The organism is Paenibacillus artemisiicola, assembly GCF_017652985.1.
Lineage (GTDB): Bacteria > Bacillota > Bacilli > Paenibacillales > Paenibacillaceae > Paenibacillus_Z > Paenibacillus_Z artemisiicola.
The window spans coordinates 230,087-345,429 of the sequence record NZ_JAGGDJ010000002.1 but is presented as its reverse complement, the minus strand read 5'-3'; the positions used below and the strand labels follow the sequence as shown (position 1 = coordinate 345,429).

General features: G+C 58.6%; 104 protein-coding genes and 1 pseudogene (2 of these 105 running past the window's edge). 18 read left to right on the top strand and 87 right to left on the bottom strand.

Features of this window, described 5'->3' with window-relative positions; all coding sequences use genetic code 11:
* The 8 genes from I8J29_RS04815 to I8J29_RS04780 all read right to left on the bottom strand — a co-directional run.
* Positions 1-529 carry the start of an LLM class flavin-dependent oxidoreductase gene (locus I8J29_RS04815; protein WP_208846527.1) on the bottom strand. Its footprint begins 851 nt before the window's first position, so the window shows 529 of its 1,380 coding nt (coding positions 1-529); the start codon lies at positions 527-529; its stop codon lies off the left edge, out of view.
* Positions 530-545: 16 nt separating this feature from the next.
* Complete coding sequence (locus tag I8J29_RS04810) at positions 546-1,211, bottom strand: methionine ABC transporter permease (protein WP_208846526.1); 666 nt, start codon at positions 1,209-1,211, stop codon at positions 546-548.
* Positions 1,204-1,974 carry a methionine ABC transporter ATP-binding protein gene (locus I8J29_RS04805; protein ID WP_208846525.1) on the bottom strand — a complete coding sequence of 257 codons (771 nt, stop codon included), beginning with the start codon at positions 1,972-1,974 and terminating at the stop codon, positions 1,204-1,206. Before I8J29_RS04805 ends, I8J29_RS04810 begins: the two co-directional genes overlap by 8 nt.
* A gap of 18 nt (positions 1,975-1,992) precedes the next feature.
* The gene (locus I8J29_RS04800; RefSeq protein WP_208846524.1) at positions 1,993-2,886 is read right to left on the bottom strand and encodes a MetQ/NlpA family ABC transporter substrate-binding protein; all 894 of its coding nucleotides are present in this window, start codon (positions 2,884-2,886) and stop codon (positions 1,993-1,995) included.
* Positions 2,887-2,912: 26 nt separating this feature from the next.
* Entirely contained in the window at positions 2,913-4,214 is a 1,302-nt protein-coding gene (locus tag I8J29_RS04795) for an acyl-CoA dehydrogenase family protein (RefSeq protein WP_208846523.1), read from the bottom strand.
* A gap of 113 nt (positions 4,215-4,327) precedes the next feature.
* Complete coding sequence (locus I8J29_RS04790; protein WP_338113041.1) at positions 4,328-5,785, bottom strand: 4-hydroxyphenylacetate 3-hydroxylase family protein; 1,458 nt, start codon at positions 5,783-5,785, stop codon at positions 4,328-4,330.
* Between the two features lie 172 nt (positions 5,786-5,957).
* Positions 5,958-6,569 carry a TetR/AcrR family transcriptional regulator gene (locus I8J29_RS04785; RefSeq protein WP_208846521.1) on the bottom strand — a complete coding sequence of 204 codons (612 nt, stop codon included), beginning with the start codon at positions 6,567-6,569 and terminating at the stop codon, positions 5,958-5,960.
* 240 nt (positions 6,570-6,809) lie between these two features.
* Positions 6,810-7,805, bottom strand: a complete 996-nt coding sequence (locus tag I8J29_RS04780) for an aldo/keto reductase (protein WP_338113040.1) — start codon at positions 7,803-7,805, stop codon at positions 6,810-6,812.
* A 254-nt stretch (positions 7,806-8,059) separates the two neighbouring features.
* Here I8J29_RS04780 and I8J29_RS04775 point away from each other — a divergent pair, with 254 nt between their 5' ends.
* A complete protein-coding gene (locus I8J29_RS04775; RefSeq protein ID WP_208846520.1) occupies positions 8,060-9,001 on the top strand; it encodes an AraC family transcriptional regulator in 942 nt (313 codons plus the stop codon).
* Positions 9,002-9,168: 167 nt separating this feature from the next.
* On the top strand, positions 9,169-9,909 hold the full coding sequence (locus I8J29_RS04770) for an SDR family oxidoreductase (protein WP_208846519.1): 741 nt from the start codon (positions 9,169-9,171) through the stop codon (positions 9,907-9,909).
* Between the two features lie 46 nt (positions 9,910-9,955).
* Here the strand turns inward: I8J29_RS04770 and I8J29_RS04765 are convergent, their stop codons facing one another.
* The 4 genes from I8J29_RS04765 to I8J29_RS04750 form a co-directional block, all read right to left on the bottom strand.
* Positions 9,956-11,122 (bottom strand): iron-containing alcohol dehydrogenase, encoded by a 1,167-nt coding sequence (locus tag I8J29_RS04765; RefSeq protein ID WP_208846518.1) that lies wholly within the window; start codon positions 11,120-11,122, stop codon positions 9,956-9,958.
* 268 nt (positions 11,123-11,390) lie between these two features.
* Positions 11,391-11,690: an ArsR/SmtB family transcription factor gene (locus tag I8J29_RS04760; protein ID WP_161741541.1), complete on the bottom strand. Its 300-nt coding sequence runs from the start codon at positions 11,688-11,690 to the stop codon at positions 11,391-11,393.
* A gap of 117 nt (positions 11,691-11,807) precedes the next feature.
* A complete protein-coding gene (locus tag I8J29_RS04755; protein ID WP_208846517.1) occupies positions 11,808-13,025 on the bottom strand; it encodes an MFS transporter in 1,218 nt (405 codons plus the stop codon).
* A 49-nt stretch (positions 13,026-13,074) separates the two neighbouring features.
* A complete protein-coding gene (locus I8J29_RS04750) occupies positions 13,075-14,094 on the bottom strand; it encodes an ROK family transcriptional regulator (RefSeq protein WP_208846516.1) in 1,020 nt (339 codons plus the stop codon).
* Positions 14,095-14,358: 264 nt separating this feature from the next.
* Between I8J29_RS04750 and I8J29_RS04745 the strand changes: the two genes are divergently transcribed.
* From I8J29_RS04745 to I8J29_RS04735, 3 genes are read left to right on the top strand one after another with little or no spacing between them, the layout of a single operon-like run.
* Positions 14,359-15,441: a GerAB/ArcD/ProY family transporter gene (locus I8J29_RS04745; protein ID WP_208846515.1), complete on the top strand. Its 1,083-nt coding sequence runs from the start codon at positions 14,359-14,361 to the stop codon at positions 15,439-15,441.
* Complete coding sequence (locus I8J29_RS04740; protein ID WP_208846514.1) at positions 15,434-16,819, top strand: spore germination protein; 1,386 nt, start codon at positions 15,434-15,436, stop codon at positions 16,817-16,819. The genes I8J29_RS04745 and I8J29_RS04740 overlap by 8 nt, the downstream gene beginning before the upstream one ends.
* Positions 16,816-17,952: a Ger(x)C family spore germination protein gene (locus I8J29_RS04735; protein WP_208846513.1), complete on the top strand. Its 1,137-nt coding sequence runs from the start codon at positions 16,816-16,818 to the stop codon at positions 17,950-17,952. The genes I8J29_RS04740 and I8J29_RS04735 overlap by 4 nt, the downstream gene beginning before the upstream one ends.
* Before the next feature lie 151 nt (positions 17,953-18,103).
* On the opposite strand, the gene I8J29_RS04730 is transcribed toward I8J29_RS04735, so the two are convergent.
* From I8J29_RS04730 to I8J29_RS04670, 13 genes are all read right to left on the bottom strand, one after another.
* A complete protein-coding gene (locus I8J29_RS04730) occupies positions 18,104-19,246 on the bottom strand; it encodes a zinc-dependent alcohol dehydrogenase (RefSeq protein ID WP_208846512.1) in 1,143 nt (380 codons plus the stop codon).
* A gap of 154 nt (positions 19,247-19,400) precedes the next feature.
* Entirely contained in the window at positions 19,401-19,748 is a 348-nt protein-coding gene (locus I8J29_RS04725; protein WP_208846511.1) for a DUF4260 domain-containing protein, read from the bottom strand.
* Complete coding sequence (locus tag I8J29_RS04720; RefSeq protein WP_208846510.1) at positions 19,741-20,370, bottom strand: TetR/AcrR family transcriptional regulator; 630 nt, start codon at positions 20,368-20,370, stop codon at positions 19,741-19,743. Before I8J29_RS04720 ends, I8J29_RS04725 begins: the two co-directional genes overlap by 8 nt.
* Before the next feature lie 231 nt (positions 20,371-20,601).
* Positions 20,602-21,600 (bottom strand): Gfo/Idh/MocA family protein, encoded by a 999-nt coding sequence (locus I8J29_RS04715; RefSeq protein ID WP_208846509.1) that lies wholly within the window; start codon positions 21,598-21,600, stop codon positions 20,602-20,604.
* A 349-nt stretch (positions 21,601-21,949) separates the two neighbouring features.
* Positions 21,950-23,518, bottom strand: a complete 1,569-nt coding sequence (locus tag I8J29_RS04710; RefSeq protein WP_208846508.1) for a hypothetical protein — start codon at positions 23,516-23,518, stop codon at positions 21,950-21,952.
* Positions 23,519-23,723: 205 nt separating this feature from the next.
* Positions 23,724-24,647, bottom strand: coding sequence for an ABC transporter permease (locus I8J29_RS04705; protein ID WP_208846507.1), 924 nt, complete (start codon positions 24,645-24,647; stop codon positions 23,724-23,726).
* A complete protein-coding gene (locus I8J29_RS04700) occupies positions 24,640-25,533 on the bottom strand; it encodes an ABC transporter permease subunit (RefSeq protein ID WP_208846506.1) in 894 nt (297 codons plus the stop codon). The genes I8J29_RS04705 and I8J29_RS04700 overlap by 8 nt, the downstream gene beginning before the upstream one ends.
* A gap of 191 nt (positions 25,534-25,724) precedes the next feature.
* A complete protein-coding gene (locus I8J29_RS04695) occupies positions 25,725-26,903 on the bottom strand; it encodes an NAD(P)/FAD-dependent oxidoreductase (protein ID WP_208846505.1) in 1,179 nt (392 codons plus the stop codon).
* Between the two features lie 21 nt (positions 26,904-26,924).
* Entirely contained in the window at positions 26,925-27,380 is a 456-nt protein-coding gene (locus tag I8J29_RS04690; protein WP_208846504.1) for a DUF1641 domain-containing protein, read from the bottom strand.
* Positions 27,328-28,140, bottom strand: a complete 813-nt coding sequence (locus I8J29_RS04685; RefSeq protein WP_208846503.1) for a GTP cyclohydrolase II — start codon at positions 28,138-28,140, stop codon at positions 27,328-27,330. The genes I8J29_RS04690 and I8J29_RS04685 overlap by 53 nt, the downstream gene beginning before the upstream one ends.
* A gap of 29 nt (positions 28,141-28,169) precedes the next feature.
* Complete coding sequence (locus I8J29_RS04680; protein ID WP_208846737.1) at positions 28,170-29,117, bottom strand: VOC family protein; 948 nt, start codon at positions 29,115-29,117, stop codon at positions 28,170-28,172.
* 415 nt (positions 29,118-29,532) lie between these two features.
* The gene (locus I8J29_RS04675; RefSeq protein WP_208846502.1) at positions 29,533-29,727 is read right to left on the bottom strand and encodes a hypothetical protein; all 195 of its coding nucleotides are present in this window, start codon (positions 29,725-29,727) and stop codon (positions 29,533-29,535) included.
* A 127-nt stretch (positions 29,728-29,854) separates the two neighbouring features.
* Positions 29,855-30,613 (bottom strand): IclR family transcriptional regulator, encoded by a 759-nt coding sequence (locus I8J29_RS04670; protein WP_208846501.1) that lies wholly within the window; start codon positions 30,611-30,613, stop codon positions 29,855-29,857.
* Positions 30,614-30,858: 245 nt separating this feature from the next.
* On the opposite strand from I8J29_RS04670, the gene I8J29_RS04665 reads away from it, so the two are divergent.
* The gene (locus I8J29_RS04665; RefSeq protein WP_208846500.1) at positions 30,859-32,250 is read left to right on the top strand and encodes a response regulator; all 1,392 of its coding nucleotides are present in this window, start codon (positions 30,859-30,861) and stop codon (positions 32,248-32,250) included.
* A 52-nt stretch (positions 32,251-32,302) separates the two neighbouring features.
* On the opposite strand, the gene I8J29_RS04660 is transcribed toward I8J29_RS04665, so the two are convergent.
* From I8J29_RS04660 to I8J29_RS04615, 10 genes are all read right to left on the bottom strand, one after another.
* Positions 32,303-32,872, bottom strand: coding sequence for an SF0329 family protein (locus tag I8J29_RS04660; protein WP_208846499.1), 570 nt, complete (start codon positions 32,870-32,872; stop codon positions 32,303-32,305).
* A gap of 209 nt (positions 32,873-33,081) precedes the next feature.
* Positions 33,082-34,221 carry an SGNH/GDSL hydrolase family protein gene (locus I8J29_RS04655; protein ID WP_208846498.1) on the bottom strand — a complete coding sequence of 380 codons (1,140 nt, stop codon included), beginning with the start codon at positions 34,219-34,221 and terminating at the stop codon, positions 33,082-33,084.
* An 88-nt stretch (positions 34,222-34,309) separates the two neighbouring features.
* On the bottom strand, positions 34,310-34,774 hold the full coding sequence (locus tag I8J29_RS04650) for an early set domain-containing protein (protein WP_208846497.1): 465 nt from the start codon (positions 34,772-34,774) through the stop codon (positions 34,310-34,312).
* Between the two features lie 18 nt (positions 34,775-34,792).
* Positions 34,793-37,507 carry a carbohydrate binding domain-containing protein gene (locus I8J29_RS04645; protein ID WP_208846496.1) on the bottom strand — a complete coding sequence of 905 codons (2,715 nt, stop codon included), beginning with the start codon at positions 37,505-37,507 and terminating at the stop codon, positions 34,793-34,795.
* A 19-nt stretch (positions 37,508-37,526) separates the two neighbouring features.
* The gene (locus tag I8J29_RS04640; protein WP_208846495.1) at positions 37,527-38,549 is read right to left on the bottom strand and encodes a hypothetical protein; all 1,023 of its coding nucleotides are present in this window, start codon (positions 38,547-38,549) and stop codon (positions 37,527-37,529) included.
* Positions 38,550-38,772: 223 nt separating this feature from the next.
* Positions 38,773-40,359 (bottom strand): ABC transporter substrate-binding protein, encoded by a 1,587-nt coding sequence (locus I8J29_RS04635; protein ID WP_208846494.1) that lies wholly within the window; start codon positions 40,357-40,359, stop codon positions 38,773-38,775.
* Between the two features lie 163 nt (positions 40,360-40,522).
* A complete protein-coding gene (locus I8J29_RS04630; RefSeq protein WP_240545893.1) occupies positions 40,523-41,404 on the bottom strand; it encodes a carbohydrate ABC transporter permease in 882 nt (293 codons plus the stop codon).
* A gap of 11 nt (positions 41,405-41,415) precedes the next feature.
* Positions 41,416-42,378, bottom strand: a complete 963-nt coding sequence (locus I8J29_RS04625; RefSeq protein WP_208846493.1) for an ABC transporter permease — start codon at positions 42,376-42,378, stop codon at positions 41,416-41,418.
* Between the two features lie 239 nt (positions 42,379-42,617).
* Positions 42,618-44,960 (bottom strand): AraC family transcriptional regulator, encoded by a 2,343-nt coding sequence (locus I8J29_RS04620; protein ID WP_208846492.1) that lies wholly within the window; start codon positions 44,958-44,960, stop codon positions 42,618-42,620.
* 254 nt (positions 44,961-45,214) lie between these two features.
* Complete coding sequence (locus I8J29_RS04615) at positions 45,215-46,159, bottom strand: YheC/YheD family endospore coat-associated protein (RefSeq protein ID WP_240545892.1); 945 nt, start codon at positions 46,157-46,159, stop codon at positions 45,215-45,217.
* 457 nt (positions 46,160-46,616) lie between these two features.
* On the opposite strand from I8J29_RS04615, the gene I8J29_RS04610 reads away from it, so the two are divergent.
* Positions 46,617-47,063, top strand: a complete 447-nt coding sequence (locus I8J29_RS04610; RefSeq protein ID WP_240545891.1) for a collagen-like protein — start codon at positions 46,617-46,619, stop codon at positions 47,061-47,063.
* Positions 47,064-47,233: 170 nt separating this feature from the next.
* On the opposite strand, the gene I8J29_RS04605 is transcribed toward I8J29_RS04610, so the two are convergent.
* From I8J29_RS04605 to cyoA, 10 genes are all read right to left on the bottom strand, one after another.
* Positions 47,234-47,866, bottom strand: coding sequence for a hypothetical protein (locus I8J29_RS04605; RefSeq protein ID WP_208846489.1), 633 nt, complete (start codon positions 47,864-47,866; stop codon positions 47,234-47,236).
* Positions 47,856-48,680: a COG4705 family protein gene (locus I8J29_RS04600; RefSeq protein ID WP_208846488.1), complete on the bottom strand. Its 825-nt coding sequence runs from the start codon at positions 48,678-48,680 to the stop codon at positions 47,856-47,858. The genes I8J29_RS04605 and I8J29_RS04600 overlap by 11 nt, the downstream gene beginning before the upstream one ends.
* A 45-nt stretch (positions 48,681-48,725) precedes the next feature.
* Positions 48,726-48,902 (bottom strand): hypothetical protein, encoded by a 177-nt coding sequence (locus I8J29_RS04595; RefSeq protein WP_208846487.1) that lies wholly within the window; start codon positions 48,900-48,902, stop codon positions 48,726-48,728.
* Positions 48,903-48,971: 69 nt separating this feature from the next.
* Positions 48,972-49,832 carry an undecaprenyl-diphosphate phosphatase gene (locus I8J29_RS04590; protein ID WP_208846486.1) on the bottom strand — a complete coding sequence of 287 codons (861 nt, stop codon included), beginning with the start codon at positions 49,830-49,832 and terminating at the stop codon, positions 48,972-48,974.
* Between the two features lie 233 nt (positions 49,833-50,065).
* A complete protein-coding gene (locus I8J29_RS04585) occupies positions 50,066-50,758 on the bottom strand; it encodes a response regulator transcription factor (protein ID WP_338113037.1) in 693 nt (230 codons plus the stop codon).
* Positions 50,759-52,228, bottom strand: coding sequence for a sensor histidine kinase (locus I8J29_RS04580; RefSeq protein WP_208846485.1), 1,470 nt, complete (start codon positions 52,226-52,228; stop codon positions 50,759-50,761). It lies immediately after the preceding gene.
* Between the two features lie 270 nt (positions 52,229-52,498).
* The gene (locus tag I8J29_RS04575) at positions 52,499-52,816 is read right to left on the bottom strand and encodes a cytochrome o ubiquinol oxidase subunit IV (RefSeq protein WP_420831093.1); all 318 of its coding nucleotides are present in this window, start codon (positions 52,814-52,816) and stop codon (positions 52,499-52,501) included.
* Positions 52,817-52,826: 10 nt separating this feature from the next.
* The gene (cyoC, locus tag I8J29_RS04570) at positions 52,827-53,435 is read right to left on the bottom strand and encodes a cytochrome o ubiquinol oxidase subunit III (protein ID WP_208846735.1); all 609 of its coding nucleotides are present in this window, start codon (positions 53,433-53,435) and stop codon (positions 52,827-52,829) included.
* Positions 53,435-55,417, bottom strand: coding sequence for a cbb3-type cytochrome c oxidase subunit I (locus I8J29_RS04565; protein ID WP_208846483.1), 1,983 nt, complete (start codon positions 55,415-55,417; stop codon positions 53,435-53,437). The genes cyoC and I8J29_RS04565 overlap by 1 nt, the downstream gene beginning before the upstream one ends.
* A 28-nt stretch (positions 55,418-55,445) precedes the next feature.
* Complete coding sequence (cyoA, locus tag I8J29_RS04560) at positions 55,446-56,411, bottom strand: ubiquinol oxidase subunit II (protein WP_208846482.1); 966 nt, start codon at positions 56,409-56,411, stop codon at positions 55,446-55,448.
* A gap of 374 nt (positions 56,412-56,785) precedes the next feature.
* Between cyoA and I8J29_RS04555 the strand changes: the two genes are divergently transcribed.
* A complete protein-coding gene (locus I8J29_RS04555; RefSeq protein ID WP_208846481.1) occupies positions 56,786-57,640 on the top strand; it encodes a dihydrodipicolinate synthase family protein in 855 nt (284 codons plus the stop codon).
* 115 nt (positions 57,641-57,755) lie between these two features.
* On the opposite strand, the gene I8J29_RS04550 is transcribed toward I8J29_RS04555, so the two are convergent.
* The 4 genes from I8J29_RS04550 to I8J29_RS04535 all read right to left on the bottom strand — a co-directional run bounded on the left by I8J29_RS04550 (position 57,756) and on the right by I8J29_RS04535 (position 60,893).
* A complete protein-coding gene (locus tag I8J29_RS04550; protein ID WP_208846480.1) occupies positions 57,756-58,856 on the bottom strand; it encodes a hypothetical protein in 1,101 nt (366 codons plus the stop codon).
* Positions 58,857-59,094: 238 nt separating this feature from the next.
* A complete protein-coding gene (locus I8J29_RS04545; protein ID WP_208846479.1) occupies positions 59,095-59,553 on the bottom strand; it encodes a DUF2269 family protein in 459 nt (152 codons plus the stop codon).
* Positions 59,550-60,296 (bottom strand): NAD(P)-dependent oxidoreductase, encoded by a 747-nt coding sequence (locus I8J29_RS04540; protein ID WP_208846478.1) that lies wholly within the window; start codon positions 60,294-60,296, stop codon positions 59,550-59,552. Before I8J29_RS04540 ends, I8J29_RS04545 begins: the two co-directional genes overlap by 4 nt.
* 264 nt (positions 60,297-60,560) lie before the next feature.
* Positions 60,561-60,893, bottom strand: coding sequence for a winged helix-turn-helix transcriptional regulator (locus tag I8J29_RS04535; protein ID WP_090643380.1), 333 nt, complete (start codon positions 60,891-60,893; stop codon positions 60,561-60,563).
* Between the two features lie 229 nt (positions 60,894-61,122).
* Between I8J29_RS04535 and I8J29_RS04530 the strand changes: the two genes are divergently transcribed.
* Positions 61,123-61,626, top strand: coding sequence for a hypothetical protein (locus I8J29_RS04530; RefSeq protein ID WP_208846477.1), 504 nt, complete (start codon positions 61,123-61,125; stop codon positions 61,624-61,626).
* Here I8J29_RS04530 and I8J29_RS04525 read toward each other — a convergent pair.
* The 3 genes from I8J29_RS04525 to I8J29_RS04515 are packed head-to-tail and all read right to left on the bottom strand — an operon-like array spanning position 61,623 to position 64,204.
* On the bottom strand, positions 61,623-63,209 hold the full coding sequence (locus tag I8J29_RS04525) for a GMC family oxidoreductase (RefSeq protein WP_208846476.1): 1,587 nt from the start codon (positions 63,207-63,209) through the stop codon (positions 61,623-61,625). The genes I8J29_RS04530 and I8J29_RS04525 overlap by 4 nt on opposite strands.
* Positions 63,206-63,802 (bottom strand): gluconate 2-dehydrogenase subunit 3 family protein, encoded by a 597-nt coding sequence (locus I8J29_RS04520; protein WP_208846475.1) that lies wholly within the window; start codon positions 63,800-63,802, stop codon positions 63,206-63,208. Before I8J29_RS04520 ends, I8J29_RS04525 begins: the two co-directional genes overlap by 4 nt.
* A gap of 3 nt (positions 63,803-63,805) precedes the next feature.
* A complete protein-coding gene (locus I8J29_RS04515) occupies positions 63,806-64,204 on the bottom strand; it encodes a hypothetical protein (RefSeq protein WP_208846474.1) in 399 nt (132 codons plus the stop codon).
* A 134-nt stretch (positions 64,205-64,338) separates the two neighbouring features.
* Here I8J29_RS04515 and I8J29_RS04510 point away from each other — a divergent pair, with 134 nt between their 5' ends.
* From I8J29_RS04510 to I8J29_RS04490, 5 genes are all read left to right on the top strand, one after another.
* Positions 64,339-65,457, top strand: a complete 1,119-nt coding sequence (locus tag I8J29_RS04510; RefSeq protein WP_208846473.1) for a mandelate racemase/muconate lactonizing enzyme family protein — start codon at positions 64,339-64,341, stop codon at positions 65,455-65,457.
* On the top strand, positions 65,454-67,139 hold the full coding sequence (locus I8J29_RS04505) for a thiamine pyrophosphate-binding protein (protein ID WP_240545890.1): 1,686 nt from the start codon (positions 65,454-65,456) through the stop codon (positions 67,137-67,139). Before I8J29_RS04510 ends, I8J29_RS04505 begins: the two co-directional genes overlap by 4 nt.
* Before the next feature lie 13 nt (positions 67,140-67,152).
* Positions 67,153-68,052: an SDR family oxidoreductase gene (locus tag I8J29_RS04500; protein ID WP_208846472.1), complete on the top strand. Its 900-nt coding sequence runs from the start codon at positions 67,153-67,155 to the stop codon at positions 68,050-68,052.
* 195 nt (positions 68,053-68,247) lie between these two features.
* Positions 68,248-69,036: a hypothetical protein gene (locus tag I8J29_RS04495; protein ID WP_208846471.1), complete on the top strand. Its 789-nt coding sequence runs from the start codon at positions 68,248-68,250 to the stop codon at positions 69,034-69,036.
* On the top strand, positions 69,033-69,506 hold the full coding sequence (locus I8J29_RS04490) for a hypothetical protein (RefSeq protein WP_240545889.1): 474 nt from the start codon (positions 69,033-69,035) through the stop codon (positions 69,504-69,506). Before I8J29_RS04495 ends, I8J29_RS04490 begins: the two co-directional genes overlap by 4 nt.
* Before the next feature lie 88 nt (positions 69,507-69,594).
* On the opposite strand, the gene I8J29_RS04485 is transcribed toward I8J29_RS04490, so the two are convergent.
* The 13 genes from I8J29_RS04485 to I8J29_RS04425 form a co-directional block, all read right to left on the bottom strand.
* The gene (locus I8J29_RS04485) at positions 69,595-71,685 is read right to left on the bottom strand and encodes a hypothetical protein (protein ID WP_208846470.1); all 2,091 of its coding nucleotides are present in this window, start codon (positions 71,683-71,685) and stop codon (positions 69,595-69,597) included.
* Between the two features lie 65 nt (positions 71,686-71,750).
* A complete protein-coding gene (locus I8J29_RS04480; RefSeq protein ID WP_208846469.1) occupies positions 71,751-72,644 on the bottom strand; it encodes a carbohydrate ABC transporter permease in 894 nt (297 codons plus the stop codon).
* Positions 72,645-72,666: 22 nt separating this feature from the next.
* Positions 72,667-73,584 (bottom strand): ABC transporter permease, encoded by a 918-nt coding sequence (locus I8J29_RS04475; protein WP_208846468.1) that lies wholly within the window; start codon positions 73,582-73,584, stop codon positions 72,667-72,669.
* 266 nt (positions 73,585-73,850) lie between these two features.
* On the bottom strand, positions 73,851-75,410 hold the full coding sequence (locus tag I8J29_RS04470; RefSeq protein WP_208846467.1) for a DUF3502 domain-containing protein: 1,560 nt from the start codon (positions 75,408-75,410) through the stop codon (positions 73,851-73,853).
* A 215-nt stretch (positions 75,411-75,625) separates the two neighbouring features.
* Positions 75,626-77,908, bottom strand: coding sequence for a helix-turn-helix domain-containing protein (locus tag I8J29_RS04465; RefSeq protein WP_208846466.1), 2,283 nt, complete (start codon positions 77,906-77,908; stop codon positions 75,626-75,628).
* A gap of 578 nt (positions 77,909-78,486) precedes the next feature.
* Entirely contained in the window at positions 78,487-79,392 is a 906-nt protein-coding gene (locus I8J29_RS04460) for an alpha/beta fold hydrolase (RefSeq protein ID WP_208846465.1), read from the bottom strand.
* A gap of 64 nt (positions 79,393-79,456) precedes the next feature.
* Complete coding sequence (locus I8J29_RS04455; RefSeq protein WP_276316244.1) at positions 79,457-80,077, bottom strand: PadR family transcriptional regulator; 621 nt, start codon at positions 80,075-80,077, stop codon at positions 79,457-79,459.
* Between the two features lie 288 nt (positions 80,078-80,365).
* Complete coding sequence (locus I8J29_RS04450) at positions 80,366-80,809, bottom strand: cell wall hydrolase (RefSeq protein WP_090643430.1); 444 nt, start codon at positions 80,807-80,809, stop codon at positions 80,366-80,368.
* A 108-nt stretch (positions 80,810-80,917) separates the two neighbouring features.
* Positions 80,918-81,859, bottom strand: a complete 942-nt coding sequence (locus tag I8J29_RS04445; RefSeq protein ID WP_208846463.1) for a VanW family protein — start codon at positions 81,857-81,859, stop codon at positions 80,918-80,920.
* Positions 81,860-82,093: 234 nt separating this feature from the next.
* On the bottom strand, positions 82,094-82,840 hold the full coding sequence (map, locus tag I8J29_RS04440; RefSeq protein WP_208846462.1) for a type I methionyl aminopeptidase: 747 nt from the start codon (positions 82,838-82,840) through the stop codon (positions 82,094-82,096).
* Between the two features lie 149 nt (positions 82,841-82,989).
* Positions 82,990-84,480 (bottom strand): ABC transporter substrate-binding protein, encoded by a 1,491-nt coding sequence (locus I8J29_RS04435; protein ID WP_208846461.1) that lies wholly within the window; start codon positions 84,478-84,480, stop codon positions 82,990-82,992.
* A 195-nt stretch (positions 84,481-84,675) separates the two neighbouring features.
* On the bottom strand, positions 84,676-85,656 hold the full coding sequence (locus I8J29_RS04430) for an NAD(P)H-quinone oxidoreductase (RefSeq protein ID WP_208846460.1): 981 nt from the start codon (positions 85,654-85,656) through the stop codon (positions 84,676-84,678).
* 99 nt (positions 85,657-85,755) lie between these two features.
* Complete coding sequence (locus I8J29_RS04425; protein ID WP_208846459.1) at positions 85,756-87,195, bottom strand: PAS domain S-box protein; 1,440 nt, start codon at positions 87,193-87,195, stop codon at positions 85,756-85,758.
* A gap of 380 nt (positions 87,196-87,575) precedes the next feature.
* Here I8J29_RS04425 and I8J29_RS04420 point away from each other — a divergent pair, with 380 nt between their 5' ends.
* Entirely contained in the window at positions 87,576-88,892 is a 1,317-nt protein-coding gene (locus tag I8J29_RS04420; RefSeq protein ID WP_208846458.1) for a glycoside hydrolase family 16 protein, read from the top strand.
* Between the two features lie 113 nt (positions 88,893-89,005).
* Here the strand turns inward: I8J29_RS04420 and I8J29_RS04415 are convergent.
* Positions 89,006-89,708: pseudogene (locus I8J29_RS04415) on the bottom strand (aldo/keto reductase).
* A 129-nt stretch (positions 89,709-89,837) separates the two neighbouring features.
* Complete coding sequence (locus tag I8J29_RS04410) at positions 89,838-90,815, bottom strand: oxidoreductase (RefSeq protein ID WP_208846457.1); 978 nt, start codon at positions 90,813-90,815, stop codon at positions 89,838-89,840.
* Between the two features lie 186 nt (positions 90,816-91,001).
* Between I8J29_RS04410 and I8J29_RS04405 the strand changes: the two genes are divergently transcribed.
* Entirely contained in the window at positions 91,002-91,907 is a 906-nt protein-coding gene (locus tag I8J29_RS04405; protein WP_208846456.1) for an AraC family transcriptional regulator, read from the top strand.
* Between the two features lie 151 nt (positions 91,908-92,058).
* On the opposite strand, the gene I8J29_RS04400 is transcribed toward I8J29_RS04405, so the two are convergent.
* A complete protein-coding gene (locus tag I8J29_RS04400) occupies positions 92,059-93,045 on the bottom strand; it encodes an oxidoreductase (protein WP_208846455.1) in 987 nt (328 codons plus the stop codon).
* 15 nt (positions 93,046-93,060) lie between these two features.
* Complete coding sequence (locus I8J29_RS04395; protein ID WP_208846454.1) at positions 93,061-93,699, bottom strand: HD domain-containing protein; 639 nt, start codon at positions 93,697-93,699, stop codon at positions 93,061-93,063.
* Between the two features lie 352 nt (positions 93,700-94,051).
* Between I8J29_RS04395 and I8J29_RS04390 the strand changes: the two genes are divergently transcribed.
* On the top strand, positions 94,052-94,750 hold the full coding sequence (locus I8J29_RS04390; RefSeq protein WP_208846453.1) for a response regulator transcription factor: 699 nt from the start codon (positions 94,052-94,054) through the stop codon (positions 94,748-94,750).
* A complete protein-coding gene (locus tag I8J29_RS34390) occupies positions 94,740-96,206 on the top strand; it encodes a sensor histidine kinase (protein ID WP_208846452.1) in 1,467 nt (488 codons plus the stop codon). The genes I8J29_RS04390 and I8J29_RS34390 overlap by 11 nt, the downstream gene beginning before the upstream one ends.
* A gap of 71 nt (positions 96,207-96,277) precedes the next feature.
* Here the strand turns inward: I8J29_RS34390 and I8J29_RS04380 are convergent, their stop codons facing one another.
* From I8J29_RS04380 to I8J29_RS04295, 18 genes are all read right to left on the bottom strand, one after another.
* Positions 96,278-97,369 (bottom strand): TolB family protein, encoded by a 1,092-nt coding sequence (locus I8J29_RS04380; RefSeq protein ID WP_208846451.1) that lies wholly within the window; start codon positions 97,367-97,369, stop codon positions 96,278-96,280.
* 377 nt (positions 97,370-97,746) lie between these two features.
* Positions 97,747-98,259, bottom strand: a complete 513-nt coding sequence (locus I8J29_RS04375; protein ID WP_208846732.1) for a P-loop nucleotide/nucleoside kinase family protein — start codon at positions 98,257-98,259, stop codon at positions 97,747-97,749.
* Positions 98,260-98,317: 58 nt separating this feature from the next.
* Positions 98,318-98,725 carry a GNAT family N-acetyltransferase gene (locus tag I8J29_RS04370; RefSeq protein ID WP_208846731.1) on the bottom strand — a complete coding sequence of 136 codons (408 nt, stop codon included), beginning with the start codon at positions 98,723-98,725 and terminating at the stop codon, positions 98,318-98,320.
* A 104-nt stretch (positions 98,726-98,829) separates the two neighbouring features.
* Positions 98,830-100,659, bottom strand: a complete 1,830-nt coding sequence (locus I8J29_RS04365) for an ABC transporter ATP-binding protein (protein WP_208846450.1) — start codon at positions 100,657-100,659, stop codon at positions 98,830-98,832.
* Positions 100,634-102,481, bottom strand: a complete 1,848-nt coding sequence (locus I8J29_RS04360; protein ID WP_208846449.1) for an ABC transporter ATP-binding protein — start codon at positions 102,479-102,481, stop codon at positions 100,634-100,636. Before I8J29_RS04360 ends, I8J29_RS04365 begins: the two co-directional genes overlap by 26 nt.
* 327 nt (positions 102,482-102,808) lie before the next feature.
* Complete coding sequence (locus I8J29_RS04355) at positions 102,809-103,513, bottom strand: hypothetical protein (RefSeq protein ID WP_208846448.1); 705 nt, start codon at positions 103,511-103,513, stop codon at positions 102,809-102,811.
* A 283-nt stretch (positions 103,514-103,796) separates the two neighbouring features.
* Positions 103,797-104,483, bottom strand: coding sequence for a PspA/IM30 family protein (locus I8J29_RS04350; RefSeq protein WP_208846447.1), 687 nt, complete (start codon positions 104,481-104,483; stop codon positions 103,797-103,799).
* A 1-nt stretch (position 104,484) separates the two neighbouring features.
* Positions 104,485-104,967 (bottom strand): hypothetical protein, encoded by a 483-nt coding sequence (locus I8J29_RS04345; RefSeq protein WP_208846446.1) that lies wholly within the window; start codon positions 104,965-104,967, stop codon positions 104,485-104,487.
* A gap of 142 nt (positions 104,968-105,109) precedes the next feature.
* Positions 105,110-106,420, bottom strand: coding sequence for a sensor histidine kinase (locus I8J29_RS04340; protein ID WP_208846445.1), 1,311 nt, complete (start codon positions 106,418-106,420; stop codon positions 105,110-105,112).
* Positions 106,404-107,084, bottom strand: coding sequence for a response regulator transcription factor (locus I8J29_RS04335; RefSeq protein ID WP_208846444.1), 681 nt, complete (start codon positions 107,082-107,084; stop codon positions 106,404-106,406). The genes I8J29_RS04340 and I8J29_RS04335 overlap by 17 nt, the downstream gene beginning before the upstream one ends.
* A gap of 215 nt (positions 107,085-107,299) precedes the next feature.
* Positions 107,300-107,812 (bottom strand): DinB family protein, encoded by a 513-nt coding sequence (locus I8J29_RS04330; protein ID WP_208846443.1) that lies wholly within the window; start codon positions 107,810-107,812, stop codon positions 107,300-107,302.
* Positions 107,813-107,882: 70 nt separating this feature from the next.
* Positions 107,883-108,248, bottom strand: coding sequence for a GntR family transcriptional regulator (locus I8J29_RS04325; RefSeq protein ID WP_208846442.1), 366 nt, complete (start codon positions 108,246-108,248; stop codon positions 107,883-107,885).
* Positions 108,245-108,907, bottom strand: coding sequence for an ABC-2 transporter permease (locus tag I8J29_RS04320; protein WP_208846441.1), 663 nt, complete (start codon positions 108,905-108,907; stop codon positions 108,245-108,247). The genes I8J29_RS04325 and I8J29_RS04320 overlap by 4 nt, the downstream gene beginning before the upstream one ends.
* On the bottom strand, positions 108,900-109,754 hold the full coding sequence (locus I8J29_RS04315; protein ID WP_208846440.1) for an ABC transporter ATP-binding protein: 855 nt from the start codon (positions 109,752-109,754) through the stop codon (positions 108,900-108,902). The genes I8J29_RS04320 and I8J29_RS04315 overlap by 8 nt, the downstream gene beginning before the upstream one ends.
* Positions 109,755-110,018: 264 nt before the next feature.
* Positions 110,019-111,080 carry a DUF4037 domain-containing protein gene (locus I8J29_RS04310; RefSeq protein ID WP_208846439.1) on the bottom strand — a complete coding sequence of 354 codons (1,062 nt, stop codon included), beginning with the start codon at positions 111,078-111,080 and terminating at the stop codon, positions 110,019-110,021.
* Positions 111,068-111,247, bottom strand: coding sequence for a hypothetical protein (locus tag I8J29_RS04305; protein WP_208846438.1), 180 nt, complete (start codon positions 111,245-111,247; stop codon positions 111,068-111,070). Before I8J29_RS04305 ends, I8J29_RS04310 begins: the two co-directional genes overlap by 13 nt.
* Positions 111,248-111,549: 302 nt before the next feature.
* Entirely contained in the window at positions 111,550-114,621 is a 3,072-nt protein-coding gene (locus I8J29_RS04300; RefSeq protein ID WP_208846437.1) for an alpha-mannosidase, read from the bottom strand.
* Positions 114,622-114,637: 16 nt separating this feature from the next.
* A protein-coding gene (locus I8J29_RS04295) for a glycoside hydrolase family 38 N-terminal domain-containing protein (protein ID WP_208846436.1) crosses the window boundary here: on the bottom strand, positions 114,638-115,343 show its end. It continues 1,838 nt past the right edge of the window; 706 of the gene's 2,544 nt are visible here — the last part of the coding sequence; its start codon lies beyond the right edge, outside the window — the gene reads right to left on this strand; it ends in the stop codon at positions 114,638-114,640.

The window sequence follows — 115,343 nt, the reverse complement described above, 5'->3', positions numbered from 1 at the left end:
CCCAACTGCCTTCCCACAGCTTATAGGAGACATCCAGGAATTCGTCCGCGATCTCGTAGCGCTCGTCGTGCGCGATCATCCGGTTCAGACCGAAGTTACGGGCCGCGCTCGGCAAGTAAGACGTGACGACGTTCCACGCCACTCGTCCTTGGGTCAGATGGTCGAGCGTCGACATGCGTCTTGCGTGCGCGAAGGGCTTCTCGTACGTCGTGGAGAACGTGACGGCGAAGGCCAGATGCCGCGTCGCGAGCGCCATCGGCGGGACGACGAGCAGCGGATCGTTGCAAGGAATCTGCACCGCCTCGCGAATGGCCGTCTCCGGCCCTTGCTTGTAAACATCGTATACCCCCACGACATCGGCCAAGAAGAGCGCGTCGAACTTTCCGCGTTCGAGCAGCTCCGCGAGCTCCGTCCAATAGCGGACATCGGTGTACCGATGGCGGGTGTTGGCCGGATGACGCCACAGCCCGTGCGCGATATGGCCGACGCAGTTCATCTCGAAGGCGTTGAGATGGATCTTTTTCGGCATGTTCGCCCCTCCCTTCTTACAACCGTTTATCCAATTTGCGCACGATGTAGTTGCCGGCAAACTGGAAGACTTGAACGAACAGCACCATGATGATGATCGTCACGAACATCACGTCGGTCTCATACCGGTAGTAGCCGTACCGGATGGCGAAATCGCCGATCCCTCCTCCGCCGACGAGCCCCGCGACCGTCGAATAGGACAAGAAGCTGACCGTGACGATGGTAATCGAATTGGCGATCCCGGAGCGGGCTTCCGTGTACAGCACCTTCCAGACAATTTGGAATTTGCTCGCGCCCATCGATTCGGCGGCTTCCACGACGCCGCGGTTGACTTCCAGAAGAATCTGCTCGATGAATCGGGCGAAATACGGGACCGCGTTAATGATCATGGGCACGGTCGCGGCCGTCGTCCCGAGCGCCGTGCCGACCACGAGGCGGGTAAACGGAATGATCGCGATCATGAGGATCAGGAACGGAAAGGACCGCATGATATTGACGAACCCGTTGAGAACCAAGTAAAATTTCGGCCACTTGAGAAATGAATTCGGCCGGGTCAGGAATAAGATGGTGCCAAGCGGCGTCCCGATCGCGACCGCGATGGGGATCGTCAACACCAGCATATACAACGTCTCCAGCAGCGCCTGAATCAGCTCAGGCCACGCGGTGCTGACATGGCTAAGCATAGCTCGCCTCCATTTCCCGCTCCAAGGCGATTTCGTTCTTGAACAGATATTGCGCGATGGGGGATTGCGGCACGATATGCTTCTCGCGCAAATCGAATTTCTCGACGATCCTGCCGTGCTCCATGACGGCGACCTTGTTGCAAATCGCCTTCACCACGTTCATCTCGTGCGTCACGATGACGATGGTGATGCCCAAATTCCGGTTGATTTCCTGAAGCGCGGCCAGGATGCTGCCCGTCGTTTGCGGGTCCACCGAAGAAGTCGGCTCGTCGCACAGCAGAATCTTCGGGTTGCCGGCCAGCGCGCGGGCAATGGCGACCCGCTGCTTCTGCCCGCCGCTTAATTTGGCCGGATACGCCTTGGCCTTGTCGGACAAGCCGACCATCTCCAGGCAGCTCTCGATGCGCGGCCTGCGTTCGGCCCGGGGGACCTTGGCGATTTCCAGCGGGAAGCTGACGTTATCGTAGACGTTGCGGTTATTCAGCAGGTTGAAATGCTGAAAGATCATGCCGATCGCCAGCCTTCTCTTCCGGAGCTCGCGCAGCGGAAGCGCGGTGAGCTCTTCGCCGTCGACGTGCACGGTCCCCTCGTCCGGCCGTTCCAGCAGATTGATCGTGCGCAGCAGCGTCGATTTGCCGGCTCCGCTGAAGCCGATCAGCCCGTAAATATCGCCTTGCTCCACGGTCAGCGAAGCGGAGGATACCGCGTGAAGCGGTCCTCCGGCCGTCGCGAACGTCTTGCCGATCTTGTTCAGGGTAATCATGATAAGCCCTCCCCTTCGTCACTTATTCAGATCATCCAGGCTCTCGATGGCATCGCCGTATTTTTCCTTGTAAAAATCTTTGATCGCTTGGCTCTCGTACGCTTTTTGGAGCGCCTTGATCTTCGGCGTGCCGAGCAGCTTGTTGTTCACGGCCACGATGCCTTTGTAGGGCAGGTCTTTGCCGTCTTCCAGCGCCAGCGCGTCCTGCTTGGGCTTGTAGCCCATTTGAACGGCCGTGCCGGCGAACAAGAAGCCCACGTCGACGTCGTCCAGCGTCCGCTGCAGCATCAATTGATCGACTTCCTTGAATTTGTAGCGATGCGGATTGTCGGTAATGTCCTTCAACGTGGCATGAATGACCTCCACGCCGTCCTTCAGCTTCAGCAGCCCGAGATCCCGCAGCATGAACAAGGCGCGTCCGTTGTTCGCCGGATCGACGGGAATGCCGATCAAGGCGCCGTCGGGCACGTCCTTGAACGACTTGTATTTTTTGGAATACAGCCCGGAAGGCGTGAACGTGGTATAGAAGGCTCTCGAGATGTTTTTCAGGCCCTGGTCCTTGACGAACTGGTCGAAATACGCCTCGTGCTGGAAGGAGTTCGTATCCGCTTCGCCGTCGTTGACGATCTTGTTTGGTTGAATAATGTCATTCACGACGACGTAATCCAGCGTGTAGCCGTCTTTGGCTAGCTCCGCTTTCAAGATTTTCACGATCTCGCTGTTGAACCCCGCGTCGCTCATGATATGATGAATGATCTTATCCTCCGGATTCGCGGCCGCCGCCGTTCCTTCCCCCGTGCCTCCTGCCGTCGTTCCTGCCGCATCGTCCGTATTTCCCTTCCCGCACGCCGCGACCAGGAAGGTCAAGGCGAGGACGATCATGAGCGCGGTCAATCGAATGGGTTTCTTCATGCTTCTACGACTCCTTTGAATTGGAATTAGGCGAATCCTTGAGACGAGGACGGCGGGCCCGGCCGCGCGTCGCCGTCCCCGGTTGTCTGGTCGCTATGTACGGGCGCGCCGATGCCCGTCTGCCAGGCGAAGGCCGGACGCGTGCCGTTCACGGCATAATCGCCCACGATCCGTTCTTTATAAATCAGCGGATTATGAGAGGCGATCGTTCGGGCATTGCGCCAATAGCGGTCCAGCGCCTTGGAGCGGATCGTCGCCGACGCGCCCAGCGCATCGAACAGCGCGGATGCGGCTTCAAGCACCAGCCTGGCTACGACCGTCTGCGCTTGCGCCGCTTCGATCTCCGCCTCGACGCTCGACCGGTCCGCGAATGCGGCATCCTCCGCGTCCTGCGCGTCGCATGCGCGCTGCACGGCCTCGGCCGCCTTCTGCACGACCGCCCCCGCCGCGTAGGCTTGGCTGTGCACGCGTCCCGCTATTTGCAGCACTTGCGGATCCTCGCTCGACCGGCCGGCGGCCGCATGGGAATACGTGCGCCGCCGTTCGGCGATCGCCGTCGCGGCGTCGCCGGCCGCCGCGCGGCCGATTCCGGCCAGCGTCGACAGATGCACCAGTTGGGCAAACGCCGCCGCGTACGCGGGATACGTGTCTCGCGCGTACACTTCGTCCGGATCGACGGGCGTCTCCCGGAAGATCGTCGTGCCGCTTCCCGTAAGCGTCTGCCCGAAGCCTTCCCAATCATCCGCGATTTCCACGCCGCTCGCCGTCGAGGGGACCAGCGCGGTTACGATGTCGCCGTCTTCGCGCTCGGCGCCGACGATGATCCAATCGGCGTACAAGGTGCCCGTGGAATAGAACTTCGTGCCGCTTACCCGCAGGCGCTCCCCCTGCGAAGCCAGCTTCGTCTCATAACGGCCGACCTGCGCGCCGCCGGTTTCCGTCAACGCGTTGCCGACGATCGCGCCGTCCGCGATTCGCCGCAGCCATCGGCGCTTACGATCGCCATCCGGCAGACGGAGCACGCGCTCGACGAATCCGAAATGGATCCTGAGCGCCTGCGTCACGTTGGAATCGGCTTCCGACAGCTCGATCAGCAGCTGGAACAGCTCGGGAATCGATGCGCCGAAGCCCCCCTCTTCCACGGGAATGCGCATGGCGCCGAATCGCTGCTCCTTCAGCAAACGGATCTCTTCATGCAGCAGCTTCCGGTTTAACTCGCGCTCGAGCGCGCCCGCTTGAATGAGCCGAAAGGCAGGTCTGAACCGCTCGGCCAGCTGCTCGTAATCGGCAGAGGGACCGCGTCCCCAAACACCGCTGCTTTGTCCCATGTCGTTCCTCCTCGCTTTTGCATCTTTCGAACGAACGCCGGCTTCCTGAAAACAAAAGAGACCCGCTAGCCCTTCAGGCTGGAGGTCTCCGGTGGTCCGGTCGAACGGTTTCGTTATGAAGGGGTCGCTGCCCCGCGCTTGGCGGAGTCTTTGATTAATTTCCAAATCGGAGCCGTCAAGCTCTCCTTATCGGAAGCCAAGTACTGGTTCGCGAAGCCCCGCACCGGATCCCCGGCGTAAAAGCGCTCGTACAGTTCATGCCTTGCGCCCAAGGGGCTTCCGATCAGATCCCACGCAAGCTTGAACAGCTGAACCTTCTTCTCCGCGCTGACCGTGGCTCCCTCGAAATAGTGGCTCATCAGCTCCGAGATCGTGCCGTAAAAATCTTCGATGCTGGAAGGGACCTGAACGAACCCGCCGCCGCCGACCTGCTGTAAAATCTCGACCGCCCGCGGATAAAACTTCGTCCCGATGTTTCTGGCCGTATGGATGTAGGACAGCTCCGGGACGAGCACGCCGTTCCCGTCGACCTTGGCTTGCGTCTCGGAAGCGATGACGAGGGCTTTCATGCAATCGATTTGCGTCAAGAGCTCGCCGAGCTTCTCTTGGATGTGCAGAAATCCGGCTGCTCCGATCGCCTCCGCTATCGCGAACGTCACCCCGGCAATGAATTCGAGCTTGGCGACATAGCGCACGATATTTTGGTGGAACGCAAGGGCATTCGCGGTCGTGTTCGCCCTCAGCGCCATAACTTTCTCGGCATCGCCGTACATCAGGACGCGTTCCCAAGGAATGAACACGTCATCGAAGAAGAGAACGGCGTCCATCTCATCGTACCTCGCGCTGATCGGCGCGTCGTGCTCTTTGTCGCTCGCGAACGACTGCCGGCAGACGATGTGCAGCCCCGGCGAATGGGCGGGAACGATCAGGACATGGGCATGCGCCCGATGCGCCTGTTCCAGCTTGAGAAACGAGAAGATGACGAAATCATGCGTATACGGCGCGCCGGTGGCAATCATTTTCGCCCCCCGTACTACGAGGCCTTCGCTCGTTTCCTTGACGACGTGCAGGAATCGCGACGCAATGCGATCGTCGTCAAGACCGCTGGAGCGATCGATTTGAGGATCGATAATGGCGGTCGTCAAAAAGAGATCGTTGTCCCGGGCCGTCTCGTAATACGCCGAGATTTTCCGGGCAAAGCCGGGCTCCAGACGTTCCAAGTCATGGCGCGCCGCATACCAGCCGGTAACGAACGAACGCGCGTAGTCCGACAGCCTGCTCATCATGCCGTTGCACTGTTTGGACCAGAAAGCAAAGGATTGACTTCGCCGGGCGAGCTCTTCCGGAGTATGCGGAACCAGGAATGAGCTGTGCGCGTAGGCTTCCCGGCCCTCGACCCGGTATCCGGCCTGATCGCGAAGCTGCGGATCGTCCAACGTGTCGAAGAGACCGCGGATCGTTCCCAGCGTCCCTCGGAACGCGGGGTGCGTCTCGAGCCCGTTAACCTTGCTCCCGTTCAACCACACCGTCCGCCCGTCGTGCAAGCTTTTGACAAACGCATCGCCTCTCACCTGTTCACCTCCCCGCATAAAACTTATAATTCCGATTAGTTAACTCAGGTATTGGGTATATCTTAACGTCGCGCCGTCCAAGGGTCAACAAACAGAACCCTCGTAATTGGCGTTTATCGGACAATAGTCAGGATGATGTGCGACGCGCGAACGCAATTCTAACAGGAAGCCTTCATTTGTTCGCCTTGTAATTCATCGCTTGATAAAATCCCATGGCGGCCAGCCTGCTCAATTGAATCGCCATATAGTTGGGGGAATAGATCATGCCTTGCTTCAACCAGGCAACCGCGGTGCCGGTAATCCAGAAGGACATGCTATCCAGCAAGATATCCAGCGGAATCGGCTGCTTCTGATCCATTCGATTGTCGTCGATCCGTTGGGCGAGGGTGCCGTGGACGGCTTCCGTCAGCCGCGCTTCGAACCCGGATTCCGGCAAGCGCGATAAGAGAACGAGGTAGGACGGAGCGTTCTCGGCCAAATGCTCGAACATGACGGCGAAATACGGATCCGGACCGTCTTGACGCGGCTCGTAGCTTAGAATGACGGTTTTCTTGCTTTCATACAGATGACGAAGTTCATCGAGCTTGGCTTTGATGATCTGTTCTAGCAAATCGTATTTGTCCTGGAAATGCGCATAAAACGTAGAACGGCTCACATCGGCCGCTTCCGTGATGTCTTTAATCACGATGGCATCGAACGGCCTTTGCTCGCATAGGGACAAAAAAGCGTTCACGATATGCTGTTTCGTTTTCGGAATTCGGCGATCCGGTCGGGGGATGCCCATTTGAATCACATCCTTTTCGATAATCGGACAAATGTCAAGCGTTTGTTCAAAAATGGACGTTAGAAATAAAAACGTACACTTACAGCATTTGTTAATTGCTATTTATCATAGCGGACAATTCATAGTTAATCAATTGGAATTATCAATTATATAAAAATAGCGCCCCGGGAGCGGAGCGCCTTCGTTTCGATCTTTACTTGCGCGTCATCTAACAAGGTTCGTACCATCAGGCTTGCGTCCTTAACGGTCAATGGTCGCCATGATCCAGTCGGGATAACGGTTTCCGGCAATTTTTCCCGTACCCAGCGCGTCGTCAAGCGCCTTCATCTGCGCCGCATCCAGATCCACGGCTTCGGATGCGATATTCTCCTCCAGATAGACGCGGCGTTTCGTCCCGGGAATGGGCACGATGTCGTTTCCCTTCTGCAGCAGCCAGGCAAGCGCGATTTGCGCGGGCTTGGCCTGGACGGCCGCGGCGATCTCGAAGACGATCCGCGCCGCCTGCACGTTCGCGTCGAAATGCGCGCCTTGGTAGCGCGGATCGTTATGCCGCGTATCTTCCGGCGGATACGACTCGGCCCGCTTCGCGTTCCCCGTCAAAAATCCCCTTCCCAGCGGACAAAAGGGAACCAGCCCGATATTCAATTCGCGCAGCGCCGGGATGATCTCCGGTTCCAGATTACGCTCCCATAAGGAATATTCGCTCTGCAGCGCCGATACCGGGTGGACGGCATGGGCCCGGCGAATCGTGGCGATGCCCGCCTCCGAAAGGCCGAAGAACCGCACCTTCCCTTCCTTGACCAGCTCTCCGACCGTTCCCGCAACCTCTTCGATGGGAACGGCCGGATCGACGCGGTGCTGATAGAGGAGGTCGATATAATCCGTTCCGAGCCGCCGCAGCGAACCTTCTACCGCTTCCCGTATATGCTCCGGCCTGCTGGCCCTCTCGGCCCCGACCTGCTTGCCGTCCTTAAAACGAAAGCCGAATTTGGTGCCGATGATCACCTGATCGCGCCGGTCCTTGAAGGCTTTGCCGAGAAGAGACTCGTTCGTAAGAGGCCCGTACCCTTGAGCCGTATCGAAGAAGTTGCAGCCGAGATCCGTCGCGCGATGCAGCGTGGCGATGGATTCCCCTTCGTCTGCCGGGCCGTACGATTGGCTCATGGGCATGCAGCCGAGTCCGACCGCCGACACCTCGAGTCCTTGATTGCCTAGTTTGCGTGTGTTCATCGTCATTGTCCGATGCCTCCCGTCAAGGTTGCGATTCATTGCGGTGCGAAGGAAATCATGAAGAATTCCTTCGGTCCCATTATCCGCTGCGAGGAAGAACGCGGCGCGCCTGATTCTGCATGAAAGTTGCCTAAACCTGCAGCAATCCCGGATTCCTTGCTTCGGTATCTTGCGTTCCTTCATGCAGCTCGTATAATGAATTACGCTGCTCGCATGCTAATAGCGAGCTTAGAACGTCGGAAAAGAGAGGCGAAACTCGCATGCTTACGGAAGAAAATGGCGCTAATTTGAACGGATTGCTGGACAAGCTCATTGCCTTGTCCGAGAAGATCACGACGGCGGACGGAAGCACGGCAACCCTCATCCCGTACCTGACCATCGATCGCCACAGCCATGACAGACCGCCGATTCCCTGCGTATTGACGCCCTCCTTTTGTCTCTTTCTTCAAGGCACGAAAAAAATCCACGTCGGCAAACACATCTTCCATGCGCACCCGGGAAACTTCTTGGCGTCGATGATCGACTTGCCCGGCACGACGCAGGTCGTGCGCGCTACGACGGAATCGCCTTTCTTGGGTCTGCGCGCGGACTTCACGACGCAGGAAATCGCTTCGGTCATGATGTCTGCCGATATCCAGGTTCCGCCTAGGGATCGCGAACCGAACGCGGGGGCCTTCATCGGGAAATCCGATGCCGATCTATTGGAGATGTTCGTCAGGCTGTTGAAATTGACCGGCAAACCGGCAGAAGTCAACTTCCTGTCCGCCCTGATCAAACAAGAAATGATTTTCAAGTTATTATCCAGCGAATACGGGCATTTGTTTGTTCAGCAAGTGCTGTTCGACCGGCAGGCCGACGGCATCGGGAAGGCGATTGCGTGGATCAAAGAAAATTACGCGCGTTCGTTTACCGCCGGCGAGCTTGCCCGTTATACGAACATGAGCGTTTCGGGCCTGCAGCATAAGTTTAAGCTCGTCACGTCGATGGGGCCCTTGCAATACCAAAAACAGCTTCGTCTTCAAGCGGCGAGACGCCTGATGCTGGGCGGTTCGATGGATGTCACGACCGCCGCTTTGGCGGTCGGGTATGAAAGCACTTCGCAATTCAACCGCGAATACCGGCGTCTATTCGGCCTCCCCCCGCTACAAGATATGAAAGCGATCCAAACGGCCGAAAAAGAATCATGGCGCGCTCGGCGTTAGAACCGTCCGCAACGCTTCCGTTCTGCCGCCGAACGGGACATCCAAATCCTAACGGTCATAAATTCGCGTTGTCTCTGCAACCCTAATAGGGATGTCGGGGAAATGCGGCATCCGGCTTCCAATCGGACCGGCGTTTGCCCCAAAAACATTCGCAGAGGAGATATAGCATGAGCGAAGGAATCACCGACAAGGTCGTCCTGATCACGGGCGGCGGCACCGGCCTCGGAGCGGAGGCCGCGCGACTTCTCGCTTCCAAAGGCGCGATCGTGGCGGTAGCCGCGCGCCGGAAGGACAAGCTCGACGAGGTGGTCGCGCAGATCGCGAAGGCTGGCGGCAAGGCAGGCGCCTATCCGCTCGACGTGACCGACAAGGCGCAGTTCAAGGCGGTCGTCGAGGCGGTCATCGCCGATTTCGGCAAGCTGGACGTGCTCGTCAACAACGCCGGCTATATGCCGATTCGTCCGATGTCCGAGGTCAATACCGACGAGTGGGACGCGATGATCGACATCAATATCAAGGGCGTGCTGTACGGCATAGCCTCCGCCCTGCCGATCTTCCTCGCCAATCAGAGCGGGCACTTCATCAATGTCAGCTCGGTTGCCGGGATTAAGGTCTTCTCGCCGGGCGGCACCGTTTATTCGGGTACGAAATTCGCGGTTCGCGCGATTTCCGAAGGCTTGCGCCACGAAGTCGGCGCCAAGATCCGGGTGACCTCCATCGAACCCGGCGCGGTGGAGAGCGACCTGAAGTTCAACACCACGGGCACGTCGCAGTCCGCCGTATTGGACTTCTACAACGCCGCCATTCCCGCGAGCGCGGTGGCACGGGCCGTCGTCTTCGCCGTCGAACAGCCGGCGGATGTCGATATCAACGAAATCGTGCTGCGTCCGACCGCGCAGGAGTTCTGAGTTGGCAAAAAAGGGCTGTCTCATCGTGAGACAGCCCTTCTGCATGTTATAGCGAGTTTCTCAAGATCGTTCTGACATCTTCGCGCGTAAGCGGGACGTAATTGCCGATACGATCGGCGAGCATCGCCCTGTCCGTCATCAGCTCGATTGCCTTGTCATCGACTCCATAGTCCGACAGCTTCGTCGGCGCTCCGATGGAAGCCCAAAATTCCCGGAGCGACCGGATCGCCTCCGCCGCCAATTGCGCATCCGTCTTGCCCGTCGGGTCCAAATCGAATACGCGAACGCCGAGCTGCGCGACTTTCTCCGGACGTACCGCCGCGACGCGCTCCATCCAATGCGGAGCAATGATCGCGATTCCCCCGCCATGCGGGATGTCATGGACGGCCGATACCGCGTGCTCGATCAGATGCGTCGCCCAATCCGGATTGACGCCCATTCCGGTCAGTCCGTTCAAGGCCAATGTCCCGTTCAATAACATGACTTCGCGATAGTCGTAATTGCGCAAATCGTTCACGAGCTTAGGCGCCGTCTCGATAACGGTGCGAAGAATCGCTTCGCCGATTCGTTCTTGAAGAGGCGCGTTGCCCGACGCATGAAAATACTGTTCGAAGACATGGGACATAATATCCACGCTGCCATATACCGTTTGGTCCCGTGGTACGGTGGCGGTAAGCGCCGGATCTAGAATACTGAATCTCGGAAGCACGTGATTGGAGTTGAAAAAAGCTTTCGTATTCGTATCCCAATTCGTAATGACGGAATTTCCGTTCATCTCGGATCCCGTTCCCGCGATCGTGATCACCGTGCCGATCGGTACGGCGTTGGACGGTGCTTTCGCCTTGCCCGTCACGATATCCCATACGTCGCCGTCATAGGGCACGCCCGCGGCAATCGCCTTCGCGGCATCGATGACGCTGCCGCCGCCGACCGCAAGAATAAAATCGAGCCGATTGTCCCGGATGAGGGTAATCCCTTTATTGACGGTCGTGAGCCGCGGATTCGGTTCAACGCCCCCCAGCTCGACGACGTTGGCGTCGATTTCTTTCAGTTCGCCGATCACTTTATCATACAAGCCGCTTTTTTTAATGCTGCCGCCGCCGTATAAGAGCAGGACGCGTTTGCCGTACGCGGGAATTTCTTTTTTCAAGCTGCTTACTTGACCTTTACCGAACAAAAGCTTAGTGGGATTATGAAATGAAAAGTCTTGCATTTCGTTATGCACCTCTCGATTGTAGTTTTGCGATTGAAATGAATTTAATATTGACCAACCATTACAAGTCTTGATCGCGCATAATCCGTTATGCGGATCGCGTTCTTTCCAGCTGTGCATCACCTCCTCAAACATTATCTATCTATATATTGCAAAATGTCGATATGAATTTTCAAAAAAATATTTAAACTTTGCGAATTGTCGATATGTTAACCCGTAGAAAAACTGAATGCCGCATTCAATTCAGTTTTCCATATCCAGCATTCGGTTATTTCTGAAGGAACCGGCCGATTTCTTTGATCGCCTCTTCATTCCTTCTGTAATAGGTCCATTTCCCTGAACGCGTAGCATGGACCAGTCCTGCTCTTTGAAGCATGGAAAGATATTGCGAAGCGGTAGATTGATTCAAATTCAACTTCTCGGTAATCTGACTTACGCATACCCCGACCGTAACAAGATCAGCCCCTTCCTGGGGAGAAAAATGGGTGGTAGGATCCTTCAGCCATTCTAAAATCTGAATGCGCGCTTCATTGGATAGTGCCTTGAAAATCTCGATTGGGTTGGTCATGTGGCTTATTATATATTGCGAAGTTGCAATATGTCAAATTGTAAAATCGAACCGAAACATGCAGCTTCAAATGAGAACTTGGTATACGCGCCGTTATGGCAGGCAAAGTCGCCCGTCTCAACGAGACGAGAGCCCAGTCCGGCTTAACGAGCGATTGACTTTTTCCGCGCTTAGCAGCTGGATGACTAGAAAAGCAAGCACGATGACTGGGAATACGGCAATGCTCGCGTGCGTGGATAGGACGCCGAAAAGCGGCGGAAGAAGCGTCGAGCCCGTATAAGCTACGGCCATTTGAACCCCCATGAGTTTGGCGGCGTTCCCCTGCCCGAAGCGAACCGGCGTTTCATGAAGCAGCCCCGGATAGATGGGCGCAAGCCCCAAACCGATAAGAACGAGTCCGACCAAGAACAACGGCTGTACCGGAAGCGCGAGAAGCAGCCCGCCCGCAATGGCCGTGATCTGACCGCATCGGATCAACGCGCGATTGCCGACCTTCATCGTAACGAAACCCGTAATGAACCTGCCGATCGTGATTCCGCCATAATACGAAGAGATCCACCCGGCGGCTGCCTCCGCGGTCATATTTCGCGCGCCGGCCAAATAGCTGGCCCCCCATAATCCGACCGTGGATTCAACCCCGCAATAGAACAAAAAAGCGACCAGCGTCGGTATCACCCCTCTGATCAGGAGCACGTTAGACGGGGTAACGCCCGCAGGAAGGCTCCCTTCCGTACCGGCATGATCCGCCGGATGATTCATGCTCTCGCGCGAGCTGCTCCTCCGCTCCGCAACGCGTTTCCATAACGGGAGCGTAACGAGCAAGATGATCGCGAGCGTGAACTGGATCATCGACACGGCCGCATAACCGTTTCTCCAGGAATGCCGTTCCGCGATAAAATAAGACATGATGATGGGTCCCATCGTAGCCCCTACGCCCCAAAAGCAGTGCAGCCAATTCATGTGGCGAGCCTTGTAGTTCTCGGCTACATAATGGTTGAGCGCCGCGTCAATGGCTCCCCCGCCTAGCCCAAGCGGAACGGCCAAGAAGACAAGCCAGACGATTGAAGGCGCGACGGAGAAGCCGAGCAGCGCTCCGGCCGTCAGACAGCAGCTAAGCAACGTTAACTTTCCGGTCCCGAATCGCTGAACCAAATTCCCGCTGACCAGACTGGACACGATGGTTCCCCCGGCCACGATCATGGACAAAATCCCCGCGAAGCCGAACGAAGCGCCCAGATCGGGCCGTATAACCGGCCATGCGGATCCAAGCAGCGAATCCGGAATGCCCAGGCTAATGAACGCCAGATAAATAATAACCAAAAAAAGGGTTGCCAATGCGGAGCACCTCCTTCATAGGAAAGATAAGGTTCGGACCTCTCGTCCCTCAACCATCTGTAATCATCAGATGAAGCGCCAATTGCTGCAAGCCGGTCAAATAATCCTGTCTCCAATCGCTTGACACGAGCAGGGGCAAATGTTCGCGCGGGATATAGGTCGCGCTTAGATCCGCGATGCCGGTTAATCGAGCATCGTCCACTTCATCGTCGCAAAAGACGACCGCGCGAGGGTTGATGATGGCCGTGAAGGCGGCAATCAACCGGGCAACGGCGTCGAGCTGCTTATCGCCGGCCAGAACGATCCGGCTTTCCCGCTTCTCCGTATACAGCGCATCCGAGAAGGACTGCGTATCGTACTGGGGAACGAAGGAAATCTCGCCCGAGAAGAACGTATGCCCCCGCACGACTTGCCCGTTGATCATAATGCCGGAACCCGGGCCGTTCTGACCGAAGTACAAATAAACCAGCGATTCATTCTCAATCTCGAAGTTCGACGCATACCCCAGCACCGAGGCGTTCATATCGTTTTCGACCACGACCGGGATTTGGAACCGGGATTCGAATTCCCCTTTCAAGTCGTAATGAAGAAAGTTTTGATACGGCGGGATAAAGATGATTTTCCCGTTGTTTACGGCGCCGGGCACTCCGATCGCAATGGAACGCAGCCTCGGGTATTGTTCGATGAGCCCTTCGATCAGATCCGCCAGCAGCTGCGCATCCTCGCGGATAACGCTTGGCTCCGTTCCCTGCGCTTTGATCTCTCCGATACAGTTGAAGATCGAATAATGGGTCTCGTCCTTCTCGATAAAGACGGCAAGCCCCAGCATGTATTCCGGATCGTAGGCATATCGCTTCGCCCGCCTGCCTCCGCTGGAATCGTCATCCCCGGTATAGCGGATCTCCCCGTCCTTCTCCATCTGCGCGATACACTTGCTGATGGTCGGGAAGCTGATCCCCAAGCGCTGGCTGAGCTCCGCTTTCGTGGCGCTGCCCATCATGATGAGTCCCGCCCGGATGCGATAAATCAACGGCTCCTTGATCTCGTTCGGCATAAACAAGTTCGTCATTTGATCCGTCCCTTTCCTGAATGGGGTCCGACTTATTAAATCACTTTAATAACTTGTGACCATCGTAGCAAAAGCCGTCTGTCGGAACAAGAGCGTATTTCTGACGTGTTGTTATGTTTTTTGGCCTGCGGTCGGATTCTGCGGCATCTGCAGGCCGCAGCCGCATGCCCCCGCCAAGCAAGTCTTGCGCAGTTAGCCAAGTGCATGAATTTCACGCATTTGGAAAAACTAACCGCACTTCGACTGCAAGGAGGCGCGAACGGAATGAACGACAAAATCACCCCTTTCCAGTTGTCCATGCTGCTGATCACGTTTATCGGAATCTCGAACCACGTCATCCTTATTCCGATCCTGCTCGATGCCGCGAAACGGGATGCCTGGATTTCCGTCCTGTTCGCCATCGTCCCTTCCTTGCTTGTCGGCCTGTTGTATACCTATATTTTCAAGCAGCTCCCTGCTTCGCTCTCCACCTGGGTGAATGAGAAAACGAACGCGTTCGTCTGGCTGATCTTCACGCTTGTATACACGTTATATTTCGCGGCTCAGGCGAGTATCAGCGTTCGGGATACGATCATCTGGTCCAATTCAACCTACTTGACCTATACCCCGAAATGGGTCGTCGGCCTATGTATCCTCAGCATTTGTTATTACACGGCAAGGAAGGGAATCGCCGCGATCGCCATCACCAACGGCATCCTGCTGCCCTGGATCGTTGCACTCGGCTTCTACGTGATGACCGTAAACTTTCAATTCAAGGATTACGGCTATTTGTTTCCCGTGTTCAAAAATCCGCCGCAAGCGATCGCTCACGGCGCCTGGTATACGACGGCGGGCATTATGGAGATCTTCCTCGTGTTCTTCCTGAAAGACGATGTCCAAGGGAAGCTGACCCGCAAAAATATGGCGCTGGTCGTCCTCATACTGGTCGAGCTGACGTTCGGACCGCTGGCCGGCATCATGGCCATGTTCGGCCCGTTCGAAGCCGAGAAGCTGCGGTACCCGGCCTACGAGCAGTGGCGCATGGCGTCCATCGGAAGCATGCTGAGCCAAACCGATTTCCTGTCCATCTACCAATGGTTGGCCGGCTCGTTCATCCGCACTTCGCTCGCCATCTACATCATTCACAGCTTGTGGGTGAAGAAATGGCGCCATCCCGAGCTCTTGTACCTCCTGATCGCCGTGTTTCTCTTCGTGATCAACCAGTTCAAGCTATCGGACGTCCGGTTCCATGATCACGTGACCTCGTACTATACGATCTCCGGCCTGTTTTGCGGTTGCATGAGCCTCGTGCTCTTGCTGTGCGTTTGGGTGGGAAAGAATAGGAAGGCGGTGAAGCGGAATGGATAACCTAAGCGAAAGCGGCATCCGGAAGCTGTTCGAGAATTGCGGAGACGTGATGTTCGAATCAAACGGCAGCTTCCTCTTCGTCTACTGCCTGGGCATGTCCAATCAGGGGCAAATCAACGAGCTGAGCACATGCGGCGCGCACGTATGGCGGCAGCACTCCGTCGCCTTGACGGCCAAATGGGAGGAGGAGCTGGCCGCTTGCGTGTTTAACGGCAATCTGCTTCTCTTCGAGACGGAAACGGCCTGCTGCTACGTGCAGCATGTCGCGGACCCGCCTCAGCGAAACCCCGAAGAATCCGTTACGGAAACGTCTACGAAGGGGGCGCGCGACGGATTCACAGAGAGCCTCCAGATCAATGTCGCGCTCATCCGCAAGCGGCTGGGCACGACGACGCTCAAGGTCGAGTCCTTCACGATCGGCGTCCGGAGCCAGACCGCGATCAGCCTGCTGTATATTCAGGATATCGCGAATAAGGCTGCGGTCGACGAGGCCCGGGCCAGGCTGCGGAACATCGACATCGACGCGCTGATTACCAGCTCCCAGCTGGAGGAAGCGATCTCGGACCGGTCGTTCGCGGTGGTCCCGCTGATCGACAATACCGGACGGCCTGATTTTGCCGCGGAGTATCTGGTCGGCGGCCGTTTCGCGATCCTGGTGAACGGCTCGCCGCTTGCCATCATCGCGCCCGTTACGCTGACGTCGCTCATGAAATCGCCGGAAGACGGCTACTTCCGTGCGATCATCGGCTCTTTTCAACGGATCATGCGCTTGTTCGGCTGGCACTTGGCGCTGTTTCTGCCCGGGTTCTACATCGCGCTGCTTGGCTTCAATTTCGAGCAGGTTCCGCTTCCCTTGCTGGCCACCATCGCCACGAACCGCATCGGACTTCCGACTTCGCTGCCGCTCGAGACGATCAGCGTCATCGTCCTGTTCGAGCTCTTCAAGGAAGCGGGAATGCGACTTCCGAAGTCGGTCGGCCCGACGGTAACGGTCGTCGGCGGCATCATCGTCGGCGATGCCGCCATCCGGGCCGGCATTACGTCTCCGACGGTCACGGTCATCGCCGCGACCACGGTCATCGCCGGCTACACGCTCGTGAACCCGACGCTGAGCGGCGTCGTGTCGGTCATCCGCATCGCCATCATGATCGTCTGCTCGATCCTCGGCATGTTCGGATTCTTCTTGTCCGCTTTCTTCGTCGTCGCCTATTTATCGGACTTGAAATCCTTCGGCATTCCGTACCTCTCTCCGCTGTCGCCGCCGAATTGGGCGGATCTCGCGGGGGCACTGTTGAAGAAACCGGCAAACCGGATGAAGAAGCGTGCCCAGAACCTCCACTTGCAGGACGATACGAAAATGGAGGATGGCGCCGAATGAAGCAGATCTGGAAAGCGGCATTGGCCGGCTGCATGCTGTTGTTCATCTGCGGCTGCTGGGACGTCAAAAACATTCAATATTTCAACTTCATTAATATGATCGGCGTCGACTACGTCGACGGGAAATATCGAATCTACGCGCAAATCAACGAGCTCTCCTCCATGGCGAAGCAAGAAGGAGGCCCGGCGGCTCCCAATCCGGTCGTGGTCGGCAAAGGCGAAGGCGTCAGCATCGAGCTGGCGATGTATGATCTGCGGAAGGAAAGTCAAATGCGTACCGACTGGACGCAGAACAAAGTGTTTTTCTTCACCGACCGCCTACTGGAGAAGGGCATCTTCGACATTCACGACGAGCTGATGCGGACGCGCGACCAGCGCTATACGCCATGGGTGTTCGCCACGAACGAAGACCTCGCTAAGGTGTTCAGCACCAAGCCGATTACGGGGACGTCCCCCGTAAACACCATGTACTTTCAGCCGAACCTCTTGTATAAACAGATGCAGTCTTCCTTCAAGCCGGTGAGTTACCAGAGTTTCGTGCGCTCTTCGAGCGAGCTGTACGAGACCTCGCTGCTGGATCATGTCGGGCTCTCCGAGAACTGGGACAAAGACGGCAAGCCGATCACGCTGCCGATCGTGAACGGACTGATCGCGCTGCGGAACGGCAAGAGCCAAGCCAGGTTCGGCCGCGAAGAGGTAAGCGGCGTGAAATGGCTGAACGAGAAAACGTCCCGCGGCATTCTCCCGCTCCGAGGAGACAAGGGCACCTATTACGGAACCGTTACGGTCAAGGACAACAAGCTGAAGAAGAAGCCCGTCTACAAGAACGGGAAACGGACGGTCGAGCTGTACCTCAGCCTGGACGCCGTCCTTCGGGAACAGAAGCTTCCGCTCGAGCTGAAGCAAGCGAACGCGCTGATCAAGAAGAACATCGAGGACGAAATCACCCAAACGTACGAGAACGGAAAGAAACGCGCCGTCGACATTTACTCCTTGAACGAAGTCTGGTACCGCAAAGGCCTTGCCGTCGATAACGACATTCCGGGGCTGCAGCTGCACGTTAACGTCAAGCTCATGGGAACGAACATGTTCGAGCTGCGGGAGCGGCGAAGCGAAGATGGTCATCGTAATTAGATAAGCGGCAGCCACGAAGGAAACAGGTTTCATGCTCGGGCAGCAGATCTTAATAGGCGTGTCCATCCGATGGCAACCAAAACAGCCGGTCCGAATGACCGGCTGTAACTTCTCTTCGTGTTGAATTGCGGGATCTATCCCGTTATCCAATCTAGGGCTTTAAAATAATCTTCATCGCGTCGTCTTCTTTATTGTTGAACATGCGGTATCCATGTTCGGCTTCGCTCAAGCGGATCCGGTGGCTGATTATATCCGTCGGGTCGAACGCGCCGTCTTTTATTTTGCGGTACAGCTCCGGCATGTAATGGATGACGGGCGCTTGTCCCAATTTCACGGTAATGTTTCGGGCGAACAAATCCCCGAACGGAAAGGCGTTATAATTCATTCCGTACACGCCGGTCACTTGGATGGTTCCGCCTTTGCGAACGAGCTTCGTCGCCATGCGAAACGCGCCGAGCCCTCCTCCCTGCAGCTTCAGCAGCGTCTCCACCTTCTCCAGGAGCGTCTTCTCCGAATCAAGCCCGACCGCGTCGATGACGACGTCCGCTCCGCCTCCCGTGATTTCCTGCAAATGACCGAGGAGCCCGTCGATGGCCTTGAAGTTGAACGCTTCGACGCGGTTGGTCTTCTCCGCATGCTTCAGCCGGTAGTCCACGTGATCGACGGCGATCACTCGTTTCGCGCCCTTGAGCCAGGCGAATTTTTGAGTCAGAAGACCGACCGGTCCGCATCCGAGGATGATGACGGTATCGCCCTGCTTGACGCCGGCGTTCTCCACGCTCCAATAGGCCGTCGGGATAATGTCGGACAGGAAGAGGAGCTTCTCGTCTTCCAGCTCCGCGTCCTCGGGCACCTTGAACGGCAGGAAGTTCCCGTAAGGCACCCGCATGAGTTCCACTTGTCCGCCCGCGTATCCGCCGTACGTCTCCGAATACCCGAAATAACCGCCGGTGTCGCCGTGAAGGAATTCGTTTGCGTTGTCGCATTGGCTCTCGAGTTGGTGGGTGCAGTACCAGCATTGGCCGCACGCGACATTGAACGGGATGATCACGCGATCTCCTTTCTTGACCCGGGTGACCTCCTTTCCTGCCTCTTCCACGATCCCCATCGGCTCGTGACCGATTATGAAATCGTCCGGCATATTGGGTATTTCGCCGTTATAGATATGCAGGTCCGATCCGCAAATCGCCGTTGTCGTTATCCGCACCAGAACATCGTCTGCCCGGCTAAGTTTGGCATCCGCCACATCTTTAACGCGTACGCTCTTCATTCCTTGATAAGTTAAGGCTTTCATGGGATACCCCTTCCGTTGAAGTTCACGTCAGAAGCATTCCCCTAACCGTATTCGCCAATCCTTCTTGAAGGCAATAACCATGACGGCCAAATGCCGAAGGAGAAACTCCGCTCCCGGGACCTGTTGAACCGGCAAGCCTCGGCACCGTTTCGAGTTAGAGGCGTTGGATATGCGTGTCCTTGAAGTCCGTTTCGTATTTCAATCCGTAGCCCATCATTCGGTCCATGCCGATATGAGCCAGCCAGATGAAGCCGATCATCGTGAGGAAGCCGGACGCAAAGGCCATGCCCGCGAATAACAGCAGCAGCGGCGTGACGAAGGTATGGGCGGCATTGTAGAGATACGCTCCCGCCTTCTTGTTGAACGCATAGCCGAGCATGGACGCGTCGGGGAGCAGCAGCAGGAGCAGAAACACGATCCAGTTGTAGCCATTGGAGAAGTACATGTACGTGCCTAACGCCAGAACGGCCAGTCCTTCGATGCGAATCAGATGCTTATTCATGGTTGGGTTCTCCTTTTCGTTGAGCCGTGGTTCGTGCCCCTTCAAGCAGCCATCCGATTCCCAGCGACACCTGTTCGCGGGAGATCGGCTCCGTGGACAGCGGGACGGGGGCTTGAAGCGTCAATCCGTCGAAGACGGCCTGGATCAGCGACGCCAGCGTTTCCTGGTCGCGCCGTTCCATCCGCAGCTCCATGCGATCGAGAATGACCATGATGCCCGATTTCATTTCCTTGTAAAGTTCGCGCAGCTCCGCTGCGAGCTTGTCGTTATTTACGCTCTCCGTCCAAAGGTTGATCAGCAGCGTAAACCACTCGGGGTTTTCTTTACGAAACTTCACGACGTGGAGCAAAGCCTGCTCTAGAATCTCCGCGGGAGATCCGTGCGGATCCAGCTCCGCGAAGGCGGCCTTCATGCCCTTGTTGAGCATCCATTCCCTCACCGCTTCGACAAGCAGCGTTTCTTTCGTGCCGAAATGGTATCCGATCAGTCCTTGAGCGACCCCGGCTTTGGCCGCGATATCTTTCATCGTCGCTTTGGCGTAGCCCGTCTGCCCGAATAGCTTGAAGGCCGCCAGCAGAATGGCGCTTCTTCGTTCGTCCTGGTTGGATGGTGATGTCGTCATGGCTTCCTCGCTCCTATACTGTTCGGTAGAACAGTTTTTGTGATGCACTCATCATAATACTGTTTGTTCGAACAGTCAATAGCAATCGCGCATGTAATCATGAATTAAAAAAGAGCCATCCTGCGAGGGATGGCTCTTTCCAAGCGGCGTATGAATTCGCGCACGCATCACGAACGTTCGGCATTCCGCCGGGCGCTGTTGTCGTGATTAGGATGCCCGATGATTGCGCTATTAGTCAGCTAACGTGATAACCTTGCTGCCGTTGGCAGCGCTCTCCCATGCCGCTTCCGTCAAACGGGCGATTCTTAAGCCGCAGCTCGAAGGCGCGGCCGCTTCGCTCACCCGGCCCAATACGAGGTTCACGAAATCGACGTCCGGATCGCTCGATCCCGGCAATTCCTGTTCCGAGATTTCGGTCAGGGACCTTTCGCCTTCCTTCGCGACCAAAATTTGGTTGTTGCGGTACAAGACCGATCCTTTATCGCCGTGGATGGAAACGTCCTCGTGCCAGCTGATGCTCGCGCTGCCGACCACGTTAAAGGTCGCGATGGCGCCGCCCTTGAAGCGAACGGTCACGGCGGAATCGATATCCACTTCTCTGCCGTGGTTCTCGATCATGGCGGATACGCTCTCCGGCTCGAGGCCCGTGACCCACAGCACGACGTCCAGCAGATGGCTGCCCGAATCGTTCAGTTGCCCGCCGCAGGACAACGCAAGGTTTTGCCTCCACGTGCCCGTTGCGCCGATCAGCCATCTTTGGGCCTGGTAAGCGGTGATGAAGTTGATTTTCCCCAGTTCTCCGCGTGCGATCAAGTCGCGGATAAACATATAGGGACCCATCAGGTGGCGCTGGTACGCGACGACCAGATGCTTGTTCACCTTTTCGGCATGCGCGATGATCTTCTCCGCATTGTCGGCTCCGCTTACGAACGGCTTCTCCATCAGCACGTGAAGGCCGCCGTCGAGACACGCCATTCCTTGCTCGAAGTGCATGCTATGCGGGGAAACGATAACGGCCGCATCCGCGCCGGATTGCGCAATCGCTTCCCGGTAGTCCGCATAGACGGCAATGTCGGCGAGCTGAGGGTATGTTTCCTTCACCACGTTAATAGCCTTGTCGGACGGATCCGACAACGCGACGATTTCTGCTTCAGGCACGTTCAACAATCTGCGGATGTGCTCTCTTCCCATGCCACCTACACCGATCATAAGAAACCGAACTTTATCCATTTCAACGCCTCCCATACCATCCTCGTTTGTTAACGCTTACACTGTGCGGTCAAAAAAAGATTGTTGCAGCGATGGAGATAACGCGCACGTATACGTGCGGTGCATGATCGACACGTTGCCCAGCAATCCTCGAGGTAAATTATAACATCGCAACATTTTATTGTATACGCTGATTATTTGGACGATTCTACGATTAGTTTAGCGATTCTGCGCCTTGGCCGCATCGCTCAGATCACGGACTTTCCCATCGCCGATGAAAAAGCAGCCGATCGTTGCGACCGGCTGCGTCGTTTCCATGCCATCGTTCACCGTCTAATTAACGTTGGATCACGACCGAACGCCCGTGCGCTTATCGCCCTTCGACGACATGAGCGGTAAGCTGCCGATTGGCGAAGTCGAAGACGAATTCCACGGCTTCGTTATCCCGTTCCAAGACCAACGTCGACTTCGTCGAAGACCCGCTTCGGGGGTAGGTGTCGATCGAATACGTCTGGGACAAGGTTCCGTAAGGAGCGACCGCGTAGTCGAACGAGCCCCGGAACGGAAATACGAACGTGCGCCGGTAAAGGCCGTTCCCCGTATAGTACATGCGGGTCGTCTCGCTGTTGGAGTCGTAATTGATCGCGCCGGCCTGATGCTGGAAGCTGCCGTATAGGACGACGCGCGCCGGAAGCTTGACGCCGGTCTCGGGATCGAAGTCGTTCGCCGCGCCGAAGGGAGCGTTCGGCAGCGGATTGCTTGCCCGGCCACGGAGATCTTCCTCCGACTGCCAAAGCCGCTTGATCGTCTCTTCCTGACCGAATCCGAGCGGACAGCCGGCGCCGGGCCGATTGGCTTGATACACGTCGGTGGCCGCTTCGCCTTCGCCGCTTGCCGGCATCGAGATCCGGCAGCTGCCCAACGTTCTGCGGACCGGCATTTGCAGATACGCATGGATGTTGGTTACGGCCGTCCATTTGAAGGCATAATCCAAGAATCGATCGCGGCTCTCCGCGTCCTGCGAGGCAAACCACGTAATCTGGTCGTATCCCCACCATTCCATCCAAGCTCGGCGTTCGTCCGGAATGCCGTCGCTTTCGCTGAAGAACTTCCCTCCCCAATTATCGAGCTCCATCAGCATCGGCAAGGAATCGCAGCTCCAGCCGCTTGGCGTTACGCCGCCTTCGCTGAACCCCTCTTGCACCAGCGCGAGCTTGTCTCCCGTCCGATCCAAGATCGGCATCCGCGAATAGGGCATGGAATGAAAGTCGAACAGAAGCTCGCCATTGATATTGACCCCGTGGGTATGCGCATCGAGCAGCACGATTCCGCGTCTCGCATGGGCTCTGGCGTAGTCCCTGATCTTCCGGAACAAGGCGGCCGTTTGTTGAAATCCCAAATCTTCGGCGGTATACAAATGGACTTGTCCCATATGGATCGCCTCATATCCGGCATCGATATAACGCACCGCCCTGTAATAGAACCATAGCTGCGTCTCCGGCTTGTTCAGGTTCGGAATGCCGCCGTCCCCATCCCACACGAATCCTTGCGGCTTCGAATCGAACAGCATGTCCGCGTAACGGAACGTACGCCGTTCGACCGGCAATCGAAACGCCTCGAACACCCAATCCGGGATGTCGATGCGCTCCACCCCGCTGAAAACGGCTTCAAAAATGCACGTCTGCAGCATAATGTCCGGGTCGACCGCATGCACGCGTTCCGCAAGCGCCCGAGAGTTCCGGAAGTGCGCGTCGTCATCCGGTTCCAGCAGCCACACGCCCGAGGCGCGGCCGAGAAACTTGGCGCCGATGTTGCCGATCATTCTGAGATCGTCGTCCAACGTCGAGCTGTTGACCAGATCCGCGGCCGTGACCGCCCGCGAAAGGTAGCGTTCCAACGCGTCGCGAGAAATCGTTCCGTTATACATAGATTGGCTCATAGGTACCTCCAATAGCGTGATTAAACTCGAAGAGAAGTGGTCCCCCGCTTTTCTGGTATCGATACCATACTGACGGATACTCCTACTATACCATCTCTTATATCAATTGCGCGCTATTTTTCGATAAAATAAAAAGGTCCCGATGGATCAACGGTTGCTTGATCATCGGGACACCGTGCGGCGAACATGCATACGCCGGGTCAACTCATAGCTGCGAAAATTTGGCGACCTTCCGCTTGAACCTCTTTTCGATTCCGAGCGCGATCATATGGAGACCGAGAATGTACGCGATATACGCGAGCAGCGGGAAGAACAGCACCCACGGGTAGATATACAAATTCCCCCGGGACTGTCCGATCAGCCCGCTCCATTCGTTCGTGCGGCTCGCGTATTCCGGATACACCAAGTCTTTGTAGACCAGCGTGCCGCCGACGAAGAGATTAAAGATCGCCAGCTGTCCGAACAAGCCGAGAATCAAGACGATTTCTTGGACGAACAGAATCAGAAGGCTTTCCTGCAGATGCGGCAGCAGATGCGTGCGGACGATCCGCCAGCGTCCGGCCCCGATCGAACGGGCGGAGAGGATGAATAGTTCCTCGCGGAACACCGTCGTTTTCGCTTTCACCGTCGATGCCACCGCCGGAATCCCGACCAGCGCCAATACGGCGGACAGGATCAGGGTCATCTCGAGGGGCGTCGCCGAAGGATCCATCGAGATGCCGGTCATGATCATCCAGACGATGATAAAAATCGGGATGCCGTTCAGCATCGTCCAGATCGGCGTCCGGCCGGTCCGAGAGACCCTCCCCGCCCCGAAATAACCAAGCAGCAGCCCCAGCGCCCCGCCCGCGAAAAGGCGAAAGAACGCGATCGATAACGAGGCGATGATCGTATACTTCGCCCCGTCCAGGAGCTTCGCCGCCATGTCGGTCCCGTATTTATCCGTGCCGAACGGGTGGCTTGCCGACGGCGGGAACGGCGGCGCGACCAGCGTGCGGTGGCCGGGCTCGCCGACATAATGGGGCGGGACGTTCTCGCTTAGATCGTACGGCGCGGCATATTCGCCGAAGAAGCACGCAGCGAGGAAGAACATCGTGATCGCCAAACCGGCCGCCAATGTTTTATTCATGCGCGAACACCTTCTCCCACCCGAACAGCAAGGCTCTTACGAGCGCAAACAAAATCGCGTACAGCAGCAGCAGCGCCAAGATCCCGTTCACGACAAGGTTGTATTGGTACAGTTTAAACGTGGTATACGCGTTGGAGAATAGGAACGCCGTCACGCCGTTCAAGTTAAACAAATATTCGAAAATGAACAAATTCCCGAACAGAATGGCCAAAAATTTATTCGCGTCGGCTTTGATGAAGGGCAGTACGTTAGGCAGCGCATGGAAGAAGATCAGATAGCGCTTCTTCAGTCCTCGCGCTTTGGCGGCCTTGATGTAGTCCTCGGTCAGCGTCTGGCTCATGTGAAGCGCGACGTTCCGGATCATGTAGCCCGAAGGAACGATGATGGTCGAGAGAATGGGAAGCGCGACCGCCGGCCGATCCGCGGTTATGCTCGCAACCTGCACGAGAAGAAGCCCGGTCGCCGACGACAACAGGACGATTGCAAACTGCAGCAGCAGCACGATGACGAAATCCGGGAGCACGCCCGTCACGTCCAATAGACGTCTGAGCCCCTTCGCGCGCGACAGCGCAAAATGGATGCCGAGCGCGATGCCCATGGTTAAGCCGACCGCGGCGCCGGTCGCCAAGTAGATCAAAGAAAGCAGGAAGCTGCTTCCGATCTGGCGAAAGAACGGCAATTCCTTCTGGCCGGCCAGGTAGCGGAAGCTGTCGCCGTTCGCGATTCCTTCCAAGTAGCGCGCGAGGCTCGTCCATCCTTCGGACCAATGGAAGCGAAGCGAGCCGTCGAACGCGCTTTGCTTCAGTACGGCGGGAAACATCGCAATTGCAAGCACGAACGACAGCGTGCCCAGGATCATGAAGATGTACCGCGTTACTTTTGTCATGCCGTAACCGAAATCCTTTCCGTCCGATGCTTACGGGTTTATACGATGAAGAGGGCTCGTTCATAACACGACGAACGGCGTCCGTTCGTGACGCAACGGACGAAGAGCAATCGGCGGCTCTTCGGCCGATTGCTCTTCGTCCTACGACCCGCGGCAACCTATCCGGGGTGCATATTGTGAATGCCGAACGGTTAATAAGCGAGCGTGGACAAACCGTGAATGTGCGACAGGTAACGCACATCGCTCGCTTTCTTCATCAAGGTGGCCGGGGAGCCTTTCAGTTCGATGCCGCTTTCGCCGATCCAACCGATGCCGTCCTTGCGTCCCAGGCTCGCGAGCGAACCGGAATTAACCGGCTCGAACGCCGTCATCTTCGCGCCTTTGAAGTAAGCGAACAGACTGCTTCCGACATGCTCGCCCATCTGCCAAGACAGCTGCGCGGTCGGCGGATACGGAACCCCGTTCGGCCCCATGACGGCGGCGCAATCGCCGGCCAGGAATACATCCGGGTGCGAGACGGATTGCAAATAGGCGTTGACCGAGGCGCGTCCGCGGTCGACTTCGATCCCGCAGTTCGCCACGAGCGGGCTTCCCTTCACGCCGCCGGCCCACAGCACCGTACCCGCTTCGATGGTCCGGCCGTCCTTCAGGCTGACCGTCGTCCCCTTTGCCTCCGTGATCGTAAGCCCCGTGAGGAAGCGGACGCCGCGCGCTTCGAGGCTCGAGGTCGCGCGGTCGATCAGATCATCGGAATAGGTGGCGAGAATGCGGGCTTTGGATTCGACGAGATATAGCGCGACGTCCGCAAAGTCGACGCCGTGCGCCCGGCATAGGCCCGGAAGCTCGTCCGCCAGCTCTCCGGCGAGCTCGACGCCCGTCAAGCCGCCGCCGCCGATGACGAACGTCGCGTCCGCTTTGCGTTTCGTTCTCGCGTACGCGGCTAGTTTGTCGTTGATATGCCCGTAGATCCGTTTCGCGTCGGCGACGGATTTCAGCGTAAAGCTATGCTCCTCCAGTCCCGGCACGCCGAAGAAATTCGATTCGCTGCCGAGCGCGAGCACGAGCGCGTCATACGTCAACGCGGTTCCGTCCTCCAGATCGACGCGGCGGGCATCCGGATCGATTCCGGTCACCGTGCCGATCCGCAGGTTGACGGCTTTGCCTTTGAACAGATTCGCGAGCGGCAGGGCGACGGCTTTCTCGGCTACGTTGCCGACAGCCAGACGGTGCAGCTCCGTAATGATTTGGTGCGTGTCGTACTTGTTGATGACCGTAATCGCGGCTTCCTCCGGCGAGAAATGCGCGCGGGCGGATATCGCGCCGAGAAGACCGCCGTAACCCGCTCCTAAAATCAAGATGTGCTTGCTCATGTTGTCCCGATCTCCTTGCCGTTAGTTTCTTCGTTCGCCTAGAATCGCCAAGTATGCCTGACCGAAGCGAAGCATCCGTTGAAGTTCGGGATCCTTGAGCAATCCCAGCATCCCGAACAGGCCGATCGCGGCCTCTTCCCGCTCCGCGCGTTCGCGGGCTTCGATGGCGGCCGACGCGAGATGCTTGACCGTTGCCTCCATGGGCTTCACGACCTCCCGGACGGCGCCCAGTGTATCCTGTACGAGCACCCGGTCACCCGCCGCTTGTCTCGCCACATCGTAGAACTTCGTCAGCAGCGCCGTCATCTCGGCGAGCTTGGGCAAATGATCGGCCAGCTTGGTCAACGCCTCCTGGACTTCCGGCTTGACGAGTTGATTCAGAATATCCGCGCCATTCGTAGGGGATTGGAGCGCTTCTTGCTTTTCAAGGGTGGATTGTGCCACGTCGTTGTTCCTCCTGTTCTCTTGCTCGTTCATCGCGCGATATCCATCTCTCCGAAGACTGGAGACGTTCGCTCATATGGCCGGACCGCGCTATTTTTGTCATCAGATAGCGCACGTTATATTCGGATGCCTCGCCCCAAAGCGGAACGCGTCCGCTTACGGGCATGCCAGCCTTTACGAGCGCTTCTACTTTCCTCGGATTGTTCGTGATCAGCGTGACGGGCTTCGTCCGAAACGCTTTCAGCACGTCGATCGCCTCGCCGTAATCGCGCGCATCGTCCGCGAATCCGAGCTTCAGGTTCGCGTCCACGGTGTCGTACCCGTTCTCCTGCAGAATATAGGCCAAGGCTTTGCTAAACAATCCGATCCCTCTGCCTTCATGATCGGCCAGGTAAAATAGCGCGCCGTTGCCGCTGCCTACGATTTGCTTCATCGACTGCTTCAGCTGATAGCCGCAGTCGCAGCGTTTGCTGCCGAAGATGTCTCCGGTATGGCAAATGGAATGGAAGCGGATCAAAGCGTGCTCCGCCCGTTGCATATCGCCGTACACCAGCATGCTCGATTGCTGCCATTCGGCCAGATTGACGCGGGATAACCGATCGATCAGGCAGGCGAGGTCCGGCGTCGTTTCGTCCGCGTTCAACCAGACATACCACGAGAACGCGATCGTGCTCCCATCCAAGTCAATCGGCAGCTTGATCGGCCCGGCCACGTAAATCGCTTTGTTGCCGGTTTGAATCAGGCGAATTTTATCTCGCAATGCCGAGATCGCTTCCGCATCGTACGCTTTCATCGGTTTCTCTTCTCCAACGCCGTTCGAGGTCATCGTTTCTCTTCCTCCAAGACGCGATCCTTCACCGGCAGGAGGTTGTCCTCGATAAACTCGCGATGGACGACCGACCAAGACGGCAGCTGCGGCGCTTTCGCATGCATCTCGAACGGTTCGTTCACGACGATGCCCGGGGCGTCGGTCGCGACTTCGAAGAGCAGGCCGCCTTGTTCGCGATAATAGAAAGCGTTGTAACGCTGCCGGTTAATGATCGCCGTCGCTTCGAAACCATGATCGACGACCCGTTCGCGGCACTTCCGAAGCTCTTCGTCGTTCCGGGCCCTCCACGCGATATGATGAACGGTTCCGGCGCCGCGATCTCCCCAGGGCATGGGCAATGCGTTGAGGTCGATGAAGTTCCCCGGGTCCCCGGCAGTACGATAACGAACCCATCCGCCTTCCCGACCGACTCGTTCCAGCCCAAGGATACGCTGCAGCGTCCGCTGCGTGCCGTCCGGATCCGCGCTGTACAGCATCGCGCCGCCTAACCCTTTGATCGCCTTATCGAACGGAATCTCTCCGAGCGGCCACTTGCTCGGCGCTCCCGCTTCTCGCTCCACCAACTCCAGCTGCAAGCCGTCGGGATCGGCGAACCGCAAATACGTCTCATCGAAACGCCGTGCGCGCCTGCATGCCACCCTCTGGCTGGCAAGTCGTTCTTCCCAAAACGCCAGGGCGTTCGCGGGAACGGCAAGCGTCGTACAGCCCGCTTGACCGCCGCCAACGATCCCGCGACGGGCATCCTTGGAAGGGAAGAACGTCAGGGCCGTTCCCGGACGGCCGGCTTCATTGCCGTAATAGAGATGATAGATTTCCGGTGCATCAAAGTTGATGCTCTTCTTCAACAACCGCAGCCCCAACGTCCTGGAGTAAAAGTCCACGTTCAGCTGCGGCGTGCGGATGAAGGACGTGATGTGGTGAATACCTGCTGTTCCAGCCATGTTTGCCCTCCGATTCTCCGAGGATGGCGGCAATGCCCCATCCATGCCACGCCTATTCTCATGATGGACGGCCGCATAGCCGATCCGGCCGTGCCATTTTCCTCCCTTTGCCTTGCGGTGTTCGACCACTCCTTCCGCTCCGTGCAATTCGTCACCCATTGCAAGGCAATCCCAGTATAGTCGAACCGGCGGCGATGAACGTCGCACGATATTAGCTCCTTGAAGCAAAATATTGATGGATTGCCGACGATTAATCGGCCAAACGCAGGCCGTGCTGCCGCTGCGGCGAGTCGAAACGAACCTAAAAAGAGCAATCGGCAGCTAATAAGCTCCGATTGCTCCTTCGAATTGCAGGAAGACCTCGGCCGGTTCTTCTCCCCCGGCGCGACGGTCAGTGATTCATCCGGTCTGCTGTTTACACGTTCGGAATGATAAACGCAATAATGCCAAGACCGATCGATAACCAGGCCAGTTTCTTTATCGGGGTAGCCAGGCCTACGAGCCCAAGTATAACGGCGATGCCGCCCATCCACACGGACGCATAGAAAAACCCGATCACGGCAGCTACGATTCCGATCCAACTCAGCCATTTTCCAACCATTTCATTCATGTCACACATCTCCTTCATTCGTTCCGCGCTATCAAGCGATTGATTTTTGCGAGCTTCCCCAGTATAGAAGAAGAGGTGACCTTTATCGTTACCTAATATTAGCTCCTTTAAGCAAAAAATTGATGCGCTATCCGTTGTAGCCTATCTCCTTGGACAATTTCAAGCAGTTCTCTTGCAGCGAACGGACCGCTTCGGCCGTTTCGGATGCGTCCATGGTTCCGCTAAGCGCCAGGATCGTAATGGCGGCGATGATTTCACCGCTTCGGTTGAACACCGGACATGAAAGGCCCACGATTCCGGGCGCGACAGCCGAATCGCTCCGCGCGTATCCGTTTTCTTTGATTTCCCGGATCTCCTTCTTGAACGCATCCGCGTCCATCCGGTCTTCTTCCAATTCGCGCTTGATCAAGTTCTCCGTTTCTTCGTTTCGCATAAAAGCCGCGAACACTTTCCCCGAGGAAGATTTCGTTACGCCGACTTGCGATCCCACCCTGATGCCGATGCTGATGGCGCGCTTGCTTTCGATGCAGCGGACAAAAAAAGGACCGTTCATTCCCCATAGCGACAAATACACCGTTTCATGAACGGCATCGTTGATGGCTTTCATATACGGGACCGCCGCCTCGTTAATATCCATCGCCTCGACGGCCCCGAGGCCCAACAAAACCAGTTCGGATCCGAGGGCGTATCTCAAATCCTCCCCTTTCTTCAAGAAGCCGGACCTGCAAAAGCTCGTTAAATAATGATGGAGTTTGCTTTTCGGCATGTCGCAAATTTCGGCAAGCTGCGTGATCGTCAGCGGTCTTTTTGCCGCGGCGATCTGCTTTAATATCGCCAAGCCGATTTCCAGCGATTGGATGCCTTGACCTTTTATTTCCTGGGACATCGACGAATTCTCCTCTGCAGACGACTATTGTATCCGCTTAAAATTGTAAAACCTTCCATAGTATCGGAGCTTCTTTACTTCGGCGTTTGCGCGCTGTTAAGATATATTATATGTCACTCACTAAATATTAAACAAACTAAGCGAACAATGGATAAGCTGCTTAGTTGAACAAAAGAAAGTCATGCGGTGAACGAAACGCTAGCACGCATTCGAACCCGCATCCGGCCATTTGGAGGAAAACGAAAATGATTCTGCAGAAGCTCGCGGACACGACGTTTAATTATCGGAGAGCCGTAACTTTCCAGTCCCGCAAACCCGCCGCATTGATTCAAACGGCCGGCGAACGGCGTCCCGGCATGAAGGCGCTGATCGTCGATGGCGAACGGCATGCCCGGGAAGCCGTTATTCGGTTCGTGGAATGGGAGCGACACGGCATCGGGGAGGTATTCGAGGCAACGGACGGCGGGGCGGCCAGAAGAATGATCCGGGAGCATCGGCCGGAATTGATCCTGGCGGACATGACGATCCCGGGTATGGACGGCATTGACCTGCTGCGTTGGATCAAGGAAGAGCTGCCTTCCGCAAAAACCATCCTGATGAGCGGATATCCGGATTTCCGGCTCGTCCGGCGCGCGATGAGGGCCGGAGGCACGGATTATTTGCTTAAACCCATCCAAGAGACGGACATTCGGAACGCCGTCCATCGCGCCGTCCAGCTGTGGAAGCGCGAAGCCGATTGGCGCGGGCAGCAGGGCAGCCTTCATATCGAGATCAACCGGCTCAAGCCGATCTGTTGGGAGAAGATGTTCAGCCAGCTGATTCGCCATCCGGAAGATCACCACCGGCACCTCCCCGACATTCGGCGTGAATTCGCGGCATTCGGCGCCATGACCGCGTGCAGATGCTCCGTACTCAGCCTGGAGCAGATCGATGCGTCCGTTCGGCGCGAATTCGACAAGCATCACGACCTGCTGTTCTTCGCCCTCGCCAACGTGTGCAACGAGATTCTGCGCCGGTCGCGGTCGGGATTTGCCTTTCGTTATTGGTCGAGCGAGAATGAAATCGTGATTCTCCATTGGCAAGCGCCGGAGCAGGCGGAGAAGATCATCCGGAAAATCAATCAATGCTTGCATCGGACGCTGGGCGCCAGGTTTGACTTCGGCATCGGCACGACCAAGAAGTTCCACCATGAAGTGAGGCATGCCTATCTGGAGGCCAAGGCCGCGCTGCATCAGCGTTATGCCAAACCGGCGCAGGACCGCGTTTATGTGCTCGAAATCGTTCAAGACCGAAGCGCGATGGCAGATATCCGGAACTATATCCGAACGCACTATTTTACCGAACTATCCCTCCAGCAGCTAGCGAACCGGTTTCATTTTAGCCGGGAATATATATCGCGGCGGTTCAAACAAGATTTCGGCGTGAACTTATCGGATTATTTGGGGGATATCCGGATCGACAAGGCCAAGCAATACTTAGCCCATTCTTCCTTGAAAGTCTCGCAGATCGGCGAGATGGTCGGCTACCCGGATATGAAATATTTCAGCAAGGTGTTCAAAAACAAAACCGGCTGCTCCCCCTTAAGCTATCGGAGCGCCCTATCGCGCAAGGAGGGGAACGAGATGCCGCACTGCTAATCGGGACGCGCCGGCCGCCTGCTTAAGGCCGCCGGCGCTTATTGCGTTCCGCTTATAACGCGCTGAGCCGGAGCTCATAAAAATACTGCACGCTCGGATGCTTCAGCTTGATCGCCTCGCGCATGTTCAAGATCCGCTTCTTTCCGATCCGTCTGTCCACCAGGGCTAGAATGTTCGGTATAATCTCCTTGCTCTCCAGGCTTTCCTCGATCGAACGGGCCAAAAACTTCGTGGCTTCGGCATGAAAATTCGATTTGCTTAACGTCGACTGCGCGGCCATCAGCTCTTTCGCCAATTCCGTTCGTTTTCGTCCCCTCGCGATGACTTCCAGCCGTTCCTCCGGAACCGGCCCCTTGGCATCTTTCCGGACCTCGTCCAATTCATCGCGATGGATCGGAATTTGAATCGACGGGTCATGCTTGATCTCCAGCTCCGATTGGTACCATCGGATCGAAGTCGTCGCATCGTTCATATTGAGCACGTTCTTTTTATCGACCGCGATATTGCACAGCCCTGCTTTATCCGGCAGATAGCGGTAGCTGGTTGCGAGATAATCGACCCTCCCGATCAAGGCCGGACTGAGAAAACTCTCCAATTGCTGCTTCAATTTGCTCCAGGACATGGAATCCTCCTCTGGACGACATGAATTCTACCTCATAAGGGCGTCCTTCTATTATAGCCATCATACAATAACGAACGCCCAAATGAATAACCGGAGACTGGATCCGCTCGGGAGTTCGCCAGGCATCGAATCAAGAAAGGCAGCCGGTCATATAGAGACCGGCTGCCTGCTCTTTATGATTGACGTTCGTTTTCCTCTTGCATGCCATGCTAGGCATTCACCAAAAAATAAAGAATACGCACGCAGCGGCCCGTGCTTAATGCCGGCATATCCGCCGCGATCCGAATGTCGATCGTATGCCCGCCGGGTACCAAACCTTCCGCCAGCAGTACGATTTTCGGCCGGTAAAACGACGCGCATCGCGAATCGAAGAGCCGCATCGGCTCGTAACGGCCGCCATCGATCGCGAATTCGATGTCGCCGAGGTCCATGCCCGCCAACACCGCGATGCCCGCCGCGGTACCCTGGAAACGCAATCTGAAAGCCGCTCCGGCCGTATCCCCGATCAAGGCCTCGCCAGGCAGCTTCCAATAACAGACATGCTCGAATCGCCACGGCTGCTCGTGCCTCCAGCCGGGCGCGCGCTCCGCCGTACCGGGCGGAAGCAGTCCGGCATGCTCGTAGCACGACGGTTCCAGGGGCTCCGGCAGGCCGGCGGTCTCGTCCTGATCGGCGTCGCCATCCGCTCGATACCCGAGCGTTTCGCGCAGAAACGTTTCAACCAAGCCGCCGTACAGGCCGAAGCCCGCGTCGTGCGGATGCACCTCGTCCCCGCTGTAATCCTCCCACCGCAGCTCGCCGGCCGCGATCCCCTCGTAGATGCTCCGCGCGATCGAGAGGGACGGAATCCCGTAATGCGCCGCGACTTCCTCATGGTGCCCGATTGCGGGCTGGACCCTGCCCTGTTCCCGGAACAGCCGCAAGCCGGCCGTATTCGGCGAGTAAATGAAACCGATAGCCATTCGCGGATTCGACCGCTTGGCCTGCCGCGCGATGCCTTCCATGGCGCGGACCGAGGCCGTCCGGTCGCCGGCGTCGTTCACCGCGAATTCGACGAATAGCAGGTCGACCGGCCCCGTCTTGAGTACATGCTCCCGGAAACGATAGGCGCCATAGACCGAATCCGTTCCGCCGACGGCCGCGTTCACGAACGTAAAGGCAACCTCGGGATACCGGCTCGCCAAATATTGACCGGTCAGCGCGCGATAGCTGTAGCGCTCCGCGTCCGAGGCTCCGGCGCCTTCCGTGACCGAGCCGCCGATAAAGGCGACCTTGTACGTCCCCCCGCCCGCGCGCAGCTTCTTGGCTGCAAGGGCCAAGCCGTCTCGCCGGTGATAGTGAACTCTCATCCCTTCTCCTCCTAGGTCCTGGTACTGGTGATCTCCGCGAAAAAAGGACGGCTCCGGGATCCGAGGGGATCCCGGAACCGCCCTTTGCTCACGCTTGTTTCGCCACGGACTCGTTCACCGTAACGACCATGACTTCGCTGGAGGTCGTCCCTGCATCGTTCTCGATCTCGCACCGATACTCGTAGATGCCGGCCGGCCGGCCCGCGATCGGCGTCGCGGCCGATTGCGCCTGCGGCGATTGGGCCGCGAGCGTCTGCGTATCGATCAGCACGCCGTTCTCGTACAGCCGGTAGGTCGCGCCGTTCGTGCCCCACCAGAGGTTCATGTTCACGCTGTAGCTTCCGTCGCCGTCCCAATTGTCATTGGCGAGCACCGGCTCGGCCGGCTCCGCTTGCGTGACGTTGACGGTCCATTCGTCGCTGCGCGTCGTGCCGTAAGCGTTGATAAGCTCGGCATAGTAGCGGTACGCGCCGTTCTTCCTGCCGCTTACGGACGTGACGGCGGATTGCGGATTCGGCGCATCGTCGGCGAGCGTTTGCGTGTCGATCAGCACGTCGTCCTCGTACAGCTTTTAGACGCCGCCGTTATTGCCCCACCACATATTCATGCTGACCGTATAGCTCCCGTCCGAAAGGCCCGTATCGTACCCGTTATCGCTCGACAGGATCGGTTTTCCCGGCACGCCCGTGCTTTTCGGGGCAATGTTCGACACCGTAGCCGTAGCCGTTCCCGGATGGCCGGCTTGGTCTACGAACGCGAACGTAAATTCGCCGTTGCTTTGGAACGTATGGCTGTCGGAGCCTCCGTTGTTGGTGACCGTGACTTGCTCGCTCGGCGCGAGCGTCGCGACCACGCTGCCGGAGGTCGGCGCCGCGGTGCTGTAACCGACTTCCGCCGTCGGCGCGGTCCGATCGATCGGAACGGTTAACGTTCGGGCGTCTTCCGCGTTGCCCGCGCCATCCGTCGAGCGATAGCGAATGACGGTTGACCCGTCTTGATCGACCGTGAACGGACTCTCGTATGGCTGCCAGGTTGCCCCGTTGTCCAGGCTGTATTCGCTTCCCGCCGCGCCCGGCTTGTCATCCTCCGCCGTCAACGTTACGCTGACCGGCCGGACATACCAGCCGTTTTGTCCGTCCGGCTGCGCCGGAGACAGCGCGGCCGTCGTCACGGGCGCCGTCGTGTCAGGCGATTCGATCCCCCCGATCGCGATCGGCGACAGCGGCGTCGACCCGTAAATTTCGAAATACCCTTCGTCCTGTATCGGATTGTTCGTGTCCGTCCAGTTGACGACTTCGGTCCCGTCCACGTTCAGGATCACTTGTACGCCTTCGTGCGTATCGATGGCTCCCAGCTGCACCGTATGCCAGACGCCGCTCTGGAGATACGTATTCGGAATGCTCTGCACGATCAGATTCGTGCCGTTCCACTTCTGCACTTCGATGACGGCCGTCTTGACCACGATCAAGTACTGGCTGTTCGCTTCCCATGCCGGCTTGCTCGTATTGGCCGCGCGTATGCCGAACCCCTGCAGGCCGTTCGACGTATCGAGCTTCGCTTTGAACTGCACGATCTCGTTATGCTTGATCTTGGCTCCCGTATAGCCGAATACCGTCCGGGCCGACTGCGGCGTAAACGCGACACCGTCGTCCGAGAAATTCAAGCTGCCCGGGTCGGCATCCCAGCCCGCTTGGTCGGCCAGCATGCCGTTCACGTCGACGATCGCGGTCGGGTCCAAATTATGGGACGAGCGGAAAGCGATGATCGCGGCATTCATGGTGCGTACCGCGCCGTCGACCGCATCCTCCGATGCGTTCGAATCGGCTGCGACCGCCTGCGCATCCTGAATATCGGACAGCAATTCCGCCTTGGAGCCGGCGGGATACTGGCCGGGCTCGCTGCCTTCCGCCGCGCCGTCATACAGCGTCTGCGCCGTCGCTATCGCGTCGTTCAGCTTCGTTTTGTCGACGTACAGGCCGGGAGGGGTCAATCTCGTCTTGAATTCGTCCGCGAACATGTCGTCCACGTACAAGTCCGCGAGCGAGGTGCCGGTCTGGACATAGAGGTTGGCGGCGGTAATCGGCGCTGCCAGATTGAACGTATAGGTGCGGGTCAATTGCGTCCATGCCGTCGCATTGATCGGGTTCGACGCCAGCTGGATCCAGGACGTTTGGCCGCCGCTGACGACTTCCAGCACCAAGTAGGCCGAATCGGTGCCGGAACCCAATTTCGTGAAGGCGGAGAACGTGTACGTTTTGCCGTTTTCGATCGGCAGGTTTTGTCTCGCGCTGTTGGATGCGCCGGTCCGGTTGTAGACCTTCAGCGAAGCCGTGCCGCTGTGAGCATCCGCAGCGGCCGTAATCGAGCCTCCGGCCGCGTGCCACCCGGTCATGCCTTGCTCGAAGCCGGGATTCGACACCTTGTTCGTCGGGCTGCACGAGCTTCCGTACCCGTTGAAGTTGCATCCCGGGACCCAATCGTATTGCCCGAATTCGTAAGCCCCTTGATCCGGCGCCGCGCCGCTGTAGCCGTCCGTGATCCCCGGGACGACCGCCCCCGCGTTAATGGCGGGCGACCCGGTCTGCAAGTGGAAATTCGACGCGGTCTCGTCGACGAACAACGGATTCGCCGCGGGCAACAGATTGTTGACGAACACCGATCCGCCCGGCATCGGGTCCGTCGGCCCGCGGAATATATTGTTCTGCACGACGGTGTCCGCCGAGTTGACGACGCCCGCGGATGCGAGGCTTTTCGTCTGGCCGCCTCCGAGCGTGTTGTTGTACACTTTGTTGCCTTGGCTTTTGCCGGTTGTCAGGCCGTTCAAGATCATGCCCGCGCCGTTGTTGTTCCACGACACGTTATGATGGATCAGGAATTGCGAGGCCCCGTTATCGATATAGATGCCTACGCCGCCCCCGGACTTGTCGTCGTGCACCCAGTTGTGGTCGATGCTGGACCCGGTTCCGAGCGTGGAGCCGCAGCACGTGTAGAAGCCGCCCAGATCGTTGGCGATCAAGCCGTAATTGTAGATGTTGTTGTACGCGACCTTATTGCGCAGACCTCCGCCGATCATCCCGTCGCGGCCGGTATTATAGATCGTGTTGTACGTCGCCGTCACGTCGACGCCGGCCCCCAGGAACCGGATCGGCGCATTGTAGGTGCCGGCGTAATCGACGTCGTGAATCAGATTGTTCGTAAGCACGTTGAACCGGCCGATCTGCGCGACGCCATTGCCCGCGCTGTACGCGATCGTGCTGTTCTTGAGCGTGTTCGTCAGCCCGTCCATGATGATGCCCGTATCGTAGTTATGCGACGCGTAAGGACCGTTCCCTCGGATCGTCGGGAATCTCGATATAATGCGAAGGATACTGCGCGTTGATGCCGTCGATCACGTTGTTCCGGCTTGCGCTGTCCGTGAATATCGTCGTCGCGAACAAGCGGAAGCCTTTGATTTGCACGAAGGAACGGCCCGCAAGATCGAACCCGTATTGGCGCTGCTTGACTTGCACCGCATGCGCGGACGGATCGGTATTGTCGGTCGTCCGCAGGTAGAGCGTCTGCGAGCCGCCATCATAGTGAAATTCGGAGGGCGCGTCCAGGAAGGACAGCGAACCGAAGAGAAAATACCGGCTGCCGGGCTTCGAGCACAGACTCGCGCAGCCGGCCATCGGCTGATTGAACGTAAAGGAGCCGGGCGAGCTCGCCGAGATCGTGCCGGAATGCGCCGTGAATTGAGCGCCCCCCAAGATCCACACCTTCGTGCCCGTCAAATCCAGGTTCGGCAAATGCGAATCGTACACCGTCTCGGTCGCGGTGCCCGTCGTCGCCGTGTTCGCCTCGGCGACCGCGAGCGTCGGATACATCAGCTGACCGCTCGTATTGGGCCAGCGGGCCTGCGTCATCATGCTGCCGTCCACGAACAATTGATTGGCGAACAGCGACGGGTTCAGGGCGATGTTCGTCTGATAGATGTCGCTGCTTCCGCTCTTCAGCGTCCATCCGGACGTCACGATATCCGTGCCGTCCACGGTCACGCTTTCGTTCTGGTACGGCTGGAACGCGATCGGCGCCGCGGCCGTGCCGGAGGCGGCCGGCTTGACCGTTTCCCGGTAAACCCCTTCGCGAACGGCGCACGTATCTCCGGGAGCCGCGATGCTGGCGCATTTCTGAATCGTCAGGAAGGGTCCGGTCGAGCCGGATACGAAGTCCGCGGCAGTTCCGTTCCAAGCGTCGTTCCCGTTCTTCGCGACGTAATAAACGGTCGGAGACGCCTCGGCGTCTTCGCTCGCAACTACAAAACCCGATAGCAGGATTGCGCCCGCCAGCATGAACATAAATCCGATTCTCGGCAATTCGAATTTCGGTAAGCGCTTTCTTCTTGTTGCTAAGCCGCTTCCTAAACCTGTTGCCTTCATCACGCTTCCTCCTTTTTTGGTTTCGCGTCATCCCTGTTCGGCCCTGCGCGACGTACATCAAGCTAGCAACGGACATTCGTTCGGGATGCGGGACTCCTGCAAGCAAACGAATGTCCGTCCTTCTGCTAATTGACCGTCATGACTTGCCGTTCTTCGCGGCCCAAGCCGCGAGCTGCTTGTTCATCTCGGCTTGAATCTTGTCGCTGCCCGCTTTTTTCAGCGCATCCAGATACTTCGGAAGCACCTCGTTCGGATCGGCCGTTCCCGTCTCCAGCGGAACCGCGTATTCCGCCTGCACGGCGGCGACGGCGGCAACCTCCGTCTTCAAGCTCGAGTCGTCGAACTTGAAGCCGTTGATCGGATGAATCGCGGCCTGTTCGTTCAACCGCTTCGTCTGCTCGAAGACGTCGGCCGGCTGGCCCGGACGCAGCAGTCCGTTGAACTGGTTGCCGAACACCCAATCCACGTTCGGCGCGTACGCCGAATTCTCGACGGGCGTATAGACGCCGTTCGCCGCGGTGTAATGCTTGCCTTCGATGCCGTAGCAGAGCAGATCGTACAGCTTCTTGTCGTTGTTGACGAGCTCGAGCAGCATCAGCGCCCGCTCCGGATTTTTCGATGCTTTGCTGATGGCGTTCATCGACGTCGTGACCCCGGTGAAGAGCGGATCGGTAATGGCCTTCCGGACGACTTCGTTGCCGCCGTTCTTGGCCGGATAGCCCGCTTCTCCGCCCGGCTTGAAGGTCACGTCCGTCATGACGGCGATGTTGCCCTTCGCCATCAATTGGTTGAAGTCCTTGACCGTGGCGAGGTCCGGATAGATATAGCCCTTCTGATACCAGTCGTGCATGAGATCCAAGTAGGCTTTGTACTCCGGCGTCTCGCGTTTGTCCACGCTCTTGTACGGATCGTTCTTGTAGTACGTGACCGGGCCGTAATCCAGCAGGTTCCCGTCGATCGGGCCGTTGTTGCCGGCTTGGAAGGCGAACGGCACGACGTCCGGCTCGTTCTTCTTGAGCGTCTCCAGGAACGGCGCGAGGTCGGCTTCCGTCTTCACGCTGCCGATATCGAACTTGTACTTGTCGACGAATCGCTTCTGGAAGACGAAGCCGAAGGACGTGGCCGCGACCTGATAGCTCGGCACCGCATAGATTTTACCGTCCGTATCCGCTTTCACGTCGTCCCAGAAGGCCGCCGGCATGAGGCTGGCGAGCGTCTGCGGCGCGTACGTCGGCAGCAGGTCGTCGATTGCCAGAAAAGCGCCTTTCTTGACGTTCTCGTTATACTTGAGCAGCCAAGCCCCCGTCGTCCATACGATGTCCATCTTCTCGTTGGACGCGATGGTGACGTTCATCTTCTGATCGTAGCTGCCGAAATCGACCGGCTTCAGCCGTACCGTGGCGTTCAGCTTGGTGTTGTCCTTCAAGTATTGATTGACCGCGTCCTCGACGTCCTGCTGGCCCGGCTGCTGCGCGCTTACCCCGTAATACCAGGTCAGCTCGACCGGCGGAAGCGCTTCGTCTTCCGCGTTTGCGTCCGTGGCCGTGGCGTTCGCGTTCGCGGGCGTACCGTTGTCCGCGGGCGCGTTGTTGGTCTTGCCGTCGTCCGCGGGCGCGTTGGCGGCCGCCCCGTCGTTTGATTTGCCGCTGCAGCCCGTGATCGCCATCATCAGTACGACCGCGAACAACGAGAGATGGACGGCCTTCTTCTTCAATTGCCTCATCTGTATGAAACCTCCCTTAAATAAGCAGTGCTTGTATGAAAATAATAACATGGAGAACAATCGCCCGGGCGTTCCTTCCCTCCTTCCGCTTGGCTCGCCCTCTCCGTTATTAGCCCCACCCGAATGGCGGTTTGCCGGTATGCGGCCTTGCCGAGCCCCGCCGTCAGCCCTTGAGCGAGCCGACGGTCAACCCCTGCACGAAGTAGCGCTGGAAGAACGGAAAGACGAGCATCATCGGCCCGGCGGCCAGCACCACCATCACCATGCGCGCGGACATCGTCGGGAACTGGCTGACGTCGAGATCCGGGAAGCCGAGCAACGCCAGGTTCTGCGTGAGCACCTCCATGCTGTTCAGCATGCGGACGAGCAGCAATTGCAGCGGCACCAGACTCGGATTGTCGATGAACAACAGCGCGTTGAACCATTCGTTCCAATACCCGAACGCGATCAGCAGGCCGATCGTCGCGAGCGCCGGGGTGGACAGCGGGATGATGACGGCGAAGAAGATCCGCCATTCCCGGGCGCCGTCCATCTTGGCCGATTCGATGATTTCCATCGGGATTTTCGCGAAGAAGCCTCTTAGAATCATGACGTTCCACGCGCTGAGCAGCCCCGGCAGAATCATCGCCCACAGCGTGTCCTTGGCGTGCAGGTACTGCGTCATCAGCATATAGAACGGGACGAGGCCCCCGCTGAACAGCATCGTGAAGAACACGTAGAAGCTCGTGACGTTCTTGTACTTGTAATCCGGCCGGGAGATCGTATACGCCATCATCGCCGTCATCAGCAATCCGGCGGCCGTGCCGATCGCCGTCACGAGCGCCGTCACCCCGTACGAGCGGATAATGACATCCGGCACCTTGAAGATGTACCGATAGGCGGTCAGCACGAACGTATCCGGTATGAACCGATAGCCGTTCCGGGCAAGGGAAGCCTCGCCCGTGAACGAAACCGAGAGGACAAGCGCGAACGGGATGACCATGAGCAGGCTTAATCCGATAAAAAACAGGTTGATGACGGCGGCCGTCTTCTTGCTGTAACCCAAGCGGGCACCTCCTAGAACAATGCGTTCTCGTGATTGATTTTGCGAACGGCGTAATTGGCGGCGAGCACGAGGACGAACCCGACGACGGATTGATAGACGCCCGCCGCCGAGGACATGCCGATGTCGCCGAGCATGCGCAGGGACCGGAACACGTACGTATCGATGATGTCCGTGGCCGGCAGCGCGAAGGACGAATCGTTCGGGACGAAATAATGCAGGCCGAAGTCGCCCCTGAACATGTTGCCGATCGCGAGAATCAGCATGATGGTCATCAGCGGCAGCAGCAGCGGCAGCGTGATTTTCCGCACCATCTGAAGCTTCGAGGCCCCGTCGATGCGGGCCGCTTCGTAATAATCCTGATTGATGCCGAGCAGCCCGGCAAAATAGATCAGCGTCGCGAAGCCGATGCTCTTCCACTCGTGCGCGATGACCAGGATGTACGGCCACGGACCCGATTCGAAGTACCACTTATGCGGCGCGAGTCCGACATAACCGAGCAGCTGGTTCAGATAGCCCGACGTATTGTCGAGGAACGCCAGCGCGATGTACCCGACCACGACCCACGACACGAAATACGGCAGGAAGAGCACCGTCTGATGCAGCTTGACCCAATTCTTCCCCACGTGGGTCAGCAGGATGGCGAGCGTCACGGCGATCAGCATGCCGACGACGATGTACGTCAAGGAATAGAGGACGGTGTTGCGCGTGATGCGCCAAGCGTTCTCGGAGGCGAACAGAAACTCGAAATTTTTGAAGCCGACCCATTCGCTGCCCAGGATGCCCTTGTCGTAACGGTAATTCTTGAAGGCGATCAGGATGCCGAACATGGGCACGTACGAGAAGACGAAGAGATAGATCAAGCCCGGCACGGATAAGCTGAACAGCTCGCCGTGCTTGAACCTCCCCTTGCGCTTCTCGCGAACGACAATCTTTTGCGCCGGCGGATGCTGAAGCTCCGCTTCTTCGGTGATCATGCGCGTTCTTCTCCTTTCCGTCTGCTTGCTCGTTTCATAGCCCCATTCTGGCGAAAATGCGAACCGGAGAGAAGTCCAAAATCCCGGTTTCGCTCCAAGATGACCGTCCCTTTTCGCCGAAAACGTCCTGACTGGGCGGGCCATGGGCAAACCTGCGCTGGGAGCGCCGGCAATGCGCGGCCGAGCGCAAAAAAAAAGCCGTCCCCGAGGACGGCTTAGGCTTATGCATAGGTTCGCGTTCACTCCAACAGATTCCGTTTGATCCGGTACTCCTTCGGTGTCGTGCCGTATTTGTTCTTGAACAGGCGGAAGAAGTTGCTGCGGGTGCCGAACCCGATGCGTTCGATGAGATCGTTGATCGTATAATCGCCATGCTCCAAATAATGCACGGCTTGGCGGAGTCTGGCGTCATTGATGTATTCGGCGACGGACAGCCCCAGCTGCTTCTTGAACAGCCGGCCGATATAATCGGGGGACAGCTTCATCATGTCCGCGATCATTTGCAGGCCGAGATTCGCATCCGCATGGTTTTGCCCGATGATGTCCTTGATCGCGTCGACGAGAATTTCGCTGCGCTCCTCCTCCGGGCTCCGCTTGCTCTCGTTCATTCCCCGGTATACGTCGAGCAGAATACGTTTCATGTCCGCGAGCGTCGCGCAGTCCAGGATTTTCCGGTTGATATCGCCCCGCTCGCCGGGCAGCGAGACGATGCGAGACGCCTTGATCTCTTTGATCGCCTGCCTCATCACGATCAAGACATGCAGGACCATATAGACCATATACTCGTAATTCAGCGATGCGATGAAGGCGAAGATGGTATCCAGCGTCTTCTCGAAGCTATCGTCCTGGTTCGACTTCATGCTCTCGATCAGCTTCTTCTCCAGCTCCGGGGGCAGCGCGGCCTCCGCGCCGCTCAGGTTAGCCCGGATCATGGACGGCGTGATGACGGCCTGCCGGCCGAACGCGAGCGTATACCTGAGCTGCTGCAGGCACGCGGCATAATGACCGTGCAGCAGCCGGTACTCGGGAATGCCTTCGCTCAGGGCAGCGGAGAACGTCGCCCGGTACATCGTCGCGATGATCGCCTGAATGCCCGCGATTTCCTGCCGGATCCGGTCGAGCGCCGCGTCCGATGCGTCCGGCAGGCTGATGAGGGCCGCCATATGGTCATGCTTCAATTCGACGGTTTCGATGGCATGGGTCCGGGCAAGCAGCTCCTGCGCGATGTTGGCGATCGCGAAGCGCAGCAGCCTGCGGTCCGGATCGTCCTCGCGGCCGAAAGCGCCGTCCGGTTCGTCGAGCTTCATGACGCAGAGCAGGTAAGGACCTTCGGCCTCCATCCTCAGCTTCTGCGCTTGAATGAGCTCGATCAAGTCCTTGCGCGGCAGCGCCGCGCTGTCCGTAATGATCGTCCGGATCGAATAGGAACGCACGATATGGCGCGACGTCAGCTGCTCGCTCCTCGCGAGGAGCAAGCGATTTCGCGTTTCTTGATAGATGCCGGTCATATAGGACAGCTCGTCGCCGTCCGGCGGCTTCGGCCCCGGTTCGTCGCCGGAGTCTTGCCGGACGAAGCTCACCAGCTTGCCGAGCGGCCGGTATAGCCGGTGGGAGAGGCCGAGCGTGGCGAGCAGCGCAAGCAGCAGGAAGACCGCCGTCAGTACGATCGACGTCGTTTTTAACGAGTCGGCCTTGCTGACCAGCGTCTCGTAGGACTGAATGCTGATCAGCGTCCAGCCGTTGATGCCCGTGTTCAAGTAGTTCACGATCTTCGGCTTGCTGCCGAGCGAATAATTGAAGGTGCCCGTATCCGCCGCGGGCTGCCGGTGGACATGGGTCAAAATCGCCTTTTTGAAGGCCGCGTCCATGGGAGGCGCAACCGGATCGGATGACAGGATCCGCCCGTCATCCGCCAAGATGAAGACGTTCTCATTCTCCTGCCAAGCCAGTTGATTCATGACCTTCATATTATCGAACAGCCATTGCGGCCTGATGTTCAGCACGAATACGCTCTCGCCTTGCCGATATTCAAAGGCATCGTAGTTGAAGATCGAGAACACGTCCGCCCGGCTCCGGTCGGCGCTTAGGCTCATCGGCATCATTTGCAGCTTGGGCAGCGGCCCGGTTCCTTTGAACAGCGCCCTCAACGCGCCGTAAATCGGCGCGTCCCGCTCCTGCACGGCAGGATCCCCGCCCCATATGAATCGGTCCGTCTTCGCGTTGTAGATCATGATGGAATGGATGAAGGGCGTATAGTCCGCGAACTTGTCGATCCGCGACCGCTTCGTCAGCGTGTCGAAGATATCGGAGTCCTCGCTCGCCGTCATCAGCGGGATGATGTCGTTATCGTAATAGAGCGACATCGCGAGCCGCTGGATCACGTCGTTCAGATACGTCATGTTGAATTTGATCTGGGAGAGGACCTTCGTGTTGGCCTCCCGCTGCATGGTGAGAATGATCTTCTCGGCGTTGAAATAGAGGGTGCCCGAAAAGACGACGAGCAGCATCAGCACCAGGACGGAGAAGCTGAGAACAAGGCGCCGCAGATACTTCTTCGATCGATACATGCGAAGGATATTCATCGTGGTTCCCTTCCCGATTGCCCGGACTTCGATCGCGGTTTTAGTCCTATCATGACATATTCCCCGACCCGCAACCACTCCGAAATCCCGGTTTCGGTCCAAAATCCGGCTGCCTTCGCGTGTTTGTCGACCTGATCCCATTCCTATCGGGCGGCGCATTCTCATAGGGTTATCCGTATGCGAGGGTTACTTCTTCCGAATGAAGAGCGTACGCCGATTGTCACGCGTCCAAGCGTTCACCCGTATACTGATCATCACAATGAGCGCTTCCCGCATAAGTACCTCGCATATTGGAGCGGGCGCTGATAGACGGCGGACCGGTTGGGAATGCCCCGGTACAGATCCTTCTGCGGCTTGCCGTTCAGTTCGATAATCCAAGGATGCGCTTCAGGGTCCAAGGCGACGTCGACGCTGAATTCGCCCAGGTGGTAATCCGTCTCCATGTCGATGATCTCTGCGGTTCGCAAGCTGACATCGTAAATGGACGTCATGATGGCTTGCACCTTGTTCGGCGGATACAGCTTCTTAAGGATATCCTGAGACAAGCAGGATTTTATGAAGATGCTCGTATTAAAGCTGCCTTTGTAGGCAATCCGGCTCACGAGATTCGTGACGGACCAGAGCCCCTGCTCATTCTTCTGCACAAGCGAGCGAATATCGAAGACCTGCCCGTCGATTTGACGAATCGGGATCCCCTTTTGCACGATGTACGGCGTCGAGCGAACCAACTGCTTCATGTGCTCCCGGAAAGAGGCATGGTCGCTCGTCACGGTCTGAGGGACGAAATAGTGCTGGCCCGTACGGACATCGCCCGAAGGACTCCTCTCCGCCCGATACACCCCTTTGCCCATGCAGCCGAATAGCGGCTTAAAATAGATCTCTCCATGACGCTCCAGCATGCTCATCGCGTTCGCATCGTCATAAGGTACCGTCTCCGGCAGATTGGGGGCGAGCCATCGATTCAGCTTATTGTAAATATCCAGCTTGTTCAATTGATTCACATCGTTAAAACAATGATCCGGTCCGATTGCGGCCCCCAGCTTTTCGATCAGCTGCGGATCCGAGCCGTAACAGCGGTTATACACGACTTGGGGAAACGGAAACCGGCCGAGCGACCACGTTCCTTTCGCGCGATGCAAGCCGACGATCGTCCGGCCTTTCCAATCGATCGAAGACGGAGTGAAAGCGATCAGTTTCATGTTTGCCGCGTTGTGCGATAGATATTGGCTTAGCGCGTTTTTCCGCTGCGTTCGATTCGCGACTAGTATTCCTACGAACCCGTTTTTGATAGTCATGGTCTCCTCCGTCCAAAATTCGCAAGATTCATAAGATCAACGTATGTAAGGCGCCGCTTGCCTGCATGGACAACAATACAACGCCATGCAAAAATACCAAACCCAAATATTGGTACATAAAGGATAAAATTGGAATATGTTATCAGCGGGCTGCCTCACCTGGCGATAAGCCCGACCCGATCCCCTAAAACAAGGAGAGTGCACGTTACCTATGGGTAGATTACCAGGTCCTCCGGGACCTCCCGGGCCGCAAGGCCCTCCAGGGCCTCAAGGGCCCCCAGGATTAAACGGCGCCGCAGGCGCGCAAGGTCCTGCCGGTCCTGCCGGACCGCAAGGCCCCGCCGGCCCGGCTGTTCCGGATATGTTCGCCTTCCTGTGCAGCACGGTCGACCAGACGATCGCCGCCGCGCCCGCTCCCGGCGCCCAAGGCGGAGCCGTTACCTTCAATAACGCCGTGATTAACTCCACGGATGTTACGTTTACCGCGCCTTCCACCGTAAACATCCTGAGGACCGGATTTTACCGCATCACGTGGGAAGTGTTCCCGACTCCCGGCAACTCCGCCTTCGGCTTGTTCTTCGACCCGGACGGCGCGGGTCCGACTCCGCCGGCGCTCGTTCCTTGCAGCAACTACGGAACGAGCGCGGGCAACCAACCCTATACGGGTCAAGTCATTGCTCAGTTAACCGCCGGCGGCACGCTCACGCTCAACCGGATCGACAACATGGGTGCATTGACTTTGCAAGCGAGCATCGGCGGCGGAACGGCTGTCACGAGCGCTTCGCTGATCATTGAAAGCTTGACCTGAGTGTAATCGTAATCTGCGCGGCTGCCCCTCGGAGCCGGCAGGATCCTTGGAGATAAACATCAAAGAAACCAACCCCTTCGGGAGTTGGTTTCTTTCTGCGGTACGGGTTCAGCCAGCCGGCCTCCTTCGTGTTAGCATCCCGATAAGGTTGGAAGCCGATTGGGCGTTCTTTATGGCCGCCCGTCCTTGACCGGCTGCGCAGCCCGCCGCTCGATGAGCCCGATCAGCGCCCAGCAGACGATGACGGCTAGCGTTGCCAGAATAGCCGTGCCGCCTGCATGGACGATCGCGACGATGGCGAACGCGGTCGCCAGTAAAAAATGGATTTGCCGAACATGCTTCATCTTCACCCGGCGGATCAAAAAGCCGTAAACGGCCAACGACAGCAGCAGCGTAAAGGCCGCGATGCCCGTAAAGGCATCGTCCTTAATCGCCGCTTGCGTCAAGAAATAAATCCCGTGGGCCGCGACGAACGCGAGCGCCGCATAACCCGCCGGTTGATGCAGCCGGTTGAACAGCTTGCCGATCTTCTTCGCGAGCGGAGACGGCGATTTGCGCTTCTTCTTCAGGCGCAGCCACGCATAACCGACGGCCCCGCACCAGACGGCAATCGTCCCCAAGGTCCGGAACAGCCCGTCGCCGCCCGCCGCATCGCGTTTCATGTCGGCAGGCGGCCGGCCCGTCGCGATTCCGCTATGAACCGTTTCCGGGTGGATGGTCCCGAATAAGGCGTACAGGACGAAAGCCAGACTGACCAGTGCAGCCATGACGGCGGGAATGAATAGGAGTCGGTTAGGCTTCATGAATTTCCCTTCTCTCATGCGTCAATGCCGGCGCCGTTTCGTCTTCTCTCTCACGAGCCGGCGAACCGCCCCGGAAAACAACGAGCAGCACGATCAGAACGGTCAGCACGAACGTCACCGGCCCCTTCCCCCATCCCAGACCGCCGCGATCATGCGCCGCGGACATCCAATCCGCGAAGGAAGCCCCGACCGGCCGCGTCAGGATATACGCGAACCAAAACGCGGCGATCTCGCGAAGTCCGAATCGATAAAACGCGATCGCCGGCACGGCCAGAACCGCCGCAAACAGCAAGCCGGAAGCGAGATACCCGAGCTGCATGCTCTCTGCCGTCATGTCCCCGGCGGCCGTGCCGAGCGCGAACGTCGTCAATACGGTCAACCAGTAAAAAATCTCCCGGCGCCGCGTGAATATGCTGTGCACGGATAATGTGCCTTCGCGCTTATACCAGACCGCGAGCAAGGCCGCGAGCGCAATCATAAAGAAGAGCGTGGAGGCGACGTAGGGAATGCCGAGCCCGACGCGCACGACATCGGCAGCCGTCGTTCCGAAGATGCTGACCATTACCACGACGAACCAATAGACGCCGGGCATGTACCGCCGCACTTTGAACTGCAACACCATGGCGGCCACGAAGATGAGCACGCTTAACGGAGCCGAAAGGACGGGATTCAGCCGTTCGAACAGGAAGTCTGATGCGACCTCCCCCATCCCGGTCGTCAATAGCTTCGTGATCCAAAAGTAAACCGTGATTTCCGGAACTTTGGCAAGCAGGCCTCCGACATGCTGCCTGGCTGCTTTCAGAAATTCGTTCATAATCGCCAACTCTTTCTCTTTAGGATTGGATTCCGATTGCCCATGTCATGCCGAAGCATCGCGGATGCCTCTCAGGAACAAGATTATCCCGTACAGGAAGAAGAACGAGCCCGCTTCCGCGCCGGTCAGCTTGATATAGAACGGGGCGTGCATCGTGATCGTCACCGCATAAATGCCGGTCCCAAGGCCCAGCAAACTCACCGTTAACCCATGCTTGTTCATCAGCAGCACCTCCAGCCGTGCATTTACCGTTCTTCGGGATTCGAACTATCGTCGGACCGCTGCCGCTTGCTATCGGTTCGCGATGAGCAGGTACGGCAGGAATACGGCGGCCAGCGCGAACCGGTAGTACGCGAACGGCGCAAGCTTCAGGCGTTCGAGCCATTTCAGAAACGTGATGACGGCAAGCAGCGCCACGACGAACGCGACGACGAAGCCGGTCGCGAAGAAGCCGAGATCCGAACGCGTCAACGTATCGTAGCTCTTCAGCAGTTCATACCCGCTGGCCGCGATCATCATGGGAATGGCGATCAGAAACGAGAAGTTCGTCGCGGCCCGGTAGCCGACGCCCGACAACAAGCCGCCGGCGATGGTGGCGCCGGAACGGGAGAAGCCCGGCCAAAGGGCGAGACATTGGTAGAAGCCGATGAGCATGGCTTGTTTGTAGGATAATTGGTCGATTTCCTCCGCCATGGCTGCGGTTTGCTTCTTCTGCCCCAGCAGCATGAAGATGCCGCCCAGAACCAGACCGGCGAGCACCGTATACGGGGAGAACAAGTAATCCTTGATCCATGAATGCAGGAGCACGCCGAGCGCCATCGCCGGTAAACAAGCCAGTATGACATGGATCAGATTCAGCTTCGAGGTCTGTCCCGCGGCTTGCGTCCGGCGATTCGGCTCCTGGTCATGCTGAGCCGCTTCCGCCGGATGAAAGCGGCGCAGTCCGAGCAAATGAAGAATGCGCCGCCAATAGATGACGGCGACCGCCAGGATGGCGCCGAGCTGGATGATGATTTCGAACGTGTCCGCCTTCTCGCCGGAGAATCCAAGCAGCTTCCCGCTCAGAATCAAGTGGCCGGTCGACGAAACCGGCAAAAACTCCGTCAGTCCTTCTACGATGCCTTGTACGATCGCGGTGAATAAGTCTTGCATAATGGGCTTGCACGCTCCCTTACCGTGGTGGACGTCCTGATGAGGCCCTTTCTACTGTAACGTCCGATCCTCAACTCGACGTGAACCAACGCTTAACGTTTTCTTAACGGAGATTAAACTTTCCGTAAGTAGTCCGCCTGCGGTGCGCACGATAGAAAAAGCCGCCTTCCGGGTCTTCGCCCGGAAAGCGGCTTTCATTGAAACGCGCTGGCGGATATTCGCGCTGCGCCTCATTAGTCTTTGAATCGATACCCGGTCCCCCAGACCGTCTCGATGTAGGTCGGATTGGCGGGATCCTGCTCGATTTTCTCGCGAATCTTCCGAATATGCACGGTAATGGTCTGCATATCGCCTTTCGCCCCGAGATCCCATATCCGTTCGAACAAATGCTCCTTGGTAAATACGCGGCCGGGATGGCTCGCGAGTACGTAGAGCAGGTCGAATTCTTTGGTGGTCAGCGCGGTCTCCGTCTCGTTCACGAACACTTTCCGCGTGTCCGGTTCGATCCGCAGCCCGCGGATGTGCACGTCGTTCTTGGCGTTCTTCGCGCCGGTCAACCGATCATACCGCGCCAGGTGCGCCTTGACTCTGGCCACTAATTCGGCAGGCTTGAACGGTTTGGCGATATAATCGTCCGCTCCGAGGCCGAGACCGCGGATCACGTCGATATCCTCGCTTCGGGAAGTCACCATAAGGATGGGAATATCCCGCTTCTCCCGAATGCCCTTGCACACTTCAAACCCGTTCTTCTTCGGCAGCATGACGTCCAAGATCACCAGGTCGTATTTGCCCAACAGACTCATGCTCAGGCCGGACTCGCCATCGGCGGCCATGTCGACGTCGAACCCGCCGATCTCCAAGTAATCCTTCTGCAGCTCCGAGATCGTGACGTCGTCTTCGATGAGCAAAATCGTTTTCGTATTCACCTATTCCCCTCCATGCCATACGGGAATGCGAAGCGTCACGGTCGTTCCTTCGTTCGGCCGGCTGACCGCCGAGATCGTGCCGCCATGCCCCTCCATGATCTGCTTGGCGATCGCAAGCCCAAGCCCGCTGCCGCCCGTATCCGCGTTTCGCGACTCCTCGGCCCGGTAGAATCGTTCGAAAATATGAGCGAGCGCCTCCGGCTCGATTCCGATCCCGTTGTCGGCAATGCGGATCACGACTTCCTTGCCGTCGCGAGCGGCTGACAGCGCGATGGCCGATTCGGCCTTGTCCGAATACCGCACGCTGTTTTGAATGATATTGTTCAGCACCCGTTTGAAATGGTCCCAGTCCAGCGAAACGACCGTCTCCGGGTCAAACGCGATAGCGGCGGTATACCCGATCCGCCGTTTCTCCAGCTCGAATTGCAATTCGTCCGACCAATCGCGAAGATACGGCTCGAGGCGGACCGCTTCGAAACGAAACGGCTCGCGATTCAAGTCAAGCTTGGAATATAAGAAGAGTTCGTTAATCAGCACGTCCAGTTCGTCTGCCTTGGCGGCGATGGTCCGCATGTACTTCGCGCTCTTCTCGGGCGTGTCCGCTACGCCTTCCACGATTCCGTCCACGTAGCCCTTGATGGCCGTGAGCGGCGTCTTCAGGTCATGGGAGATATTCGCGATCAGCGCCTTGCGATTCTCCTCGTACTGCGCTTGCCGTTCAATGGACTGCTGCAAACGCGAACGCATCTCCTCGAACGCGACGCCTAACTGGCCGATCTCGTCCTTCCCTGCCACTTGAAGCCGAAAATCCAGGTTGCCTTCCTTGATCTCTCTCGCGGCGTTCCGCAGCGCTTGAAGCGGACGAATGATCCGCCTGGACATGAAGGTCGTGAGCAAGAGATGCGTCAGGACGAGCACGAACAGCAAGGAGATAAACAGCGTCGGAAAATATTTGCGGATGAAATACGTCACGGGATCGAGCTTCGAGATGATGAAGACCGTGCCCTGCTTGGCCGTCCGATCATCGAAATCGAGCTGCAGGTACAAATAATTCGCGTTCGCGATTTTGACCGCCGGATATTGGCTCGCGGCGTCGGGCTTCTTGAAAGGCGGAAGCCCCGCGGTCAATTCGGGGACCTGCCGGACGTCCGCGGACCGATATACGAGCGCCCCGTCCACCCGAACGGCCAAACCGGCGTCTCTTGCTTTCAACTCGGCCGTCATTTCGTCCAGGTAGGCTTGGTCCGTCAATAACTCGGGCTGCCGCTGGACCGAACGTTTGATTTCTTTCGCGATATGCTCCACGCGGTCATAGTCGAATCGATCTTCCGTGGACTCGTACAAGCTTTTGATATTCTGCAGATCGCCTTGGAAGAAGATCACCATCAGCAGCGAGATCAGCAGGATGGACACGAGCGGGATGACGAGCATCGCCGCATAGGACAGGAGCAGCTTCAATCGAATGGACATACCGTACTTCTCCTCCGCGCGCCGCGCTACGGTCAATGCAAGCCGTATGTATAACGGTTCGCTCGCGACCGGATGCCGGAATCGGACCGGTCTATCCCAGCATAACCGCTGCTTCTAAAGGATTGGTGAACAGGTTCTTAAATTTGTATGAACTTCCTCTCCCGGATTCATTGTCCCCACTTCTGGATGGAAAAATAAACGAAAAGAAGGCTGGCCGCGATTCAGGCCAGCCTTCCCGTTCATGCTTCATCTTCGCTCAAGCGCGGGGATTCATGACGCCACCATGTTGTACATCATCACCCACATCGATCCCCCGACGATCACGATCAAGATCACCAGCCCGAGAATCAGGGCAAGCAAATTGTAGCGCGGCTTCTTCTCTTCCCGCACATGCATGAAGAACAACAGCTGCACGGCCAATTGCAGGACGCCGGCCGCCATCAGCGAGTAGGTTTTCGAGCTGCCGTCCAACCAGCCGCCCAAGACGATGGCTGCCGGAATAACGGTCAGCACGATGGAGCACAGAAAGCCGATCGTATACGAGCGCAAGGAGCCGTGGGCGTCTCCTTGCGAATGAGCCGATTCCATCGACGCCATCCTAGTTCACCCCCATTAAATAGACCACGGTGAAGACGAAGATCCAGACGACGTCCAGGAAGTGCCAGAAGAGACTGACCACCTGCACTTTGCGCCTCGTTACCGGGGTAATCCCCTTCTTCGCCAGCTGCACCGTCAACGCGATCATCCAGCCCAAGCCGATGGTGACATGGATGCCGTGGGTCCCCACCAGGGTGAAGAAGGCCGACAAGAACGCGCTGGCGCCCATCGTGGCTCCTTCGTTCGCGAAATGGGCGAATTCTCGGACCTCGAGTCCGATAAACGCGGCGCCCAGCAATGCCGTGACGCCGAGCCACCCGATCAAAGCCCGTGCCTTTCCCTTTTGCATGGCCAGAACCGCCAACCCGCATGTATAACTGCTCGTAAGCAGGATAAAGGTGCTTGCGATCACGACGCCCAGCTCGAACAGCTCGGCAGGTCCCGGACCGCCGTTGGTACTGTTGCGCAGCACGATATAGGTAGCGAAGAACGTGCCGAAAATCATAATATCCGTCATGAGATAGATCCAGAACCCGAACGTGCGCAGCTCTTCCGCGTCCGGATGCTCTTGGTGCCCGGCGGCGCCGTGTCCGGACAGCTCGTTGGTCATCATAGGGTCACCTTCCTTGCGGCCGCTTCCGTGCGTCGTATCTCCTCGACCGGGATATAATAGTCGGTATCGTAATTGAAGGAATGGGCCAGCATGCAGGCCGCGACGCCCGCCAATCCCGGTATGATCAGCCACAGCCAATGGAATACGAAGCCGAAGCCGGCCAAAAACCAGCAGCCCGCCATGACGATCGGAATGCCGGAATTGCGGGGCATATGAATCGGCTCCAGCTTCGGGGAAGCGGCGGCGCCGGAGATGCCTTGTTCCCGGTCCCGCTTGGCTTCCCACCACTCGTCGAGCCGAGATGCTTGCGGAAGCGCCGCGAAATTGTAGGCCGGCGCAGGCGAAGGAATCGACCACTCCAGCGTGCGGCCGTTCCAAGGATCGCCCGTCGCGTCGAGGTTGCGCCGGAAATGCCGGATGCCGTGCGCGATTTGCCACACTTGGAACAAGAAGGCGATCCCCATCAGACCGGCGCCGATCGAGGATGCCAGGTTAAGCGCCCACCAGCCTTTGTCCCAGCCATAGGTGACGAGCCGCCTCGTCATCCCCATCAGCCCGAGCGCGTATTGGGGCATGAAGCAGACGTAGAAGCCGATGTTCCAGAACCAGAACGCCCATTTGCCGATGCGCTCGTTCAGCTTGAAGCCGAACAGCTTCGGCCACCAGTAATATAACCCGGCAAAATAGCCGAACACGACGCCGCCGATGATCACCTGATGGAAGTGCGCGATCAGAAAATAGCTGTTGTGATATTGGAAGTCCGCCGGCGCGACCGAGAGCAGCACCCCGGTCATGCCTCCGATCACGAAGCAGGGAATGAAGCCGATCGTCCACAGCATCGGGGTTTCGAACGTGATTTTGCCCCGGAACATGGTGAACAGCCAGTTGAAGATTTTCACCCCGGTCGGGATGGCGATGATCATGGTCGTCAAGGCGAAGAAGGCGTTGACGTCCGCGCCCGAGCCCATCGTGAAGAAATGATGCGCCCATACGAGGAACGACAGGATGCTGATGATGAGCATGGCGTAGACCATCGACTTGTAGCCGAACAGCTTCTTCCGGGAGAAGGTCGCCGCCACCTCGGAGAAGATCCCGAAGGCCGGCAGCACGATAATATAGACCTCGGGATGTCCCCACATCCAGATCAGATTGATGTACATCATCGGATTCCCGCCGCCGTCCAGCGTGAAGAAGTGCGCGCCGGCGTACCGATCCAGGAAGAGCAGCGCCAGCGTGGCCGTCAAGACGGGGAAGGAGAAAATGATCGCGATGCAGCTCGACAGCACCGACCACGAGAACATCGGCATGCGCATGAGCTTCATGCCGGGCGCGCGCATCTTCAGTATCGTGACGATGAAATTGATGCCGGTCATCAAGCTGCCGATGCCGGAAATCTGAATCCCCCAGATATAGAAATCCTGGCCGACCCCGGGGTTGTACATCAGCTCGGAATACGGCGGATAGGCGAGCCATCCCGAATCCGGCGAACCGCCGATCACGAAGCTCAGATTGAACAGCATGGCGCCCGCGAAGAACAGCCAGAAGCTGAGCGAATTGAGGAACGGGTACGCGACGTCGCGCGCTCCGATCTGCAGCGGTACCGTCACGTTGAACAGCCCGAACATGAACGGCATGGCCATGAACAGAATCATGATCACGCCGTGCGTGGTGAAGATGCCGTTGTAGTGGTCGGGCTGCAGGAATTGCAGCTCCGGTACCGCCAGCTGCGCCCGCATCATGATGGCGTCCACGCCGCCGCGGAACAGCATGAGGAACGCCGCCATGATATACAGGATGCCGACTTTTTTATGATCGACCGTGGTCAGCCACTCCCGCCACAACCACCCCCATCTTTTGAAATAGGTCAGTACGAATGCGAAGGTGACGAGCGTCAGTACGATAGCCGCATCCGCGCCGTAAATGAGCGGATCTCCCGTTACGAAAAAACGGCCGGCGAAGCTTGTTATAGCATCGAGCATGATTGCCTTGCTCCTTTCCGCGATTTCTCTAGTTGTCCATCGGCATGTCCGGCATATCGGGCATGTCCGGCATATCGGGTATCTCCTGCATATCAGGGCCGCCCTTATCGCCATGCTCCGGAATAGCGTGCATGCCGTGCGAATGAGCGGCGTACTTCTTCACGATCTTGTCGAAGAGCCCTTCGGGAAAGGAAGAATACGTCAGCGCCTCCGACGATGCGGGCTTGGCGAGCTGTTCGTACCCAGTCTGCGTCAGCGCCGGCGAATCCGCCTTCACCTCGCTCACCCATTGGCTGAACCGCTCCGGCGTGACGGCCTCCACGTCAAAGGACATCTTCGCGAAGCCGGTGCCGGTAAAATTGGCGCCGGACCCCGCGTACGTCCCCAGCTCGTCGGCCTGCAAATAAAGCGTCATGGCCATCCCCGACATCGCGTAAATTTGACCGCCGAGCTGGGGAATCCAGAACGAATTCATCGGCGAATCGGCCGTGATTTCGAACCGGACCGGCACGCCCTGCGGAATTTTCAGCTCGTTCACGGCCGCGATTCCCTGCCCGGGATATTGGAACAGCCATTTCCAATCGAGGGAAGTCACCTGCACCGTCAACGGCGCCGCATCGGACTTGATCGGCTTGGACGGCTCAAGCGCGTAGGTTGCCCGCGCGGTCACGATCGCGATCGCCGCGATGATGATCACGGGAATCCCCCACCACACCGTCTCCAGCTTCGCGCTGTGCGCCCAATTCGGCGCATAAGCCGCTTTGCGGTCCGTTCTGTCCCGATAGCGCCAAATAATGATCGCCGAAAGAACGAGCACGGGAACGATGACAATCGCGCAGAGCGCCGTCGACAAGTACATCAGCTCCCGCTGCCGTTCCGCGATCGGCCCTTTGGGGTCGAGCACGCCGGCGTTCGAGCAGCCGGACAAGACGAGCAGCATGACCGCCGTAATGGATAGGAAACAAAACCGGCGCCATAATTCGGGAAATTTCATCTTCATCAACTCCTTGTATCCGTCTTTCATAGGCCAAGGTCCACTTTATAGGACGGCGTGTACGTCGTCACCATCCGCTTGCGCGTTCGGAACCCCCAGCCATGTTCAAGGGATTGCAACGAATTGCACACGATTCGGACATCATTCGCGGCGGGGAAGAACGTAAAAAAGACCGCAGCGCGGCTGCGATCCCTTCACGAATGCCGATTTGACTATGCCGGCTTGAACATCACAATGGGTTGCTTGCCTGACTCGTCAAGTGGATGGTTCCTTTCGCAGGGATTCGATTTATAGTCATGAACATCTCGTTCCATGAAGAGGCCGCTCGCGATCTCGCTGAACGAAACCACCATCTCGGGAAAGGAATGGAACCTATGCTTGCTGAACGCGCTTTAGGCGGCGTATTCGTTCCCGTCGTGACGCCTTTCGATTCCCTTGGCCGATTGGACGTGAAGACCTTCGAAGCGTTGGTTGACCGTCTGGTGCGCAAAGGCGTACACGGGCTCGTGCTCAACGATACCCTCGGCGAAGCGCCGCCCGCCGACGCCGGCGAATTGGACGCGCTTATCGAAACGGCGCGCAGCGTCGCGGGGGACCTCCCTCTGCTTGTCGATGCGGGTTCCGGCCCTGCGGCCGAAACGGCGAAAACGATCGCGCGGGCCAAGTCGGTTGGCTCCGATGCCGCGCTCGTCCAACCCCCGTACGGCTTTCGTCCGTCGCCGCAAGCCGTCGTCCGGCATGTTCGCGAAGCGGCTCGCGCCGGGCTTCCGATTATTCTCAGCGATCCCCCGTTCGGCACGGGGAGAACGTTGAACGTCGAAACGATTCAAGCCCTTATGGACATGGAGGGCATCATCGGCTTGAAGGAGAGCTCGGGAAGTATCGCGCGCTTCCTAACGTTGGCCCGGACGTTGGCCAAGCCGATCTTGTGCGGAACGGACAAGCTGTTCTTCGGCTCGATGTGTTACGGGGGAAAAGGGGGAATCCTGGCCAGCGCGAATTTGGATACCGAACAATTCGTTCGCGTGCACGCGCTGTACCGGGACGGACAAATCGATGCCGCGCTTCGGAGCTTCGAACAGCTGCTGCCGCTGATTCGATTTGTCCATTCGGAACCGCATCCCGGACCGTTAAAATGGCTATTGGCCGAGCGCGGGCACATTCGTTCGGATCGGATGCGTTTGCCCGGGACAACGATCGGGCGCGCGAGCTCGGGCAAACGCCCTTGACCGAGCTCGGTTCCATGCAAAAAAGCCGCGGCAGCCGCGGCTTTCATGGCATGAAGTGCTTGCCGTTCGCCCAATGCAAGCGCCTTGCCTTGAACGATCGTTTCCGATTCGCGATTCAGACCCGGCTTTCGAACAGCGAGCCGCCGGCTAGCCGGTACCATACGCCGTACCGGTACTGCGTCTCGTTCGGACCGCCGAAGACATGCTCCCGGTATTGGAATTGCGACGACACGCCGGTAACTTCTTCGCTCTTATCCGATTGCTTGAAATAGATGTACGTATGTCTGTTATAGGTGTAGGTGACGGATCCGTCCGGCCACATCTTATCAATGCTGAGGGGCAGCTGAGTAGACGTCCACCACGTCGCTTCGAATATCGGCTTCTCCACGCCCTCCGGCGAGCGATCGTACAGGATCCAGCGATCGTTGTCCTTCTCATACTTGGTATAAGCAATCCAGCCGTTATTGACGTCGTAGTCGACCGATGTTGCCGGCCAGGGGTTAATGGCTAAGGTGGTACGCTTGCCATCCGGGCCGATCAATCGCGTCACCCACTTCAGATAGCGATAATTATCGATCAGCATGAGTTCGCGGAAGACGATGTTCGTACCGTCCGTTACAGGCTGGTATAACCCTAAATTCGCCTGATACCACTGCGAGACGAGGCTTGGCGATCGCGATGCCAGCTTCGTCGACGTGCCATCGGGAAGCTGCCCGTACAGATCGCTGATCGTCGAATAAACGATGGCTCCGTCCGGCGAGACATCCGTATTGGAAGGACCAAACGGACGGGTCTGCCCGGTCGCGATATCCACGACCCGATCGGCAAACAACGCGTAATTCCCTTTGATTGCGGTAAAACTCGCATCGGCAAGCCGCCGTGCCTCGCCGTCCTTCCAATACGCCGTGACCGCTTTGCGGGACTTTTGGTCCGTGAAGGTATACAGGACGCCATCGGCGGTTAATTTCGCTTGACTGACGACGGCGTCGGTCCCCGCGGCATCATACACCTTAGCTTCGCTCTTGTTCGTACGGTCGTACAGCCAGAGCACCTTATTGCCCGTTGCCTTCCAAACGATCCGGTTCTGGTCGAAGTCGGAGATGGCTCCGTCAAACTGGTAAAGCAGCTGCTTGCTGGCGGCGTTTGCTGTGACAGGCAGAACCGGCATGAAGAGCATCATGCTCGCTGCCAGCAGCATCAATCGGCGTTTCATCATGTTTTCCCTCCCATGGACGATCTAGTATGAATCTAGCATAATTTGGCAATTTAGAATTCTACTAAATTTCCTAATATGCCCTCCTACCAATTCACCATATATTTTACATAAAATGGATAAATCGATTGGACTAGATGCCCACAAGCGTACAAAAAAACGTAACAAAATGTCCCATTCATGCTTCCTGCCGGGAATATTGACTTGGGTTATATCTGCAGACTGCGATGGTCTGAAATCGTTAAAATGGCTTCAGGACCATAAGCGCCAAGATGGCGATCATCAGCAGCTGCGACGCCGTTTCGACGGGGACGATCCGTTTGAACAGCGGTCCGAGCTCGGCGGGGAGTTCGGTGCCCCGGTCTTGACGTTCCGCGATGAGCTTCATGATCGTCTTCAGGCGCGGCTCGATCCAGCCGTCGATCAGGACGACCATGAGCAGCGATAGCAGAATGGCGGCATTCAGCCACATTTGCGATAAGCCGGCCTTGGTCAGGATCATCAGCCATACGCCGGTTATGAGCACCGCGAATCCGCCGAGCTTAGGCAGAACGGCAAGCCGCGCCGTGATGCCGAACACGAAGCGCAGCTGCCCGACGGTGCTGGCGGATCTTCGGATGAGGGGCATCATGAAAGCAGGACCGATGATGGCGATCGCGGCCAAGACGTGCACGACGAGCAGCAATCCGAACCAGCTCATGCTTCCCCATCCCCTCGGAGCGCCGGCGCCGTGCGTTGATACGCCAGACCGACCCTTTTCCGCTTGAACGGCCCGCCTAGCTCAAGATGGTCCAGCATCCATGAGGCGACGTCGTCGTACGCGACGTTCAGCTCATGCAGCCGGCTGAACAAGTGACCGGCAATCTCCGCTTCGGAATAGGCCCGGATCGCCTCCGGAACCGGAACGGGCAGGATGTCCGTCGTGACCCGCAGACGAACCGGCTCCGGATGCTCCCTTGATTCCGTCATGGTTCCCGGACACATCACGGACCAATCGAGCGCAGAGCGCCGCAGCCGTTCGAAATTCCGGTTATGCGTTTGAAACTCGGGCGGGAAACCGGGCAAATCGTTGCCGATCAGCGCGGTATGGGGAATATCCAGCAGCCCGGCGCCGCCCATGATCCACACCCGCCCGGAGAAACGGGGCTGGCTCTCGCACTGGCTGATCACGGTATCGACGATGCGAACGAATTCCTCCCCTTGCCCCGCATGGCCGGCCGCCAGAATAGCGGCGTCTTGCTGCGCGAGCGCCGCGCCGACGGTCGCCGGGTCCGTCATCTCGGCCGCGATCACCCGCACCTGCCCTGCGGCATGCTCGCCGAGTTGATCGCGCAGCTTCCGCGGATTTCGCACGAAAGCGGTCATTTCATGCCCCGATTGCAGCCCTTGCGCCAGCACTCTTCTTCCCGTATTCCCCGTCGCTCCGAACACCATGATTTTCATGAATCGTTCCTCCTTTTTAAATAGCCCCCTATTTGGTTGACTCCAGCTTAACATCCCTTCGCCATGCCGGTAAGAACGCACTTTAAAGTAGGGGACTTACTTAAAAGTAAGCCTGCCGGAGCGGAGCGGGGATCGTCGCGCGGAGAACGGCGGACGGAGAACGACGGCAGACGGTTTTGGCGCCAAAGAAAAAGCTGCCCGGAATTCCGAGGCAGCTTTGATATGGAATCGATCGCGTTCCCGGACACGTCCAGGGAACCGGACTTACGACGCCGATTCTTCGTATTTGCGCTTATTGTGGATTTCTCCCCACGCGCACATGACTTCCGCTACGGGAATCAAGGTTTTGCCGTAATCGCTAAGGGAATATTCGACTTTCGGAGGGACGGACGGATAGACCGTTCGATCGACGATGCCTTCTCGTTCCAAGTCCCGGAGATGCTGCGAAAGCATCTTTTGCGTGACGCCGGGAATCAGCTTCTCCAGATCGTTGAACCGCTTCTTGGACTCGATCAATTGCCACAAAATCATGGGTTTCCACTTCCCGCCCAACACCTGAATGAGCGTCTCGACCGGACATTCGCGCTGATGATCCATGGTTCCGTCATCCCCTTGCTTAAGGTAGTGCATATCCTGAAATTGCCATACCGAAATTTTACGACAGCGCCGCAGCCGCGTCAATCCTCGAAAGCGAGCAGGCTGCGCGAGCCCGATGACCGATCCGCCGGGCTGCGATGCTTGCTTGCCGAACCGGCAGCGGTCGGACCAGCATTCTCCTGTTGAGCCCCTTCTATGAAGCTTGTAAAGTGAAGAAGAGGTGATCGCGATGCCGAAATCCCTATTGCGGCATTGGCGCGTCAGACGGCTTAAGCTGCGCATATGGAACCGCCGGCTCCAAGTACGGCTGCGCGAGATCGCGGCCGAATTCGGTCCGTCGATCGCTTGTTCCGTTCACGTGCGCTGGGGTCCGTTCTACGGCGGGAGCATAACCGTGGACCGCAGGTTCCGCCGCGCCACAATCATGATTCAACTGCCGTACGACGGCTATCTAACCGCCAACGAACGGCAGGTGCTTACCCGCTATTCGCTCAAGAAGACGATGCTGCCTTACTTCATCCTCTATCACGAAGCCGCTCATCTGCTGGAGATTATGCCCTATATCGGCAACGCCGATCTGGCCGGGCTGAAGCGGCACGTCGCCGCGCATAGACGGCTCGCCGCCGAAGCCGCGTCGTCGCCTTCGCCCGCGTACCGGGATCTCGCCTTCGAGGAAGAGGCCGACCGGTACGCTTACCGGATGGTCGTGAAGAACCGCGGGCAAGCCGGTTAAGCCCGGCTTGCCTGCAATTCTTGTTTGCGCGCTTTCTCGATGATATGCTCCGCCGTGCGCAGCGCCAGCGCCATGACGGTGTTCGTCGGGTTTCCCGCGCCGGAAGTGACGAAGGTGCTCGCGTCGCAGATGAACAAATTGTCGATGTCGTGCGTTTGCCCGTAGGAATTGACCACCGAGGCCGCGGGATCGTCCCCCATCCGGCAGCCGCCCATCATATGGGCGGTATCCGGAACGACGAACTCCGGCTTGCCGCCCTCCGCTTCCAGAATGGCGCGCATCGTGCGTACGGCATGGTCGATCAGCCGGTTGTCGTTGTCCCCGTAGCCGAAGGTGACCTTGGCTCGCGGCAGCCCGTACTCGTCGGTCTCGGCGGTCAACGTCACGCGATTGTCCGCGTTCGGCAGCACTTCCCCGACCAGCGTCACCCGACCGTAGTAGTTGTAATGAAGCAGGGCGTCGCGGAACCGTTCCCCCCACACGGGTCCTCCCTGCGCCTTCGATATCCCCTTGGCGAACTCGACCGGTCTGGCCCCGTGGGCGTGCAGCGTATATCCGCGGACGAACGGACGGTTCGGGTCCGTCCGGTAGAAATCCTGCGTCGTCGCCAGCACCGGCGTCCCCTTGTACAACCGGATTTCCTTATCGAATCGCGCATAGACGTCGTTGCTGCTGTGGACCATGATCGACCGGCCGACCATCCCGCTGCTGTTCGCGAGCCCGTCCGGAAATGCCGGCGTGGCCGAATTCAGCAGCAATCTCGGCGTTTCGACCACGAACGCGCTCAGAATGACGAGCTTCGCCTTCTGCTCGTACTCGGTGCCGTCATGCACGAACGCGACGCCCTTGGCCCTTCCGTCGCTTCCCATGACGATGCGCGTCACCATGCAGTCCGGCAGCACCTCCGCGCCGGCTTGGATCGCCTTCGGGATGTGCACGATCAAGGTGCTGAATTTGGCGTTCGGCATGCAGCCCTGGTTGCAGAACCCCCGATTGATGCAGGGCGGGCGTCCTTCGAAGGGCGCGGACAAGATGGCCAGCGGCGCGACGGCGGAGCGAATGCCGAGCTTGTCGCAGCCGTTCATGAACAGATACGCGTTCGGACTGAGCGGCTCACGCTCGGGGTACGGGTAAGGGCCTCCGTAATTCCCCCAAGGGAAGCGCTTCGGGCCCGAAACGGCGATTTCCCGCTCGTTCCGCGCATAGTACGGCTCGAGATCCCCGTACGCGATCGGCCAGTCCTCGCCGGTGCCTTCCATGGTCCGTCCTTTGAAATCGACGTCGTGAAAGCGAAGGAACACGCCGGTAAAATGCGTCGTTCCTCCCCCGATGCCGCGTCCGGAGTTGTTATGTCCCAGCGTAAGCGGGTCGCTGCCGTCCACGATTCGGGTATCCTGCCAGCCGAGCGACTGCATGGCCAGCTCGTCGCTGGCGAAATCCTTCTGGGGATCCAGGAACGGGCCGGCGTCCAGGACGACGACGCTCATGCCGGCTTCGCTCAGCTCCTTGGCCACTACGCCTCCGGCCGCTCCGGCGCCGACGATGACCGCATCGACTTCCACGTTCGCGTATTTTCTCTTCATTGTCCCGCCTTCGCCTCCCATGGATCCAAGCGGCCGAGCTGCGTCCGCACGTAGCCGCGCGGGTAAGCCGGACCGGCATAACCGATCTCGGACCAGACCTCCGGATGCGAGCAGTACGCTTCGACCGTCAACGTCAGGAGCTTCTGGAAGAACGGCTGCTGAGGGACGCCGGCCCAAGCCTCCTGCGGCTGCGCCGTCCCCGCGCCGATCTCCTCGAGCAGCTTTCGCTGTCGATCGGGACCGAGCTTCGCGAAAGAAGACGCATGCGCCGCCTTCGCGCACTGCTCGACCGCCCGCAAGCCTTGGCGGATCAGCGTCTTCCCTTCCGGCACCCCGGCTTTGCGCTGGCCTTCTCCCGGCGACGAATGAAGCGTCTGATCGAAATGCCGCAGCACGAAGCGCAGCACGGCAGGCTTGTCGTCGTCCAGAAGCCGGGCGCATAGGGCCTCGAGCAGGTCCGCTTCTTGACGGCTGAGCGCCTGATGCCGCGGCGTCGCCGACAGCCGCGATTGCACGATCTCCTGCGTATGGTCGTCCCAGGCATCCTCCTCGTCCATCACGTTGAAGGACGGATAATGCGTCTTCTGCGTCACGTCTTACATCCCCTTCCAATATGCCGCGATCAGGCCCAGCACGGCGATCGCCGTGAACACCATCGGCAGGATGACCGGCGGGCCGGTCATGAAATTGCGCAGCGCGAAGCCGCCGACCCGGATTCCCACCCCGCGCACGTGGAAATACAAGCCGATCAGGCCCGCGACGGCGCCGACCCACATCAGCGCGATGAACAGCGCATGCAGCCACGCCGCGTTATACCAGACGAGGATGACGCCCGCCGCGAAGAAAATCGGAGACGCGATTACGGGCATCCACATGGCTTTGTTATGAAAATTTTGACGATAGTGGTACAGCGTCACCTGAATGCCAATCAACAGAAACGCAAGACCGACGAACAATATCAACACGCGATTCAGCGACCAGTGGTCCCAATACATGCTTCAACCCCGTTTCGGCAAATGTTGTATGCCGTTATCGTCTCCGGCGCCCGAAGCGATTATCCAGTATTCGACATAAAAGCCGGGAGGACTGCCATACTAACCGCAGCACGTAAACGGAAGGCGGCACCCAAGTGAAAATTCGTACCGTAGAAACCTATCCGCTCCTGTATCGTCTCCCCGCGCCTTACGGCGACGCCAACGGGTTGAAGACGTTTCGGTCCACGTACCTGATCCGAATCGAAACGGATGACGGCGTCAGCGGCTGGGGCGAATGCGCGGACGCGCTGGAGACGCTGCACAAAGGCTTCCATGACCGGATCATCCCCGCGCTGGTCGGGCAGCCCGCCACCGACCGGAGGAAGCTGGTCCGAACGGTGAAAAAGCACCATGCCCGCGCCGCCTCGGCGGTCGGCATGGCGTTATCCGAAATCGCGGCGCTCCGGGCCGGGATGAATCTCTGCGATGCATGGGGCGGCCGTTTCCGCGACAAGATCCCCGTCTACGCGTCGTTTCAGTCCTATTCGGCTGGCGCGGACTGGCAGAAGCGATCCGTCGCAGCCGTCGAGCAGGCGGCCGCCGCCGGCTTCGCCGCGTTCAAGGTCAAGATCGGCGGAAAATCCGTCGATGAAGATCAACGGCATATCGCCGCCGTTCAGGCGGCGCTGCCGGGGGACACGCGGCTCGCGCTGGATGCGAATCAAAGCTATGACGCGGCGGAGGCTCTCGCCTGGCGTCCTCTGCTGGAGCGGATGCCCCGGCCGCTATGGCTCGAGGAACCGCTGCAGATCAAATACGCCGCCGAATACGGCCTGCTCCGGCAGCGGCTGCCCGTCCCCCTTGCCGGCGGCGAGAACATCGAAGCGGCGGCGGATTTCCTGCCGCTGCTCGCGCGGCATGCGCTGGATTACATCACGCCCGATCCGCTGCATGTCACGGGCATCGACGAGTACCGGGAGACGCTAAGCCTGGCCCGGGCCTTCGGCATCCGCGCCACGCCGCACGCGTTCGACGGCGCGCTGACGCGGCTGTACGCGCTGTTCGCGCATGCCTGTCTGGAACCGTTCGGCAAGATGCAGCCGGACGCCATCGAGCCGGTGGAATGGGACGCGATGGACAATCCGTTCACGCGGCTGCTCCCCCTCCGGCCCGCGGGAGGCGAAGTCGCCGTGCCGGGCGGAACCGGAATCGGCATCGAGCTCGACACGGACCTCCTGGCCTTCTACCGGTGGGACGGGAGCCGTTACGAATGAACGACAACAAACGGAAGGAGCGGATCAGGATGCACGACAACGCGGCGAAGTCGCCGCCGGCTGCAGGCGCGGCGCCTCATTCCCGCAGCGTGGCGGAAGCCATGCTGGAGCAGCTCGGTCTCTGGGGCGTGAAACGCGTCTACGGCGTCACGGGAGACGCCATCTTCGGCTTGATGGACGCGCTCGCCGAGCAAACGCAAATCGCGTTCATCGCCGTGAAGCATGAATCGGCCGCGGCGCTGATGGCGTCCGCGGAGGCCAAGCTGACGGGCGGGCTCGGCGTCTGCGTGGCGCAGATGGGGCCGGGCTTGGCGAACTTGACGGTCGGACTAGGCGATGCCTATCTGGACAACGCGCCGGTGCTCGCCATCACGGGACAGGCGCCGCTCGCCAAGATCGGGACGCCGTCCAAGCAATTCATCGATCAGCAGGCGCTGATGGGGGCGATTACCGGATACAGCCGGCTCGTCGCCGATCCCGACGCGGCGATGGCCGGCTTGACGGAAGCGATGCACCGCGCGCGCGCGAACCTGACCGTGTCCCACTTGTCGGTTCCTTCGGACTTGTTCGGCCAGCCGACGGCGATTCCGGCCAAGCGGCCCCCGGCCGCGCCCGTCCTGCAGCCGGATCCTGCGGCGCTGGACCGGGCCGCCGGCATGATGCGCGCCGCGAGCAGACCGATGATCCTCGCCGGCTGCGGACTTCGGCACGAGCGGGAATCGCTGCTCAAGCTCGCGGAAGCCCGGGGCTGCGGGATCGCGCTCGCGTACGGAGCGGCGGGCATCGCGCCGGACGATCATCCCCTGCTGCTGAACGGGTTGGGTGAAGGCGGCAATCCTCATCTGGGCGAGCTGTTCCGGCAAGCCGACGCCGTCTTGGTCCTGGAGTCGGACTGGTGGCCGGAAGGCAGCGTTCCGCAAGGCGCGCGCGTCGTTCGGACCGCCTCGCATCCCGGGCTGCTCGGCCTCTCCCGGCCGGCGGAAGCCGCGCTCGTCGGAGAGTCGGCCATCGTGTTGAAGCAGCTGGCCGAGCGGCTGCGCGATTGTCCGGCCGACCCGTCCTGGACGGAAGCGATCCGCCGCTGCAAGCGGACGTGGCAAGCGCAGCAAGAACGGGAAGCGGGCATGCGCGAAAGCCCGCTCCATCCGGCCGGCATCATTCGAGCCGTCGAGCGGGCCGTCGACGAGGATGCGGTCATCGCCTTGGACGAAGGCGATGCCGCCTTGTGGTTCCTGCGGGGCTTCCGCGCGCGGAAGCAGCGGGTGCTGCTCTCCAACCGGTTCCGGACGATGGGCTTCGGCCTGCCCGCCGCCATCGCGGCGAAGCTCAGCCGGCCCGAGAAGCAAGTCGTGTGCCTCACGGGCGACGGCGGACTCGGGATGGTGATGGCCGATCTGTTGACCGCCGCCCGATACAGGCTGGCGATCGGCGTCATCGTCTTCCGCAACGACAGCCTGCAGATGGAGCGGGATAAAACGGCGCAGCAAGGACTGCGGCCGGAAGGAACGGAGCTGACGAACCCCGATTTCGTACGGGTCGCCGAAGCTTGCGGCTGGGCGGCGCGGCGAGTCGAGAGCCCGCGGCAATTGGAAGAAGCGCTCGCGCATTACCTGGGCGGCAGCCGTCCGTTTTTGCTGGAGGCGGTTACGGCGCGCGTGCCGTTCCCCGAATTTCAATCCTAAAGGAGATCACATCATGACAACGACGAAGCACGCGCAGGCATCCGCGCCGAACCCGTTAACGCCCTCTCCCCCGTATCCCGCGCAGCATCAAGACCGGCAGCCCGGCATCGAGTCGGAGATGAATCCAACGCCCGTCTTCGACGATCCCGGCTATACCGGCAGCGGGAAACTGAAGGACAAAGTGGCGATCGTCACCGGCGGCGACAGCGGCCAGGGCAGAGCCATCGCGCTCGCGTTCGCCAAGGAAGGCGCCCATGTCGTCGTCGCCTATCTGGACGAGCATGCCGACGCGGAGGAAACGAAACGGCTGGTCGAACGGAAAGGCAGCCGCTGCCTGACCGTCGCCGGCGACATCGGCAGCGAATCGTTCTGCGGACAATTGGTCGCGCAGACGATCGACCGGTTCGGCAAGCTCGACATTCTGGTCAACAACGCGGCGGAGCAGCATGTGCAAACCGATCTGGCGAACATTACGTCCGCCCAGATGGAGCGAACGTTCCGGACCAATTTCTACGCCGTTTTCTACCTGACGAAGGCGGCTTTGCCCCATATGAAAGCCGGCGGCGCCATCGTCAATGCGGCATCCCTGACGGCTTACGAAGGCAACGAGCAGCTGATGGACTATTCCGCCACGAAGGGCGCGATCGTCGCCTTCACCCGCTCCCTCTCCAAATCGCTGCAGGGCAAAGGCATTCGCGTCAACGGCGTCGTGCCCGGCACGATCTGGACGCCGCTTATTCCGGCATCCTTTCCCGCCGACCAGGTGGCGAAGTGGGGCGAGAAAACGCCCTTGAAGCGCGCGGGCCAGCCCTTCGAGGTCGCCCCGGCCTACGTCTATCTGGCATCGGACGATTCGTCGTTCGTCTCCGGCCAGTTCATCCACGTCACCGGCGGCGTCATTATGAACGGCTAGCCTTGAATCGCGTCAAGATCGAAGTCCGCGGACCCCGCGGGCTTTTTCGTTTGCGTCTTGCATTCGGATTGCGCCTTGCATTCGGAGCCTTCCCGGCTTGCATCGGCCAGCCCCGCCGGCGGTGAATAAAGTTGGCTTTATTGGAAAGAAAGATAAACAACACGATTTCATATCGGGAAGGCACGGCATCCTGCCATGAATAATTTCAGAAGCGAATATCGCACGCGGTATTATCAAGCCCACATGACGGTAATGGGCACCATCCAGCTTCACCAGCGTAACCCGCATGTCGTGGCTTTGTGGTCCGTTGCTTTTCCGGGCTTCGGCCACTTCTTGGTCCATCGATTCTTCACGGGCTTCGCGTTGTTCTTTTGGGAGTTTTATATCAATCAAGTGACGCATCTGAACACGGCGATGATGTATTCGTTCAACGGCCAATTCGACCGGGCAAAGGCCATTTTGGACGAAAAGCACATCTACCTCTACATTCCGGTTTATCTGTTCGCCATCTGGGACAGCTACCGGACGGCCGTCGACGAAAATAAAATCCACGTGTTGGCCAAACGGGAAAACGCCAAGTTCTCGACGATCTCGATTACCCCGTTCGGATGCGAATATCTCAGCAAGAAGGACCCTTGGATCGCGTTTGCATGGGCCATGGCCTTCCCGAGTCTCGGGCAATTGTACATCCATCGCATCGTAAACGCCATGTTGACGCTGGTGACGACCATCGTCGTCATCCTGAATTCCAACTTGGTGGAAGGCGTTCACTACTGCCTGTTATTCAACTTCTCGAAAGCCAGAGACGTCATCGACCAGCAGTGGACCCTCTATTTCCCGTCGATTTATTTCTACGGCATCTACGACGCCTACTCGAATGCGGTGGAATTATCAAAACTCTATAACCGCGAACAAGCGGATTTTTTGAAAGAGCACCATCAATCCGAACATTTCGTCCTGTATAAAGGAGAAAAAATCGAATGAGCATCCAGATCTTCTCCACCTTCCAGCACTCCCACTATCTCGAGCTTGCGATAAGCGAACTGAAAGACAAGGAGATCAACGCGATCTATGCCATCCCGCTCGATAATCGCCAACCGGATACCAAGCTGCTGGATACCATGCACGGCATGGACGGAACCTCCTTGGTCGATCTTGGCCTGATCCTCGCCATGATGGGCGGAACGATCGGGGTGGCGAGAGGGTTCATTCTGGACTGGGGCCCCGTCATTTGGGGGCTCATCGGTTCGGCGGGCGGTTTCGCCATCGGGTTTGCCATCGACCTTCTCGTGACCCTTTATCGGCGAAGAAAACTCCGGACCGTGAAACAAAAGCATGGCGAAGTGATATTAATCGTCCAGTGTTCGAATGAACAATCCGCCTTGGTCGAGCAGACGCTATGGGGGAACATGGCGATCGGCGTTGCCAAAACGCGCATCGCAACGAACTTCTAGCCGCGGCGGCGTCGCGCGCCCCGAAGGGCAGCCCCGTAAAAAAGCCCGCGCTTCGCGCGGGCTTTGGATGCGTTAGGTCCGGCGCCATCTAGCCGCCGTTCTCGTGAACCGCTTCCAGGCCTTTGTTGACGGTTTTCATGACTCGGGTCATGTCCGCGTACGGTTGATCCTGCTGGTTGACGAGACCGAGATTGAAATTCTCGTTGTCTCTTCGCCCGGTAACGGCCTGATCGTAATAGGAAAACCACCCCGAGCCGACGAACAGCGGGTTCGCCGCCTGGGCTTCGACGAAGGCTTGGAATGCCAGCCCTCGCTCTTCCGCGCTCGTCACGCTAGTCGATGCGTTGATCGCGGACAAGCCGCGCGCCGCTTGGCTGAACGTGAATTCCAGGTTGAGCAGCGGCTTGTTAAAGGATTCGTACCGGGCGATCCAGCTCGGATCGTTCGTATAATTGTCGACCGAGAACGCGTCCACGAAGTCCATCGCCGCGGAATCCCACTCGAGGCTGGTTCTCCAGGTCGGCACGATCGACGCGCCCATGAACAGATGGTGCCGGTCGTATTTGGCGATAATCCCTTTAATCGTCGAGAAGTAGGTGCGGGAAGCGAGGCGAATATAGTCCGACACGATTTCCGCCGGCACGGCCGCGATATTAATGGACGTCGCCTTCAGCGCGTCGAACGATTCGGCGCTCGTGCCGAGAACCGCGTTGACGGCGGCGAGGTCCTGATTGTATTTGGCGGCGATTTGGTCGACGAACGCGTTCTTGGCCGCCGAATCCGTCCCGTAAGTCAAGACGGTCTTCACGATATCGGCGTTCCAGCCCGCTTCGTTGTCGTACGTATAGCCGATCAGCCACCGGTCGTTCTTCAGTTGCATCAGCCGCGGCGCGACCGCCGCTTCGATGATGGACGGCGCTTGCGGGTCGAATACGTCGTAGGTCCATTGAATGCGCTTTAAATTCATCGGATCCTGCAGCAGCTCGATATAGGGAAAATCCTTGATGAATCGCGGCTTGCTCCACTTCGAGAAGGCGTTGAAGCCCCAATCGATCAGCCGTTTCCTCGTGATGCTTTCCCACTTCGCCTCGAAGTCGCCGCCGTATTTTCGCATGACGTTCGTGACCAGGAAACTGACGCGTTCGCCGTTCGCGTCATTGGCATAGGCCGGGGCAAACGCGGAAGGATCGGGAAGCGCCTCGAACACCTGCCTCGGCGTGCCGTCCGCTTTGTGATACGGCGTGCCGTATCCCCATTCCCATATGCTCGCCGCGTCTACTCCCTTCAGGATGAATTTGTAGCCGTCCGGCGTAATAAACCACCATTTGCCGTTGATTTGCTGCAGCCGGAAGTAACCGGTGCTTTTATAGGATCCGCCGCTTCTGATCCCGCCGTATTGGTCGTACGTTTTCCGGTCCGGCTTCACGTTCGACAGCGCGCCGGCTTCCGCCTTGTATTCCTGCCTGAGCTGCCCGTCGGACGTCACCTTGCCGTCCCATGTCTCATAGATCCATTGACCGTACTTATCCGCCATCAAGGCGTCCTTCTTCAGCTCGGCCTGCATTTGCTCCAGCGTATACGCGGGACTCGTCTCCGCGCCTTCTTCGCCCGCCCCTTTATAGATCTGCACGTCCGTCAGCGGAATATGCTGATAGGGCTGCGAGCGCTTCATGTCGATGACGATGAACCGGGCCGTCTTGTTGTCCATCGGCAGATTGACCGTGTTATTCAGGGCGGTTCCCGTCCTCGCATGCTTGCCGGCGATATAATAAGCGTCCGGCTCCGCTTCGCTCCGGTATTTGACCGTGATTTCTTTGAAGCCCCAATAGCTGTTCGGCGAATTCAGGACGACGTTGATGGCCCCGATCGGATAATCCTTCAGCAGGTCGATGACGACCTGAACCGTTCCGGCGGAGGTCGCGCTTCCCATCCATCCGGCATACGTGGTCATCACGCCGTCCAGAATGACGCCGTTCTCCGCGGATACAAGCCCCGCGGCTCCTTTATCCGGCAGCTGCCCCGCATCCGGAGCCAGACTATAGGCGTAGTTTCCGGTTTTCAGCAGCTCTCCTTCCGCTTTCGCGTATTCCCGATGAACCGTGACGACCGGCACCAACAGGACGAGCGCCAACAGGAGCTTCCCCGCCCATCCCCGATTCCGCTTCTTCCCGCTTCGCATCGCGGACTCCCCCTCTCATGGTCCGAGACCAAACAAGATCAACGAATGAACCTTCTTTCGCTTGCCTACCCTTTAACCGCTCCGATCGTCATTCCTTTTATGAAATACCGCTGCAGCCACGGGTACAAAAAGATCATCGGCCCGATCGTGACGACGACCGTCGACAGCTGTACCCCCGTTGCGGAGACGGGAATGTTCGCGCTCGTGTTCAAATAATCCAGGTTTTGCGAATTGGATATGATTCTGCGCAGCATCATCTGGAGCGGATGACGATGCGAATCATCGATGAACATCAGCGCGTTGAACCAGTCGTTCCAATACGACAGCGCGTAGAACAACGCGATCGTCGCGATCACGGGCATGGACACCGGCCAAATAATCCGGAAAAAAACGTACAGCTCGTGCGCCCCGTCCACCGTCGCCGCCTCGTTCAGCTCAAACGGCAGCGTGCGGAAATACGACGTCATGAGAAACGCATTGAAGGCGGAGAACAACAGCGGCAGCAGCAAGGCGAGCAGCGAATCCCGCAGGCCGAGCCAGTTGGAGATCAGCAAATAATAGCCGACCAGGCCCGGCGGGAACAGCATCGTGAAATAGATGTAGAAGGACAGCGCATAACGGTATTTGACCTTCGGATGCGCGGCTACGTAAGCGAACATCGCCGTCATGAGCACCGCGGCCGCCGTACCGGCAACCGTAATGAATACGGAGACGAAGCCGCTGCGATAGACCTGGCTCCCCTCGAACAGGAACCGATAGGCATCGAGCGAGAAAGCCGTCGGGAGCATGCGGAACCCTTGCACGATTTGGCTTTCCGCCGTGAACGAGCCGATATAGACCAGCCAGAACGGAATGAAGCAGAGCAAGGCGAACGCCCCGATGAACGCGTACGCGACCGCCGACACGGCAAGCTGGGACGCATCGCGCGGCTTCGCCGGCCGCGATCGATTCCCCCTCATGGGCATGCCTCCTTATCCGGAACTAAAACAGCTTCGAATCGTTGTCGACCCTGCGGACGACCCAATTGAAGAAGAGAATCGTCAGCAAGCCCATGACGGATTGAAACAGCGCGACCGCGGCGGCATTGCTGTAGCTGTTCATATTCGTCGACCGGAGCGAACGGTACGTATACGTATCGATGACGTCCGTCGAATCGAAGAGCAGCGAGTTGTCGCCGATAATGCCGTAGATCAAGCCGAAATCGCCGTAAAAGATGCGTCCCAGCCCCAGCAGCGTAAGCACGATGATGGTCGGCCGCAGCAGGGGAAGCGTAATGTGCCAGAGCTGCCGCAAGCGATTGGCGCCGTCGATTCGCGCGCTCTCGTAGTATTCCTCCGAGAAGCCGGTCAAGGTGGCCAAGTAGATGATCGAGCCCCATCCCGCGCCTTTCCAGACGAAGATGAGCGTCAGCAGACCCGGCCAGACGGCCGGCGTCTGGAACCAATACACCGGATCGGCGCCGAACTGGCCGAACATCCGATTGATCATGCCGTCTTGGCCGTTGAAGAAGTTCAGGACCATCAGGTTCACGACCACGATGGAGATGAAATGCGGCAGGATGACCAGAGATTGCGTCACCTTCTTGAAGTACGCATGCCGGATTTCGTTCAGCAGCAGCGCGATGCATAAGGAACACGCGGTGCCGGCCGCCATGAACAGCAGGTTCAGATAGATCGTGTTCACCGTCACGCCCAGCCAGTCGGGGCCGGTGAAAAAGAACCGGAGATTATCGAGTCCGACCCACTCGCTGCCCCACAACCCTTTAATGGGAATGAACTGCTTGAACGCCAGCAGATGGGCCGACATCGGCACGTAGGAAAACGTGAACACGTAGATGACGACGGGGAGCGCCATGGCGTAAAGCCATTTGTTCTTGCGGAGCTCGCGCCATACTCCCATGATCGGTTCCCTCCTTTCGCGATGGCTCTGCCTGCATCGTAAGCGACAACCGCGCGCGGGGACAGTCCTGAAAGTAACGATGAGTATGAACGGCCATACTCGCCGGCGGTAGGAATGTTATCGCTGGCGGCCGTACGGATTTTACCGCGGCGATGTCCGGCCGTTCGCCGGCCAAAAAAGTCTCGGCCCGCGGTCCGCGGTTCCCGCAGGGAACGAACGGACGCGCAGGCCGAGACTGACCTTTCCTTCGGGCGGCCCGCGGCCGCTTACTTCTTGGCTGCCAGATAAGCGTCCAGCTGCTTCTGGACCTCCGCCTGCACCTTTTTCACGTCGCCGTACGCCGCCTTTTTAAACTTCGCGAGCCCTTCGTTCGGTTCCGTCACGCCCATCACGATCGGATCGTAGAACTCGCTGCCCGCGTTCGCGAGCTGCGCCGCCTCGTTCGCGACCGGGCTCGGATCGAACGTGAAGCCCGCCAGAATATCCGGCGTAAAATAGCTCGGATCCCGCTGCCACTTGTTCAGCGCGATCACGTCCTCGGGAAAGCTGGCGTCGATCCGGTCTAGCTTCGGGTTCCAGCCCCACGCGAACGGGATGCCCGCATACGGATTCGCCTGGATCGGCTTATACAGCCCTTCGCCCGCCTCTTCCCAGTTTTTCCCTTTGATCCCATAGGCCAGCAAATCGTAATTGTCCTTCTGGTTCAGCCAGTTGAGAAACTGAACGGCGCGCTCCTTGTTTTTGCTGACGACCGGAACCGCGATGAAATTGCCCGCCTTGTAGGTCGAATTCAGCTTCATATCCGGGCTGTACAGCGTGAACGCCTCCGCGGTCGCGCCCGGAACCGATTTTTCGAGCGTGGTGCGGGTGCTGAGGTTGACCCCGAAATCATTGAAGGTGGATACCGCCGCCTTGCCTTTCGGGAACTCCGAATTGCGCAGCGTAAGATCGTCCTTCGCCAGAATGCCGTCCTGGTACAGCTTGTAATTCTGCTCGAACGTGCTCATGATCAGCGGGTCCATGTCGTCGAAAATGTTATACACTTTGCCGTCGTTCCCTTTCGTGTACAAGCCGGGGTAACTGAGCACGGACGCCAGATTGGCCGTCGGGTCGAGCATCCCGGCCAGCTTCAAGCCGATATGCTCGGTGCCGTTCGGAATATAGGGCGTCAAGCCCGGCTCCTTCTCCTTCACCTTGTACATGAAGTCGATCAGCTCGTCGTATTTGGTGATCGGTCCGACGCCGAGCTTCTCCCGAATATCCTTGCGGATGACGAACGTCCACGGACGGATGAAATTCACCTCAAGCGGCACCGCGTACAGCTTCCCGTTCACCTTGTTCGCGTCCATCTGCTCGGCCGAGCGGACGGCCTTGATGTCGGGCCCGTACTGATCGATCAGCGCGTCCAACGGCTCGTAAAGCCCGGCGGCGATATTTTGCACGGGGCTGTTGTCCCAGATCAGATCGTAGTCCTCCGCCGAGGACAGCGAGACTTGGCGCTTCTGGCGGACGTCGGACCACGGGATGAACACGACGTTCAGCTTCACGTTCAGCGAGCCGGCCATCCGGTTCTCCATCTCCGTCTTGACTTCGTCCCAGTTCGCCGGCGGATCTCCGGGAAACATGATTTTGAGCGTCACCGCTTTCACGGCGGTTCCCTCTCCGGAATCCGGCGTTTGGCCGCTTTCGGCGGGCGGCGTCGTCCCGCCGTTGCCGTTGCCGTTCCCGTTCCCGTTGCCGTTGCCGTTGCCGTTGTTGCTGCAGGCGGTCAACGCCGCCGCGAGCACGCACGATGCCAGCACGAATCCTTTTCTACCGAATCTCATAGCCTAGCCCCTCCCCATCGATTCGCCGGACGGCGGTTGCGGCATGCGGAAGGCGAAGCTTCGCGGGTCCGCCGGTCCGGCTCGTGTGTTCGATCATACCCGGCTCCCGGGCATTCGGTACAGTACGGTATTCATCGAACGGTTCGGATCTTGAGGAAGAAGACCGTAGCGATTGTGGGAATGAGCCGGGTACGTCCGCGCTATGCTTGGACCGGTCAACGCTCCGGCTTCGCTTGCTCCTGTCGGTATTGACCCGGCGTCATGCCGGTGGCCCGCTTGAACAGCGAGAAAAAGGTGCTTTTCGTTTGAAAACCGGATTGCTCCGTAATATCCGCTACCGTCCAATCGGTCGTCGTAAGCAGGTGAATCGCATATTTGATCCGCTGGTCCGTAATATAGTCGGACAAGGACAGCGCATAGCGTTCTTTGAAGATTTGCCGGACATAGTTGACGGACAGGTTGACATGCTCGGCGATATCGTCGACCGACAGCATGGGATTGTGCAGGTGATTGCGCACGAATTCGACCATTTCGGAGACGAATTCTTCCTTCCGCGCCGAGCCGCTGCGCGGTCGCTCCCGATCCATCATTTGCAGCAGCTCCTGCAGCAGCCAGGCCTTCACTTCGCCGATCGTGGAGAATCGCCCCAGGAACGCATGGATGCTCTTCATGCCTTGCAGCGTACCCGCGTTCTTGAAGCTCTTCATAATCGAATAAATGATATGGGTCAGCTGCAGCTTGCATTCTTCGTAGCCGAGCCCGTGCATATGCCGGGTAAGGCTGTCCAGCTCGGACGCCAGCGCGTCCGCGTTCCGAAGGCGGACGGCATGAATGGCTTGCTTCAGCAGCCGTTCGTCCGGGCCGCTGCCTTCCTCCGCCCGATACCGCTCCAGATCGTCCATGGTGAATACCCGGTCTTCGTCGCACAGGAAAGCCAGCAGCGTCAATTCGTAGACGCGGTCGTAGACCGGTTGAAGATTGGCTCCTTCGCCAAGCGCGGGCCCGACCGCCGCCTGCAGATCCAGCTTCAGCCAGCGCTTGATTTGAGCGCGCACGTCCTTCATCGCTTCAAGGACGCGGCTCTCTTCGTCCGCGGCGGAAGCGGCGATCAGCGCCACGATATGATCGGAGCCGAAATCGACCGTCTCCGCGGCGAAATCGTGGTTGGCCAGCACCTCCGCCATCAGGTTCCCGAGCGCGTAACGCAGCAGCTTGCGCGACGCGAAATCGTAGTCTTCCGCGAACCGTCCGTACGATTCCAGACGGATCACCGCGATACGGAACGTCCCCGCCCGAAGAATCCCGGTCTGATGCCGGATATAGTGCGCCGCCGGGCCGGAAGCTTTCGAGCCGAGGATCCATTGCCGCAAGAGATCGTCCTTGATCAGCGCCTTGCTGCTCTTCAGGGACAAGTCCTGCTGCTCGAGGCGGCCGACCAGCGTATCGAAGCGGGAATCGAGCCAGGCGATCTCGTTGCCGGCATTCCCCGCTTGCGCGGTCGGCTCCTCGGGCCCGAGCTTGGATTGCAGCCGCGCCGTCAAGTCGCTGATCGGCTTCAGCCGGCGGTACGATTGCCAATACAGAAACAGCAGCAGCGCAAAGACAAGGACGACGGAAGCGGCGATGATATCGAACCGGATGCGATCGATTTTGGCCTGCCATGCCGAGATCGGCGACAGCAGGTACGCCTTCCAGCCTTCGATCGGCAATTCCGCCGTTTGGATCGACCAGGTGCCTCCGCCGCCGGTCCATTTCCGGCTCGGCGCGTCCGATGCGGGCCGCTCGGCCTTCGCCAGCGCCGACGCCAGCTCCGCGTCCGCATTGCCGAGAATGAACGCACGGTCCGCGTTCTCGACGATCAGCTTGTTCTGGTCCCGCCCGGAAATTTGGAGCATATGCTCGTTCAGCAGCGGCTTGCTGAAGAGGATCGATACGTAGCCGCTGTAGTTCCGGTTCGGCCCGGCTGCTGCCGGCACGACAAGCGCGAGATACGATTTGCCTTGAACGGCATGGTCGAAGAATTGCAGGTACGGCGTCGTCCCTTCGCTTTGGATCGCGTCTACCATCGCGGGGTCGAAGTAATCTTGCACCGTGTAGAGACCGGCATCCGAGGAGGCGTAGATTTGATTCATCTTGAAATTGAACAAGCTGATGCTTTGGATAAACGGTTCGCTGTTCACGAATTCCCGCACGCTGGCCGCCGCCTTGTACAACGACAACGGCGAATACCGGTCCGGGGTCATGTTCAGCCAGAGCGCGATGTTTTCTTCCGAATACACCCGAAGCGCGAACTGGCGCAATTTTTGCAGCGTGAATTCCGACGTTTGCACGACCTGCTGCATTTTGTCCCGATTGGACGCGTCGATTTCGTTCATCGTGCTTTGCACGAACAAGCGGCTTAAGTACATCGTGAACGCCAGGGTAAGGACGCAAACGGCCATGCAGGCGTATAAAAACAGCCGAACATACGTCTTCCTCGGCAGCACCCGGCTCCACATTCCGATCTCCCCCCGCTTTCGCGCTTCCGTTCGATGACGGATAACCGCCCGACCTTGTCTCCTATGAAATTTATTCCAATCGCGGGGGTTCTATTACCTCGCGGCGCGCGCGGCTGCCTTGCCGCCGAGGCGGCGGTTCGCCCCGGCTTAGGATCCCGGCCCGCATGCATGCCGACGCAACAAAAAAAGACCGCGCTGCGCGATCTCTTGGAATAGCGAAACAGGATGATAGCAGACTCGCCGGGCCCTTTTGCCGCGTCGGAACGCGGAATCGAATCGCTGGTCAGCACAAACCCGCCGACGCCTCCGATGGCCATCATGAATAGCAAGTAAAGCACGGATATTTTGTTCGATTTATGGTTCATGGCGCTCCCCTTCCCCCACCAGGTAAAAGATAGACTCCACTTGCGCGCGAAAGACGGCCGCGATCGACATAATCGTAGTCAATTTGTATAGGATCCTATACAAATTGACTACGATTATGTACGAACATGCGATCCTCCTCAAGCGATAAAATCAAAAAGAGCCGCGCTGCGCGCGGCTCTTCCGTTTCTTGCAGTCGATTTAAACCTGCCCGCTCAGGCAAAGAACCGTCTTAGCTCCTGCGCCACCAATTCCGGCTTTCCGCCTCGATTGGCATTGCTGACGTCGCACGCCCCGCCGTGATCGAGTCCGGGCATTTCCACCCGCGCGGCCCGGGGCAGCGCATGCTCCAAAGCCTGAAGCGCGGGCTTCAGGTACGGCAAGCCTTTGCTGCCCCCCAGCAGCAGCGTTTCGGTGCTCAAGGACTTGAACCGGTCCAGCTTGCCGGTCATTTCCGCCAGCAGCCGCCCGTCATAGTGCAGCGTCGGAGCCAGCATGCGCATCGTGACGTCGCCCGCCTTCGCCTTCTTGTCCTCCGCCGCCATCATCTTATTCGTCATGGACTCGAGCAGCCACCGAGGGATGGCGTTCAGCACAGCACCGCCGAGCTGGAGGCCTTTCAAGCACGTCACGAGCGCGGCGGCCGTCTTGCCCCGGGCCATCTCTTCGTCGTAACGGGCCAACCATTCCGTCCGCTTCGCGTCCATCAGCAGCGCGGGTTCGTAAAGGGCAACTTTGCGTATCGCCGGCAAGGCGAGCGCCGCTTCGAGGGCGATGAGACCGCCCGAGCTGATCCCGAAGACATAGCGGGCACCCGTTTGCTGAAGCAGCGCCTCCACGTCCTCGACTTCCTTCCGGATTCCGTACGGCTCGCCGAAGGGTCCGCTGAGACCGCGTCCCCGGCGATCGGGCACGTAGACCGTGAACGCGTCGGCCAGCCGCTCCGCGAGCGTCATGAAGTGCTGCGAAGACAAATTGGCCCCGTGAATCACCACCAAGCCCGGTCCCTGACCGAATTGCCGATAACCGATGGGCGTGCCGTCACCGGATGAAACAGTACCGAGCGAAAAGGTCTTCTGTTCCATCGCCGTCGCAGGGGATTGCATTACGGTTGCATTCATCCTTCCAAACGCCTCCTTAGAAGTTGCCCTTTTATTGAACCGCGTTAATCATTTCCCGGCCATGTTACTGCGAACCGCGGAGCCGCTCCGCTACATCGCGCAGCCATTCTTCATTCCAGGACAGCTCGCCCGAGCGGAAGTCATCGATCGCGGCGCGCAGCCACTCCAGCTCGGCGCCCGCCACGGCACGGCCGTATTCCGCCTCCAGCATGAACAACCGGGGAACGGTCTCCTTGTACCGCAGAAGCTGCGCATCCATGCGTTCGACGGTTTCTTGAAGCGCGGCTTCCCTTTTCTCGAATTGACGCAGAACGTCATCGGGCGCCAGCAGCGTGAGGAACGAGACGGCCGCGGGAAAATCCGGATATTCCCGCGATTGGACCGCAAGCATCTCCCGCAGCCATTCCTTCGATGCCTCGCTTCCTGCCTCGGTCAGTTCGTACATGGTTCGGTCGGGGCGCCCGCCTTCGCTTAAGGTGCCTTGAACGGAAATGAGCCCCTCTCTGAGCAGCCGGTCGATGGTTTGATAAATGCCGGTACGCTGACGGACGTTGATGACCTCATCCTTTCCTCTTTCTTTGATCAGCTGCTGCATTCCGTAAGGGTGCATGGGTTCTTCGGCTAAATGGGCGAGCACCGCTAAAGCCAGCGGCGATCGCTGCGGTTTGTTAGGTTTGTTCTTCATAGTCATAATATTACTATTCATATAATGACTATGTCAATGGTTTCCAGCGAAATATCCCTATCCTCCCCGCCTTATCTTTATGTACCGGAACCTAAACGGTTGATCGCGCTTCGGACGGAGCGAAAACGCCCTTTAACGCGAAAAAGACAGCCGATCCATTCCGGACGGCTGCCTGATGCGACAAAAGAAAAAAACCGCGTCGAACGCGGTTTTCGCATGGCGCGGATGTTCTCGTCCCGTTGCCGTTAAGCCGCTTCGGAGAGCGCCCGCGCTTTAACGTATTGCCGATTAAAACGTATTATATACGTTTTCGCATTCCTCGCCGGTCGGTTCATAGAAGCAGTGCTTCTTCCAACGTCCCGCGAACGGCTGATCATACCACGTCGGCGGACACGGCCCGGGATTCTCGAACGAACCCGGACGGAAATACCAGAGCGAGAATTTGGCCGGCCAATTCCGCTCCCCGTTCACGGCGCGCTGCGCCAGACGGCGCTCTCTGTCTCGCGCGCCTTGATAATACAAACCATGCTGCAGCGCTTCGAACGCATGCGGCTGATTGATCATTTGAGGAATCGTGCGAATGCCTTTAAAATCGGAGCAATTCCCTCTTATCCGGTTAATGCCGACATTTCCGACCAGAAGCATGCCCATCTCGCCTTCGGTCTCGGCTTCGGCCCGAAGCAACCTTGCCAGCATATCGATGTCCTGTTTCCGGGCTTTTACGACTGCCATTGCCTCACCTCTTTAGATTTCTAGACTCATCATATTGTAGGCGAAGCGGAAGTGTGACACCGGCGGAATCGAGAGCGGCCGTAAATCGCCCATTTTAACCCGGCTTGCTCATGGGAGCCGCCCGCCGTCCCCCGCCGATGCGGGCACTTCCTCCGGCAGCTCGCCGAACGTCATGCCGGGCACGTTGCGCGGTTTGTATTCGATGACGTCGGAGGAATAGATGGATACGTACAATTTGCCGGGCACCGCCAGCGCGCGGATCAGGATCGGTTGATTGTATTGGTTCTCGAAGGCGAAGTCGGGCCCGTTCCAGCTGACCGTCGCGTCGCGGCCCGAGCGCACGTACGGCACGCTCCGGCTGTGCGAATAGCGCTTCACGATCTGCAGCCCCGCACGGTCGCTCGCATTGAACAGCGTGGAGGACACCTGGCATATCCCGCCGCCGATGCCCTCGGATAATTCGCCTCTCACGATGACGGGCGCCTCCAAATACCCTTTTTCCTTCGTGCGCTCGCCGACGACTTTGTTGAACGAGAAGGTTTCCCCCGGAAAAATGACCGTATTGTTGATCGCCTGCGCCGCCAGCCGGATGTTATGCGAACGGTTCTTGTTGCGGCTGTTGTAATACGTGGCGTATTGGCCAATGGGCTTCTCCTTGATCTCCGCCAGCAGCTCGCGATCCACCCGCGGATAGACGGGAGCAAGCGGCGCGTCCATCGCGGATGGTCCCGTGCCGTAGAAGTACGCGTAGAACTTCTCGGTAAACAGCCCCTGGTCGAGCCGGTAGCCGAGCTGTTCGGCTACGATTCCGCCGTGATCGCCGATGACCGCGTTGCGTGGCGCTTCATAGCTCCGCCGCTTCAACTGCTCGACAAGCCGGTCGAACTTGTCCAAATCCACCATGGTGAACCCGGGCGACGCGTAGTCGGCACGATGAATCACGACGGCGTTCTGCCCGCGAAGCCCCACGGATAACTGTTCGTCGGGCTGCCCGTCATCGATGCCCGGCTGCAAGAGCCGCATAAGGCCCGTAATCCATAACCATTTCATTAGGCGTTCTCCACTTCGTCGATTGTTCAAACTGCCATTGGGTAGTTCTGCGGCGTTCTCGCTTAGCCGCGCTTATCGCGCAAGGGCGTTATGCGGAAGCCCGGACTTATCCCAATTTTTAGGATGTAGTATGCCCTCGAATCGGAAAGCTATGCCTCAGCAACAAAAAGCAGCCGATCGATTGATCGGCTGCGATTATGGCTTCGTCGGGCGTTGGCGGCAGCCTTTGCGCGTCTAAGCGACGGTCACGATCACGGGCTGATGCTTTGTAATAATGATCGTATGCTCATGCTGGGCCACGAAGCTATTGTCGGGCACGCCCATCGTCCATCCGTCCTGCCGTTCGACGGCATAACCGGCGCCGGTGGATAAGAACGGCTCGATCGTAATGACCATGCCCTCTTTCAGGACGCGTTTATCGTGCTTGTTATAGTAGGGAAGAATTTCTTGCGGAGCCTCGTGCAAGGCTCGGCCGATCCCGTGACTGCACAGATTCTTAATCACGTTATAGCCGCCCTTTTGCGCCTCGAACTGAATCATCCTGCCGATTTCGTTCAATCTCACGCCGTGCCTGAGGGAAGCAATCACCTTCATCATCGTATCGTGCGCGTATTGGCAGAGGCGCGTTAATGCCGGATCGTACGGAGCCATTGGAAACGAGTGCCCCGCATCCGCGAAATACCCGCCAAGCTCGGCCGAGACGTCGATGTTGATTAAATCGCCCGGTTGAATTTTGCGATCCCCCGGTATGCCGTGCGCGACTTCATGGTTCACGCTGATGCACGTATGGCCGGGGAAACGATACGTTGATCTCGGCGCGGACACGGCTCCGTGCTGATCCAAGATCTGCCCTCCGATGGCGTCCAATTCCCGCGTCGTCATTCCGGGACGTACGCTTCGTTTCATTTCGCGTATCGTCATGGCCACGATTTTGCCGATTTCCTTCAGACCGTCCACGTCGTTTTGAGATCCGATTGTCACCGCATTGCCCTCCGTTTGTTCGTGATAACGCCATTTTATCACAAAGGAGAGGTGCGCCGTTAGACCGTCCGTTACCGAACGAACCCGAACAGCCGGTCATGCCGATCGGCCGCCTTTCGCTTGCTTTTCGTTAACCTCCGCTCGCGTTCTCATTCATTGAGATACAAATTGACTTTGTTTTGAATCAGCTTGGCGACGTCCTCCGCCGATTTCTGGCCCTTGAAGAAGGACTCGCCTTCTTCGGAGACGATCTCGCCGACCCGGGATTGTTTGCCGATGGCGTGAACCGCGCCCGTCAAGTAGTCGTCGAGCTGGTCGAGCAGCGCTCCGTCGGCTTTGACGGTCATGCCGTCGGCGGGACCGTTCGGCACGGTGGTGAGGGTCCCCGCCTTGCGGAACTGCTCGACCTGCTTGTCGTAGGCAACCCGGCTGATCGGGAAGCCGGCAAAGGAGATGTCGCTGATCGAGTAGCTGGAGGCGGTGTTATCCGCGGGCACGGTCGCCGCCTCCTCGGCTGCGAGGAAAGCGATGAACCTCCAGGCTTCCGCCTTGAAGGGCGAGCCCGCGTTGATGCCGACGGTCTGGTTCGCCTGGAAGTACCCCCCCGCTCCCAGCTCCGGCGCATGCGGCTTCGTATAAAGCTTGGCATGTCCGTCGTAGTAATCCATCATGAACAAATAATCGCTTAACGATTGAATGGGTACTTCCTGGAAATAAGTAGGAATCGACCCCTTCCCGACGCCGCGATCGGCCTGCTTGGCGATCCCTTCGTCGAACATCGTCTTGATCCGCTGCAGCATGCCCGTGAACGCCGGCGAATCGAACTTCGCTTGCCGGCTCGCCTCATCGACGTACAGGGGGTAATTCTCGCTGAACATCTCGTCGAGCATGTACGCCATGCTGCTGAGAAGCACCGTCTTATTGCCGTCCTTCTGCGCGAGCTGCTTCGCGATCTCCGAGAAGTCGTCCCATGTCCAGTTCTTGTCGTCGATCTGCGCGCCGGACTTCTGAATCGCGTCCGCATCGCCGATGAGTCCGTCCAGATAGAAGGAGAGCGGCATGGCGTACAGCCCTCCGCCGATCTCGCTGTTGTCCAGCACGTTGGCAAAATAATCGGCCTTGTCGAACGAGGCGTCCTGCTTCATCATGTCGTTCAGATCGACGAGCAGATGCCGGTTGGCGTATTTGTCCGTCGGCAGCAGGTCCAGCTCGAGCAGATCGGGGCCTTTGCCCGCGAGCATCGCCGCGTTGGTCGTCGTCACGTATTTCTCGATATTCGCTTCCTGGGAATCGATATCCTTGAATTCGGTCTGGGTATACGTCAGCTCGATCGTCGTATTCGGATGCAGCGATTCGTACTTCTTCACGGACGCCTTCAGCTGCGCGCTCGGATTGACCGTGGCGAAGACGAGCTTCACCGGACCGGTCGGCTCGCCGCCTTCCTTCTGCCCCCCGTTCCCGTCGTTCGCAGCCTTCGCGGGGACTTGTCCGCTTCCTTCCTTCACGTCTCCTCCTCCGGCGTTATTCCCGGCGCCTTGACCGGTCGTCGAAGGCGTGCCTCCGCCTGCGTGATTGCCGGCGCACGCGGAGAGCGTGAGCCCGATCAGACCGAGCGCGATGAACAATCCCTTACCCTTCATCGTAAAACCCCTTTCCGGGAGCAAGCTAGCGCGCATCGCGCGGTTGTCCCGCTTTACAATATAAGGCAGGGATGTGATCAAAGCTTCGCCGACTTGTAATCAAAATGTCACGATATTCCGAAGAATCGTGCTTCGCCGCCATAAAGCCGATCGCATAAAAAAACAACACCTCGAAGAGATGTTGTTTGCCGGCGCCTATTCTTGGATGCGAAGAATGATTTTACCGGTATTTTGGTTCTTTTCCATCATCGCATGGGCTTCGTTCGCTTGGTCCCGCTCCCATACGGAGTCGACGATCGGCTTCAGGCGTCCGTCCGCAAAACGCGGCATCGCGAAGCGGGCGAACTGCTCGGTGAGCTCGATCTTGGCCGATACCGGTTGGGAACGCAGCGCCGTGCCGATGACCTGCAGCCGTTTCCGCAGCAAGAAGCCCAGATCGAGCTCGTTTACTTTGCTTCCGCCCATCGTACCGATCACGATCAATTTGCCGTCCGTCGCAAGCGACGCCATATTTTGCTGCCAATACGGGGCGCCGATGAAATCCATGACGAGGTTTACGCCGCGGCCTTCGGTTGCCTCTTGCACGGCTTGGACGAACGGGCCCGCCGTGTAATCGATCGCCAGACCGGCGCCGAGCGCCAGACACGCGTCGCGCTTCTCCCGCGTGCCGGCGGTGACGATCGATGCGGCACCCGCTTCGCGCACGAGCTGAATCGCCGCGGTACCGACGCCGCTTGCTCCCGCATGGATCAATACGTCATGGCCCTCCCGCAAGCCTCCGAGCACGAACAGATTCAGATAAGCGGTAAGGAAGACTTCCGGAATCGCCGCCGCCTGTTCGAACGACAAATGGTCCGGAATCCGCATCGCCATGCCGGCCGGAATGGCGACCCGTTCCGCGTACCCGCCTCCCGGCAGCAGCCCGAACACGCGGTCTCCGGGCTCCCAGCCCTTCACGTCGGCGCCGACTTTATCGACAACCCCCGCCATTTCGAGCCCCAAGATCTCGGACGCGCCCGGCGGGGGCGGGTACAACCCGCGTTTTTGCAGCAGGTCCGCCCGATTGAGGGCGGTCGCTTTGACGGAGACGAGCAGCTCGCCGGCGGACGCGGACGGCTCGTCGGCTTCTCCGAGGTACAGCTGCTTCGTTTGTTCGTCTACAAGAATGGCTTTCATGATTATCCTCCTTCGCGCCTTGCCAGGGCAATGATTGCGCTGGCAGGAAAGAATGGTCATCGCGCATGACGATCGTGTTATCCCCCGGAGCGGCGGCATCTATTCGAAAGAAATCGGCAATACGACTTCCACCATCGTCCCTTTCTCCACTTCGCTTTCGATACGCATCGTCCCCCGATGATTTTGAACGATCCGCATGGACACCATCAATCCGAGCCCCGTTCCCGATTCCTTCGTCGTATAAAACGGGTTGCCGATCTTCGCGATTTCCTCCTGCGGGATGCCGTATCCCGCGTCTTGGATTCGAATGGTCAGGCAATCGCGCGTTCGTTTGGCGCTTATGGTCACTTCTCCGCCGGCGGGCATGGATTCGATGGCATTCTTCAGCACGTTGATAAAGACTTGATTGATGCTGCTTTGACACAGAATAAGCGGAATATCGGGATCCAGCTCTTTCTTGATTTGCACGTTGTACAGGTTTGCCTGCCCTTCGAATAATCGCGTCACGTGATTTAATATTGACGCCACGTCCCGCAGCTCATAGACCTCGTTGGAAGGCTTAGCCAGCACCAATAGCTCGCTCACGATTTCGTTAATGCGATCGATTTCCGCCAGCATGACATCGTTGCGCAGTTTTTTTGTGCCTTCAAGATCCTCTTTCCGGTACAACTGCACAAATCCGCGCAGGCTGGTCAAGGGATTTCGAATTTCATGGGCGATCCCGGCCGCGAGTTCGCCGATGACGGACAGCTTCTCCGACCTGCGGATTAATGCTTCGGCATGCACCCGTTCCGTAATATCGCGCCCCATGCTGATCACGTGTTGAATGTCGCCCGCCGCGTTCCTTATTTTTTTGGAATGCGCTTCTTGCCAGATATAATGGCCGTTCTTATGCCGAAGACGATAGACGAAGATCCGGCTATCCGCTTGATCCGTATTCCCCCGCCTTAACCAGCCGCCTTTCTGATCTTCCGGATGCCAATATTCATAGGCATATTGCCCGATCAGTTCTTCCGGCTCATAGCCGAGCTGGCTGCGGATGGCAGGCGAGACATAGGCTATCATTCCTTCGGGCGTTAAACGCAAAATAACGTCTTGCGAATGTTCGGATATCAGGTTGTGCAGCTCTTCGATCTTCTTGAACTCTTCTTCCTTCTTTTTTTGTTCGGTGATATCGATGAGATGGGCAATGAATAGGTCATCCCCGGGGATTCCCCGGAAATTCCTTTCTACCGTCACGTGCAGGTCCCCCCACGTGACGGACCCGGATTGATGCACATATCGTTTTTCGAGCCGATAGCCCTCCCTTTCGCCCCGTACCAATTGACGCCATAAATGCCGATCCGCCTCTAAATCGTCAGGATGGGTGCCGGAGGAAACGCCAAGCTTGATTAATTCGCTTTCGTTATAGCCTAACATGCGGCATAAAGACGGGTTGGTCATCAACACGCTGCCATCCGCGGCCAATAGAGCCATTCCGATCGGAGATGTCTCGAATGCGCGTATGAACAGACTGTGATCCTTGAGTTGAGATACCATGTTATCCTCCAGCTTGAGGCGTTTAGCTCCTAAAAAGGATGAACCTAATAAAGCATTATAACAGCAATATTCAGTTATACCTATAACGGAATCGAACGGATTATTCAAGGTTGTATAACGGAAACCGCCTTGCCTGGCGGGATGTTCGCTTGCCTATGTTCCCCGGCGGCTGCCCGAATGCGGCGGCCCGCGCCTTCCATGTTGTATCAAAAACGTCAATAAAGTCACATTATATCGCTGCTTCTCCGCCCCGCTTCGTATACACTAGACGTGCTTCCCGTTCATGGCATCATGGTCGACCAGCGAGCATTCGACTTCGGAAAGGAGGCGAACTTGCGCAACCGTTCGGCGATTATCCATCTCGAATAGGAGGAATTGACATGACCAACAGGTTGAAGCCTGCGTTTCAGCTCTTCTTGGCGGCCGTCATGGCGGCCGTGCTGTTCATCGCTTTCGGCAACGATGCCAACGCCAAATCGCTCTCCTTCACCGCTTCCGACGATGCTTGGATGTGGGGCACGACGTTCATGGGCAGCTCCGCGACGAGCTTGTCCGTCTACGGCTCGCAGGATAAGAAAGCGTATTTGAAATTCACGGCCGGGGGCGCGGGCACGATTCAGGACGCGATCCTGAAGGTAACCTGCGTCACCGGCGGGACGGCAACGGTAGGCGCATACGCGGGAACCGGCAACACTACGTGGACGGAGTCCAACCTGGCCTGGAATAATCAGCCCGCCGTCGGCACGCTGCTGGATTCCAAGAACACGACCTTCGTCGCCGGCACGACGTACTCGTTCCGCGTGAACGCGCTCGTCACGGCGAACGGCACGTACTCGGTCATTTTGAAGGCCGCGGCCGGAAGCGAGGTCGCTTTCGCGTCCAAGGAAGGCGCCAACGCGCCGCAGCTGATCGTCTCGGACGGCACGTCGCCGGTCTCGTCCGAAGGTCCGAGTCTGGCCGGCTATACGCTCTACAAGGACTATTCGTTCGGCACCTCGCGCAACGTAAACAGCCTGGCCTCCCTCTCGACCAATTTCAATGCCTACGGCATCGCGGGCACGACGGTCATCAACAACGAGTGGCAGCGCTACCAGCCGATCAATGCGACGAATCACGCGCTGACCGCCAATTCGCTCGACTTGACGGCCGTCGCGAATCTCGGCGGCGTCTATGACGGCGGCATCAGCAGCGGCCAAATCACGACGAAGGAGACGTTCTATCCGTCGAACGGCAAGACGTACGTCTTCCAGCTGCGCGCCAAGATCCCGAACGGCGTCGGCACCTGGCCGGCCTTCTGGATGTACTCGCCCGGCGGAACGGGCTCGACCGCGTCCGAAATCGACATCTTCGAATTCTTCAACTCCCCGACGCAGAACCACTACGACTGGACCGGCTACGATCACGGCTCCGGCGTCGGCGACAATTACTACAACATCATGACGAATCAATGGGTCTGGCATCCGGGCACCGATTTCTCGGCCGATTACCATACGTACTCGCTCGTCTGGAAAGAAGGCGAAATCCAGAAGTGGGTCGACGGCACGATGGTCAAAGGCTCCAACTTCGCTTGGTTCGGCCCTGCGCCGCAAGTGCTGATCAACCTGGCGATCGGCGGCAGCCCGAACAGCAATCCGACCGCCGCCACGTTCCCGGCGAAGTTCAGCCTCGATTATTTCCGGGTCTACGTGAAGAATTAATGCCTGCTCCGCAGGGAAAAGAAAAGGATGAAGCGGCTATTCGCTTCATCCTTTTTGATTGCGGTTCGATTCGTCCGTTCGTCTGGCACGTTCGCCTCCTCGGCTCATCGTCGTTACTTATTCACCAGCGCCATGCTGTCCGCGGCGTATCGATCGCCCGACGCGATGCCTACGGGCGCGGCTTCGTCCAGCTTGGCCATCTCTTCCGGCGTTAGCGCGATCTCCGCCGAAGCGGCGTTCTCCTCCAAATTCGCAATCCGGCGGGTGCCCGGAATCGGCACGCAGCCCTGGGCGATCGTCCACGCCAATGCCAGCTGTGTCCGGCGCGGCTTCGGACAATCCGATATGGCCGATCTTGCCGTCGGCGACGAGCTTGCTCATCGCCCCGATCGTCTCCTCGATCGGGACGGAGGGATCGATGCGGTGAAGGTACGCCAAGTCGACGTATTCCGTCCGCAATCGGCGCAGCGAGCCTTCGATGGCTCGGACGACATGCTCCGGCCTGCCGTCCACGACGCGTTTCCCGTCGACGACCTTGACCTTGCCGTCGTCCGTGAAGCCGAAGCCGACCTTGGTTGCGACGACCACGCGCTCGCGGATGCCGGCAAACGCGCGTCCCAGCAATTGTTCGTTGTGGCCCATGCCGTACGTCTCCGCGGTGTCGAAGAACGTGACGCCGAGTTCGATGGCCCGGCGAAGGGTAGACAAGCTTTCGTCGTCATCGCTTGGACCGTATATATACGTGCTCATCCCCATGCAGCCCAAGCCGATTTGGCTCACCTTCAAGTTACGCGGTCCCAAATCCACGCTTTTCATAACCGTTCACGCCCCTTGTGATTAGGATGTCCGTTCGCCGCCGGTTTCAGTTCGTTATCGGTTGTATTGCGACAGTCCTCTGCCTCGCGTTTTGCATGTCTGCGTGGCCGGACAGCGCGCTGCCCGTCGTTATTCAGCGAGCGTCGCGCCGGTGAGCTGCTCGCTCAGCTGCCACAGCCGGCCTGCCGCGACGGGATCGGCCGCGCGAGGCCGCACGCCATGCATTTCTGTCGAATCGTCGCTCGGCAGCGCCCTTGCGATCTCGCAATCCGCGCAATACACGCCGCCCATGCCGTCCAGCATCGGGCTCGTCGCGCACCACACGCTGGTGGCCGCTCCTTGTTCGGGGCTTTTCCGGTTGTTGTCGGGATCGATAATCGGCTTGCCGGACGTATCGAGGATGTCCAGGGTATCGATTTCGGCCTTCGTCAAATGCCGCTGCAGATCGGTTGCGATGCCGCCCGGATGGACGGAAAACGCGCGCACGCCGTATGGTTGCCCGATGGCGTCCAGCGCGACGGCGAACAGGGCGTTCGCCGTCTTCGCTTGGCCGTAGGCAGCCCAGGGGTTATATTCGCGCCGCTCGAAGTTCAAGTCGCGGAAGTCGATCCCCGCGCGCCGGTGCGCATAGGACGAGAGCGCTACGACGCGCGCGCCTTCCGCGCGAACGAGCGCGGGCCACAGACGGCAGGCGAGCTGAAAATGGCCGAGGTGGTTCGCCGCGAACTGCGATTCGTTGCCCCGTTCATCGCGCGCCAGCGGCGTCGCCATGATGCCCGCGTTGTTGACGAGGATATGGAGCTTATCGAAACGGCTAAGAAATCGCGAAGCAAACGCATCGATAGAAGCGGGATCCAGCAAATCCATGGCGTCCAGTTCGACGTCCGGCATGTCGGCGAGGCTTGCCTTCGCTTTCGGGATATCGCGGGCCGGCACGATGACCGTGGCGCCGGCGGAGCGGAACGCGCGGACCGTTTCCAGGCCGATGCCGGAGTATCCGCCGGTGACGATCACGTTTTTGCCGGTCAAATCAATGCCTTGAATGACTTCTGCTGCGGTCGCGGAAGCTCCGAAACCGGAGCCGATTGGTGCTTGCGGTGTTGTCATGCTCTATCTCCTCCGTGATTCGTTATCGTCTGGCTCATCTCGAGCCTCTTCATTATGCGACAGATGAACCGCCGGGCGTTATCACGATTCCCTCAAATGATTGCCCGATCCTATCACGCCCGTTTGCGCGCGACCGCCCGCGTATACTATGATGAGTCTCAAACGACACGTTAACAGGAGAATGTTATGGCCCAACCAACGCAAGAACTTCGCGAGACGCTCGCGGGCATGATCGATCGGCTCGCCGGACGGCAGAACGGCGTGCACCCGACTCCGATCCCGTCGCTATTCTTCTTTCGCGAAAATCAGGCGACCGAGCCCAAGCACGGCGTTCACGCGCGTTCCGTTTGTTTTGTCTTTCAAGGGCGGAAGGAAGTCCTGCTCGCGCGGGACAGTTATGCGTACAGCCCGGCCGAGTACCTGGTCGCGTCCGTTCAACTGCCGGTCATCAGCCAGATCACGGAAGCTTCTCCCGACGCCCCTTATCTCGCGCTGAAACTCGAGTTCTCGCCGGAGCAAGTGCTGCAGGTCATGAAGGAATCCGGCATCCGGCCCGCCCCTCAAGAGCAAGCGAAACGCGGCATGTTCATCAGCGAGGTGGACGCGCCGCTGTTGGATGCCGTGACGCGATTGACGCGGTTGCTGGACGCGCCGGCGGATATCCCGCTCATGGCGCCGCTGCTGATCAAGGAAGTCCTGTACCGCGTGCTTCAGGGGAAACACAGCGGCGCGCTGGCGCAATCGGCCGTCGAAGGCGGCGCGGCTTTTCGGATCAAAGCGGTCATTGACCATATTAAGGAGCATTACAACCAAGCGTTTCGCATCGAGGCGCTTGCGGAGCAGGCGAATATGAGCGTTCCGACGCTCCATCGTCATTTCAAGGCGGTGACCGCCATGACGCCCATCCAGTTTCAAAAGCAGCTGCGGCTGCAGGCCGCGCGACGGCTGCTGTTCTCCGAATCGTCGAATGCCGCGGACGTCGCCTTTCAAGTCGGCTACGAGAGCCCTTCGCAATTCAGCCGCGAGTATGCCCGAATGTTCGGCCTGTCGCCGATTCAAGATATCAAACGGCTGAGGATGCCGGAAGGGTAACGCGCCGCGCCATTATGAGGATGGCGGCCGGCTCAGCTTCGTATCGGATGCATCCAACAATGAAACAGCCGGCCCCGATGGGCCGGCTGCTTCTTTCCTATGAAGTCATACCTGATATCGCGGTTCTCCTGAATCGCTCGAACGCTGCCGCTCACACGACGAACGGCACGCCGGTTAATCGCTCGCTCAACGTCCACAGCCGTTCGGCGTCCTCGTCGTTCACGGCCCGTTCGTATACCCCGGGCGTGAAAGGCGCGGACGTTAGGACGGCAATGTCCCCGTTCTCGCAATAGACGCCGCCCTTTCCGTCGAGCTGCGCATGAACCGCGCACCAGACCAACGTGGCCGCGCCTTCTTCGATCGTCTTGAATTCGTCGTCGTACGTGAATAAGACGCGCTCCCCCCGCTCGTTCAACGCGCTGATGCCCCGCAATTCGTCCTCGGTCATGTAACGGCTCAAATTCGTGATGATCGTGCCCGGATGAGCGGCGAAGGCCCGTACGCCATGCCGTTCTCCGCGCTTGTCCATCGCCACCGCGAACAAGGCGTTCGCCGTCTTCGATTGCGCGTAAGCAGCCCATCGCTCGTAGTCCCGCGCCGTAAAGTTGGGGTCTTCGAAGTCAAAGCCGCCGAGCTGATGCCCGCGGGACGAGACCGATACGATTCTGGCGCCTCCCGCCTTCTTCAGCGCCGGCCACAACCGCGCGGCCAGCTGAAAGTGGCCCAGATGGTTCGTCGCAAGCTGGGCTTCATAGCCCCGGGAATCGCGCATCGGCGGCGTCGCCATAATACCCGCGGAATGGATAAGGATATGCAGCGGTCGTCCGGCAGCGAGGAATCGCTCGGCAAACGCGTCGATGGAGCCGGGGTCCATGAGCTCCAACCGCTCCAGCTCCACGCCCGGAATTCCCCCTAAGGCGGCCTGCGCTTTCGCCGGCGTGCGAGCGGGCACGATAACCGTCGCGCCGGCTGAAGCAAGCGCCTTGACGGTTTCCAGCCCAAGCCCGGCATAGCCGCCCGTCACGATCGCGACTTTACCGGTCAGGTCCCGGCCGCCCAAGACTTCCTTGGCCGTCGTTCGAGGTCCGAATCCCGAGTGAAGCGGCGTCTGGCGCGCAAGTGGATTTCGATTCGACATGTGCATGGCCTCCCGTTATTCTTCCCATTTGGAATGAAGCACGTGATGGCAGAAGTTAGGACGCTGGTAGCCCGGCAGGAGCAATTCGCATATATCGGCGTTAATCGTGCCGTACGTCGTCTCCGGTTTATGCTTGAAGCCTTCCAAGAAGGCGTTCAGGATGTTTTGTTTAAACTGGTTGCGCGGGAACGCTTCGACGATTTGCCGGCGAACGTCGTCCGGGATGAGCTCGAAATTCTTCCCGACGACGTCGTAACCGACGCCGAAATTCATGAGCGCCGCTTCGGCTTCTTTATACTCGACGATACCGATCGACGTGTGCAGGGCCACGGCATCCCACACCAGCCGGACCGATTCTTCCGGAACGCCGCGGCTTCGCAGGAAATCGCGCGCGGCATTCGCGCCGTCGACTTCGAAACGCTTGTCCGGGCTGCGGAACGCGGGCGTCAGGCCCAAATCGTGGAAGAGGGAACTGATATATAGCAATTCCGGGTCGTACTTCGTCTGCTGCAGATTGCCTTGGAGCGACGCGAACAGAAATACCCGGTTCGAATGGTTCCACAGCAGATCGTCGCCGTGCTCGCGCAAGAGTTCGGCCGCTTCGACGGCCAGCTTGCTGTCGGGAATTTTAATGTCTGCGATTGACGTTGTCATGGTTCATAACCTCCTAAGATGTCGTTAAACCCATACTAGGCGTTCCGCGATCGGCGATCAATGGGGGCCTTTCTATGAGGATGATCGACGGCATGCATGATCCCCTGTTTCCTCCAGCGTCCCCTTTATCCGGAGCGGCTATGCTTGAGTCGCCTCGCGCCGGTCTCCCTCCGATATGGAAGTTAATCGCGGTTGACAATCAAGCTGCCGTCCCTTAGATTGATGATTGTAACTCATTCAGTTACAATCTATTTCGCTATTCGCTTTCCGCGCTCTTTACGCGTAAAAGCAACCTGCAACTATGGTAAGATAAACGGGAGACCGTACGATTTAGTGAACGAAAGGAATTTCAATGAGCGACAAAATCATGGTTATCGAAGACGAGAAAAAAATCGCGGAAGCCATCGCCTATGCGCTGCAACGGGAAGGCTATCTCGTCGAAGTCGTCCATCGCGGAGACGCGGCCCTCGACAGATTGCCGCTCTTCAAGCCCGACGCGTTGATCCTCGACGTCATGCTTCCCGGCACGGACGGCTATGAGATTCTGAAGAAGCTGCGGGACAAGGGCCGGCGCATGGGCGTCATAATGCTGACGGCCAAGGAAGACATCGTCCACAAAGTCTTGGGGCTGGAGCTGGGCGCGGACGATTACATGACCAAGCCCTTCGACATGCGGGAGCTGCTCGCGCGGCTGAAATCCCTGCTCAGGCGGATGCAAGCCGCGGAGGAAAAACAAGAAGCGACCGAGCTCTCGCTGGGCAGCGTCGTGCTTCAGCTCAACAAGCGGACGGCCTTCGCCGGCACGAGGATGCTGGACCTGACGCCCAAAGAGTACGATCTGCTGACGCTGCTGCTAGCCAGCCCGGATCAAGTATTCACGAGGGAACAGCTGCTCGATCGGGTTTGGGGCTTGGAGTACATCGGCGGCACGAGAACCGTCGACATTCACGTCCAGCGGCTGCGGAAGAAGCTCGGGGAAGCATCCGGCAAAATGATTCAAACCGTTCACGGCGTCGGCTACAAAACCTTGGGAGGCTACCGTGAGAATTAGCATCAAGCTGAAGTTCAGCGTCTTTCTGGCCTTCCTGCTGCTGCTTACGGTCTTCATCCTTAGTCTGCTCGTGCTGGAAGGCATCAAGAAGAATCAGCGGGATCAGCTGGAACGCTACTTCTCGCAACAGGCCGCAACCGCGAACGTCTATTTTTTTCAAACGCTGATGGGGGAGTCCAACAAGGTTCCGCAAACGTATCTAGCCGCCAAAGGCCGGGATTTCGCCAAGCAGCTGGAACTGATTACGGGGCAAACGGTCGCGCTCTACGATTCGAAGGGCGCCGTTCTCAGTTCGAATCCGGCGCTCGCGGCGTCGGACGGCATCCGGCAGACGCTTGACCTCGCGCTCCGCGACAAAACCGCCTATCTGATCGAGAACGACTCGTTCTATTACTTTGCCCCGCTGCGAATCGGCAGCGGGCAGGTCGGCGTCATTCGGTTCTATGATTCCTTGGCCGGCAACCTGGCGTTCTACAACCAGATCAAGCAGCTGTTCGTCTACATCGGCGCAAGCGTATTTATCCTCAGCTTTATCCTCGCTTATTTCTACTTCAATTCGTTCGCGAGCGGCATTATCAAGCTGAACGGGATGGTGGATCAGATTCGGGCCGGCAACCTGGCTCCCGCCGTGCTCCGGCGCAAGGACGAAATCGGAGCGCTCAGCCAAGGGATTCGCATGATGAGCCGGCAAATCATGAAGACGATGCAGGATAAGGACCAGGAGCGGGAGAAGCTGGCCTTGGCGGTTCGCAAATTATCGCAGCTCGATCAGCAGCAGAAGCAGTTCATCGGCAACGTTACCCATGAATTCAAGACGCCCCTCACCTCCATTAAATCCTATCTCGATCTGCTGGATATGTACCCCGATGACGAGAAGCTGCTGGAGACGGCCAAAACCAACATCCTCGGCGATACGCAGCGGCTGTACGAGATGGTCGAGAAGGTCCTGCAGCTCTCCGCCTTGGAGCGGTACGAATTCGAATTCCATAAGGAGAAGCTGGACGTACGGCAAGAGATGCGGAAGGTGCTGGACAGCCTGCAGGGCAAAATGGAAAAGTTCGGCATTACGGCGGAGACCGAGCTGGCGGAGGCTTACGTCGATGCCGACAAGGAACTCCTCTCCATCGTGCTGGTGAATCTGCTCGACAACGCCGTCAAGTACAACAAACCCCGGGGCCGCATTTTCGTGAAGACGGCCTTGGCCGATGAGCGGGTCGTCATCGAAATCGCCGATACGGGCATTGGGATACCGAATGAAGTCGCGCACAAAATATTCGAGCCGTTCTACACCGTCGACCGGAACCGGTCGCGCGAAATCGGCGGTACCGGTCTCGGCCTTTCGCTGGCCAAGAAATACGCGGAATCGCAAGGCGGCTCCATCGCGCTCGTCCGCACCGATTCGGAAGGCACCTTGTTCCGCCTCGTTTTCCCTGCCTATGGAACCTCGGTTTCGTAAGGCGCGCGCGAAAAGCCGGCCCGTCCGCCGCCTGCGAGGGCAACGGACGGGCCGGCTTCATGCTGCCGCGGTTAACGCCGCAAGGAATAATCGATGTCGACGATGCCGCTCCGGTACGGCTTCCCGTTCCATTCCGCATAGACGAGCCGCTCGCCGGAAGGACTCCAAGCGCTGGTGACCGGTTCGACGTCGACGGCGATCCGGGTGGACTTGTCGGCCAGCATATCGTACAGATAGAGACCTTTGACGGCCGCGCCGCTCGCGTCGGCTTTCAGACCGTAGGCGATGACGCGTTGATCCGGCGACCACGAGATGCCGCTCAGCTCCGTCCCCTCGGCGATCGTCCGCTCGACTTTCCCGCTCTTGTCGCAGAGCTTGAGGGTCGTTTGGGAGCCGTTGACTTGCAGCACCAGCAGCTGGCGGCCGTCCGGCGAAGGCAGGACGTTCGTCACGTTGTCGAGGTTCAGGCTCGACGTCTCCTTGGTCGCGAGGTTCAGCGCCTTGAGCGACGCATCGGATTGCGTGTTGTAATAGAGCGTGTCTCCGATCTTCTCCACGATATACAAGCCCGTCTCATCCAGCTGGCCGACCGCCGTGATCCGGCCGTCCAAGGTCGCGAGATACGCGCCTCCGCTGTATGCCGTCCCTACGATCGTAGCGGAGTCGGCCCATTTGGCGCTGGCGGCTCCTCCGATCGGCTCTCCGGTCAACCGGAACGCGTCCTTGGTCTCCATATTCATGACCGCATAGACGGGATCGCCGAGCGAATATTCGGCATAGATCAAGTGCTTCTTGTCGGGCGACAGAACGGCCCCGCCCAAGTGCGTATTCTTCTGCTGCTTCAGCAGCGTGTATTTGCGCGTATCGAGGTCATACAGATATAGACTTCGGGGATACGAATCCGCGAGCTCCGCCAGGGACATCTTCCCCAAGGCTTCGTTTTCCTTCGAGACAATAATCGTATGCTCATCCACCCAATCCATGATTTCCGCCTGATCCAAGCGGACGATATTTTCGACGGACACGCCGGGCTCTCCCGCCTGGCTGCCGGCATCGTCGACGACGGTTATTTTCGGTTCGTTCCCTCCTCCCGCGCAAGCCGTGAACAGGCAGGCGGCGGACAGCACCGGGATCAGTTTCATTGCGGTCATCATTCGAAGCATGTCATTCTCTCCTTTTTATCTGTGATTCCCATTTTCGCGTCCATCGTTTCTTGCACCCGCGATCGATCACATGAACACTGTATCAAATCCTTGTTCCAAAAAAAGAAACGATTGTTTCGAAGTTGTAAATAAACGTGTCGGGATTGTTGCGCGGCGGCCCAAGCACAACAATAGCCGGTCACGAATGACCGGCTGCTTTCGGCGATTGCCGTGACATGATGATCTCCTCTCTGCTCCGAATCCGATCGCGTTCTCTTCCGATCACCTAATCGAGAATCTGTCAATTCCGCCATGAAAAAGGGCCGCAACGGGTCGCTTGCGCGCGCCTGTCGCAGCCCTCGGCCCGTACGCCGGCCGCAGCGGATCCGATCGTGCGATCAATTGGCTTCCTCGTCGATTCGAACCAATTGATCCATTAAGGTCTTCAAACTTTCGGCGACCGTAGCATGAGCCGTATCGATCACAATGCGTTCCCGATCCCAAACTTCGTAGCGTCGTTCACTGACCTGCTCCCACGTTGGCAGCGCAAAACCGGGAATATCGGTTTCGCGAGACTCGACTCGATGCCGATGTACGGACGCGTCGGAGCAGATCACTTCGATCTCCGCATACGGCAGATCAAGCGACTCTGCCACGTTACGCCAAGCCTGGCGGGTCAATGGGATCGGATTGACCGTGTCGGCAACCACGTCGAGCCCGAGACGCAGATTTTGCAGCGCAACCGCATAACATACGTTGTAGCCCTCGGGTCCATCGACGCTTATGCCGGTCTCCCGCAAGGCATGCTCCACGACATCGACCCGAAGATAGACTGCCCCAAGCGCTCTGGCAAGCGCCGAAGATAACGTGGACTTCCCGGTGCCCGGCAGCCCGCTGAATATATGGAGCATGAACCTCGACTCCTTTTCTTTACCCTTCGATTCTTGCGTTCGCCTTGCCGTTTTTTCTTCAAGGCTTGATCCATTCATACCGAATATCTTCCAGCTGCTCTTCGTTCTCGCGTCCTCTTCCCACGATCCGAAATCCGTTCCGTTCATAAAATCGTTGGGCCTTCCGATTGACTTCGAACGTGTATAAATAGAGCCGTTCGTCCGCTTGCTGCTTGGCCAGGTCGAGAAGCGTCTTCCCGATCCCTTTCCCCTGATGCTCCGGATGAACGTAGAGCTGATTCACCCAATTCGGATTGCAGGCAAGGATGCCTGCCACCTGCTCACCGGACGATTCCATGGCAAGCAGCACTTTATTCGTCGCGACGAGGATATGATTCAGAAAGTAAACATGGTCGTCAAAGGAATGGATCGCTTCCTGCCCGATTGCCTGCTGCTTGCTCGCTCGCCACATCGCAACCGTCGGCATCGCGTAAGACGGATCATAGTCAATGATGCGGATTCCCAATCGAAATGAACTCCTTCGGTTTTGGCTTGGTTACGATTCATTATAGCAACGACATCAGTATGCGTTCACGCCCCGACATAATATTGCGCCTGCGCATTCCAGAGCTCGGCGTATTTGCCGCTCCGGTCGGCGATGAGCTCGTCATGGGAGCCGCGTTGAATAAGCCGGCCCTCGTGAAACACGGCGATGTCGTGGCAGAACCGGCAGGACGAGAGCCGGTGCGAGACGAAGATAGCCGATTTGCCGCCGATGAGCTCATTGAAGCGCGAATAAATTTCGAACTCCGCGATCGGATCCAGCGCCGCCGTCGGTTCGTCCAGGATGACGAACGGCGCGTTCTTGTACAATGCTCTCGCGAGCGCGATCTTCTGCGCCTCGCCTCCCGAAATCTCCACGCCCTCGTCGGAATAATCCTTATGCAAGTAAGTATGCAGCCCTTGAGGCAGCTTCTTCAGCTTGTCGCCAAGCCCCGCCATGATAAGCGACGCTTCCGCCGCTGCGGCGTCGTAGCGCTCGGAGGCGGCAACGTTGTGGCCGAGCGAGAAGGCGTACAGCTTAAAGTCTTGAAACACGACGCTGAACGCGCCCATATACGCCGCATAGTCGTAGTCCCGAATATCCACGCCGTTTAACGTGATTACGCCCTCCGTCGGTTCATAGAGCCGGCACAGGAGCTTGATCATCGTCGTCTTGCCGCTGCCGTTCAGCCCCACGACGGCCAGCCGTTCGCCGATCGTCAGCGTCATGCTGAGGCGCTTGATGGCGTAGTCGTCGGATCCGGGGTACTTGAACGACACGTCGCGAAACTCGAATTCCAGTCCTTCTTGCGGAATCGGCCGGCTGCCTTTGCTCTGCTGCAGGTGGTCCGGCAGGTCGAGGTAATCGAACGCGAGGCTGAGATACGGGTTGTTCGTCATATAATTGCCGAGCACCGAGACCAGTTTGGCCAGCGCGCCGACGGCGCCCGTCACCGCGCCGATATATTGCACCACGCTGCCCAAGGGGTACATGCCGTAGAGCGCGCGCAGCCCGATGAAGAGATAGACGCAGCCGCCCAGCACGGCATTCATCGCCGCCGCCAAGGCGTTGTTCTTGCCGAACAAGTCGAAGATCCGGTACCAGAACTCCGCGCCGACCGATTGATTGTAGTGATCCTCGATCGCCTGCGCCTGCTTATAGAGGCGAATGTCCTTGGCGGCGTTTTTGGATTGCATGTATTCGTTGAAGAAATGCACGTACGTATTCGACTTCGGATTTTCCTCGAACACCTTCTTTTGAATCCGCTTCTCCCGCTTCTTCAGCGCATAGGTGAAAGGAAGGTTGAACAGGATCAAAAGAATCAGCAACCCGGTGGCGAGCGGAGAGGTGATAAACGCGTGCTCGAAGGAAGACGCGGCGGTAAACATCCCGAAACACAGAAGGATCGATCCCGCCAGCTCGAACAGGGCTTGCAGCAGCTCCGGCAGACTGTAGTGCAGGCGCAGGATCCCGAGGCCGTTGCCGTTCGTCTTGGCTTCGATATCCGCCAACCGTTCGTTATTCCTTGTATCCTCCACTTGATCGTAATTCAGCTCCATATAGCGCTTGCCCAGGAAAAAGTAGAACCGCGTCCACAACGTGCTGTTCAAGGTCGTGATCCGGCGCGTCGCCGCGGCCTGGATCGCCGAACCGGCAAATGCCAATCCGACGGCAAGCGCGGCATACAGCGCGATGCGCCCGGCGTCGCGCTCGCCGGCCAGCTCGTTGATGATCCGGGCGGACAAGTAGAGCACCGTCAACGGCTGAACCGCTTTGATGAAAGACGAGACGATGGTCAGCGGGATGTAGGCGGGCGTCAAGCGATGAACAATGCCGTAGCCGCGGCGCAGATTATGCCAGATGGAACGCTTCTTCATGGTCGGCAACCTCCCCGTCCTTATAATAGTGAGCCTGCACGCGGAACATCTCGGCATACTTCCCGCCGGCGCGCATCAGCTCGTCGTGCGTGCCGCACTCGGCGATGCGGCCGCCGTCCATGAGCAGAATCCGGTCGCAGAATCGCGTGCTGGCCAGCCGGTGGGAAATATAAATCGAGGTGCGGCCCGCGGTCAGCTCGGCGTAGCGCTGGTAGATCTCGCTCTCGGCGATAGGGTCGAGCGCGGCCGTGGGTTCGTCCAAGATGATGACCGGCGCGTCTTTATACAGCGCGCGCGCCAGCGCCAGCTTCTGCTTCTCGCCGCCGGAGAGCTCGATGGCGTCGGCGTGGACCCGGCGTACGAGCAGCGTCGATGCCCCCTTCTCCAGCCCGCTTACCTTCTCCATCAATCCGGCCATGACCAGGCTTTTCGCTACGTTCGCGTCATCCGTCCGATCCGGGGGCTGCTGCGAGACGTTGCCGGCGATATCGCAGCAGAAGAGATGAATATCCTGGAACACCGTCGAGAAGAGCGAAAAATACTCGTCCCGGTTGTAGCGCGTCACGTCGACGCCGCCGAGCGCGATCTCGCCGCGCGTGGGCCGATATAGTCCGCATAAGAGCTTGATCAACGTCGTCTTCCCCGCTCCGTTCGCCCCGACGATGGCGATGCGCTCGCCCGGCTCGATCGCCAGATCGATGCCGCTAAGCGTCGGTTTCCCGGCATCCGGATAGGTGTAGCCGACGTTGCGCAGCGTAATCGCGGGAGGCAGCCGATCGCCGGACGGCAGCGCGTGGCCGGCACCGGTATTGGAAAGATCCGGGACATCCAGGTAGTCGCGGATGTCCGACATCTCGCTTAACGCGCGCATCAGGTCGCTGGAGCTCGTCAAGATCCCCGACAACCAGCCCGCGAACGCGCCGATGGCGGCAAAGACGAGCACGAAATTGCCCAGGGTCATCTCGCCGTGCATCACCAAATAGATCAGAAACGCATACGCGGCACCGTCGCGGAGCAAGCTGAGCGCCGCATCCGCGAGCTGAGCCTTCATATCGCCCGTCGCGACCTTCCGCTCTTGTTCGGTGCAGGTGCCGAGCGCGTTTTGAAAGAGACCGCGGATTAAGCGGCTTAGGTCGTAGAGCCGCACGTCTTTGCCGCCGGACGGCTCCTTCGAGGCCTGCTGGAGATACCGGAGCCGCCCTTGCAGCTTGGACCGCTCTTCCCGCGTGTTCCGCTCGATCTTGCGGGCGCGGGCGAGCGCAAGCCAGTTGATGCCGGCCGAAACGGCGAGCAGGAGCAGGATCAGGGGATGTACCGAACCGATCACCGTTCCGTAGGCCAGCAAACCGAGCACGTTCATCAAGAGCTGCGACAGGTTCCGCGGTATGTTGGAGGCAGGCGAGTGATTGCTTTGCATGGCGCGCCACGCCTTCTCGCCCAGCTTCGCGTAGCCCGGGCTTTCCAGCACCTCGTAGTCCATATGCAGATGCTTATGCATGATGGTTTGAAGGTGCTTCAAGATGCTGATCGTCCCGACGGATTCATGGGTGATGAGGTCGGCGTAGCTTTTCGCGCCGCTCAGCGCGGCCAGCAGAAGCGCCAGGCCGCCGACCGACAGAATAAACTCGCTTGGCGCGACGCCTTCCGTCAGGTTGTCGATGACGATTTTGGGCATCAGGATGCTGACGAAGGGAAACCCGACCCCGACAAGCGCCGAGACCGCGCAGCACATCAGCGTCAGCGGTCTTGCCCGCCAGTGCAGCCGCATGGAATACAGAATGTTCGACCAAGCGGAGTACGTCCTCTTAATTGGTGTGGTCACGCTAAAACCTCCTTCTAAAATTTAGGAGAAACGCAATGTCGAGATTCAGCATAGCACACGCGGCCAATGCCAACCTATCAAGCGCTGGTTGAGCGCGGATATTCAACCGGCGGTAGAATGAGGAAAGGCCGCGGGAGCGCCCGCGGCAGCCAAGGTCCGTTCGCCTAGCTCCACGCAAAACACCCCGAATCGTCCGCGGTCATCCGACGGTAATTCGGGGTGCAGGTTTATTTAACGTCTTGAAGAGGTTTGGCGCAGGCAAGACCAAAGAACGAATGCTGCGGAGATGGCCGATGACGCTTGGGTTGGCGCGTCGCCGCGCGTTCGTTATTCGAAATAGGACGTATCGACGATCCTTGCGTAAATATACGGATTTAAATTATGGCTCTGGACATGGATCTTGATTTTATCGAGACCCGCCACGTCAAACGCAAGCCGCTTGACCGCGTCCTTCGGACTCACGGATTGCGTCTCGAGGACGGTAGAGGCCGTATTGCCCGCCGCTTCCCCCGCATTGTAGAGCGAAAACTCCACGTCGTATTCGCCCGGGTCGACGACGGCGGCATCCAAATAGAGCTTCTTGTATTGCCGGTCGATCGTAAACGTAATATCGCCGTATTGATCGATCTTCAAGACTTGCTTGTACTGTTTATCCTTCACCTTCGTCTCCGCGGGGTCTTTGGACAGCACCGCATAGACGTTGTCGATTTCCATCGGCATGGCGAAGATCGGCGTCTTCTCGCCCGGTACCGCCCCGATGTACACTTTTTGGCTGGCGGCGTCGTACTTGATCGGGATTTTCAGCGCTTCGGACAGCGCGCGGACCGGCAAGTAATTCGCTCCGTTATACACGATCGCGGACATCGGCTTTCCCTTGTCGTCCTTCGGCTGCCAGAGCTCGCCGTTTAAGACGAAGGTCGCGCTCCGATTGAAAAAGGCCTTGATCGGTTCCAAATTCGTTGCGGCATAAGCGGATCCCACGGAGCTGGTAAGGGCAGTTGCAAGAAACATCAGCGCTAACTTCTTTTTCATAAACTCCCTCTTCATCCTTTCTTATAGAAACGATTGGTCATGTCGGGAAGAGTATAGCGCAGCCAAGCTTCTTTTTCATACGTCTTTCGATCCATATCATGTTAATAAATCGTTGAAATGATTAAAGTTCCTAGACAAGCCTCTCACGTGCTTCGACAATCGAGGGTAGTGCACAAGCGGACAAGCGAACAAGCGGACAAGAAAAAAACCGGCGGATTCTGCCGGTTTTCTACTTCGCGTCGTATGCTTGCCGCTGTTCCGCCGACGGCTGAGGCTCTGCCGCTTACTCCGCCGCCGGCAGCGGCTCTGCCGCGAGCGGTTGCTTCAACGCCGCCAGCGACGATTCGATCTCCGCCGTAAGCGTCGGATCGAGATACTGCGGCGCGGACCGCTTGGCGGGCGCGCTGAAGCGATTCATGGCCTCCAGCTCCGCCTCGATCAGCAGCACCCGCTCCTCCGCGCGGGCGAATCCTCTGACGATGCCGTCCGTCCGAAACGCGACGGCGCGCTGGTTCAGCTCCTTCAGGGAGCTGGCCACGTTCACGCGGGATTCGAGCAGCAGCCGGCGGTGCTGGTACTCCTCCGATTGCGCCTGCAGCTGAGCGATGCGCTCCTCCAGCACCTTCGTTTGTTCCTGAATCGCGCCGTACTGCTCGCGGTAGACGGCCAGCTTCCTCTCCTCCAGCAGCTTCTCCTGCAGCGCCAGCTTCGCGATCTGATCCTCGCCCCGGCTCACCGCGAGCCGCGCTTGGCGCTCCCGCTTCTCGGCCGCCGTCTCGGCATTCGCGATCAGCGCCGCTTGCCGCTTCTCGATGAACAGCTGGCGCGCCAGCGCCCGCTGCCCTTTTTCCAGCTCGACGCCGAATTCCCGCATGTATTGATTCACCATATGAAGCGGCTTCTCGCACTTGTCGATCAGCTCGTTGGTTTCGGCGAGAAACACATCCTTGACGCGCTTGAAGATCCCCATCCTACTTCGACTCCTTCGTTTGGTTTTGCTGCAATTCCCATTGGTCCAGGAAGTCCGAGGCCGACGGAATGCCGGCAAGCCCGTTCGCCCCGTCCGCGACGCTCGCTCGTTTGCCCCGGCTGCTCATCCAGAACAAGAGCGCGCCGGCGAGCAACAGCGCGCCGCCCACCGCTAGGCCGGGACCGATGCCATGCTCATGACCCAGCTCGATATGCGTGCCGCCCTCCCGAATCATCGGCGCGATCGGCGGTACCGGAATGGCTGCGCCAACACCCGGCGGCGCCGGCACAGCCGCGCCTTCGCCGCCCCTTATTTCTACCTTCACGTCGCCTGCAGGCCGGCCGGGCAGCTCCTGACTCACCCTCACGACCTTCGTTACGTCACTCTCGCGCTCGTGCGCCACCGTGCCGAAGCCGGCTCCGACGGCTACGACGATGACGGCTGCGAGCAGCGCTTTTTTTACCCAGGGTCTCATGCGGCTCATGCTGGAATCATCCTTTCCTTAATGGGATTCTTGTCTCTACAGGACTCACTATAGGGAACGTTGGTAAAAGTACGGTAAAGGGCCAATGATTTTCGGCGAGCTTCGACTTCCGGAGCGCAAGGCCGGCATGCCGCTTCGCCCGCTACACGGGAAATTCCACCGAAAACGTGCTTCCTTTCCCGGGCGCGCTCTCGAGCACGACCGAACCCCGGTGGGCGACCACGATCTGTTTGGCAATCGCGAGTCCAAGCCCGGCGCTGCCTTCTTCGCGCGAACGATGCTTCTCGACCCGGTAGAACCGGTCGAAGATGCGCGGCTGGTCCGTCTCGGCGATGCCGATGCCGCTGTCCCGGACGATGATTCGCCACTGCCTCGGGTTGGGGTCGAGCCCGACGTCGACCTTGCCTCCCTCGGGCGTGTATTTGATCGCATTATCCAGCAGGATATAGACCAGCTGCTTCAGCCGCTCCGAATCGCCCTTCACGGTCAGCGCGTCCGGGAACATCGTCCGCAGCGCGATCCCCTTCTTCTGCGCCACGCTTTCGAAGGCAAGCACCCACTGTCGCAGCTTCGGCACCATGTCGAACGCGGCCATCTCGAACTCGACCGAGCCGGCGTCGGACCGGGCCAGCATCAGGAGATCCCGCAGCATGCGGCTCATCCGGCCGATCTCTTCCTTCATATCCGATACGACTTCCTTCGAATACGGCGTGATGGTCTCCGCGTTCTCCAGCTCGATCACATCGAGGGACGTGTTCATGATGCTGAGCGGCGTTCTCAGCTCATGCGAGGCATCCGCCAGAAATTGCTGCTGGTGCTTGAACGTTCGCTGAATCGGAATCATCGCTTTTTGGGACATCGCAGCGCTCAGCTTGACGGCCGCAATGATGAACACAATCAGAATCAGGATGAACACGAGGAGCAGATTCCGGAGGATATCCCAGTAAAACGTGACGTCCTTCGCCGCGTAGATCGTCGCCGGCCCGGTCGTCGTCATGATCGGATGCGCGCCTACGAAGAGCAGCCGGTCGTCCGTTCGGACCGTCATGGTCCCGACGCGCTGCGCCTCTTCGGGCTGCCAGCGCAGCCGGAACGCATCCCCGTCCGGCTGCCACTTCGCCATCCGCGCCCGATTGCGTTCGCCAAGCTGCGGGACGGCATCGCTCCCCGCGAGCACGTGTCCGCGCTGATCCAGCACATAATAGAAGTACAATTCATCGCTGCGGCCGAACGCCAAATCGGGCACGACAACGCGGCCGTCCTCGGTCGCGTACAGGGTCGAACGGAGCGAATCGCTCTGCTCCCGGTAGGCCATGAAGAGGAAGAACAACGATACGATGATCGCGAACAGCGCCAAAAACAGCACGATGAGCCAGGTGTAGGTCACCGTGAGCTTCCGCTGCGTGTATTGGAACAGGTCGCGTTTCTTTCCCTTTTTAAGCGTCCATTTCAAACCGGTAGCCGACCCCCCTGATGCTGTGAATGAACGGTTCCCCCGCGGAATCGTCCAGCTTGTCCCGAAGCATCTTCACGGTGATGTCCACGTTCTTGTAGGAGACCTCGCTGCCGATCCCCCAGACGCGATCGAGAATCGCCTCTCGCGTCAGCACGTTGCCGGTATTCTGCAGGAAGAAATCGAGCAGCTGGTATTCCCTCGGGCTCAGCGGAATCTCCGCGCCGTCCCGCGATAGCCGGCGCGAGGCGCGATCGAGCGCGAACCGCCCGAACGTCACGCTGTCCGACTGCCTGGGGGCAAAGTTCCGCCGGGTCAGCACGCGAAGACGGGCGAGCAGCTCGTCCATCTCGAAGGGCTTGGTCAGGTAGTCGTCGGCACCCGCGTCGAGCCCGAAGATTTTATCCTGCAGCGCATCCTTCGCCGTCAAGAGCACGATCGCTTGCCCGTAATTGCAGCCGCGCAGCCGCTTGCAGACCTCGACCCCGTCCATGAGCGGCATCATCCAATCCAGGATGAGCACGTCGTACGCCGACCCTCGGGCATAATCGAGCGCATCCTCGCCGTTCTCCACCCAATCGACGTGGTAGCCGCCCTTCTTCTCCAGCATGTATTTGACGAGTTTGCCGAGCTTCTTATCGTCTTCCGCCAATAAAATATTCACGCGTACGCTCACCTTCGCTACCTTCGAATAATAGTTTATGATACCAAACAAACGGTAAAAGGTCGGTAAAAACCGCGAAAAAAACAGCGGCAGCCGAAGACCGGAAATCAAGTCTCGGACTGCCGCCGGCATCCAGCGCTATAGTCGAATAATCTGCTAGCGGACATACGCGGGCGGCAAAACGGCAGAGACGGAAGAAACGGCAGAGACGCGGTCTATCTTAATCCCGCCTCCGCCAGTTTCTCGTCCAGCACCGCCTTTTGGCGCAAATGGTGCCTGCCGTGCATGCCGACCATCGTCAGCCACTCGCGGGCGTTGAGCCAGCCAAACCAGCCATGGCGCACCTTGCAGGCCGGATTCGTCTCCTCGGCGCGACCCGCCCAATAAGCCACCCTCTCGAGTACGTGTTCCAGCCCCGCTCTGATCTCGTCCTTGCTCTCGGGATTGCGCGTCGCGTTGGGCGGTTCCTCGAGCTTCACCCGAATATTGGGCCATGCTTGCTCCGCGAGCGCCTTCGCGCCGTCCGCCGTCTTGCCTTCGGACGATTCATGCGCCGCCTTGGCGCAGGTTTCCATATGGTCCATGTACTCTTTCGCCACTTCGATCACGTGGATATGCATTTGCCCGAGCGACCATACGTCTTCGTCGCACTTGTATCGCAATTGCTCGATCGAATAGCCGTCCAGATTCCGCAAGTATTGCGCGATAACAGCCGATGCGTCGTTCATGAATTGGATCCCCTCCCCGCTGATTTCGATTTCTTCATTGTCCGGCCTCCCATGGCGCCGCGCAGCCCGCTCAATAAATCTTCTTCCACAGCGCGATCGCTTCCTCCAAGGTGAGGCCGAAGGTTTTGTAGTAGGCCGCGTCGCTTTCCATTTGCTTCAGGATCATTTCATCGCGGATGCCCCGCATCTTCTCGGGCGAAAACTCGGCGACGAAGCAGCCCTTGCCGGTGACGGTGTGGATCAAGCCGCATCGCTCCAGCTCCTCCCACGCTTTCTTGACGGTGATGACGCTCACGCGAAGCTCCAAGGCGGCCTGCCGGATCGGCGGCAGGACATAGCCGCTCGGAAGCTCGCCTCGCAATATCTGCGCGCTGATCTGTTCGAATAACTGTTGGTAAATCGGTTTTTCCGACGCGTTCGAGATCGAGACGTTCATAGAAGTTCCACGTTGAGGAAGCGTTTCGCCGCAACGCGGTAGGCAATCAGAGTGAAAATCGCAAAGATGGCGATGCCGGCGATCAGGATAAGGGCGTGAACCGCGAGATGATCCGCGACGGACACGTTGAAGACGTCGAACAGCGTTGGTATCTGAATGCCCAGCCATTGCGCGATGCCGGCGAATATCATCGCGGCCGCGACGGCCATGCCGAGCGCCCCGCCGTATTTGTACGCCGTCTTGTAGTACATGGGGAGGAAGACGAGGTTGAAGATCGCCATAATCACCATGCAGAGTCCCCAGAAACCCATGGTCGGGGCGAAGAAATAGTACGTGATGTTCATGCTCGAGTAGACCAGATCATGGATCAGACCGAAGATGACCGCGAATCCGACGTGCAGCATCTCCAGGATGATGATCACGAAGACCCTTGCTTTCACCATATCTGGCTTGGTTACGGGCATCATCGTCGTGAACAGCAAGTCGTTTTGCGCCCTGAAGTTGCCGAATATGCCCGGGACCGATATCCAGAAAAAATACATCGGCACGATAAAATAGATCCAGCTCGGAATGAGCATTAACATCCCTAATAAAAACGGCATGACGAAAAAGATCGGCTGGATGCCTATTTTCAAATCCTTTATCACCAAGTTATACATAAGCTTGCTCCTTCTTCGCGAAATAGATCATGATTTCCTCGAGACTCGGCGTGGCTGCTTGGATGCCGGGATGGGGAACGAAGTCCGCCGAGCGGATTAATCCCGTAAAGCCGAACGAATTGATTTTGTAGGCAATCATCCGTTCCTTCACCAGGTTCAGCCGGCTTTCGTCGCCGCTCAGCAAGCGGTAGGTCTCCTTGAACGCTTCTTTGTCGGCGCTGTGCATGATCTGACCGTCCGCGATAAAGGTGATGAAGTCCGCGCATTTCTCCAGGTCGGAGGTAATATGGGTCGAGAAAAGAATGCTGATCTCCCCGCCGGCGACAAGCTCCTGAAATAGATCCAGCAAATCGTCTCTCGCCACCGGGTCGAGCCCGCTCGTCGGTTCGTCGAGGATCAGCAGCTTGGCGCCGTGGGACAAGGCGAGCGCGAGACTGTACTTGACCTTCATCCCCGTCGACAATTCGGCGACCTTCTTGTTCTCATTCAATTTGAATCGCCGCAGATAGCCGGAATAGGCGGCTTCGTCCCAATGCTGATAGAACCGCTTGATCGTATCGGTCAAGGTTTTGATTTTGCTGCGGGCATAAAATTCGATGCCGCCGAACGCGCAGCCGATCTCTTGTTTCAACTCGAGTTCGCGTTCGGCCATGTTCTTGCCCAGAATGCGGACCTCTCCGCCATCCGCGCGGATCATGTTCATCATCAATTTGATCGTGGTCGTTTTCCCCGCGCCGTTGGCGCCGATAAAGCCCATAATATACCCTTGCTCCAGCTGAAAAGAGACGTCCCTTAATTGAAATTGCGGATAGTGCTTCGTTAAGTTCCGAATGTCCAAGGCCAGCATATCACGTGCCTCCTCACATAATTGTGCATATCGTATATTCACAATATAACGCGCGAGAAAAAGGAAGTCAATGACATTTATGCTTAAGAAGCGCGATTTTCTTCAGTTCCCCATGTTGGCAGACCTAACAAAACCGGCAGATCTCTGCCGGTCCGATGGCCATTTGCTATGAGTCGCAATCGCACTTAGTTGGCTGTCGCCAACAAAGTTGCGCCGCCGCTTCGGGTACGGATGCTTCCGCATAACCGGCTTACGGCGCGCTCGTTAATCCTTATTACCGGGGTCATAAAGCTTCTTCAACGTTACTCTGGCGGATTCGCCCTCGCACTCCGGCCATGTATGCAATTTCCTGAAATCCGTGTTGTCCGTGATTTGATCGATGCTTCCGATCAACCGGCGGGCGGCCAGCCGTTGAATGGCCGGATCCGCGATTCGAGCGGCGATCAGGCTCGCGATTCGTTCGCCGTGCATGACGTTGAAGGGGCGATCGTAAAAGGGCGATGCCTCCTCGGGAACCGTCTCGGTAATTCCGAGCGCGTTATGCATCCGGGCCGCATGCGCGCAGGCTTGATTGAACGCCTGTTCGCGCGCTCGCCATGTCGCGGCCGTCTGGGCGGTCCACAGGCAGGGCGAGATGCGATCGGCGCACTTCAGCCGTTTGAATGCGGTTCCCAGCCACTTGGGATAGGGCGCATATTGACGCTCCATGAGGAAGCAGAGGTGGATGAGATCGCGGACGAGTCGCGAAGCGATGATCGCGGAGCCGAGCTCGTCGCCGATGCAGCCCGCGCGCGGCATGAGATGCTCTTCCTGGCCGATTCGCTGCCAGGCGGAGGCGAGGAGATACAGCCACACCTCGCGCGGATAGTACGCGAACTGCTTGCGCAAGGCGGAGAGCCGGCCATGATCGTCCCGGAACACGTCCCCCCGGGTGATTTCGAGCAGGGCCTGCGAAGGAAACGTCAGCCAGTCGAGGGGTTCGATGTCTCCCTTCATCCCCAGGCCATGCTCGATGAACCGCGGCACCGTCGTAATCACGGTCTTCCGAACGTCAACGGGATACCCATAGAATCTTTCGGGCGCCCGTTCGCGCAGCGAAGCCCGGATCGATTCCGCATGCCCGAAATCGCCTTGGTCCAGAAACAGATAGACCCGGGGAACCCAATCGTGATCCGCGGACATCTCCGTATCGTAGCCCAACACTTCGCTGCCCGGTCCGAGCAGCGCCGACGAATACGGCACGCCTGCATATGCGTCCTTCATGACCGGTTCCACGACGTCGAGATGAAATCGACGACATAACGCGATGCCCTTCATAAAAGCCATGCCTGTTCCTCCATCCTCTTCTTCTCCATTTCTATCTCCATCTCTATCTCCATCTCTATCTGTATCTCCATCGCTATCTGTATCTCCATCTCTGTCTCCGACTCCATCTCCATCTGTATCTCCATCTCTGTCTCCATCTGTATCTCCATTTGTATCTCCGTCTCCATCACCGACTTCATCCACGCGCGTTCGTATTGGCTCCTGCCATGATTGGACGCTAGCGGGGACCGATTCGTTGCGCTGCGCGGCCCGTTAACCGAACAAAAGGCAGCGGCCGTTTCCAGCCGGCCGGCACGATTATTGCCCGGCTCTTTGCGATTATTTCTCGGGTAATCGCAGCGTTCGACGGTTACGCGTCCGAAATTACGATTATTCTCGAATCGGTAAGCTTCTTGTCGTTTTTCCGCGCGAAACCCCCGGTTCGGGCGAATGGCCCGGCGGGGGTTCCTGTAAGGGGATCGTATTCGGCTTAAAGCGGATCTTCGTTCACGGCCAGCCGCATCGTCTTTACTTCGAACGGCCGGAACGCCAGCCCGATGGCGTTCCCGTCGACGTCGAACGGCGGCGCGGCGATCGGTTCTTCCAGCATATTCGTTTCGCGGACCGCATGGAGAGGCACGTCCGCGCGCAGCGTGCAGGACACCGAAGCGCCCTTCGACTCGTACAGCCGGACGACCCAATCGCCCGATCCGTCCTCGGCCAGCTTGACGGTTTCGACGATGACGCTTGCGGCATCCGTCTCGAAGAACGATCGGCGCGTCAGCCGCGCGCGGCCGCGCGCGACGGTCAACGGCACGTTCAGCTCGTACGCTTCGCGAACCACGGGACTGTCGAAGAACGAGCCGTCCCAGAAGAGGAAGCCGTACGTGAAGTCGTGCGTGCCTTGGTCGGACGTCTCGTCCGGATAGGTCGGCGCCCGAAGCAGCGTCAGGCTCATCGTGCCGCCGTCGACCGAGATGCCGTACTTGCAGTCGTTCAGCAGCGCGAAGCCGCGGTTCGTCTCCGCCAGCGCGGACCACTTGTGCTGGCAGGCCTCGAACCGGTCCGCGTCATGCGGACGCGAGGCGTGATTCGGCCGCTTGACGTACCCGAACTGAATCTCCTGCATCGACTCGCCCGCATGCACGCGAACGGGAAAGTCCACCTTGAGCAGCTTGTTCGTTTCCCGCCAATGGACCGTCGTCCGGAACTCGACCCGCCGGCTGCCGGCACGGACGCGGATCTCCTGGATCAGCGTCGACCGGTTCAACCGGCGCTCGACCCGCAGCGCCGCGAAGAGCGGACCGTTCGCCGCGACGGATACGACGGCCGGCTCGTCCAGCTCCAGCATCGCCATGCGATAGCGCCGGTCGATCTCCCACGCGTCGAAGTCGGACGGCTGATCGCGGTACATCCGCATGACGTTGCAATTCCCGTCCGCCCATTCCGTTCCGGTCGCTTTGTCGACGATGCTGGCCAGCTCGCCGCGTTCGTTCACGACGATCGCGAGACATTCGTTCTCGAGGCGATTGCCCGAGACCCGAACGGCCGGTTCCGGCGCGATGGCCGGCGACGCTTCCGCCGAAGCCTCTTCTTGCCGGACCGTATAGACGGCCCATCCCATGGACGGCGCCTCGACCTCGGCATAGCCGACGCCTTCGTGCCATTGAACCGGCAGGCTTCGTCCGGCCGCGTCCGAGATGCCCTTCGCGCCGCCCGGCAGCGCGACGAGTCCCTTCCTCGCCCACGACAGTGCGTTGAATGCCGTCACGCCCGCACCGCCCGCGCCCGCGATCGTATCCCTCGCATCGGCGGCCAGTCCGTTCACCTGCTCGTTCAACGCGGCGAGCGCGGCCTGCGCTTCCTCGTGGACGCGATGGATGGACGAGCCCGGCAGGATATCGTGGAACTGGTGCAGCAGCAGAATCTTCCACAACCGGTCCAGCTCCGCATACGGATACGCGCGCCGTTCGGACAGCCGCGCGGCCGCCCCCCACAGCTCCGTCTCCCGCAGCGCGATTTCCGTCAGCCGGTTCAGCTTCTTAATCGGCGCCTGCGTCGTGTACGTGCCCCGGTGCGCCGGATAATACAGCTCGCCGACGTAAGTCGCGACCGGGTCGCCGCGCTTGGCTGCGTCTTCGAAGAACGCGATCGGCGAACCGTGCTTCGTGCGGGGGACGCCCTCCAGGTTCTCGAGCCGCCGCATGAATTCCAAGTCGTCCCGATTGGCGCCCCCGCCTCCGTCGCCGTGCCCGAACTGCGTCAGCCGGGTCGCGATGCCGTCTTTCTGCGCGCGGTCGTTCCACTGGCCGATCAGGAAGGACGGGTTGATCCGAATCGGATAGTTCGCTCCGTAATCGAGCAGGTGGGACAGGATGCGGGTGCCGTCGATCCCTTCCCAGTAGAACGTGTTGTAGGGAAACGGATCCCCGGCGTTGTCGTACGTATTGAACATTTTGACGGAAGCGAAATAGTTCAAGCCGCAGCCCTTCATGATTTGCGGCATGTTGCCGGAGTAGCCGAAGACGTCCGGCAGCCAGAGCATCTCGTTGTCCTTGCCGAACTCCTCCCGGAAGAACCGCTTGCCGTGCATCGCCTGGCGGATCAGGCTCTCGCCGCCCGGGAGGTTCGTGTCCGGCTCCACCCACATGCCGCCCTCGGGGATGATCCGGCCTTCCGCGACGGCCCGCTTCATGCGGCCGTACAATTCCGGATAGAGCTCCTTCGCCGTCTGGAACAAGTACGGTTGGCTCTGGACGTACCGGTACTCCGGGTATTCTTCCATGAGCGCCAGCTGATTCGACATCGTGCGGGCGACCTTGCGCTGCGTCTCCTGGATCGGCCAGAGCCAGGCGATATCCAGATGGGATTGGCCCATCATATATAGCAGCGGCGACGTCGATCCGTTCACGCAGGCCAGCAGGGGCTCCATGATCGCCCGGCAGCGCTTCGCATTGTCCGCCATGGCTTCCCCGCGCAGGCTCCGATCGAAGACGGCGAACACCTGCGTCAGGCAGCGGTCGATCTCCGCGACGCGAAGCGCATTCGGGTCCATATGATTGCGCAGGTCGTACAGGCATTCCAGATCGATGAAGAACTGATAGACGTCCTCTTCGAAGACGCACACCCGCGATTCGCCGAACGTCGGGCGTACGCCCGCATGTCCGGCGTACGCTTCCGCGACGATCTCGTAGCGTTCGCCCGCTCGCGCGCTGCGCGTCAGCGTGAGGTCATGGTGCTGAAGATCCATGGCTCCGCGCACGGCGCCGTTGACGTACACCGTCGCTTCCGAGCCGTAATCGAGCACGGCCGCAAGCCGTTTGCCCGCGGCTTCCTCCTGCACCGCGAACGATGCGCGAAACCAGCCGTACGTCCAATCCCCGCCCCACCGTTCGCCCGGAGCGATCGGCCCGAACGGCCTGCCCGCCAATTCGCCGATCGACAGCTGCTCCCGGGTCTCGAATCCGTCGAATGCCAGCTCGGCGATTTTCGTGAACAGCAGCCGTTCCTTCTTCTGCAGCAGCTTAGCGACATGAAATACAATCTCTTTGGTTGGATTCAACGTGTCTGCTCCTCGCTTATGAATTCATCGCGGCCGTACGCATGCCGCCGATCCGAACCGTGGCCAAGCCCTGCCGCGGCAGCGACAGCTTCGCTTCCCGGGTTTGGTCCGGCAGGACGTCGGAAGACAGCGCGGATAGCGGCTTGCCGTCCAGCTCGACCAGCGACAAGTCGCCGGCCGACAGCGGAGCGCCGAGCACGATCGAGCATGACCGGGCCTCCGAACCGGAATTATACAGCCGGACGAGCAGATCCTCCCCGTCCATCGTGACGGAGGAGACCTCGATGGCAGGATCCGTCACCCGGAACAGCGACATCGACGACGCTCCCGAATGGAAACCGAAGGCCGGGAGCAACGGCTCCATCCAGCGCGCGCATGCCTGCTGAATGCCGGCGCGGTCCCATCGTCCGCCATGGGGCAGGACGGCATAGCGCATTTCCTGTACGCCGTTCAACGGGCGCTTGCCCCACCAGAAGCCGCCCTCGCCGCCCCAGCCGAGCGTCAGGGCCAGCGCCTCGTCCTTCGCGTGCGAATAGTCGGTCGCGTGATCGGCGAATACCGCCAATCCGTAATCGCGGCGCGGATCGTAGACGTCGATCCAATGCAGCACGATGTTGTGCTTGATCTCGTCCCACCGTTCGTAATGCGTATCCGCGTGACGGCTTAGCGTGACGTCGAAGGCGGAATTCTTGTAAATCTCCCGGTCGTCCAGCGCGGCCGGG

What these genes read in the sequence shown, in the direction of transcription:
- I8J29_RS04685 (WP_208846503.1), bottom strand. Translation starts at nt 28,140, where the DNA reads ATGAAAGCGTACGATGCGGAAGCGATCTCGGCATTGCGAGATAAAATT.
- I8J29_RS04535 (WP_090643380.1), bottom strand. Translation starts at nt 60,893, where the DNA reads ATGGATCATCAGCGCGAATGTCCGGTCGAGACGCTCATTCAGGTGTTG.
- I8J29_RS04370 (WP_208846731.1), bottom strand. Translation starts at nt 98,725, where the DNA reads ATGCCGACGGTTGCGATGTGGCGAGCGAGCAAGCAGCAGGCAATCGGG.
- I8J29_RS04595 (WP_208846487.1), bottom strand. Translation starts at nt 48,902, where the DNA reads ATGAACAAGCATGGGTTAACGGTGAGTTTGCTGGGCCTTGGGACCGGC.
- I8J29_RS04320 (WP_208846441.1), bottom strand. Translation starts at nt 108,907, where the DNA reads ATGTATAACTTGGTGATAAAGGATTTGAAAATAGGCATCCAGCCGATC.
- I8J29_RS04700 (WP_208846506.1), bottom strand. Translation starts at nt 25,533, where the DNA reads ATGACAAAAGTAACGCGGTACATCTTCATGATCCTGGGCACGCTGTCG.
- I8J29_RS04505 (WP_240545890.1), top strand. Translation starts at nt 65,454, where the DNA reads ATGAACGACAACAAACGGAAGGAGCGGATCAGGATGCACGACAACGCG.
- I8J29_RS04655 (WP_208846498.1), bottom strand. Translation starts at nt 34,221, where the DNA reads ATGAGAGTTCACTATCACCGGCGAGACGGCTTGGCCCTTGCAGCCAAG.
- I8J29_RS04485 (WP_208846470.1), bottom strand. Translation starts at nt 71,685, where the DNA reads ATGCGAAGCGGGAAGAAGCGGAATCGGGGATGGGCGGGGAAGCTCCTG.
- I8J29_RS04590 (WP_208846486.1), bottom strand. Translation starts at nt 49,832, where the DNA reads ATGCAAGACTTATTCACCGCGATCGTACAAGGCATCGTAGAAGGACTG.
- I8J29_RS04515 (WP_208846474.1), bottom strand. Translation starts at nt 64,204, where the DNA reads ATGTATTGGGACCACTGGTCGCTGAATCGCGTGTTGATATTGTTCGTC.
- I8J29_RS04775 (WP_208846520.1), top strand. Translation starts at nt 8,060, where the DNA reads ATGCTTACGGAAGAAAATGGCGCTAATTTGAACGGATTGCTGGACAAG.
- I8J29_RS04310 (WP_208846439.1), bottom strand. Translation starts at nt 111,080, where the DNA reads ATGGCTTTTATGAAGGGCATCGCGTTATGTCGTCGATTTCATCTCGAC.
- I8J29_RS04330 (WP_208846443.1), bottom strand. Translation starts at nt 107,812, where the DNA reads ATGAACGACGCATCGGCTGTTATCGCGCAATACTTGCGGAATCTGGAC.
- I8J29_RS04315 (WP_208846440.1), bottom strand. Translation starts at nt 109,754, where the DNA reads ATGCTGGCCTTGGACATTCGGAACTTAACGAAGCACTATCCGCAATTT.
- I8J29_RS04445 (WP_208846463.1), bottom strand. Translation starts at nt 81,859, where the DNA reads ATGAAATGGTTATGGATTACGGGCCTTATGCGGCTCTTGCAGCCGGGC.
- cyoC (WP_208846735.1), bottom strand. Translation starts at nt 53,435, where the DNA reads ATGACCAACGAGCTGTCCGGACACGGCGCCGCCGGGCACCAAGAGCAT.
- I8J29_RS04575 (WP_420831093.1), bottom strand. Translation starts at nt 52,816, where the DNA reads ATGGAATCGGCTCATTCGCAAGGAGACGCCCACGGCTCCTTGCGCTCG.
- I8J29_RS04675 (WP_208846502.1), bottom strand. Translation starts at nt 29,727, where the DNA reads ATGAATGAAATGGTTGGAAAATGGCTGAGTTGGATCGGAATCGTAGCT.
- I8J29_RS04460 (WP_208846465.1), bottom strand. Translation starts at nt 79,392, where the DNA reads ATGAATGCAACCGTAATGCAATCCCCTGCGACGGCGATGGAACAGAAG.
- I8J29_RS04420 (WP_208846458.1), top strand. Translation starts at nt 87,576, where the DNA reads ATGACCAACAGGTTGAAGCCTGCGTTTCAGCTCTTCTTGGCGGCCGTC.
- I8J29_RS04465 (WP_208846466.1), bottom strand. Translation starts at nt 77,908, where the DNA reads ATGTGGAGCCGGGTGCTGCCGAGGAAGACGTATGTTCGGCTGTTTTTA.
- I8J29_RS04470 (WP_208846467.1), bottom strand. Translation starts at nt 75,410, where the DNA reads ATGAGATTCGGTAGAAAAGGATTCGTGCTGGCATCGTGCGTGCTCGCG.
- I8J29_RS04400 (WP_208846455.1), bottom strand. Translation starts at nt 93,045, where the DNA reads ATGTCGAATCGAAATCCACTTGCGCGCCAGACGCCGCTTCACTCGGGA.
- I8J29_RS04490 (WP_240545889.1), top strand. Translation starts at nt 69,033, where the DNA reads ATGAGCATCCAGATCTTCTCCACCTTCCAGCACTCCCACTATCTCGAG.
- I8J29_RS04555 (WP_208846481.1), top strand. Translation starts at nt 56,786, where the DNA reads ATGCTTGCTGAACGCGCTTTAGGCGGCGTATTCGTTCCCGTCGTGACG.
- I8J29_RS04660 (WP_208846499.1), bottom strand. Translation starts at nt 32,872, where the DNA reads ATGTCCTGGAGCAAATTGAAGCAGCAATTGGAGAGTTTTCTCAGTCCG.
- I8J29_RS04350 (WP_208846447.1), bottom strand. Translation starts at nt 104,483, where the DNA reads ATGGGGATCTTCAAGCGCGTCAAGGATGTGTTTCTCGCCGAAACCAAC.
- I8J29_RS04760 (WP_161741541.1), bottom strand. Translation starts at nt 11,690, where the DNA reads ATGACCAACCCAATCGAGATTTTCAAGGCACTATCCAATGAAGCGCGC.
- I8J29_RS04680 (WP_208846737.1), bottom strand. Translation starts at nt 29,117, where the DNA reads ATGGCTGGAACAGCAGGTATTCACCACATCACGTCCTTCATCCGCACG.
- I8J29_RS04615 (WP_240545892.1), bottom strand. Translation starts at nt 46,159, where the DNA reads ATGAAACTGATCGCTTTCACTCCGTCTTCGATCGATTGGAAAGGCCGG.
- I8J29_RS04355 (WP_208846448.1), bottom strand. Translation starts at nt 103,513, where the DNA reads ATGAAAAAGAAGTTAGCGCTGATGTTTCTTGCAACTGCCCTTACCAGC.
- I8J29_RS04690 (WP_208846504.1), bottom strand. Translation starts at nt 27,380, where the DNA reads ATGAACGAGCAAGAGAACAGGAGGAACAACGACGTGGCACAATCCACC.
- I8J29_RS04475 (WP_208846468.1), bottom strand. Translation starts at nt 73,584, where the DNA reads ATGGGAGTATGGCGCGAGCTCCGCAAGAACAAATGGCTTTACGCCATG.
- I8J29_RS04635 (WP_208846494.1), bottom strand. Translation starts at nt 40,359, where the DNA reads ATGAGGCAATTGAAGAAGAAGGCCGTCCATCTCTCGTTGTTCGCGGTC.
- I8J29_RS04735 (WP_208846513.1), top strand. Translation starts at nt 16,816, where the DNA reads ATGAAGCAGATCTGGAAAGCGGCATTGGCCGGCTGCATGCTGTTGTTC.
- I8J29_RS04325 (WP_208846442.1), bottom strand. Translation starts at nt 108,248, where the DNA reads ATGAACGTCTCGATCTCGAACGCGTCGGAAAAACCGATTTACCAACAG.
- I8J29_RS04765 (WP_208846518.1), bottom strand. Translation starts at nt 11,122, where the DNA reads ATGCAAGACTTTTCATTTCATAATCCCACTAAGCTTTTGTTCGGTAAA.
- I8J29_RS04550 (WP_208846480.1), bottom strand. Translation starts at nt 58,856, where the DNA reads ATGATGAAACGCCGATTGATGCTGCTGGCAGCGAGCATGATGCTCTTC.
- I8J29_RS04715 (WP_208846509.1), bottom strand. Translation starts at nt 21,600, where the DNA reads ATGGATAAAGTTCGGTTTCTTATGATCGGTGTAGGTGGCATGGGAAGA.
- I8J29_RS04480 (WP_208846469.1), bottom strand. Translation starts at nt 72,644, where the DNA reads ATGAGGGGGAATCGATCGCGGCCGGCGAAGCCGCGCGATGCGTCCCAG.
- I8J29_RS04405 (WP_208846456.1), top strand. Translation starts at nt 91,002, where the DNA reads ATGGCCCAACCAACGCAAGAACTTCGCGAGACGCTCGCGGGCATGATC.
- I8J29_RS04750 (WP_208846516.1), bottom strand. Translation starts at nt 14,094, where the DNA reads ATGACGAACTTGTTTATGCCGAACGAGATCAAGGAGCCGTTGATTTAT.
- I8J29_RS04695 (WP_208846505.1), bottom strand. Translation starts at nt 26,903, where the DNA reads ATGAGCAAGCACATCTTGATTTTAGGAGCGGGTTACGGCGGTCTTCTC.
- I8J29_RS04600 (WP_208846488.1), bottom strand. Translation starts at nt 48,680, where the DNA reads ATGAACGAATTTCTGAAAGCAGCCAGGCAGCATGTCGGAGGCCTGCTT.
- I8J29_RS04530 (WP_208846477.1), top strand. Translation starts at nt 61,123, where the DNA reads ATGCCGAAATCCCTATTGCGGCATTGGCGCGTCAGACGGCTTAAGCTG.
- I8J29_RS04390 (WP_208846453.1), top strand. Translation starts at nt 94,052, where the DNA reads ATGAGCGACAAAATCATGGTTATCGAAGACGAGAAAAAAATCGCGGAA.
- I8J29_RS04665 (WP_208846500.1), top strand. Translation starts at nt 30,859, where the DNA reads ATGATTCTGCAGAAGCTCGCGGACACGACGTTTAATTATCGGAGAGCC.
- I8J29_RS04345 (WP_208846446.1), bottom strand. Translation starts at nt 104,967, where the DNA reads ATGAGCCGCATGAGACCCTGGGTAAAAAAAGCGCTGCTCGCAGCCGTC.
- I8J29_RS04705 (WP_208846507.1), bottom strand. Translation starts at nt 24,647, where the DNA reads ATGAATAAAACATTGGCGGCCGGTTTGGCGATCACGATGTTCTTCCTC.
- I8J29_RS04305 (WP_208846438.1), bottom strand. Translation starts at nt 111,247, where the DNA reads ATGGAGACGGAGATACAAATGGAGATACAGATGGAGACAGAGATGGAG.
- I8J29_RS04625 (WP_208846493.1), bottom strand. Translation starts at nt 42,378, where the DNA reads ATGATCACCGAAGAAGCGGAGCTTCAGCATCCGCCGGCGCAAAAGATT.
- I8J29_RS04620 (WP_208846492.1), bottom strand. Translation starts at nt 44,960, where the DNA reads ATGAATATCCTTCGCATGTATCGATCGAAGAAGTATCTGCGGCGCCTT.
- I8J29_RS04430 (WP_208846460.1), bottom strand. Translation starts at nt 85,656, where the DNA reads ATGAAAGCCATTCTTGTAGACGAACAAACGAAGCAGCTGTACCTCGGA.
- I8J29_RS04740 (WP_208846514.1), top strand. Translation starts at nt 15,434, where the DNA reads ATGGATAACCTAAGCGAAAGCGGCATCCGGAAGCTGTTCGAGAATTGC.
- I8J29_RS04425 (WP_208846459.1), bottom strand. Translation starts at nt 87,195, where the DNA reads ATGGTATCTCAACTCAAGGATCACAGTCTGTTCATACGCGCATTCGAG.
- I8J29_RS04770 (WP_208846519.1), top strand. Translation starts at nt 9,169, where the DNA reads ATGAGCGAAGGAATCACCGACAAGGTCGTCCTGATCACGGGCGGCGGC.
- I8J29_RS04645 (WP_208846496.1), bottom strand. Translation starts at nt 37,507, where the DNA reads ATGGACGGGCTGACGAACACGCTCAAGAACAGCACGATCGCGTACAGC.
- I8J29_RS04785 (WP_208846521.1), bottom strand. Translation starts at nt 6,569, where the DNA reads ATGGGCATCCCCCGACCGGATCGCCGAATTCCGAAAACGAAACAGCAT.
- I8J29_RS04725 (WP_208846511.1), bottom strand. Translation starts at nt 19,748, where the DNA reads ATGAATAAGCATCTGATTCGCATCGAAGGACTGGCCGTTCTGGCGTTA.
- I8J29_RS04540 (WP_208846478.1), bottom strand. Translation starts at nt 60,296, where the DNA reads ATGAAAATCATGGTGTTCGGAGCGACGGGGAATACGGGAAGAAGAGTG.
- I8J29_RS04795 (WP_208846523.1), bottom strand. Translation starts at nt 4,214, where the DNA reads ATGGGACAAAGCAGCGGTGTTTGGGGACGCGGTCCCTCTGCCGATTAC.
- I8J29_RS04545 (WP_208846479.1), bottom strand. Translation starts at nt 59,553, where the DNA reads ATGAGCTGGTTCGGATTGCTGCTCGTCGTGCACGTCTTGGCCGCGATC.
- I8J29_RS04610 (WP_240545891.1), top strand. Translation starts at nt 46,617, where the DNA reads ATGTTCGCCTTCCTGTGCAGCACGGTCGACCAGACGATCGCCGCCGCG.
- I8J29_RS04410 (WP_208846457.1), bottom strand. Translation starts at nt 90,815, where the DNA reads ATGACAACACCGCAAGCACCAATCGGCTCCGGTTTCGGAGCTTCCGCG.
- I8J29_RS04805 (WP_208846525.1), bottom strand. Translation starts at nt 1,974, where the DNA reads ATGATTACCCTGAACAAGATCGGCAAGACGTTCGCGACGGCCGGAGGA.
- I8J29_RS04435 (WP_208846461.1), bottom strand. Translation starts at nt 84,480, where the DNA reads ATGAAGGGTAAGGGATTGTTCATCGCGCTCGGTCTGATCGGGCTCACG.
- I8J29_RS04710 (WP_208846508.1), bottom strand. Translation starts at nt 23,518, where the DNA reads ATGAGCCAATCTATGTATAACGGAACGATTTCTCGCGACGCGTTGGAA.
- I8J29_RS04580 (WP_208846485.1), bottom strand. Translation starts at nt 52,228, where the DNA reads ATGTCCATTCGATTGAAGCTGCTCCTGTCCTATGCGGCGATGCTCGTC.
- I8J29_RS04375 (WP_208846732.1), bottom strand. Translation starts at nt 98,259, where the DNA reads ATGCTCCATATATTCAGCGGGCTGCCGGGCACCGGGAAGTCCACGTTA.
- I8J29_RS04365 (WP_208846450.1), bottom strand. Translation starts at nt 100,659, where the DNA reads ATGAAGAAGCGTTCCATCTGGCATAATCTGCGCCGCGGCTACGGCATT.
- I8J29_RS04720 (WP_208846510.1), bottom strand. Translation starts at nt 20,370, where the DNA reads ATGACGACATCACCATCCAACCAGGACGAACGAAGAAGCGCCATTCTG.
- I8J29_RS04810 (WP_208846526.1), bottom strand. Translation starts at nt 1,211, where the DNA reads ATGCTTAGCCATGTCAGCACCGCGTGGCCTGAGCTGATTCAGGCGCTG.
- I8J29_RS04565 (WP_208846483.1), bottom strand. Translation starts at nt 55,417, where the DNA reads ATGCTCGATGCTATAACAAGCTTCGCCGGCCGTTTTTTCGTAACGGGA.
- I8J29_RS04500 (WP_208846472.1), top strand. Translation starts at nt 67,153, where the DNA reads ATGACAACGACGAAGCACGCGCAGGCATCCGCGCCGAACCCGTTAACG.
- I8J29_RS04605 (WP_208846489.1), bottom strand. Translation starts at nt 47,866, where the DNA reads ATGAAGCCTAACCGACTCCTATTCATTCCCGCCGTCATGGCTGCACTG.
- I8J29_RS04455 (WP_276316244.1), bottom strand. Translation starts at nt 80,077, where the DNA reads ATGAAGAACAAACCTAACAAACCGCAGCGATCGCCGCTGGCTTTAGCG.
- I8J29_RS04800 (WP_208846524.1), bottom strand. Translation starts at nt 2,886, where the DNA reads ATGAAGAAACCCATTCGATTGACCGCGCTCATGATCGTCCTCGCCTTG.
- I8J29_RS04670 (WP_208846501.1), bottom strand. Translation starts at nt 30,613, where the DNA reads ATGTCCCAGGAAATAAAAGGTCAAGGCATCCAATCGCTGGAAATCGGC.
- I8J29_RS04780 (WP_338113040.1), bottom strand. Translation starts at nt 7,805, where the DNA reads ATGACGATGAACACACGCAAACTAGGCAATCAAGGACTCGAGGTGTCG.
- I8J29_RS04730 (WP_208846512.1), bottom strand. Translation starts at nt 19,246, where the DNA reads ATGAAAGCCTTAACTTATCAAGGAATGAAGAGCGTACGCGTTAAAGAT.
- I8J29_RS04380 (WP_208846451.1), bottom strand. Translation starts at nt 97,369, where the DNA reads ATGCTTCGAATGATGACCGCAATGAAACTGATCCCGGTGCTGTCCGCC.
- cyoA (WP_208846482.1), bottom strand. Translation starts at nt 56,411, where the DNA reads ATGAAATTTCCCGAATTATGGCGCCGGTTTTGTTTCCTATCCATTACG.
- I8J29_RS04450 (WP_090643430.1), bottom strand. Translation starts at nt 80,809, where the DNA reads ATGGCAGTCGTAAAAGCCCGGAAACAGGACATCGATATGCTGGCAAGG.
- I8J29_RS04745 (WP_208846515.1), top strand. Translation starts at nt 14,359, where the DNA reads ATGAACGACAAAATCACCCCTTTCCAGTTGTCCATGCTGCTGATCACG.
- I8J29_RS04525 (WP_208846476.1), bottom strand. Translation starts at nt 63,209, where the DNA reads ATGAAGAGAAAATACGCGAACGTGGAAGTCGATGCGGTCATCGTCGGC.
- I8J29_RS04495 (WP_208846471.1), top strand. Translation starts at nt 68,248, where the DNA reads ATGAATAATTTCAGAAGCGAATATCGCACGCGGTATTATCAAGCCCAC.
- I8J29_RS04640 (WP_208846495.1), bottom strand. Translation starts at nt 38,549, where the DNA reads ATGCTGGCGGGCGCAATCCTGCTATCGGGTTTTGTAGTTGCGAGCGAA.
- I8J29_RS04395 (WP_208846454.1), bottom strand. Translation starts at nt 93,699, where the DNA reads ATGACAACGTCAATCGCAGACATTAAAATTCCCGACAGCAAGCTGGCC.